The sequence below is a fragment of the Pantoea sp. Seng genome, from assembly GCF_009829935.1.
GTDB lineage: Bacteria > Pseudomonadota > Gammaproteobacteria > Enterobacterales > Enterobacteriaceae > Pantoea > Pantoea communis.
In genome coordinates, this window is sequence record NZ_SZZV01000001.1 from 230,687 (window position 1) to 345,118 (window position 114,432).

The 114,432-nt window shown below is 54.1% G+C and carries 114 protein-coding genes (2 of these 114 only partly in view); 69 read left to right on the forward strand and 45 right to left on the reverse strand.

Annotated features, from left to right (window positions below):
* Window positions 1-421, forward strand: partial view of a Gfo/Idh/MocA family protein gene (locus FD737_RS01080; protein WP_160832486.1) — the end only. 500 nt of this gene lie to the left of the window's left edge; only the last 421 of its 921 coding nucleotides appear in the window; the start codon falls outside the window, past its left edge; the stop codon is at window positions 419-421.
* 121 nt (window positions 422-542) lie between these two features.
* Window positions 543-2,081, forward strand: coding sequence for a murein biosynthesis integral membrane protein MurJ (gene murJ, locus FD737_RS01085; protein ID WP_097119606.1), 1,539 nt, complete (start codon window positions 543-545; stop codon window positions 2,079-2,081).
* Between the two features lie 31 nt (window positions 2,082-2,112).
* Here murJ and flgN read toward each other — a convergent pair whose 3' ends face one another.
* From flgN to flgA, 3 genes are all read right to left on the reverse strand, one after another.
* A complete protein-coding gene (flgN, locus tag FD737_RS01090; RefSeq protein ID WP_160832487.1) occupies window positions 2,113-2,544 on the reverse strand; it encodes a flagellar export chaperone FlgN in 432 nt (143 codons plus the stop codon).
* Between the two features lie 5 nt (window positions 2,545-2,549).
* Entirely contained in the window at window positions 2,550-2,858 is a 309-nt protein-coding gene (gene flgM / locus FD737_RS01095; protein WP_034830662.1) for a flagellar biosynthesis anti-sigma factor FlgM, read from the reverse strand.
* A gap of 105 nt (window positions 2,859-2,963) precedes the next feature.
* Window positions 2,964-3,623 (reverse strand): flagellar basal body P-ring formation chaperone FlgA, encoded by a 660-nt coding sequence (gene flgA / locus FD737_RS01100; RefSeq protein WP_097119607.1) that lies wholly within the window; start codon window positions 3,621-3,623, stop codon window positions 2,964-2,966.
* A gap of 153 nt (window positions 3,624-3,776) precedes the next feature.
* Between flgA and flgB the strand changes: the two genes are divergently transcribed.
* From flgB to flgL, 11 genes are all read left to right on the forward strand, one after another.
* Complete coding sequence (gene flgB, locus FD737_RS01105; RefSeq protein ID WP_097119608.1) at window positions 3,777-4,190, forward strand: flagellar basal body rod protein FlgB; 414 nt, start codon at window positions 3,777-3,779, stop codon at window positions 4,188-4,190.
* Between the two features lie 2 nt (window positions 4,191-4,192).
* A complete protein-coding gene (flgC, locus tag FD737_RS01110) occupies window positions 4,193-4,597 on the forward strand; it encodes a flagellar basal body rod protein FlgC (RefSeq protein ID WP_034830669.1) in 405 nt (134 codons plus the stop codon).
* Between the two features lie 12 nt (window positions 4,598-4,609).
* Window positions 4,610-5,284: a flagellar hook assembly protein FlgD gene (gene flgD, locus FD737_RS01115; protein ID WP_034830672.1), complete on the forward strand. Its 675-nt coding sequence runs from the start codon at window positions 4,610-4,612 to the stop codon at window positions 5,282-5,284.
* Between the two features lie 24 nt (window positions 5,285-5,308).
* Window positions 5,309-6,541 carry a flagellar hook protein FlgE gene (gene flgE, locus FD737_RS01120; protein ID WP_160832488.1) on the forward strand — a complete coding sequence of 411 codons (1,233 nt, stop codon included), beginning with the start codon at window positions 5,309-5,311 and terminating at the stop codon, window positions 6,539-6,541.
* Window positions 6,542-6,561: 20 nt separating this feature from the next.
* On the forward strand, window positions 6,562-7,320 hold the full coding sequence (locus FD737_RS01125; RefSeq protein ID WP_034830676.1) for a flagellar basal body rod protein FlgF: 759 nt from the start codon (window positions 6,562-6,564) through the stop codon (window positions 7,318-7,320).
* A 17-nt stretch (window positions 7,321-7,337) separates the two neighbouring features.
* On the forward strand, window positions 7,338-8,120 hold the full coding sequence (gene flgG / locus FD737_RS01130) for a flagellar basal-body rod protein FlgG (protein WP_034830678.1): 783 nt from the start codon (window positions 7,338-7,340) through the stop codon (window positions 8,118-8,120).
* Window positions 8,121-8,181: 61 nt separating this feature from the next.
* Window positions 8,182-8,892, forward strand: coding sequence for a flagellar basal body L-ring protein FlgH (locus tag FD737_RS01135; RefSeq protein ID WP_034830679.1), 711 nt, complete (start codon window positions 8,182-8,184; stop codon window positions 8,890-8,892).
* Between the two features lie 11 nt (window positions 8,893-8,903).
* A complete protein-coding gene (locus FD737_RS01140; protein WP_045813994.1) occupies window positions 8,904-10,010 on the forward strand; it encodes a flagellar basal body P-ring protein FlgI in 1,107 nt (368 codons plus the stop codon).
* Entirely contained in the window at window positions 10,010-10,951 is a 942-nt protein-coding gene (gene flgJ / locus FD737_RS01145) for a flagellar assembly peptidoglycan hydrolase FlgJ (RefSeq protein WP_034830681.1), read from the forward strand. Before FD737_RS01140 ends, flgJ begins: the two co-directional genes overlap by 1 nt.
* A 118-nt stretch (window positions 10,952-11,069) precedes the next feature.
* Complete coding sequence (flgK, locus tag FD737_RS01150) at window positions 11,070-12,716, forward strand: flagellar hook-associated protein FlgK (protein WP_097119610.1); 1,647 nt, start codon at window positions 11,070-11,072, stop codon at window positions 12,714-12,716.
* Window positions 12,717-12,734: 18 nt separating this feature from the next.
* Window positions 12,735-13,697 (forward strand): flagellar hook-associated protein FlgL, encoded by a 963-nt coding sequence (gene flgL / locus FD737_RS01155; protein ID WP_097119611.1) that lies wholly within the window; start codon window positions 12,735-12,737, stop codon window positions 13,695-13,697.
* A gap of 306 nt (window positions 13,698-14,003) precedes the next feature.
* On the opposite strand, the gene rne is transcribed toward flgL, so the two are convergent.
* Window positions 14,004-17,573 carry a ribonuclease E gene (gene rne / locus FD737_RS01160; RefSeq protein WP_160832489.1) on the reverse strand — a complete coding sequence of 1,190 codons (3,570 nt, stop codon included), beginning with the start codon at window positions 17,571-17,573 and terminating at the stop codon, window positions 14,004-14,006.
* A 64-nt stretch (window positions 17,574-17,637) separates the two neighbouring features.
* Entirely contained in the window at window positions 17,638-17,844 is a 207-nt protein-coding gene (locus tag FD737_RS01165; RefSeq protein ID WP_141399045.1) for a hypothetical protein, read from the reverse strand.
* Window positions 17,845-18,146: 302 nt separating this feature from the next.
* On the opposite strand from FD737_RS01165, the gene rluC reads away from it, so the two are divergent.
* Window positions 18,147-19,103 carry a 23S rRNA pseudouridine(955/2504/2580) synthase RluC gene (gene rluC / locus FD737_RS01170; protein WP_160832490.1) on the forward strand — a complete coding sequence of 319 codons (957 nt, stop codon included), beginning with the start codon at window positions 18,147-18,149 and terminating at the stop codon, window positions 19,101-19,103.
* An 11-nt stretch (window positions 19,104-19,114) separates the two neighbouring features.
* Here rluC and FD737_RS01175 read toward each other — a convergent pair whose 3' ends face one another.
* The gene (locus tag FD737_RS01175) at window positions 19,115-19,696 is read right to left on the reverse strand and encodes a nucleoside triphosphate pyrophosphatase (protein WP_202404423.1); all 582 of its coding nucleotides are present in this window, start codon (window positions 19,694-19,696) and stop codon (window positions 19,115-19,117) included.
* Window positions 19,697-19,839: 143 nt separating this feature from the next.
* Here FD737_RS01175 and yceD point away from each other — a divergent pair, with 143 nt between their 5' ends.
* From yceD to ptsG, 14 genes are all read left to right on the forward strand, one after another.
* Window positions 19,840-20,361, forward strand: coding sequence for a 23S rRNA accumulation protein YceD (yceD, locus tag FD737_RS01180; protein WP_034830691.1), 522 nt, complete (start codon window positions 19,840-19,842; stop codon window positions 20,359-20,361).
* Between the two features lie 14 nt (window positions 20,362-20,375).
* Entirely contained in the window at window positions 20,376-20,546 is a 171-nt protein-coding gene (gene rpmF / locus FD737_RS01185) for a 50S ribosomal protein L32 (RefSeq protein WP_007885783.1), read from the forward strand.
* Window positions 20,547-20,573: 27 nt separating this feature from the next.
* Window positions 20,574-21,614 (forward strand): phosphate acyltransferase PlsX, encoded by a 1,041-nt coding sequence (gene plsX / locus FD737_RS01190; protein WP_034830692.1) that lies wholly within the window; start codon window positions 20,574-20,576, stop codon window positions 21,612-21,614.
* On the forward strand, window positions 21,615-22,568 hold the full coding sequence (locus FD737_RS01195) for a beta-ketoacyl-ACP synthase III (protein ID WP_034830694.1): 954 nt from the start codon (window positions 21,615-21,617) through the stop codon (window positions 22,566-22,568).
* A gap of 16 nt (window positions 22,569-22,584) precedes the next feature.
* Complete coding sequence (fabD, locus tag FD737_RS01200) at window positions 22,585-23,517, forward strand: ACP S-malonyltransferase (protein ID WP_160832491.1); 933 nt, start codon at window positions 22,585-22,587, stop codon at window positions 23,515-23,517.
* 10 nt (window positions 23,518-23,527) lie between these two features.
* On the forward strand, window positions 23,528-24,262 hold the full coding sequence (fabG, locus tag FD737_RS01205; RefSeq protein WP_034830697.1) for a 3-oxoacyl-ACP reductase FabG: 735 nt from the start codon (window positions 23,528-23,530) through the stop codon (window positions 24,260-24,262).
* Window positions 24,263-24,415: 153 nt separating this feature from the next.
* A complete protein-coding gene (gene acpP, locus FD737_RS01210; protein ID WP_007885774.1) occupies window positions 24,416-24,652 on the forward strand; it encodes an acyl carrier protein in 237 nt (78 codons plus the stop codon).
* An 86-nt stretch (window positions 24,653-24,738) separates the two neighbouring features.
* A complete protein-coding gene (gene fabF, locus FD737_RS01215) occupies window positions 24,739-25,980 on the forward strand; it encodes a beta-ketoacyl-ACP synthase II (RefSeq protein ID WP_034830699.1) in 1,242 nt (413 codons plus the stop codon).
* Between the two features lie 122 nt (window positions 25,981-26,102).
* Entirely contained in the window at window positions 26,103-26,915 is an 813-nt protein-coding gene (gene pabC, locus FD737_RS01220; RefSeq protein WP_160832492.1) for an aminodeoxychorismate lyase, read from the forward strand.
* Window positions 26,912-27,931: an endolytic transglycosylase MltG gene (gene mltG, locus FD737_RS01225; RefSeq protein ID WP_097119619.1), complete on the forward strand. Its 1,020-nt coding sequence runs from the start codon at window positions 26,912-26,914 to the stop codon at window positions 27,929-27,931. Before pabC ends, mltG begins: the two co-directional genes overlap by 4 nt.
* Complete coding sequence (gene tmk, locus FD737_RS01230; RefSeq protein WP_097119620.1) at window positions 27,921-28,556, forward strand: dTMP kinase; 636 nt, start codon at window positions 27,921-27,923, stop codon at window positions 28,554-28,556. Before mltG ends, tmk begins: the two co-directional genes overlap by 11 nt.
* Window positions 28,553-29,542 carry a DNA polymerase III subunit delta' gene (holB, locus tag FD737_RS01235; protein WP_160832493.1) on the forward strand — a complete coding sequence of 330 codons (990 nt, stop codon included), beginning with the start codon at window positions 28,553-28,555 and terminating at the stop codon, window positions 29,540-29,542. Before tmk ends, holB begins: the two co-directional genes overlap by 4 nt.
* A 17-nt stretch (window positions 29,543-29,559) precedes the next feature.
* Window positions 29,560-30,351 carry a metal-dependent hydrolase gene (locus FD737_RS01240; protein ID WP_160832494.1) on the forward strand — a complete coding sequence of 264 codons (792 nt, stop codon included), beginning with the start codon at window positions 29,560-29,562 and terminating at the stop codon, window positions 30,349-30,351.
* Between the two features lie 283 nt (window positions 30,352-30,634).
* Window positions 30,635-32,068 (forward strand): PTS glucose transporter subunit IIBC, encoded by a 1,434-nt coding sequence (gene ptsG / locus FD737_RS01245; RefSeq protein WP_058959578.1) that lies wholly within the window; start codon window positions 30,635-30,637, stop codon window positions 32,066-32,068.
* Between the two features lie 368 nt (window positions 32,069-32,436).
* Here the strand turns inward: ptsG and FD737_RS01250 are convergent, their stop codons facing one another.
* Entirely contained in the window at window positions 32,437-33,576 is a 1,140-nt protein-coding gene (locus tag FD737_RS01250; protein WP_160832495.1) for a glycoside hydrolase family 105 protein, read from the reverse strand.
* Window positions 33,573-35,177 (reverse strand): MFS transporter, encoded by a 1,605-nt coding sequence (locus tag FD737_RS01255; RefSeq protein ID WP_160832496.1) that lies wholly within the window; start codon window positions 35,175-35,177, stop codon window positions 33,573-33,575. The genes FD737_RS01250 and FD737_RS01255 overlap by 4 nt, the downstream gene beginning before the upstream one ends.
* Window positions 35,178-35,535: 358 nt before the next feature.
* On the opposite strand from FD737_RS01255, the gene hinT reads away from it, so the two are divergent.
* From hinT to FD737_RS01295, 8 genes are all read left to right on the forward strand, one after another.
* Window positions 35,536-35,886, forward strand: coding sequence for a purine nucleoside phosphoramidase (gene hinT, locus FD737_RS01260; protein ID WP_097119624.1), 351 nt, complete (start codon window positions 35,536-35,538; stop codon window positions 35,884-35,886).
* 18 nt (window positions 35,887-35,904) lie between these two features.
* The gene (locus FD737_RS01265) at window positions 35,905-36,270 is read left to right on the forward strand and encodes a YcfL family protein (protein ID WP_058959574.1); all 366 of its coding nucleotides are present in this window, start codon (window positions 35,905-35,907) and stop codon (window positions 36,268-36,270) included.
* A 10-nt stretch (window positions 36,271-36,280) separates the two neighbouring features.
* A complete protein-coding gene (gene lpoB, locus FD737_RS01270; protein ID WP_160832497.1) occupies window positions 36,281-36,877 on the forward strand; it encodes a penicillin-binding protein activator LpoB in 597 nt (198 codons plus the stop codon).
* Window positions 36,837-37,679, forward strand: a complete 843-nt coding sequence (gene thiK / locus FD737_RS01275) for a thiamine kinase (protein ID WP_370522986.1) — start codon at window positions 36,837-36,839, stop codon at window positions 37,677-37,679. Before lpoB ends, thiK begins: the two co-directional genes overlap by 41 nt.
* 15 nt (window positions 37,680-37,694) lie before the next feature.
* The gene (gene nagZ / locus FD737_RS01280; protein ID WP_160832498.1) at window positions 37,695-38,738 is read left to right on the forward strand and encodes a beta-N-acetylhexosaminidase; all 1,044 of its coding nucleotides are present in this window, start codon (window positions 37,695-37,697) and stop codon (window positions 38,736-38,738) included.
* Window positions 38,739-38,777: 39 nt separating this feature from the next.
* The gene (gene ycfP / locus FD737_RS01285; RefSeq protein WP_034822066.1) at window positions 38,778-39,320 is read left to right on the forward strand and encodes an alpha/beta hydrolase YcfP; all 543 of its coding nucleotides are present in this window, start codon (window positions 38,778-38,780) and stop codon (window positions 39,318-39,320) included.
* A gap of 212 nt (window positions 39,321-39,532) precedes the next feature.
* A complete protein-coding gene (locus FD737_RS01290; protein WP_034822063.1) occupies window positions 39,533-40,837 on the forward strand; it encodes an NAD(P)/FAD-dependent oxidoreductase in 1,305 nt (434 codons plus the stop codon).
* Between the two features lie 295 nt (window positions 40,838-41,132).
* Window positions 41,133-41,675 (forward strand): glycine zipper 2TM domain-containing protein, encoded by a 543-nt coding sequence (locus FD737_RS01295; protein WP_034822117.1) that lies wholly within the window; start codon window positions 41,133-41,135, stop codon window positions 41,673-41,675.
* A 165-nt stretch (window positions 41,676-41,840) separates the two neighbouring features.
* Here the strand turns inward: FD737_RS01295 and mfd are convergent, their stop codons facing one another.
* Together mfd and FD737_RS01305 are read right to left on the reverse strand one after the other, a co-directional pair.
* Window positions 41,841-45,284, reverse strand: coding sequence for a transcription-repair coupling factor (mfd, locus tag FD737_RS01300; protein ID WP_160832499.1), 3,444 nt, complete (start codon window positions 45,282-45,284; stop codon window positions 41,841-41,843).
* Between the two features lie 140 nt (window positions 45,285-45,424).
* Window positions 45,425-45,634, reverse strand: coding sequence for a hypothetical protein (locus FD737_RS01305; RefSeq protein ID WP_034822057.1), 210 nt, complete (start codon window positions 45,632-45,634; stop codon window positions 45,425-45,427).
* Window positions 45,635-46,031: 397 nt separating this feature from the next.
* On the opposite strand from FD737_RS01305, the gene lolC reads away from it, so the two are divergent.
* From lolC to pepT, 5 genes are all read left to right on the forward strand, one after another.
* Window positions 46,032-47,231: a lipoprotein-releasing ABC transporter permease subunit LolC gene (lolC, locus tag FD737_RS01310; RefSeq protein WP_160832500.1), complete on the forward strand. Its 1,200-nt coding sequence runs from the start codon at window positions 46,032-46,034 to the stop codon at window positions 47,229-47,231.
* Window positions 47,224-47,925, forward strand: coding sequence for a lipoprotein-releasing ABC transporter ATP-binding protein LolD (lolD, locus tag FD737_RS01315; protein ID WP_160832501.1), 702 nt, complete (start codon window positions 47,224-47,226; stop codon window positions 47,923-47,925). The genes lolC and lolD overlap by 8 nt, the downstream gene beginning before the upstream one ends.
* The gene (gene lolE / locus FD737_RS01320) at window positions 47,925-49,169 is read left to right on the forward strand and encodes a lipoprotein-releasing ABC transporter permease subunit LolE (protein ID WP_160832502.1); all 1,245 of its coding nucleotides are present in this window, start codon (window positions 47,925-47,927) and stop codon (window positions 49,167-49,169) included. Before lolD ends, lolE begins: the two co-directional genes overlap by 1 nt.
* Before the next feature lie 149 nt (window positions 49,170-49,318).
* Complete coding sequence (cobB, locus tag FD737_RS01325) at window positions 49,319-50,152, forward strand: Sir2 family NAD+-dependent deacetylase (RefSeq protein ID WP_160832503.1); 834 nt, start codon at window positions 49,319-49,321, stop codon at window positions 50,150-50,152.
* Between the two features lie 119 nt (window positions 50,153-50,271).
* Window positions 50,272-51,498 carry a peptidase T gene (pepT, locus tag FD737_RS01330; RefSeq protein WP_038647552.1) on the forward strand — a complete coding sequence of 409 codons (1,227 nt, stop codon included), beginning with the start codon at window positions 50,272-50,274 and terminating at the stop codon, window positions 51,496-51,498.
* 132 nt (window positions 51,499-51,630) lie between these two features.
* Here pepT and FD737_RS01335 read toward each other — a convergent pair whose 3' ends face one another.
* The 8 genes from FD737_RS01335 to rluE all read right to left on the reverse strand — a co-directional run bounded on the left by FD737_RS01335 (window position 51,631) and on the right by rluE (window position 59,570).
* The gene (locus FD737_RS01335) at window positions 51,631-52,752 is read right to left on the reverse strand and encodes a cupin domain-containing protein (protein ID WP_160832504.1); all 1,122 of its coding nucleotides are present in this window, start codon (window positions 52,750-52,752) and stop codon (window positions 51,631-51,633) included.
* Window positions 52,753-52,809: 57 nt separating this feature from the next.
* Window positions 52,810-54,270 (reverse strand): two-component system sensor histidine kinase PhoQ, encoded by a 1,461-nt coding sequence (gene phoQ / locus FD737_RS01340; RefSeq protein ID WP_058962308.1) that lies wholly within the window; start codon window positions 54,268-54,270, stop codon window positions 52,810-52,812.
* 3 nt (window positions 54,271-54,273) lie between these two features.
* Window positions 54,274-54,942, reverse strand: coding sequence for a two-component system response regulator PhoP (gene phoP, locus FD737_RS01345; protein WP_034822036.1), 669 nt, complete (start codon window positions 54,940-54,942; stop codon window positions 54,274-54,276).
* Between the two features lie 224 nt (window positions 54,943-55,166).
* The gene (purB, locus tag FD737_RS01350) at window positions 55,167-56,537 is read right to left on the reverse strand and encodes an adenylosuccinate lyase (RefSeq protein WP_097119194.1); all 1,371 of its coding nucleotides are present in this window, start codon (window positions 56,535-56,537) and stop codon (window positions 55,167-55,169) included.
* A gap of 44 nt (window positions 56,538-56,581) precedes the next feature.
* Window positions 56,582-57,223, reverse strand: coding sequence for a high frequency lysogenization protein HflD (gene hflD, locus FD737_RS01355; RefSeq protein ID WP_160832505.1), 642 nt, complete (start codon window positions 57,221-57,223; stop codon window positions 56,582-56,584).
* 35 nt (window positions 57,224-57,258) lie between these two features.
* Complete coding sequence (gene mnmA, locus FD737_RS01360; RefSeq protein WP_097119196.1) at window positions 57,259-58,371, reverse strand: tRNA 2-thiouridine(34) synthase MnmA; 1,113 nt, start codon at window positions 58,369-58,371, stop codon at window positions 57,259-57,261.
* Between the two features lie 41 nt (window positions 58,372-58,412).
* Window positions 58,413-58,886 carry an NUDIX domain-containing protein gene (locus FD737_RS01365; protein ID WP_097119197.1) on the reverse strand — a complete coding sequence of 158 codons (474 nt, stop codon included), beginning with the start codon at window positions 58,884-58,886 and terminating at the stop codon, window positions 58,413-58,415.
* A 45-nt stretch (window positions 58,887-58,931) separates the two neighbouring features.
* A complete protein-coding gene (gene rluE, locus FD737_RS01370) occupies window positions 58,932-59,570 on the reverse strand; it encodes a 23S rRNA pseudouridine(2457) synthase RluE (RefSeq protein ID WP_237448718.1) in 639 nt (212 codons plus the stop codon).
* Between the two features lie 131 nt (window positions 59,571-59,701).
* Between rluE and icd the strand changes: the two genes are divergently transcribed.
* On the forward strand, window positions 59,702-60,952 hold the full coding sequence (gene icd, locus FD737_RS01375; protein WP_038647536.1) for an NADP-dependent isocitrate dehydrogenase: 1,251 nt from the start codon (window positions 59,702-59,704) through the stop codon (window positions 60,950-60,952).
* A 60-nt stretch (window positions 60,953-61,012) separates the two neighbouring features.
* Here the strand turns inward: icd and FD737_RS01380 are convergent, their stop codons facing one another.
* Window positions 61,013-62,269, reverse strand: a complete 1,257-nt coding sequence (locus FD737_RS01380; protein WP_045813885.1) for a mechanosensitive ion channel family protein — start codon at window positions 62,267-62,269, stop codon at window positions 61,013-61,015.
* 206 nt (window positions 62,270-62,475) lie between these two features.
* On the opposite strand from FD737_RS01380, the gene FD737_RS01385 reads away from it, so the two are divergent.
* A complete protein-coding gene (locus FD737_RS01385) occupies window positions 62,476-62,673 on the forward strand; it encodes a DUF6404 family protein (RefSeq protein ID WP_034822012.1) in 198 nt (65 codons plus the stop codon).
* Window positions 62,674-62,773: 100 nt separating this feature from the next.
* On the forward strand, window positions 62,774-62,971 hold the full coding sequence (locus tag FD737_RS01390) for a hypothetical protein (RefSeq protein ID WP_160832506.1): 198 nt from the start codon (window positions 62,774-62,776) through the stop codon (window positions 62,969-62,971).
* A 32-nt stretch (window positions 62,972-63,003) separates the two neighbouring features.
* On the opposite strand, the gene FD737_RS01395 is transcribed toward FD737_RS01390, so the two are convergent.
* Window positions 63,004-63,252 carry a DUF883 family protein gene (locus FD737_RS01395; protein WP_034822005.1) on the reverse strand — a complete coding sequence of 83 codons (249 nt, stop codon included), beginning with the start codon at window positions 63,250-63,252 and terminating at the stop codon, window positions 63,004-63,006.
* 183 nt (window positions 63,253-63,435) lie between these two features.
* Here FD737_RS01395 and FD737_RS01400 point away from each other — a divergent pair, with 183 nt between their 5' ends.
* The gene (locus FD737_RS01400) at window positions 63,436-63,642 is read left to right on the forward strand and encodes a DUF2767 family protein (protein WP_034822002.1); all 207 of its coding nucleotides are present in this window, start codon (window positions 63,436-63,438) and stop codon (window positions 63,640-63,642) included.
* A gap of 25 nt (window positions 63,643-63,667) precedes the next feature.
* Here FD737_RS01400 and FD737_RS01405 read toward each other — a convergent pair whose 3' ends face one another.
* A complete protein-coding gene (locus FD737_RS01405) occupies window positions 63,668-64,219 on the reverse strand; it encodes a hypothetical protein (protein ID WP_097119200.1) in 552 nt (183 codons plus the stop codon).
* A gap of 60 nt (window positions 64,220-64,279) precedes the next feature.
* A complete protein-coding gene (locus tag FD737_RS01410) occupies window positions 64,280-64,609 on the reverse strand; it encodes a hypothetical protein (RefSeq protein ID WP_160832507.1) in 330 nt (109 codons plus the stop codon).
* Between the two features lie 202 nt (window positions 64,610-64,811).
* On the opposite strand from FD737_RS01410, the gene FD737_RS01415 reads away from it, so the two are divergent.
* The 4 genes from FD737_RS01415 to FD737_RS01430 all read left to right on the forward strand — a co-directional run bounded on the left by FD737_RS01415 (window position 64,812) and on the right by FD737_RS01430 (window position 66,339).
* Window positions 64,812-64,991 (forward strand): hypothetical protein, encoded by a 180-nt coding sequence (locus FD737_RS01415; protein WP_034821992.1) that lies wholly within the window; start codon window positions 64,812-64,814, stop codon window positions 64,989-64,991.
* 175 nt (window positions 64,992-65,166) lie between these two features.
* Entirely contained in the window at window positions 65,167-65,388 is a 222-nt protein-coding gene (locus FD737_RS01420; RefSeq protein WP_058962298.1) for a YgdI/YgdR family lipoprotein, read from the forward strand.
* A gap of 131 nt (window positions 65,389-65,519) precedes the next feature.
* Window positions 65,520-65,903 (forward strand): hypothetical protein, encoded by a 384-nt coding sequence (locus FD737_RS01425; RefSeq protein WP_034821987.1) that lies wholly within the window; start codon window positions 65,520-65,522, stop codon window positions 65,901-65,903.
* Between the two features lie 22 nt (window positions 65,904-65,925).
* Window positions 65,926-66,339, forward strand: a complete 414-nt coding sequence (locus tag FD737_RS01430; protein ID WP_045813895.1) for an N-acetyltransferase — start codon at window positions 65,926-65,928, stop codon at window positions 66,337-66,339.
* Here the strand turns inward: FD737_RS01430 and FD737_RS01435 are convergent, their stop codons facing one another.
* Both FD737_RS01435 and ldcA read right to left on the reverse strand, forming a co-directional pair.
* Window positions 66,340-67,002, reverse strand: coding sequence for an MBL fold metallo-hydrolase (locus FD737_RS01435; protein WP_038647517.1), 663 nt, complete (start codon window positions 67,000-67,002; stop codon window positions 66,340-66,342). It abuts the gene before it with no gap.
* Between the two features lie 23 nt (window positions 67,003-67,025).
* Complete coding sequence (ldcA, locus tag FD737_RS01440; protein ID WP_097119201.1) at window positions 67,026-67,949, reverse strand: muramoyltetrapeptide carboxypeptidase; 924 nt, start codon at window positions 67,947-67,949, stop codon at window positions 67,026-67,028.
* Window positions 67,950-68,112: 163 nt separating this feature from the next.
* On the opposite strand from ldcA, the gene emtA reads away from it, so the two are divergent.
* Window positions 68,113-68,742, forward strand: coding sequence for a membrane-bound lytic murein transglycosylase EmtA (gene emtA / locus FD737_RS01445; RefSeq protein ID WP_075564066.1), 630 nt, complete (start codon window positions 68,113-68,115; stop codon window positions 68,740-68,742).
* Window positions 68,743-68,801: 59 nt separating this feature from the next.
* Here the strand turns inward: emtA and FD737_RS01450 are convergent, their stop codons facing one another.
* Complete coding sequence (locus FD737_RS01450; RefSeq protein WP_160832508.1) at window positions 68,802-69,749, reverse strand: sugar-binding transcriptional regulator; 948 nt, start codon at window positions 69,747-69,749, stop codon at window positions 68,802-68,804.
* A gap of 184 nt (window positions 69,750-69,933) precedes the next feature.
* On the opposite strand from FD737_RS01450, the gene FD737_RS01455 reads away from it, so the two are divergent.
* The 7 genes from FD737_RS01455 (at window position 69,934) to FD737_RS01485 (ending at window position 77,573) form a co-directional block, all read left to right on the forward strand.
* On the forward strand, window positions 69,934-70,875 hold the full coding sequence (locus FD737_RS01455) for a D-ribose ABC transporter substrate-binding protein (protein ID WP_160832509.1): 942 nt from the start codon (window positions 69,934-69,936) through the stop codon (window positions 70,873-70,875).
* Window positions 70,876-70,888: 13 nt separating this feature from the next.
* Window positions 70,889-71,500: a DUF2291 family protein gene (locus FD737_RS01460; protein WP_160832510.1), complete on the forward strand. Its 612-nt coding sequence runs from the start codon at window positions 70,889-70,891 to the stop codon at window positions 71,498-71,500.
* Window positions 71,500-73,014, forward strand: coding sequence for a sugar ABC transporter ATP-binding protein (locus FD737_RS01465; protein ID WP_097119204.1), 1,515 nt, complete (start codon window positions 71,500-71,502; stop codon window positions 73,012-73,014). Before FD737_RS01460 ends, FD737_RS01465 begins: the two co-directional genes overlap by 1 nt.
* Window positions 73,015-73,016: 2 nt before the next feature.
* Complete coding sequence (locus FD737_RS01470) at window positions 73,017-74,117, forward strand: ABC transporter permease (protein WP_034821966.1); 1,101 nt, start codon at window positions 73,017-73,019, stop codon at window positions 74,115-74,117.
* Window positions 74,118-74,315: 198 nt separating this feature from the next.
* The gene (locus tag FD737_RS01475) at window positions 74,316-75,146 is read left to right on the forward strand and encodes a transketolase (protein ID WP_034821964.1); all 831 of its coding nucleotides are present in this window, start codon (window positions 74,316-74,318) and stop codon (window positions 75,144-75,146) included.
* Window positions 75,139-76,083 carry a transketolase family protein gene (locus FD737_RS01480; RefSeq protein ID WP_160832511.1) on the forward strand — a complete coding sequence of 315 codons (945 nt, stop codon included), beginning with the start codon at window positions 75,139-75,141 and terminating at the stop codon, window positions 76,081-76,083. Before FD737_RS01475 ends, FD737_RS01480 begins: the two co-directional genes overlap by 8 nt.
* Window positions 76,084-76,085: 2 nt before the next feature.
* Window positions 76,086-77,573 carry an FGGY family carbohydrate kinase gene (locus tag FD737_RS01485; RefSeq protein ID WP_160832512.1) on the forward strand — a complete coding sequence of 496 codons (1,488 nt, stop codon included), beginning with the start codon at window positions 76,086-76,088 and terminating at the stop codon, window positions 77,571-77,573.
* Between the two features lie 34 nt (window positions 77,574-77,607).
* Here the strand turns inward: FD737_RS01485 and FD737_RS01490 are convergent, their stop codons facing one another.
* Both FD737_RS01490 and FD737_RS01495 read right to left on the reverse strand, forming a co-directional pair.
* The gene (locus tag FD737_RS01490) at window positions 77,608-78,735 is read right to left on the reverse strand and encodes a mechanosensitive ion channel family protein (protein ID WP_160832513.1); all 1,128 of its coding nucleotides are present in this window, start codon (window positions 78,733-78,735) and stop codon (window positions 77,608-77,610) included.
* Between the two features lie 89 nt (window positions 78,736-78,824).
* Window positions 78,825-79,559 (reverse strand): flagellar brake protein, encoded by a 735-nt coding sequence (locus FD737_RS01495; protein WP_160832514.1) that lies wholly within the window; start codon window positions 79,557-79,559, stop codon window positions 78,825-78,827.
* A gap of 186 nt (window positions 79,560-79,745) precedes the next feature.
* Here FD737_RS01495 and FD737_RS01500 point away from each other — a divergent pair, with 186 nt between their 5' ends.
* A complete protein-coding gene (locus FD737_RS01500; protein WP_038647498.1) occupies window positions 79,746-79,994 on the forward strand; it encodes a GlsB/YeaQ/YmgE family stress response membrane protein in 249 nt (82 codons plus the stop codon).
* Window positions 79,995-80,055: 61 nt separating this feature from the next.
* Here the strand turns inward: FD737_RS01500 and FD737_RS01505 are convergent, their stop codons facing one another.
* Both FD737_RS01505 and treA read right to left on the reverse strand, forming a co-directional pair.
* On the reverse strand, window positions 80,056-82,152 hold the full coding sequence (locus tag FD737_RS01505) for a TonB-dependent siderophore receptor (RefSeq protein ID WP_160832515.1): 2,097 nt from the start codon (window positions 82,150-82,152) through the stop codon (window positions 80,056-80,058).
* Window positions 82,153-82,550: 398 nt separating this feature from the next.
* On the reverse strand, window positions 82,551-84,230 hold the full coding sequence (gene treA, locus FD737_RS01510) for an alpha,alpha-trehalase TreA (RefSeq protein WP_160832516.1): 1,680 nt from the start codon (window positions 84,228-84,230) through the stop codon (window positions 82,551-82,553).
* Window positions 84,231-84,437: 207 nt separating this feature from the next.
* On the opposite strand from treA, the gene ghrA reads away from it, so the two are divergent.
* Genes ghrA through FD737_RS01525 form a run of 3 tightly spaced genes read left to right on the forward strand, consistent with a single transcriptional unit; the run spans window position 84,438 to window position 86,725 of the window.
* Complete coding sequence (ghrA, locus tag FD737_RS01515; RefSeq protein WP_160832517.1) at window positions 84,438-85,376, forward strand: glyoxylate/hydroxypyruvate reductase GhrA; 939 nt, start codon at window positions 84,438-84,440, stop codon at window positions 85,374-85,376.
* A 24-nt stretch (window positions 85,377-85,400) separates the two neighbouring features.
* On the forward strand, window positions 85,401-86,138 hold the full coding sequence (locus FD737_RS01520; RefSeq protein WP_160832518.1) for a phosphatase: 738 nt from the start codon (window positions 85,401-85,403) through the stop codon (window positions 86,136-86,138).
* 26 nt (window positions 86,139-86,164) lie between these two features.
* The gene (locus FD737_RS01525) at window positions 86,165-86,725 is read left to right on the forward strand and encodes a molecular chaperone (protein WP_058959684.1); all 561 of its coding nucleotides are present in this window, start codon (window positions 86,165-86,167) and stop codon (window positions 86,723-86,725) included.
* Here the strand turns inward: FD737_RS01525 and FD737_RS01530 are convergent, their stop codons facing one another.
* Entirely contained in the window at window positions 86,726-88,087 is a 1,362-nt protein-coding gene (locus FD737_RS01530; protein WP_160832519.1) for a CoA transferase, read from the reverse strand.
* A gap of 47 nt (window positions 88,088-88,134) precedes the next feature.
* A complete protein-coding gene (locus tag FD737_RS01535; protein ID WP_034822113.1) occupies window positions 88,135-89,019 on the reverse strand; it encodes a DMT family transporter in 885 nt (294 codons plus the stop codon).
* A 191-nt stretch (window positions 89,020-89,210) separates the two neighbouring features.
* On the opposite strand from FD737_RS01535, the gene FD737_RS01540 reads away from it, so the two are divergent.
* Window positions 89,211-89,930 carry a glutamine amidotransferase gene (locus FD737_RS01540; protein ID WP_160832520.1) on the forward strand — a complete coding sequence of 240 codons (720 nt, stop codon included), beginning with the start codon at window positions 89,211-89,213 and terminating at the stop codon, window positions 89,928-89,930.
* Here the strand turns inward: FD737_RS01540 and FD737_RS01545 are convergent.
* Window positions 89,918-90,481 (reverse strand): class I SAM-dependent methyltransferase, encoded by a 564-nt coding sequence (locus FD737_RS01545; RefSeq protein WP_097119214.1) that lies wholly within the window; start codon window positions 90,479-90,481, stop codon window positions 89,918-89,920. The two genes, FD737_RS01540 and FD737_RS01545, sit on opposite strands and share 13 nt — an antisense overlap.
* Before the next feature lie 383 nt (window positions 90,482-90,864).
* On the opposite strand from FD737_RS01545, the gene FD737_RS01550 reads away from it, so the two are divergent.
* From FD737_RS01550 to FD737_RS23665, 3 genes are all read left to right on the forward strand, one after another.
* Window positions 90,865-92,385, forward strand: a complete 1,521-nt coding sequence (locus FD737_RS01550) for an aldehyde dehydrogenase family protein (RefSeq protein ID WP_160832521.1) — start codon at window positions 90,865-90,867, stop codon at window positions 92,383-92,385.
* A 124-nt stretch (window positions 92,386-92,509) separates the two neighbouring features.
* Window positions 92,510-93,853, forward strand: coding sequence for an aryl-sulfate sulfotransferase (locus FD737_RS01555; RefSeq protein ID WP_160832522.1), 1,344 nt, complete (start codon window positions 92,510-92,512; stop codon window positions 93,851-93,853).
* 152 nt (window positions 93,854-94,005) lie between these two features.
* On the forward strand, window positions 94,006-94,170 hold the full coding sequence (locus FD737_RS23665) for a hypothetical protein (protein WP_166931753.1): 165 nt from the start codon (window positions 94,006-94,008) through the stop codon (window positions 94,168-94,170).
* 78 nt (window positions 94,171-94,248) lie between these two features.
* On the opposite strand, the gene fumA is transcribed toward FD737_RS23665, so the two are convergent.
* Both fumA and FD737_RS01565 read right to left on the reverse strand, forming a co-directional pair.
* The gene (fumA, locus tag FD737_RS01560) at window positions 94,249-95,892 is read right to left on the reverse strand and encodes a class I fumarate hydratase FumA (protein ID WP_097119217.1); all 1,644 of its coding nucleotides are present in this window, start codon (window positions 95,890-95,892) and stop codon (window positions 94,249-94,251) included.
* A gap of 164 nt (window positions 95,893-96,056) precedes the next feature.
* Window positions 96,057-97,568: an anion permease gene (locus FD737_RS01565; protein WP_034821926.1), complete on the reverse strand. Its 1,512-nt coding sequence runs from the start codon at window positions 97,566-97,568 to the stop codon at window positions 96,057-96,059.
* Between the two features lie 607 nt (window positions 97,569-98,175).
* Between FD737_RS01565 and FD737_RS01570 the strand changes: the two genes are divergently transcribed.
* Both FD737_RS01570 and FD737_RS01575 read left to right on the forward strand, forming a co-directional pair.
* On the forward strand, window positions 98,176-100,956 hold the full coding sequence (locus tag FD737_RS01570) for a flavocytochrome c (protein ID WP_097119218.1): 2,781 nt from the start codon (window positions 98,176-98,178) through the stop codon (window positions 100,954-100,956).
* A 134-nt stretch (window positions 100,957-101,090) separates the two neighbouring features.
* Window positions 101,091-102,050 (forward strand): FAD:protein FMN transferase, encoded by a 960-nt coding sequence (locus FD737_RS01575; RefSeq protein WP_160832545.1) that lies wholly within the window; start codon window positions 101,091-101,093, stop codon window positions 102,048-102,050.
* Here FD737_RS01575 and dcuR read toward each other — a convergent pair.
* From dcuR to FD737_RS01595, 4 genes are all read right to left on the reverse strand, one after another.
* Window positions 102,044-102,763 (reverse strand): two-component system response regulator DcuR, encoded by a 720-nt coding sequence (dcuR, locus tag FD737_RS01580; RefSeq protein WP_160832523.1) that lies wholly within the window; start codon window positions 102,761-102,763, stop codon window positions 102,044-102,046. The two genes, FD737_RS01575 and dcuR, sit on opposite strands and share 7 nt — an antisense overlap.
* Window positions 102,760-104,391, reverse strand: coding sequence for a sensor histidine kinase (locus FD737_RS01585; RefSeq protein ID WP_160832524.1), 1,632 nt, complete (start codon window positions 104,389-104,391; stop codon window positions 102,760-102,762). The genes dcuR and FD737_RS01585 overlap by 4 nt, the downstream gene beginning before the upstream one ends.
* A 130-nt stretch (window positions 104,392-104,521) precedes the next feature.
* Window positions 104,522-105,058, reverse strand: coding sequence for a peptide-methionine (S)-S-oxide reductase MsrA (msrA, locus tag FD737_RS01590; RefSeq protein ID WP_160832525.1), 537 nt, complete (start codon window positions 105,056-105,058; stop codon window positions 104,522-104,524).
* 64 nt (window positions 105,059-105,122) lie between these two features.
* Window positions 105,123-105,689 (reverse strand): flavin reductase family protein, encoded by a 567-nt coding sequence (locus FD737_RS01595; RefSeq protein WP_202404438.1) that lies wholly within the window; start codon window positions 105,687-105,689, stop codon window positions 105,123-105,125.
* A 107-nt stretch (window positions 105,690-105,796) separates the two neighbouring features.
* On the opposite strand from FD737_RS01595, the gene FD737_RS01600 reads away from it, so the two are divergent.
* A complete protein-coding gene (locus FD737_RS01600; RefSeq protein WP_160832526.1) occupies window positions 105,797-106,300 on the forward strand; it encodes an ATP-binding protein in 504 nt (167 codons plus the stop codon).
* Window positions 106,301-106,364: 64 nt separating this feature from the next.
* On the opposite strand, the gene FD737_RS01605 is transcribed toward FD737_RS01600, so the two are convergent.
* On the reverse strand, window positions 106,365-106,793 hold the full coding sequence (locus tag FD737_RS01605) for a hypothetical protein (protein ID WP_160832527.1): 429 nt from the start codon (window positions 106,791-106,793) through the stop codon (window positions 106,365-106,367).
* A 69-nt stretch (window positions 106,794-106,862) separates the two neighbouring features.
* Complete coding sequence (locus FD737_RS01610; protein ID WP_160832528.1) at window positions 106,863-107,255, reverse strand: VOC family protein; 393 nt, start codon at window positions 107,253-107,255, stop codon at window positions 106,863-106,865.
* 335 nt (window positions 107,256-107,590) lie between these two features.
* Here FD737_RS01610 and FD737_RS01615 point away from each other — a divergent pair, with 335 nt between their 5' ends.
* Window positions 107,591-108,580, forward strand: coding sequence for a GTPase family protein (locus FD737_RS01615; RefSeq protein WP_160832529.1), 990 nt, complete (start codon window positions 107,591-107,593; stop codon window positions 108,578-108,580).
* Window positions 108,581-108,802: 222 nt separating this feature from the next.
* Here FD737_RS01615 and FD737_RS01620 read toward each other — a convergent pair whose 3' ends face one another.
* The 5 genes from FD737_RS01620 to FD737_RS01635 all read right to left on the reverse strand — a co-directional run.
* The gene (locus FD737_RS01620; RefSeq protein ID WP_160832530.1) at window positions 108,803-109,375 is read right to left on the reverse strand and encodes a hypothetical protein; all 573 of its coding nucleotides are present in this window, start codon (window positions 109,373-109,375) and stop codon (window positions 108,803-108,805) included.
* Window positions 109,376-109,846: 471 nt separating this feature from the next.
* Window positions 109,847-110,305, reverse strand: coding sequence for a DUF6527 family protein (locus FD737_RS23795; RefSeq protein ID WP_255491962.1), 459 nt, complete (start codon window positions 110,303-110,305; stop codon window positions 109,847-109,849).
* Window positions 110,302-111,477: a ThiF family adenylyltransferase gene (locus tag FD737_RS01625; protein ID WP_160832531.1), complete on the reverse strand. Its 1,176-nt coding sequence runs from the start codon at window positions 111,475-111,477 to the stop codon at window positions 110,302-110,304. The genes FD737_RS23795 and FD737_RS01625 overlap by 4 nt, the downstream gene beginning before the upstream one ends.
* Window positions 111,452-112,207 (reverse strand): multiubiquitin domain-containing protein, encoded by a 756-nt coding sequence (locus FD737_RS01630; protein ID WP_160832532.1) that lies wholly within the window; start codon window positions 112,205-112,207, stop codon window positions 111,452-111,454. Before FD737_RS01630 ends, FD737_RS01625 begins: the two co-directional genes overlap by 26 nt.
* Window positions 112,208-112,290: 83 nt before the next feature.
* Window positions 112,291-114,432, reverse strand: the 3' portion of a protein-coding gene (locus FD737_RS01635) for a UvrD-helicase domain-containing protein (RefSeq protein ID WP_160832533.1). 1,251 nt of this gene lie beyond the right edge of the window; 2,142 of the gene's 3,393 nt are visible here — the last part of the coding sequence; the start codon falls outside the window, past its right edge; its stop codon occupies window positions 112,291-112,293.

The following is a 114,432-nucleotide window of genomic DNA, read 5'->3' on the forward strand; positions in this document are numbered from 1 at the left end:
GGTGGATACAGCGCTGTGGCTGGCAGGGAGCAAACTGACGCGTGAGCAGGGCTTTATTGAAACTAACGAGGAGGGGGCGATGCTGTATGCCGAGCATCACTTCTCGGCGGGGGCACTGCAAATCACCACCAGCATGCATCGTCGCGCGGGCACGCAGCGCGAGGTGGTGAGCGCCATCTGCGACGGTGACTACATCGAAATTAATGAGATGCGTGACTGGCAGCAGGAGAACCTCGGCGGCTTACGCACCGATCCGGTAGCCTCCTGGCAAAGCCATCTTGCTCAGCGTGGTTTCAGCGGTGCGGCACAGCATTTTATCCAGTGCGTACAAAATCAGACGATGCCTGAAACCAGCGGTGAACAGGCGCTGGCAGCGCAGCGTCTGGTGGAAAAACTGTGGCGCGATGCCGAACAGGAATAACCCCTTGTAACACTCAATGCTGGTCATTTCCCGCCGTGGCAGTAGACTATCGCCGGACATCAGCAGATGTCCGCGCTAAGTTGCTCATTTATCCGACACTTTTCAGGATGCGCCACTCAAAATGAATTTGTTGAAATCGCTGGCTGCGGTCAGTTCGATGACCCTTTTTTCCCGCGTGCTGGGCTTTGCCCGTGATGCCATAGTGGCACGCGTTTTCGGTGCCGGTATGGCCACCGATGCCTTCTTCGTGGCCTTTAAACTGCCCAATCTGCTGCGCCGTATCTTTGCGGAAGGCGCCTTTTCTCAGGCGTTTGTGCCCATTCTTGCCGAATACAAAAGCAAGCAGGGAGAAGAGGCCACACGCGTATTTGTGGCCTACGTTTCCGGTTTGCTGACGCTGGTGCTGGCGGTGGTGACGGTGCTCGGCATGATTGCCGCGCCCTGGGTGATTATGGTCACTGCGCCCGGATTTGCTGATACCGCCGATAAATTCGCGCTGACCAGTTCGCTACTACGCGTTACCTTTCCTTATATTCTGCTGATCTCCCTGGCGTCGCTGGCCGGTGCGATACTCAACACCTGGAATCGTTTCTCGGTTCCGGCATTTGCGCCGACGTTATTAAACATCAGCATGATTGGCTTTGCGGTGTTTGCTGCCCCGCATTTCCATCCACCGGTGATGGCGCTGGCATGGGCTGTGGTGGTCGGTGGGGTGTTGCAACTGTTCTACCAACTGCCGCACTTGAAGAAAATCGGCATGCTGGTGTTGCCGCGCCTCAACCTGCGTGACGCCGGCGTATGGCGCGTCATGCGCCAAATGGGACCGGCGATTCTTGGCGTATCGGTGAGCCAAATATCCCTGATCATCAACACCATTTTCGCCTCATTCCTCGTCTCGGGTTCAGTGTCGTGGATGTACTATGCTGACCGTTTGATGGAGTTCCCGTCGGGCGTATTGGGTGTCGCACTGGGCACGATTTTGCTGCCATCGTTAGCGAAGAGTTTCGCCAGCGGCAATCATGATGAGTACTCGCGTCTGATGGATTGGGGCCTGCGCCTCTGCTTCCTGTTGGCCCTGCCGAGCGCTGTTGCCCTCGGCATCCTCTCTGGCCCACTGACCGTGGCGCTGTTCCAGTACGGTAAATTCACCGCGTTCGATGCCGCCATGACGCAGCGTGCGCTGGTGGCGTATTCGGTAGGATTGATGGGGCTGATTGTGGTCAAAGTGCTGGCGCCCGGATTCTATTCGCGTCAGGACATTAAGACCCCGGTGAAGATTGCGATTGTGACGCTGATCATGACGCAGGTGATGAACCTGGCGTTTATCGGCCCGCTCAAACATGCCGGATTGTCGTTGTCGATTGGATTAGCGGCTTGTTTGAATGCCGCGCTGCTGTACTGGCAATTACGTAAACAGGATATCTTCCAGCCGCAGCCGGGTTGGTTTAGCTTCCTGGTGCGTCTGATGATTGCGGTTGTGGTCATGGCAGCAGCGCTGCTGGGCATTCTGCATGTGATGCCGGCCTGGGAAGAAGGGCAGATGTGGTGGCGGTTACTGCGTCTGGCTGCAGTCTGTGCTATTGGCGGTGGTGCTTACTTTGTCATGCTGGGTCTGTTGGGCTTCCGCCCGAGAGATTTTGCCCGCCGCACGCTGGCATAAAAAAATCCCGCCTCGGCGGGATTTTTCTTTATTAACCTTTGCGTCTGAGCGTCGACTGACCTTTGCCTAATCCATCGGGACCGTAAAACGCCTGAGTCTGGTGCGGTTTCAGTACCGAGAGCGCATCATTGGTGAAGCTGATTTGATGCTGCAGCAGAATACCGTTATGAGTGTTGGTATCGCGCAAACGGCGGGTATGCTGCTGAATGCTCTGCCAGCGGCGTTCACGATCGCTGTGACCATCATAGGGCGCCTGAGTACCGAGTGATTTTTCGGTATTTCGGCGCATGTCGTCCAGATAATTCAACGTCGTCAGCAGCGCGCTTTTATCTTCTGATATGCGCTGCAACAGGTTGCCATTAACCTGGCCGGCAGACAGTTGCTGTTGCTCTTCATCCATCACCACAGTGAGTGAAGCCAGCACGTCCTGCATTTTATCTAAGGTGGTCAGCAGATTGTCCATTGGGATTAGTTACCCTCTAAATACGCCTTGGTATCGGCGATCAGCGCGTCGGCGATCTTACCGGTATCCATTTTCAGTTCGCCATTACGAATAGCGGTTTTCAGTTGTTCAACACGTGCAGTGTTGATGTCTTTGCTGCCCGGCTGCATTAACTGCGCCTGAGCCGTGCTCAACTTCACTTCGGCACCGCTTTCGCTGGTGCTGGCGTTGGTTGAAGCAGTCACGTTTTGGCGCACCTTGCCGTTGTTATCGTTGGTGTCGCGGGATTGTACAGTGCTCACCGGAATTAAAGGCTGCGTTCTGTCGATGCTCATGGTCGTGCTCCTGTAAGGTCAGCTGAGGGTCAGTCAACTGAGTCAGCATAGGGTAATGTCTGTGTTGATATCTCTATCGGCAGAACAACAAGGTTCTTTAACGCTTTATAGCGATATCAGAATATTCCCATCCGCGTCGACGCGCCCACTGACAACCTGACCATTTCCCATGCGCACGCGCACCATTTGTGCCGCGCTGGCGTTGTTCAGCGCACGTCCTTCGCTACTGGCATTAAACCCGTTTCCGCTGGCTACCACCATCACATTTTGTCCTGCTTTGACCCGCCAGGGCTGACGCAGCATCATTGCGGTCACCGGCTGTCCAGGCGGGATATCGCGCAGCGCAATCGCATCGGTCACGCTGTTGTTATCGAACAGGGCTCGCGGAGGCAGTTCATCCAGACGCCCGGTCTCGAGACGGAAATCATTCGGGTCGAGGGTACTGCCACGGGCGACCTGACGGCTGGCAACTAAATACTGACCGGTCACCTGTACCTGAACTTGCAGGAAACGACGATTCTGATCGCAACTGGCGGCAATGCTGAGATTACCCCACTGGCGGCTGTTGCCCGGCAGTTGTAACGCCGGTGCCTCGCAGGTCGGCCACTGCTCTTTGGGTGTGCGCACCACCACGGTCATCCCCGCGGCATGTTGCGGATCGCGCGCTTTAAAAAACTGCGTTAACTGTGCGGTCAGGTCCGCCGCATGGCCGGGCAGCGCGAAGGCCAACAACAACGTGGCCAGCAAAGATAAAGAACTGCGCATAAACGCCTCCTGTCGAGAAGATGGCCTGAGTCTACTCTTCGCGCGAAAAATTCAATGTCAAAAATAGCCGTGATTTTTGCTGCTATTCAGACGATCGCCCTTGCATTTGTCCACTTAAGCTGTCAGCTCGAAATTCTCATTCGCGGAGGAAGCATGCTCGACAAACTCGATGCCGCGCTGCGATTTGGTACAGAAGCGTTAAATCTGCGTGCTCAGCGCCAGGAAATCCTGGCGTCCAATATTGCCAACGCCGATACCCCGGGCTACCAGGCGCGGGATATCGACTTTGCCAGCCAGCTGAGCAAGGTGATGGAAAATGGTCGCGCGGAGGGGAGCAGCATGGCGCTGAAAGTCACCTCTTCACGCCACATCGCTGCTGAAACCAACTCTCAGCCATCCATGGGCCTGATGTACCGCATTCCCGATCAACCTGCCGCGGATGGCAACACCGTGGATATGGATCGTGAACGTACCCAGTTTGCTGATAACAGCCTGAAATACCAAACCGATCTCACCCTCATCAGTAGCCAAATCAAAGGCATGATGAGCGTTCTGCAGGGGCAATAACCATGGCATTGCTGAATATTTTTGATATCGCCGGTTCTGCGATGACCGCGCAATCACAGCGCCTCAACGTCAGTGCCAGTAACCTGGCCAACGCCGACAGCGTCACCGGGCCGGATGGCCAGCCTTATGTGGCAAAACAGGTGATATTCCAGACCGATGCCGCTCCTGGCGCGGCGACCGGTGGCGTCAAAGTCGCGGGCGTGGTGAACGATCCTACCCCGGCCAAATTAGTGTATGACCCCGGTAATCCGATGGCGGATGAGAAGGGTTACGTCAAGATGCCAAACGTCGATGTCGTATCAGAAACCGTCAACACCATGTCAGCGTCCCGCAGTTATCAGGCCAACGTCGAAGTGTTGAACACGGTGAAATCAATGATGATGAAAACCCTGACGATGGGTCAATAACGGAGCACGAACATGAGCGTAGCAGTCGGCGTTAATGCCAATCTTGACCCAACGGTACTGAGTTCGTCCAGTTCAACAGGGACGGGAAACAGTGCTCAGGACTTGCAGAACCAGTTCCTGACCATGCTGGTGACGCAGTTGCAGAACCAGGATCCCACCAACCCAATGGACAACAGCCAGCTCACCACTCAGCTGGCGCAGATTAACACCCTGAGCGGCATTGAGAAGCTGAATACCACATTGGGTTCTATCTCTGGTCAGCTCACCACCAGCCAGTCACTGCAGAGTACGACGCTGATTGGGCATGGTGTGATGATTGATGGCAGCCAGATCCTGGTGGGCAGTGGTACCACGACACCTTTCGGTGTGGAGTTGAGTACAGCCTCTACCGCCACCACCGCGACCATCAAAGATTCGAACGGCACTGTGGTTCGCACTGTCGATTTGGGCGCATTGACGTCCGGCGTTCACGCCTTCTCTTGGGACGGCAAAGATGCGAATGGCACGACAGTGGCTGATGGTAAATATTCTGTATCAATTGCCGCCAGTAATGGCAGCACACAATTGGTGGCACAACCGCTTAATTACGCTTACGTGAATGGCGTGAGTACGGTGGATAACACCTCAAAACTGGACCTCGGCACCATGGGCTCCGCCACTCTTGATGAAGTTCGTCAGATTCTCTAATTCAATTTTAGCAGGAGACACGTTATGTCTTTTTCTCAAGCTGTCAGTGGTATGAATGCGGCCTCCAGTAACCTGGATGTCATTGGTAACAACATCGCCAACTCCGCGACCGCGGGTTTCAAATCCAGCACCATTTCGTTCGCGGATATGTTTGCTGGTTCAAATATCGGTATGGGTACCAAGGTCGCTGCGGTTATTCAGAACTTCAACGACGGTACCACGACCTCAACCAGCCGTGGTCTGGACGTGGCACTGAGCGGTAACGGTTTCTTCCGAATGACCGATGCCGCGGGTAGCGTGTACTACTCTCGTAACGGTCAGTTCACGCTGGATGCCAACCGTAACCTGGTGAACACTCAGGGCATGAGCGTGACCGGCTATCCGGCAACCGGTACCCCGCCGACCATTCAGACGGGTGCAAACCCGGTGGCATTGAGCGTACCGACGACGCAGATGTCGGCGCGCGCGACCACGACCGCCGGTTTGGTGTCTAACCTGAACTCCACAGATAGCGTGCCAACAGTGGCAACCTTCAGCTCGTCAGACGTCGATAGCTACAACGCCAAAAGCACCGTCACTGTGTATGACTCACAGGGTAACGATCATGCTCTCGACCTCTATTATGTGAAAACCAGTGATAACAACTGGGATGTGCACGCGATTGATTCCACGACTGGAGCGTCGGCAGGTGATTTCTCCATGACCTTTGACTCCAACGGTAAGCTGCAATCTATCACAAGCGGCGGGACAACCACCGCAGGCGCAACCACTGTTGGCTTGACTATTCAGGGAGCTAATGGTGCTGCGGCTAATCAGGCCATCACGTTGAGCGTACTTGGAAGCCAGCAACAAAACACCGGCACCACGTCATTCGGAAACCCAACGCAGGATGGTTATGCGCCGGGCGACCTGACCAGCTACGCCATCAACGATGACGGCACCATTACCGGTACCTATTCGAACCAGAAAACTCAGCTGCTGGGTCAAATCGTTCTGGCCAGCTTCTCTAACCCGGAAGGCCTGCAGTCAGAAGGCGATAACGTCTGGTCTGCGACCAACTCTTCGGGTCAGGCAGCTATCGGTTTGGCTAACACCGGCACTTACGGTTCACTGACTTCAGGTGCACTGGAAGCCTCCAACGTCGATCTGAGTAAAGAGCTGGTCAACATGATCGTTGCACAACGTAACTATCAGGCGAACAGCCAGACGATTAAAACGCAGGATCAGATCCTCAACACCCTGATCAACTTACGTTAATTCGCTAACGGGATTGCATTATGGATCACGCAATATATACCGCGATGGGCGCCGCCAGTCAGACGATGGAACAACAATCGGTGACCGCCAGCAACCTCGCCAACGCCTCAACGCCGGGCTTCCGCGCCCAGCTCAACGCGTTGCGCGCGGTGCCGGTCAACGGCTGGTCGCTGCCGACGCGCACCTTAGTGGCTGCCTCAACGCCGGGTGCCGATATGACGCCAGGCGCCATGGACAACACCGGACGCCCGCTCGATGTGGCGGTACAGCAAGATGGCTGGCTGGCGGTGCGTACCGCTGACGGTTCTGAAGCCTATACCCGCAACGGCAACATGCAGATCAGCTCGACCGGTATTTTGACCATTCAGGGCAATCCCGTGATGGGCGATGGCGGTCCAATCGCCATTCCACAAGGCTCCGAGCTGACTATCGCGGCTGACGGTACCATCACCTCGCGTAATGCGGGTGATGCGCCAAACGCCACGGTACAGATTGGCAAGCTGAAGCTGGTTAAGGCCACGGGCAAAGAGTTACAGCGCGGTGACGACGGTATGTTCCGTCCAACCCAGGCGACGCAGGCGACACGCGGTGCGGCTTTAGCCCCTGATGCAACGGTCGCGGTCATGCCAGGCGTGCTGGAAGGCAGCAATGTTAAGCCAGTGGAAACCATGGTCGACATGATCGCCAACGCCCGACGTTTCGAGATGCAGATGAAAGTCATTACTAACGTCGATGAAAACGAACAAAAAGCCAATCAACTGCTCAACATGAGCAGCTAAGGCGTAAGGAAAACAACATGATTCGTTCTTTATGGATCGCTAAAACCGGCCTTGACGCCCAGCAAACCAATATGGACGTCATTTCGAACAACCTTGCGAACGTTTCAACCAACGGGTTTAAACGTTCGCGTGCCGTGTTCGAAGATCTGATGTATCAGACGCTGCGTCAGCCGGGCACGCAGTCATCGGAACAGACCACATTGCCTTCAGGCTTGCAGATTGGTACCGGTGTGCGCCCAGTGACCACCGAGCGTCTGCATACCCAGGGCAACCTGTCGCAGACCAGCAACTCAAAAGACGTGGCGATCAACGGTCAGGGTTATTTCGAAGTGCAGATGCCAGACGGTACCTCTTCATATACGCGTGACGGTTCATTCCAGGTAGATCAGAACGGTCAGCTGGTGACCAACGCCGGCTATCCGGTTCAGCCTGGGATCACTATTCCGGCGAACGCCACCAGCATCACCATCTCGCGTGACGGTGTGGTGAGCGTGACGCAGCAGGGGCAGACCAACCCAGCGCAGGTGGGACAGTTGACGCTGAGCACCTTTATGAACGATGCGGGCCTCGATAGTCTGGGTGAAAACCTCTATCAGGAAACGCAGGCATCCGGTGCGGCGACGCAGAGTACGCCAGGGCAGAACGGCGCTGGTTTGCTGTATCAGGGTTATGTTGAAACCTCTAACGTCAACGTGGCGGAAGAGTTGGTCACCATGATTCAGACGCAGCGTGCTTATGAAATCAACAGCAAAGCGATCACCACCTCTGATCAGATGCTGCAGAAATTAACCCAGGTTTAATCTGGGGCCGTTGGGCCAGCCTGGCTGGCCCGATTAAGAACATGAATAAGGTCAGAACTCCGTGGCGAAGCAAGTGATTCTCAAGCCTGGGCATTGGTTAGTAGCCACGCTGCTACTGACATTAAACGGTTGTGCGTTAGTCCCGCGTACGCCTCTGGTGCAGGGTGCCACAACGGCAGAACCCACGCCTTCCGCACCGCCAGTGGTAAACGGTTCCATTTTCCAGGGCGTTGCGCCACTGAACTATGGCTATCAGCCGCTGTTCGAAGACCGCCGTCCACGTAACATTGGCGATACTCTGACGATTACGCTGCAAGAAAATGTCAGCGCCAGCAAAAGTTCTTCAGCCAATGCGAGCCGCGATGGCAGCAACAGCTTTGGCGTGAGCACTGTGCCAACCGGCCTGAGCGGTCTGGTCGGCGCCGCCGGTGAGAAAGCCGGACTGGATGCCAATGGCAAAAATGACTTCGCTGGCAAAGGTGGCGCAACGGCCAATAACACCTTTACCGGTACCATCACCGTCACCGTGAATCAGGTGTTGTCGAATGGCAACCTGCGCGTGGTCGGTGAGAAACAGATCGAAATTAACCAGGGAACCGAATTTATTCGCTTCTCCGGTGTGGTTAACCCACGCACCATCAGCGCCAGCAACGCCGTGTTGTCAACGCAGGTGGCCGATGCACGTATTGAGTATGTCGGAAACGGGTATATCAATGAGGCGCAAACCATGGGCTGGTTCCAGCGTTTCTTCCTGAACGTGTCGCCGATGTAATCGAGGTAATGATGAAAATGAACACTCTGCTGCGTCTGAGCCTAAGCCTGCTGCTCGGTGTCAGTCTGATGGCCCAGGCTGACCGCATTCGCGATCTGACATCCGTGCAGGGCGTGCGCGAAAACCAGCTGATCGGCTACGGCCTGGTGGTGGGGCTTGATGGGACAGGTGACCAGACAACACAAACCCCGTTTACCACCCAGACGGTAAGCAACATGCTGTCGCAGCTCGGTATCACCGTGCCCACCGGCACCAATATGCAGCTGAAAAACGTGGCGGCGGTGATGGTCACGGCGAAGCTGCCGTCGTTTGCGCGGCAGGGGCAGAATATTGACGTGGTGGTCTCTTCGCTGGGTAACGCCAAAAGCCTGCGCGGTGGCACGCTGTTAATGACGCCGATGAAAGGGGTCGATAACCAGGTGTATGCGCTGGCGCAGGGAAATATTCTGGTGGGCGGTGCAGGTGCATCTGCAGGCGGCAGCAGTGTGCAGGTTAACCAGCTAAACGGTGGCCGCATTACTAATGGTGCAACGGTAGAGCGCGAGCTGCAAAGTAACTTTGGCAGCCAAAACACCATCAATCTCCAACTGAATACTGAAGATTTCACCATGGCGCAGCGTATTGCCGATGCGATTAATAGCCGTGGCGTGGGTTCAGCGCAGCCACTTGATGCGCGTACCGTGCAGATTCGCGTTTCACCCAACAACAGTTCACAGGTGCGCCTGCTGTCAGAAATCCAGAATATAGACGTTTCCGTGCCGGTTGAAGATGCCAAAGTCATCATCAACTCGCGTACCGGTTCGGTGGTCATGAACCGCGAGGTGACGCTCAATACCTGTGCTGTGGCGCAAGGCAACTTGTCGGTGACAGTGAATCAGCAGCAGAACGTCAGCCAGCCGAACACGCCGTTCGCCGGTGGACAAACCGTGGCGACTACGCAGACGCAGATCGACTTGCGCCAGAGCGGCGGAGCCTTGCAGCGTGTTAACGCCAGCGCCAACCTTAATAACGTGGTCCGTGCACTTAACGCCCTGGGCGCAACGCCGATTGAGCTGATGTCGATTCTGCAGTCGATGCAAAGTGCAGGCTGTCTGCGCGCCAAACTGGAAATCATCTGATGACCGATACGCAATCGCTGATGAGTGCGGCCTATGACAGCCGCTCACTGAACAACCTGAAACGCGAAGCAGCCGCCGACCCGAAAGGGAAGGCGCTGCAGGTGGCAAAACAGGTTGAGGGAATGTTCGTACAGATGATGTTGAAGAGCATGCGTGAAGCGTTGCCGCAGGATGGCATCTTCAGCAGCGACTCAACGAAGATGTACACCTCAATGTACGATCAGCAGATTGCGCAGGAAATCGGTAAACGCGGGCTGGGTATGGCGGATTTGATCGTCAAACAGATGCAGCCCGCGCAAGAGCCTGATGAAACCGCTGGCACGGTACCGATGAAGCTGGATAACAGCTTCATTTATAGCAATCTGCCTTCCAACCAACTGGAGCAGATGGTACGCAAAGCGGTGCCGCGTCTGCCGGTCTCGCCGTCCAGTTTCCCAGCGGATAGCAACGACTTTATTGCCCAGTTATCCCAACCCGCGCAGGCCGCGAGTCAGCAGAGTGGTATTCCTCATCACTTGATCCTTGCCCAGGCGGCGCTGGAATCGGGCTGGGGTCAGCGCCAGATCCTGACGCGTGACGGCAAGCCGAGCTACAACGTGTTTGGCATCAAGGCCGGTGGTGACTGGAAGGGCGCAACCACCGACATCATGACCACCGAATATGAAGGTGGCGTGGCGAAGAAAGTGCGTGCCACCTTCCGTGTGTATGGTTCCTATATGGAAGCACTCAGCGACTACGTCAAACTGCTGTCCAATAACCCGCGCTATGCCGCCGTTGCCAATGCCGCAACGCCGGAGCAGGGCGCACGAGCCCTGCAGGCAGCGGGCTACGCCACCGATCCGAAATATGCGCAGAAATTGGTGGGAATGATCCAGCAATTCAAAAACATGGGCGAGAAAGTCGTGAAGGCGTACAGCCAGGATATCACCGATTTGTTCTGATTTTTTACCTCAAGTTTCACTTAAGCACGCCGATAACCATCATAAGCTGCGGGCGTTTTAGCCCGCCCAATCGCACTGATGACTGCCAGCCCGGTTAACGGGAAATAAAGGAACCGAGATGTCCAGCATAATTAACTCAGCGATGAGTGGGCTGAGCGCCGCACAGGCCGCATTAAGCACCACCAGTAATAACATCAGCAACTACACGGTAGCGGGTTACTCACGTCAGACAGCTATTTTGGCTCAGGCAAACAGCACTCTGCAGGGAAACAGTTACTATGGTAATGGTGTGACGCTTTCCGGTGTACAGCGTGAATATGATGATTTCATTACCGCTCAGTTGCGGAGTTCAAGTGCTAACTATAGCGCGGTGAATACTCAATATAACCAGATTTCTAACATCGATGACTTGCTGTCAACGTCGACGACTAGCTTGTCCACGTCGATTCAAAGCTTTTTCACCAACGTCTCGAACGTGGTCAGTAACGCTAACGATCCCTCAGCGCGTCAGTCAATGCTGAGCTATGCACAGGGCTTAGTGAATCAGTTCCAGACGACTGCACAGTACCTGACCAATATGCAAAACAGTGTCAACACTGATATCACGTCAAGCGTTGACCAAATAAACACATATACCAGTCAGATCGCGGACCTTAACACACAGATTGCCAAACTCACCACTGGTGGTGGTGCTGCGCCTAATAACTTGCTGGATCAGCGTGATCAGTTAGTTAACAACCTTAATGATATTGTCGGTGTGACGGTTTCACAGCAGGATGGTAGTTATATAGTCGCAATGGGCAGCACCACGCTGGTTAACGGCAGAAATGCTACGAGTTTGGTGGCAATGCCTTCAAGTGCTGATAGCTCGCGTCTGACCGTAGGCTATGTCGATAAACAGGCTGGTAATGTAGAGATTCCAGAGAAAACCCTCACCACAGGTTCGTTAGGCGGATTACTCAGCTTCCGTTCTCAGGATCTGGATGCTGCACAAAACCAGCTAGGCCAGCTAGCAGCTGCTTTTAGTACCAGTTTCAACACGGTGCATAAACAAGGTTATGACACTAATGGTGATGCGGGCACTGACTTCTTCACTATCGGCTCGCCAACCGTCACCAGTAATAGTAAAAACACCTCCACTGCCAGTATTTCCGCGGCATGGACAGATTCCAGCGCCCTTAAAGCCTCAAATTATACAGTGACTTTCGACGGCACCGATTGGTCAGTCACGCGTCTTTCTGACAATGTCAAAGTCACACCAACCCAGGATACGGATGGCAGTGGCAATACGACGCTCAGCTTCGATGGCGTTGAATTGACCGTGAGTGGTAGCGCTAATGCCAAAGATAGTTTCCTGATAAAACCGGTACAAAACGTCATCAGTGGGATGTCGGTAGCGATAACAGATGAGTCGCAGATAGCCGCAGCTGCAAGCGCGAATAGTGGTGAAAGTGATAACACGAATGCACAGAAACTACTGGATTTGCAGGATGCCAAACTGATCAATGGCAACGCGACTATTGCACAGGCTTACGCCAGTATTGTGAGTTCTGTGGGAAACAAAACAAGTACCCTGGAGACGGCAAGCACAACACAGCAAAATGTCGTGACGCAATTGAGCGACCGTCAACAATCAGTTTCGGGTGTAAACCTGGATGAAGAATACGCTAATCTGACGAAATATCAGCAATTTTACATGGCCAATGCACAGGTACTGCAAACCGCTAGTACCATCTTTAACGCGCTGCTCGGTATTCGCGGCTAAGCATAGAGGATAACAATTATGCGTCTTAGTACCACGATGATTTTTAACCAGCAGGTGCGAGGTATCACTGAATCGCAATCTTCATGGTTAAAAGTGGGAGCTCAACTCTCGAGCGGTCGTCGAGTCACCAATCCGTCAGACGATCCCATCGCGGCATCACGTGCCGTAGTATTAGCCCAATCACAAGCTAAAAGTAGTCAGTACGCTACCGCGCGCAGTTTTGCTAACCAAAGTTTGTCGATGGAGGAGAATGTGCTGTCGAGCGTCACAACGAGTGTCACCAAAGCGCAGGAAATTATCGTTGCATCCTCCACGGGGACGCTTAGCGATGATGACCGTTTGGCGTACGCTACTCAGCTGCAGGGCATACGCGATGACATTCTTAGCCAGGCAAACAGTAAAGATGGAAATGGTCGTTATATTTTTGCCGGATATAAAACGGATTCCGCGCCTTTTACCGATACAAGCGGTACCGTCAGTTACGTAGGAGGCACTGACCCGATCACGCAAAAGGTTGATGAAAGCCGCAGCATCACTGTCGGCGATACCGGTATTACAGCATTTATGTCGATAAGCAGTAATGCGACACCTGAACCTGATGGAACCCCTAGTGAAACTAACCTGTTCACTATGCTCGATTCAGCCATTGCCGCACTAAAGGTACCACAGCAGGACGCTGATGATGCCACCAAACAAGATTTTGCCGATACCATGAACAAAACGAACCGTGGTCTGAACAATTCACTGAATAACGTGCTTACGGTGCGTTCAAAGGTGGGTACTCAGATGGCTGAGCTCGACTCGCTGGACACTCAGGGGGATGACCGCGATTTGATCATGAGCTCCCAGATGACTGATTTGGTCGATGTTGATTACACCTCAGCAATTTCAAGTTACACCATGAAACAAGCTGCTCTGCAAGCGTCTTACAAGACATTTACTGATATGTCGCAGATGTCACTGTTCCAGCTGAATTCATAAGATCTGACTTGAAAATTTGAGCGTGCTTAAACCGGGCGCGCTTAGTTTCTCCCACCGCCTTTAGGGGCCGTGGGATTTTTTTTGCCTGTCATTTCGTCGCACCGTTCATCGCGGCACCTGCGGAGCCGCGGTCTGTTTGTGTACTCTGCCAGATCACCACCTCTTCGCACCTGCCTCCTGCGGCGCAGCGGTCGGTTTTTCTACTCTGCCAGATCATCACCAGTCATTGCGGCAGAGCAGGATCGACAGGCAATAAAAAACCCCGAACCAGTCGGGGTTTTGTTAACGCTGATTAGCGACTAAGACTTAAACGCTTTCCGGACGTGTTGCCGGTGCCGTCGCCTGATGCGTGGCGCTATGGCCGCCCGCAGAGCCACGGCCTTCGAAGTCAAACGGTGGGCGAACCCAATCGCTGTGACGAACGACTTCTGGCTCCCATGCCGGAGCAGGTGCTTTGGTCATTGGCGCCGTGGCGTGGTGCTTCCAGCGGGTATCAGCGTTGCTCACTGCGGTATCACGTGCAGCAACAGGAGCATGCGGTTCAGTAACCGGTGCAGCAAGCGCTTCAGCAGCCACGGGTGCAGCCAGTGCTTCTTCCACTTGCGCCGCAACAGCAGGCTCAACGTCAGCAGGCGCTTGCTCAGCCGCTGCAACAGCAGGCTGAACTTCAGCAGGCGCTTGCTCAGCCGCTGCAACAGCAGGCTGAACTTCAGCAGGCGCTTGCTCAGCCGCTGCAACAGCAGGCTGAACTTCAGCAGGCGCTTGCTCAGCCACGGCTTCGCTTACCTGTGGTGCGGTAATTTCCGCAGCAGGGACTTCTTCAGCTGGTGTCACTTCAGTAGCAGAAACTGTCTCAGTCGATGCAGGCGCCGCAGCCGGTGCCACTTCAGACGATGCAGCAGCAACTTCCGCAGCGGGTGCAACTTCAGCCTGAATATCTTCAACTTCATCAGCGATGACTGTGTCAGCCGGTGCCGTTGTCACTTCATCGGCCGGTACGGCTTCAGCAGCGGTTTGTTGTGCAATCTGCTCAACAGCGGCAGAAATCACGGCAGGCTCTTCGTTAACAGGCGCAGCGACTGGGGTCAGGTCATCGGTGTTCACCACCGGCACTTCAGTGTGTGCCTGTGGCTCAGACTGATGAACAGCCTCTTGCGCTGCTGGCTGAGTAACCTGTTCTGCTGCTGCCGCAACCGGCAGTGCGTCCGCTTCACCGGTATGTTGATAGCTGTAATCAGGCATTTCGTTCAGCGCTTCCTGAGAGGAGAACTGATCGTGGGCCTGGGCAACCGGGTAGGTAATCCAGACTTTGCCGGATGCCATCTCTGGAGAAGAGGCAGCCGATTCCAGCGGCATGGCAGATTGGGTTGGGTAACGCTCATCGCGGTAGCGACGACGACGTTGGCCGCTCACGCGCAGATGACGTGGTGAACGACGTGAGCGACGCGGCATGTTGGCGCTATCACGGTTCTCGTTATCATCCTGTTCATCCTGAGCGACTTCAGATTGCTCATTGAATGCAGTGCGCTGTGCATTTTCCACAACCGCTTCCGTGGCTGCTGGTGCTGAGATGGCTGCCGCCACTTCGCCAGTATCATCCACGCGCACGCGCTGGGTCAGTTGACGCTGTTTACGGCGTGGCATGACCTGCACACGTTCTTCTTCCTGCGCAACGTTTTCATCAGTGATTTCGGTCTGAGCAATGGTTTCAGCGGCTTTTTGATCCTGCTGCTGATTACGTTTCTCATCCTGACGACGACGCTGGCGTTCAGCTCGCTGCTCACGACGCTGTTGCTGCTGCTCATCACGCTGCTGCAGCTGCTCATCGGTCAGCGCTGGACGTTCACCACGAGGCTCGTTCTGACGTTTGTTACGGCGATTGTCCTGATTGTCACGCGGCTCGCGGGCTTCACGTGGTTCACGCGATTCGCGTGGCTCACGCGCTTCACGCGGTTCACGGCCTTCGCGACCCTGAGCATTTTCACCGTTGCGCGGAGTGCGATCGCGACGATTATTGCTACGACGGTTGTTACGGCGGTCGCCACGCTGCTGATTATTCTCACTTTCAGCGGCTTTCTCTTCTGGTTTAGCTTCAACAGGTGCAGCAGCAGGCGCATCGCCAGCAAACAGTTTTTTCAAACCGCCTAACAGGCGAGCGACAAAGCCAGTGCTGGCAACGGCAGGTGCCGCGGCGGCAGCTGCCGGTTTTGCATCCGCTTTAACCGCACTACGGCTCTCTTTTTCCACTTCAACCGGCGCAGGCGGCGCATCAGGCATCACAAAGGCGGCCAGGGCTGGCTGCTCAGGACGACGACGTTCGGCATGCTCTTCTTCCGAAGGCAGCGCCATTTCGGCTTCATGCAGTTTCGGCAGGTGGTAAGACAGTGTCTGCGTCTCTTCGCCTTTGCGCACGCGCAGCACAGAGTAATGTGGCGTTTCCATCTGATCGTTTGGCACGATGATGGCACGCACGCCACCCTGGCGTTTCTCGATCGCACTGACTGCATCACGCTTTTCGTTCAGCAGGTAAGAGGCGACGGGCACCGGTACAATCGCATGCACTTCTTTGGTGTTGTCTTTCAGCGCTTCTTCTTCAATCAGACGCAAGATAGACAGCGAGAGCGATTCGTTATCACGGATGGTGCCGGTGCCGCTACAGCGTGGGCAGACGTGATGGCTGGATTCACCCAATGATGGGCTAAGACGCTGACGCGACATTTCCAGCAGACCGAAACGCGAAATGTGACTGATTTGAATACGTGCACGATCCTGACGAACCGCTTCACGCAGACGGTTTTCAACCGCGCGCTGGTGTCGAACCGGTGTCATGTCGATGAAGTCGATGACAATCAGGCCGCCGAGGTCGCGCAGGCGCAGCTGACGAGCGATTTCATCAGCCGCTTCGAGGTTAGTATTGAATGCCGTCTCTTCGATGTCGCCACCGCGTGTTGCACGGGCGGAGTTGATATCGATGGCGGTCAGCGCTTCGGTGCTATCGATAACAATTGAGCCACCGGAAGGCAAGCGCACTTCGCGCTGGAATGCCGATTCAATCTGCGACTCAATTTGGTAGTGGCTGAACAGTGGAATTTCACCGGTGTACAGTTTGATTTTGCTGCTGAAGTCCGGGCGTCCGAGCGCAGCAATATGCTGACGGGCCAGCTCCAGCACTTTCGGGTTATCGATGAGAATCTCACCAATATCCTGACGCAGATAGTCGCGGAAGGCACGTACAATGACGTTGCTTTCCTGGTGGATCAGGAAGGGGGCAGGGCGGCTATCAGCGGCTTTTTTGATCGCTTCCCAGTGCTTCAGTCGGAAACTCAGGTCCCACTGCAGCGATTCGGCAGATTTGCCAACGCCTGCGGTACGCACGATCAAACCCATACCGTCTGGCAGTTCCAGTGCGGACAGCGCTTCCTTCAGTTCGGTGCGATCGTCACCTTCAATACGGCGGGAAATACCCCCGGCACGCGGGTTATTCGGCATCAGGACTAAATAGCTACCGGCCAGAGAAATGAAGGTGGTTAAGGCTGCACCTTTATTTCCACGCTCCTCTTTATCGATTTGCACGATAACTTCCTGACCTTCACGCAGCACCTCTTTGATGTTAGGACGGCCATGTGCGTTGTAATTAGCAGGGAAGTATTCGCGGGAAATTTCTTTCAGAGGGAGGAAACCGTGACGTTCAGCACCGTAATCGACAAATGCCGCTTCGAGGCTGGGTTCAACACGGGTGATTTTACCTTTGTAGATATTGGCTTTTTTCTGCTCGTGTCCGGGGCTTTCGATATCCAGATCGTACAGACGTTGGCCGTCAACAAGGGCAACGCGCAACTCTTCCTGCTGAGATGCGTTAATTAACATTCTTTTCATCGTGACTTACTCGTTATTCTCACATGAGTGATGTAGCTGCGGGCATCGTTACCCTGGACGAGAATCAACCGATGGCCCCGTGTCTTAATGCACTGACGTCAACCTCACGGCTGTCGTCGGCTAAAGGGGCGCAAATCTTGTCGGTGGCCTGTTTTTCATAAGGAAAAACAGCGCCTGAAGGTGGAATAGCTATAGAAAATTCAGAAATCCACACATCCCAGTCTGTCGTCCAGGCTGCAACCCGCAGCCCGCTAAGTGCCTGATTTAACATTACGTCTTACGCCATTGCTGCGTGTCCGTTCAATCCGGCAAAATGACTTATTTCGCTCTTTTTTCCTGCCTGAATTTTTCCAGGGCAGAAACCCCTGCATTATTCCATTGCTCACTCACATATAGCAAGGCGACTTTTGCCGAGCTGTGAAGTTTGTGCATCCTTAACCTGTTCATTTGCAGGGCTTAACATCGCATCGGTGAAAAAGTCATCATTATGACCTTTTGTCCGCGCGACAAAGAGAGAGTTAAGCACAGAAAAAGGGGTGGCGCTATCCAGGGACACTATTTAGAATCGCCGCCATGAAAACAGAGAATCCCGGCGTACTTTATGTCGCCATTACGGCTGAAAATGCCGAACAACGTATTGATAACTTTTTGCGCACTCAGCTCAAGGGCGTGCCTAAAAGTATGATTTATCGCATCTTGCGTAAAGGCGAGGTGCGCGTGAATAAAGGACGCGTGAAACCCGAGTATAAGCTGCAGGTGGGGGATGAAGTGCGCATTCCGCCAGTGCGTGTGGCCGAGCGTGAAGAGCAGGCGGTATCACCGAAACTCGATAAGGTTGCCGCGCTGGCGAATGCCATCCTGTATGAGGACGATCATCTACTGGTGCTGAACAAGCCATCAGGTACCGCCGTACACGGGGGGAGCGGTCTTAGCTTTGGTGTGATTGAAGGTCTGCGCGCGCTGCGTCCTGAAGCCCGTTTCCTCGAACTGGTACATCGTCTTGACCGCGACACTTCCGGTATTTTGCTGGTGGCAAAAAAACGTTCTGCGCTGCGTTCGCTGCATGAGCAGTTACGTGAAAAGGGCATGCAGAAAGATTATCTGGCGCTGGTGCGCGGTGACTGGCCTTCACATTTGAGAGCGGTGCAGGCACCGTTGCTGAAAAATATTTTGCAAAGCGGTGAGCGCGTGGTGCGTGTCAGTGCGGAAGGCAAGCCCTCCGAGACCCGTTTCAAAGTGGAAGAGCGTTTTGGTTTCGCCACTCTGGTAAAAGCCAGTCCGGTGACCGGGCGCACGCACCAGATCCGTGTGCACACGCTGCATGGTGGCCATCCTATCGCTTTTGACGATCGCTATGGCGATCGGGACTTTGATCGTCAGCTCGCGTCAACGGGCCTGGCGCGGTTGTTCCTGCATGCTGCAGCGCTGACCTTTACCCATCCTAATACCGGGGAAGTCCTGCGAATGGAAGCGCCGCTGGATAATGCGCTGAAACACTGCCTGGCGCAGTTGCGTCAGAAAAAAGCCTGAATTTCCGGGCATCAATCCAGCGCGTTGATGCCCACTTTGATCAGCATCTTATTTAACGCTATCAGTGGTAATCCAATCAGCGTATTGGGATCGCGCCCCTCCAGCCGCTCAAACAAGCAAATCCCCATACCTTCGCTTTTAAAGCTGCCCGCACAATTCAACGGCTGCTCTTTTTCCACATAGTGACGAATTTCTGCCTGACTTAAATGACGGAAATGTACGTTGAACGGTTCACAAACCACCTGCTGTTGTGCCGTTTGTGGCTGAATCAAGGCGAGCCCGGTATAAAACGTAATCACTTTGCCACTGGCCGCAGCCAGTTGCCGGCAGGCATTCTCCACCGTATGCGGTTTTCCGGTGATGTTGCCATCAAGCACGCAGACCTGATCCGAACCAATAATCCAGCTTTGTGGAAACCGAGCGGCTAGCGCCTGGGCTTTTGCCAGTGCTAAGCGTTGCACTAACTGCGGTGCGGTTTCGTTCGATTGCGGCGTCTCGTCGCAATCGGGCGCAACGGCAATAAAAGGCAGGCCAAGCTTGCTCAGCAAGGCCTGACGGAATGGGGAAGTGGAGGCCAGAATTAACGGTGTCATGATTTTTTTTCAGAATAGATAGCGTAAAGATGACAGGCATTTTAAACTATGCGCCGCACTGGATGCGACTAACGGGTGAAAGATGCTGTAAACCGGCCTTTTTCTTTGACTCTATGACGTTACAAAGTTAATATGCGCGCCCTATGCAAAAGGTAAAATTACCCCTGACGATCGATCTGGCCCGCGCCGCGCAAAAGCGCCTTGATTACCAAGGTGTGTATGCACCTGAATTGGTGGCGCGCCTGGCCGAAACGGTCGTGAGTGTGGACAGTGATGTGGAATGCACCATGTCGTTTGCGATTGACAACCAGCGCTTAGCGGTTCTGCAAGGAACAGCTGATGTGCAGGTGACATTGTCGTGTCAACGCTGCAACCAGTCATTCCCGCATGCTGTCCACGTAAGCTATTGCTTCAGTCCTGTCTCTTCTGATGAGCAGGCCGAGGCACTGCCGGAAGCTTACGAGCCAGTTGATATCAATGATTTCGGCGAAATCGACTTGCTGGCAGTTATCGAAGATGAACTCATCCTCGCGCTGCCTGTAGTTCCGGTGCATGATTCTGAACACTGTGAAGTGTCCGACGCGGACATGGTATTTGGCAAGTTGCCTGAAGAGGCAGAAAAACCAAATCCCTTTGCCGTATTAGCCAGTTTAAAGCGTAAGTAATAGGAGTAAGGTCCATGGCCGTACAACAGAATAAACCAACCCGTTCTAAGCGTGGTATGCGTCGTTCGCACGATGCGCTGACCACTGCAGCTCTGTCAGTAGATAAAGTTTCTGGTGAAACTCATCTGCGTCACCATATCACTGCGGATGGTTACTACCGCGGTCGCAAGGTTATCACCAAGTAATTCTTTGCGGTTACGCAAGGCGATACCTTGACACGTTTGACCCTGGCAGTTGATGCCATGGGCGGGGATTTCGGTCCCTGCGTGACAGTGCCTGCATCCTTGCAGGCACTGGCCTCTCATACGAATCTGGTTCTTCTTCTGGTCGGTGATCCCGACATCATCTCGTCATTTCTTGCCAAAGCGGATTCCTCGTTACTGGGGCGTGTGCAGGTGATCCCTGCCGAATCGGTTATTGCAAGTGATGCCAAGCCTTCACAAGCCATTCGAAACAGCCGCGGCAGCTCGATGCGTGTGGCACTCGAGCTGGTGAAAGAGGGGAACGCGCAAGCCTGTATCAGTGCAGGCAATACCGGCGCGTTAATGGGTCTGGCTAAGATGTTATTGAAGCCGCTGGATGGCATTGAGCGTCCGGCGCTGATGACCGTTCTGCCGCATCAGCAGCAGGGTAAAACGGTGGTGCTGGATCTCGGCGCTAATGTGGAATCGGATAGCGATATGTTGGTGCAGTTTGCCATCATGGGCGCTGTCATGGCCGAGGAAGTGCTGGAAATCGACAGACCGCGTGTCGCGCTGCTCAACATTGGGCAGGAAGAGACCAAGGGGCTGGAAACGATTCGCACAGCATCTGCGGTTCTGCGGGATACGCCGCAAATCAACTATATTGGTTATCTTGAGGGGAATGATCTCCTCACCGGCAAGACGGATGTGCTGGTCTGTGATGGCTTCGTGGGAAACGTCACGCTTAAAACCATGGAAGGCGTGGTAAGAATGTTTCTTTCTCTGCTCAAGTCGTCAGAGGATGGGAAAAAACGGGCGTGGTGGTTGAAATGGGTCGGGCGCTGGCTGCAAAAGCGTCTGGCTAAACGTTTCGGCCATCTCAACCCCGACCAGTACAATGGCGCTTGTCTGTTAGGATTGCGCGGAACAGTGATCAAAAGCCACGGTGCGGCGAATCAACGTGCGTTTGCCGTGGCGATAGAGCAGGCAGAGCAGGCGGTGCGCAGGCAAGTCCCAGAGAGGATTGCGGCGCGCCTTGACGCTGTATTAGCCAGGAGTGACAAAGCGTAGATGTTTACCAAAATTATCGGTACGGGTAGCTATTTGCCTGAGCAGGTTCGCTCCAATGCGGATCTGGAAAAAATGGTGGAGACTTCGGACGAGTGGATTGTCACGCGTACCGGTATCCGTGAGCGCCGTATTGCCGCGCCAGATGAAACGGTTGCCACTATGGGCTTTGCGGCTGCACAGCGCGCGCTGGAAATGGCAGGCGTTGCGGCCAGCGATGTTGGTCTGATTATCGTGGCGACCACCTCTTCCAGCCATGCCTTCCCAAGTTCAGCGTGCATGATCCAGCAGATGCTGGAGATCAATGACTGCGCTTCTTTCGATCTGGCCGCTGCATGTGCAGGTTTCACCTATGCACTTAGCGTTGCCGATCAGTACATCAAAAACGGTGTGGTTAAACACGCGCTGGTGATCGGTGCGGACGTCTTAGCCCGCACCCTCGATCCTAACGATCGTGGCACCATCATCCTGTTTGGTGACGGCGCTGGCGCTGTGGTGCTGGGGCAAAGTGAAGAGCCCGGTATCCTGTCAACGCATCTGCATGCTGACGGTCGTTATGGCAAGCTGTTGACACTGCCGTATCAGGATCGTGAACATCAGGATGAGCCAGCTTATCTCACGATGGCCGGTAATGAAGTCTTTAAAGTTGCTGTGACCGAGCTTGCCCATATCGTGGACGAGACGCTGCAAGCCAACAACCTTGATCGCGAAATGCTCGACTGGCTGGTGCCGCATCAGGCCAACCTGCGCATTATCAGCGCAACGGCCAGAAAGCTCGGCATGGGCATGGAAAAAGTGGTGGTGACGCTGGATCGTCATGGCAACACTTCAGCGGCTTCGGTGCCAAGTGCACTGGATGAAGCGGTGCGAGATGGCCGTATCAAGCCTGGCCAACTGATTTTGCTGGAAGCCTTTGGTGGCGGTTTCACCTGGGGTTCTGCGCTGGTTCGCTTTTGATTGACAGGAACGACAGATGACACAATTTGCTTTTGTTTTCCCAGGACAGGGCTCACAGACCGTCGGCATGCTGGCCGATCTGGCTGTGGAAAACCCGCAGGTTGAAGCCACTTTCCGTGAAGCTTCTGATGCACTGGGATATGACTTATGGCAGTTGGTACAACAAGGTCCAGCTGAAGAACTGAATAAGACCTGGCAGACGCAACCTGCGTTGCTGGCGGCCTCCGTCGCGATTTATCGCGTCTGGCAGAGCAAAAATGGCCCGCAGCCTGCGCTGATGGCCGGCCATAGCCTGGGTGAATACTCTGCGCTGGTCTGTGCTGGCGTACTGAACTTTGCGGACGCAATCAAGTTAGTCGAATTACGCGGCAAACTGATGCAGGAAGCGGTTCCTGAAGGGACCGGTGCCATGCAGGCAATCATCGGGCTTGATGATGAGTCTATCCGTAAAGCGTGCGAAGAAAGCGCGCAAGGTCAGGTGGTTTCGCCGGTGAACTTCAATTCGCCAGGCCAGGTGGTTATCGCGGGTAACAAAGAAGCGGTTGAGCGTGCAGGTGCTGCCTGTAAAGCGGCCGGTGCCAAACGCGCACTGCCGTTGCCTGTGAGCGTGCCATCGCATTGCGCGTTGATGAAGCCTGCAGCAGATAAACTGGCTGTGGCACTGGAAAGCATCACTTTCAACGCACCATCTGTGCCTGTCGTCAATAACGTTGACGTCAAGTGTGAAACCGATGCCGTGGCAATCCGCAGTGCACTGGTTCGCCAGCTGTATAGCCCGGTGCGCTGGACCGAAGCTGTTGAATTTATTGCCACCCAAGGCGTTGGCCAGTTGCTGGAAATCGGTCCAGGTAAAGTCCTGACCGGTCTGACCAAACGTATTGTGGATAGCCTGACCGCTGCAGCCGTGAACGATTCTGCTTCACTCTCTGCGGCGCTTACACAGGAATAAGAGGAAAAACATGAGCTTTGAAGGTAAAGTAGCGCTGGTGACTGGCGCAAGCCGCGGCATTGGCCGTGCAATCGCGGAAACGCTGGTTGCGCGTGGTGCGAAAGTGGTGGGAACCGCCACCAGCGAAAGCGGTGCGGAAGCAATCAGTGCTTACCTCGGCGATAACGGCAAAGGTCTGCTGTTGAACGTGACCGATGCGGCCTCTATTGAGAGCGTGCTCGAGAAAGTTCGCGCTGAATTTGGCGAAGTGGACATTTTAGTCAATAATGCAGGCATTACGCGTGATAATCTGTTGATGCGCATGAAGGACGATGAGTGGGCGGATATCCTCGATACCAACCTGACATCAGTCTTCCGTCTTTCTAAGGCGGTTATGCGTGCCATGATGAAAAAACGCGTGGGCCGTATCATTACCATCGGTTCTGTAGTTGGAACCATGGGTAACGCGGGTCAAACAAACTATGCGGCAGCAAAAGCAGGTTTGATTGGCTTTAGCAAATCACTGGCGCGAGAAGTCGCGTCACGTGGCATTACCGTAAACGTCGTGGCTCCGGGCTTTATTGAGACGGACATGACGCGTGCACTGAACGAAGATCAGCGCTCGGGCATTTTGGCAGAAGTGCCGGCAGGTCGTTTAGGCGACCCGCAGGAGATTGCCAATGCTGTTGCATTCTTAGCCTCTGACGAAGCCTCTTACATCACGGGTGAGACGCTCCACGTCAATGGCGGCATGTACATGGTCTGATAATCACGAAAACATTTGCATTATCTGCGGTAAACACCGCAGAATAGCGCAAAATCGTGGTTCGACCAGCCGGGATTTTGTTGCATCTTTTTCAACATTTTATACACTACGAAAACCATCGCGAAAGCGAGTTTTGATAGGAAATTAAATAGTATGAGCGATATCGAACAACGCGTTAAGAAAATCGTAGCTGAGCAGCTGGGTGTTAAAGAAGACGAAGTGATTAACACTGCTTCTTTCGTTGAAGACCTGGGTGCAGATTCTCTTGACACCGTTGAGCTGGTAATGGCTCTGGAAGAAGAGTTTGATACTGAAATTCCAGACGAAGAAGCTGAGAAAATCACTACCGTTCAGGCAGCGATCGATTACATCAATAGCCACCAAGGCTAATGAATATCTTCAGGCGGTCACCTCGACCGCCTGAGTTTTATGTTTGCCCCACATAGCGTTATTTTTTCCCTCCCTGGAGGACGTACGTGTCTAAGCGTCGTGTAGTTGTGACTGGTCTTGGCATGTTGTCTCCTGTCGGCAATACCGTAGAGTCTACCTGGAGTGCTCTCCTTGCCGGTCAGAGCGGCATCAGCCTGATCGACCATTTTGATACTAGTGCCTACGCAACACGCTTTGCGGGCTTAGTAAGAGATTTTAATTGCGATGAATTCATCTCGCGCAAAGATCAGCGCAAGATGGATGACTTCATCCAATACGGCATTGTGGCTGGTATTCAGGCTATGGCGGACTCCGGTCTGGTCGTGACTGATGAGAATGCCGGTCGCATCGGCGCAGCTATCGGTTCCGGCATCGGCGGACTGGGTTTAATTGAAGACAACCACAGTTCACTGGTTAACGGCGGTCCGCGCAAAATCAGCCCGTTCTTTGTTCCTTCTACCATTGTTAACATGGTGGCAGGTCACCTGACCATCATGTACGGTCTGAAAGGTCCAAGCATTTCTATTGCAACCGCTTGTACTTCAGGCGTGCATAACATTGGTCATGCTGCGCGTATCATTGCGTACAACGACGCCGATGTCATGCTGGCCGGTGGTGCTGAAAAAGCCAGTACCCCGCTGGGTGTGGGTGGCTTTGGTGCTGCACGTGCGCTCTCAACCAATAACGATAATCCGCAGGCGGCAAGCCGTCCGTGGGATAAAGACCGTGATGGTTTCGTATTGGGCGATGGTGCAGGCATTGTGGTGCTGGAAGAGTACGAGCATGCGAAAAAGCGCGGTGCGAAAATTTATGCTGAAATCATCGGTTTCGGCATGAGCAGCGATGCTTACCACATGACGTCTCCGCCGGAGGATGGTTCAGGTGCTGCAGCAGCGATGGTGAATGCATTGCGTGACGCGCAGCTGAATGCTGAACAGATTGGCTACGTCAACGCGCATGGCACCTCAACGCCAGCGGGTGACAAAGCTGAAGCTCAGGCGGTCAAGTCTGTATTTGGTGCAGCGGCTCACAGCGTGATGGTGAGTTCTACCAAATCCATGACTGGGCACCTGTTGGGTGCAGCAGGCGCGGTAGAAGCGATTTATTCGATTCTGGCGCTGCGCGACCAGGCAGTTCCGCCAACCATCAACCTGGATAACCCAGATGAAGGTTGTGACCTCGACTTCGTGCCGCATACAGCACGTCAGGTGAGCGGACTGGAGTACACGCTGTGTAACTCCTTCGGATTTGGCGGCACCAACGGCTCGCTGATCTTCCGCAAGGTCTAAGTTTTACCCAGCCAAACAGAGGCCCGCAATGCGGGCCTTTTTTATATTTTGTCACGCAGTGGCGTGGATTCTTACCGCTGTCAGTGGTATTCAGACTGGCAGGGTAGCCAAAGGTGAGCGGTATGTGGATAAACGGCGTAGAGCAGTTCGAACTTTCTGCGCGCGATCGCGCGGTGCAGTTTGGTGATGGCTGTTTTACCACTGCTGCGGTAGTGGCAGGCAAGATACAACTGCTGAACGCCCATTTGCAGCGATTGCAGGAAGGCTGTGAGCGTTTATTCATTCCCTTACCGGATATGGCGCAGCTGGCCGAGGAGATGCAGCATGCCGCCAATGGTCAAACCCAGTCCGTTTTAAAAGTGATTCTGACGCCAGGCGTCGGTGGACGGGGATATAGCCGAACCGGTTGCACAACCCCGACGCGCATCCTCTCCCTTTCTCCGTGGCCGCAACACTACACCACTTTGCAGCAGCAGGGCGCAGCGCTCATAACCAGCCCAGTGAGACTGGCGCGCAATCCACTGCTCGCCGGCCTCAAACATCTTAACCGACTGGAACAGGTGTTGATCCGTCAGCAGCTTGACTACACCGATGCTGATGAGGCGCTGGTGCTTGACACTGCAGGGACGGTGGTGGAATGCTGTGCGGCCAATTTATTCTGGCGCAAAGGTGATCAGGTTTTCACGCCGCGTCTTGAGCAAGCGGGTGTCGATGGCATTATGCGCCGTTATCTGATGGCGCAGATGGCGTCGGAAGGCCAGGCTTGTCAGTTGATTGAAGGAAGCAGGGAGGATGTGCTGAACGCCGATGAAGTGGTGATCTGCAATGCCCTGATGCCGGTTTTACCTGTGCGGAAAATTGACGATGTTTCGTTCACCGCACGCACGCTGTACCAGCAGCTGTATAACAGTTGCCAGAAGATGGAAGCATCATGACCCGAATGAAAAAAATACTCGCCAGCGCTGTGGCGATTGCCGGCCTCGCGGCGGCATTGAGTTATTGGCAGATTGAACGTTTTGCCGATACCCCTTTGACCATTAATCAGGAAACGATCTACACATTGCCCGCGGGTAGTGGTCGGGTCGTGCTGGAAGCGCAACTGGAAAGCCAACACATCATTCCGGAAAGTATCTGGTTTGGGCCGCTTTTGAAACTTGAGCCTGAACTCGCGAAGTTCAAAGCCGGCACCTACCGACTGGAAAGCAATATGACGGTAAGACAGCTGTTGCAGTTGCTGGCCAGCGGTAAAGAAGCGCAATTTCCGGTACGGTTTGTCGAGGGCTCGCGCCTGAAGGAGTGGTTGGCCGAACTGCGTCAAGCGCCCTATATCAAACATACGCTAACTGACGATCAGTTTGCGACCGTCGCCGCTGCGCTGAAAATGGATGCAAATCAGCTTGAGGGCGCTTTCTATCCCGACACCTATTTGTATACAGCTAACACCAGTGATATATCGCTGCTGGAGCGGGCACACACGCGCATGAATAAACTGGTGGATGAGATCTGGCAGGGGCGGATGGACAATCTGCCTTATAAAAATGAGCAAGATCTGGTCACCATGGCCTCGATTATCGAAAAAGAGACCGGCGTGACGGAAGAGCGCGCGCGCGTTGCCTCGGTATTTATTAATCGCTTGCGCACCGGCATGAAGCTGCAAACCGACCCTACCGTGATTTACGGTATGGGTGATAACTACACCGGTACGATTACGCGTAAAGACCTCGAAACGCCGACCGATTACAATACCTACACGATTAGCGGTTTGCCGCCTGGTCCTATCGCGATGCCAGGCCGAGCCTCGCTGGAAGCGGCGGCGCATCCAGAAAAAACCAACTATCTCTATTTTGTCGCGGATGGCAAAGGCGGACATACCTTTACCACCAATCTCGCCAGCCATAATAAAGCGGTGCAGGTCTATCGGCTGGCTATGAAGGAAAAAAATGAAAAGTAAGTTTATCGTCATTGAAGGCCTTGAAGGCGCGGGCAAAACCACTGCGCGTGATGCCATTGTGGCGGTGCTGCATGAGCAGGGTATCGACGATGTGGTGTTCACCCGTGAGCCCGGCGGCACGCCGCTGGCAGAACAATTACGCGTGCTGGTGAAGCAGGGAATTGATGGCGAACAGGTGACTGACAAAGCCGAACTGCTGATGCTGTATGCCGCCCGGGTTCAATTGGTCGAGAACGTGATTAAGCCTGCGTTAGCGCGTGGCGCCTGGGTGGTTGGTGACCGTCACGACCTCTCATCCCAGGCTTACCAGGGCGGTGGCCGTGGCCTGGATACGCAGTTGATGGCCACCCTGCGCGATGCGGTATTGGGCGACTTCCGTCCGGACTTGACCCTCTACCTGGATGTGACACCGGAAATTGGCCTGCAACGCGCGCGTGCTCGCGGGGAACTCGATCGTATTGAGCAAGAATCACTGCGTTTCTTTGAACGCACACGTGACCGTTATCTGGCGTTGGCTGCCAGCGATGACACCATTTTAACCATTGATGCCACACAAAATATTGCCGAAGTGACATCGTCACTTAAATCAGCGCTACAAAAATGGCTGGCAGGTCAGGCGGCATGAACTGGTATCCGTGGCTGAATCAGCCCTATCGGCAGATTATCAGCCGTCATCAAAGCGGTCAGGCACACCATGCCTTGCTGATACAGGCCATTAATGGCATGGGTGACGATGCGTTAGTGTGGGGTGTTAGCCGCTGGTTAATGTGCCAACATCCGGAAGGCTTGAAGAGCTGCGGCCATTGCCACGGCTGCCAGCTGATGCAGGCGCAGACGCATCCTGACTGGTATCGTCTGGAAGCAGAAAAAGGCAAATCTTCACTGGGTATTGATGCGGTACGTGACGTCACCGAGAAGCTCTACCATTTTGCTCAGCAGGGCGGAGCAAAGATTGTCTGGTTGCCGGATGCGGCGCAGCTCACTGAAGCCGCCGCCAATGCGTTGTTGAAAACGCTGGAAGAGCCTCCTGCCAACTGCTGGTTTTTCCTCAGCGTCCGTGAGCCATCACGTTTGCTGGCAACCTTGCGCAGCCGCTGCATGACATGGCATCTTTCCCCACCAGAAGAGTTGCCCAGTTTGCAATGGCTGCAGAAACAGTTGCCGCAATCCGAGCCAGTACTGCGAGCCGCTCTGCGCTTGAGCAATGGCGCACCTGCTGCGGCGTTGACCCTGCTGCAGCCTGAGCGTTGGCAGGCACGTGAGAAGCTGTGTGAAACCTTGCTCAGCGCGTTGAACCGCGATGTACTGCAACTGCTGCCCGCGCTGAACAGCGACGATGTGGCAGAGCGCCTCAGCTGGCTGATTTCATTACTGGTGGATGCCATGAAAGTGCAGCAGGGTGCCAGCAACTGGTTAAGCAACGGCGACCATCCTGAGGTCGTATCGCAACTGGCTCAGCAGCTTAACAGCAGTGCGCTCAACGCCAGCGCCCATCAGTGGATGCAGTGTCGTGAGCAACTGTTGCATGTCGCCGCCCTGAACCGTGAACTGATTTTGACCGATCGCCTGTTAGCCTGGGGACGCTTAATGTCGCCCATGGCGGTCGGCTAAGCGTAAAAGAGAGAAGTATGTTTATTGTTGATTCGCACTGCCATCTTGATGGCCTGGATTATGAGAAGCAGCACCGCGATCTGGACGATGTGATCGCCAAAGCCGCCGCGCGTGACGTGAAGTTTATGCTGGCGATTGCCACCACGCTGCCGGATTACTACAAGATCAAGCAACTGGTCGGCGACAGGGAAAACATCGCCCTGGCGTGCGGCGTGCATCCGTTAAATCAGGAAGCACCGTACGATGTCGAAGAGTTTCGTCGACTGGCAGCTGAAGAGCAGGTGATTGCACTGGGCGAAACCGGGCTGGATTATTTCTATCAGCAGGAGACCAAAGCGCAGCAGCAAGCCTCGTTCCGTGAACACATCCGTACCGGCATCGCGCTGAATAAGCCGATCATCGTACATACCCGTGATGCACGTGAAGACACGCTGGCAATCCTGCGTGAAGAGCAGGTGGAAAAATGTGGTGGCGTGTTGCACTGCTTTACTGAAGATAAAGAGACTGCGGCGCAGTTGCTGGATATGGGCTTTTATATCTCCTTCTCCGGCATTTTGACCTTCCGCAATGCTGATCAGATTCGTGATGCCGCGCGTTATGTGCCGCTGGATCGCATGCTGGTCGAGACTGACTCGCCGTATCTGGCGCCGGTTCCGCATCGTGGCAAAGAAAATCAGCCAGCTTTTACGCGCGATGTCGCGGATTATATGGCTGTGCTGAAGGGTGTGGATATCGAAACCCTGGCTGCAGCGACCACAGAAAACTTCTCGCGTCTGTTCCATGTCCCAATGAGCCGACTCGGCGGCTAATCCGCTTTATTTTAAACTCCGTATTAATTCAATAATCACTGACCTGTGCGGCATATAACGCGGCACGGGCAGTGATTTATTGCTGTTTCTCCAGGCAATTCAGTCAAAAACAACAGAAAGCAAGCGTTCGTCTTGAGCGAAACGTGATAGCCGTCAAAGTAACAAATATCGATTTATTTTACCCTTCGTAATAAATCAAAAGACGCTCAGCGTCACCCCGGTGAAGGATCCTCCCCCTTTGCCAGCGCACTGCGCAAATATGCACTCATACTCAGGAGCTTTTATGTTCAAGAACGCATTTGCGAACCTGCAAAAAGTAGGTAAATCGCTAATGTTGCCGGTATCGGTTTTGCCGATTGCCGGTATTTTATTAGGTGTTGGTTCGGCTAACTTCAGCTGGTTGCCTGCTGTCGTTTCACATGTCATGGCGGAGGCGGGCGGTTCCGTGTTCGCCAACATGCCGCTGATCTTTGCGATTGGCGTGGCGCTCGGTTTTACCAACAACGATGGCGTATCGGCGCTGGCTTCCGTGGTGGCTTACGGCATCATGGTGAAAACCATGGCGGTGGTTGCACCACTGGTGTTGCACTTACCGCCAGCGGAAATTGAGGCCAAACACCTTGCCGATACCGGGGTGCTGGGCGGGATCATTGCCGGCTCCATCGCCGCGTATATGTTTAACCGTTTTTATCGCATCAAGCTGCCTGAATATCTTGGCTTCTTCGCCGGTAAGCGTTTTGTGCCGATCATTTCCGGTCTGACCGCGATTTTCACTGGTATCGTGTTGTCCTTTATCTGGCCACCGATTGGTACCGCGATTCAGGATTTCTCCCAGTGGGCAGCCTATCAGAACCCGGTGGTGGCGTTCGGCATTTACGGTGTCGTTGAGCGTTCGCTGGTGCCGTTTGGTCTGCACCATATCTGGAACGTGCCTTTCCAGATGCAGATTGGTGAGTTCACCAACGCCGCAGGTCAGGTGTTCCACGGTGATATCCCACGCTATATGGCGGGCGATCCAACCGCAGGTAAACTCTCTGGCGGCTTCCTGTTCAAAATGTACGGTCTGCCTGCGGCTGCGATTGCTATCTGGCACTCGGCTAAGCCGGAAAACCGCGCCAAAGTGGGCGGCATTATGATCTCCGCCGCGCTGACCTCGTTCCTGACCGGTATCACCGAACCGATTGAATTTTCGTTTATGTTTGTGGCGCCGATTCTGTATGTGATCCATGCGATTCTGGCAGGTCTGGCGTTCCCAATCTGTATTCTGCTGGGTATGCGTGATGGCACCAGCTTCTCACACGGTCTGATTGACTTTGTGGTGCTGAGCGGTAACAGCAGCAAGATCTGGTTGTTCCCGATTGTCGGTATCATTTACGGCCTGATTTATTACACCGTTTTCCGTGTGCTGATTGTGAAATTGAATCTGAAAACACCTGGACGTGAGGACACTGCAATGGAGCAGAGCAGCGCTACCGGTAGCGAGATGGCAGGCAAACTGGTGACTGCATTTGGTGGTAAAGAGAACATTACCAATCTAGATGCCTGTATTACGCGTCTGCGTGTGAGTGTCGCGGATGTTGCAAAAGTGAATCAAACTGAACTGAAAAACCTCGGCGCGCGTGGCGTGGTGGTGGCCGGTTCCGGTGTTCAGGCGATTTTCGGTACCAAGTCCGATAACCTGAAAACTGAGATGGATGATTATATTCGTAATATGTAAAGGATTGGGCTCGGCCTGAGGTCAAGGTCAAGGCAGTGGCCGAGCCTGTGCGATGAAGCGGCGGCAGATCGTAAAGACGCCATAAACCATCCCTGGGGCTCGTCCCGCGACATCCCTGGGGCTCGTCCCGCGACATCCCTGTCGCGGGACGCTTTACTCCTCTGCCGCCGCTCCCTCGCACCTCACCTTAGGTGCGGTATGGGATAAAACCCTCGTTCCTCACTGGACTTAGCAGACTCATCGCCAGAAATTAGGGTATCGGTGTTAGCGGTATTGGGTAGTCATGCTACGTTTCACGGCCTATGGTTCCTGTCACGCGTCGCTATACATGTCTGCCGTCGCTATCTCCCACTTCAATGAAAATGCAATTACAGATAAACCCGCAGATACTCCGTCAGACACAGCAGCGCCATCGCCTGACCATAGGGCATCGACGTCAGCGGTACCTGGCGGTAATACTCCAAATCGCTGCCCATTGCGGTGCCAAACGACACCTGTTTTAACTCCCCGTCTTCATCAATATTGGCGATCACGCCACGCAAGGCTTTTTCCGCCATCGGGCGATACTCGTCAGATAAATACCGTTTACGCACCGCTTTGAGGATTCCATAAGCGAATCCCGCCGTGGCAGACGCTTCCGGATAGCTTTGTGGATCGTCGAGTAGGGTATGCCAGAGACCGCTGCTGTGCTGACAAGCGGCTAATGCCTTGACCTGACTGGCCAATACCTGCTGCAGGAAACGACGCGTGGCATGTTGTTCCGGCCAGTTCATCATTTCGAGGAAATCCGGGATCACGATGGTCAGCCAACTGTTGCCGCGTGCCCAGCGGGCATTAGCAAAATTGTGTCGGCCATCGAAGGTCCAGCCGTGGAACCACAAACCGGTTTGACGATCCATCAGGTATTGAGTGTGGATCAGGAATTGATAGCTGGCTTCTTCAACAAACTCCGGGTGATCGAGTAACTGGCCGATCTTCGCCAGCGCCATCACGCTCATCATTAAGGTGTCGTCCCACAGCTGCTGGGTATTTTCGTTGTTGTAAACGATGTGCTGTAGACCGCCTTGCTCAGTGCGCGGCATTTCATACATCACCCACTCAGCCCAGCGTTCCAGCACCGGGCGCCATGCTGCGTTACCGGTCTCTTCATAACGATAAGCCAGCGTCAGGAACGGGCATACCGTGTTCACGTTCTTTGTCGGTGTGCCTTCTGCTAAGCGCGCGCTAAACCAGTCATCGATAATCTTCAGGGTTGCCTGATCGCCCGTCTGCTGGGTGTAATGCAGCATGCCATATAGCCCGATGCCGTGCGTCCATTCCCAGCCAGCCCAACCCTTAGTGTCAATGACGCGGCCATCATCCAGCCGCAGCAAAAACTCGCCGCTGTGATCGGTGATATTGACCAGATTGTCAGTGAGTTTGTGGATGAGTTGCACTAATTCACTGCGTGGCAACAGGTATTCAGGCTGGCACAACAAGGCGCTGTGTTTTACAGGAAATACAGTCATGGTTCATTCCTATCGTTAATCAGGGTAGGGAGAGAGTGAAGCGTGCCGCGATGCGTGGATAGCGCGGGCGCTGCGGGCTTGTTACGGTTGAGGTAACCGACGTTGTTGTTGCCCCATAAGTTTTCATACGGCATACCCGCCAGGGTTTCGACGATGGTGCGCGCCTGCGGTGTTATACGTTCCGGGACCACACGGCCCGCTTCACGCATCTTCAGCGTCTCTTCGCGCAAAACAGTGTGGGTATGCAGATTCAGTTTGAAGCGCAGCGACACAATAAAGCCGCAGATCAGCACCCCAACGGTGCCGACGCTGAGGATCAGCAGAATGGTATGGCCCACCGCAGGAATCTGTTCAGTTTTACCGGAGGTGAAACCCGCCAGCTGCAACATGATGCCAACGATCATCACGGCACCGGCCTGCGAGGCTTTACGCGTCAATGTCATGATCCCGGCGAATATGCCTTCACGTCGCTGTCCGGTGATCACTTCATCGACATCGGCAATATAGGTGTAGGTATTCCATGGCACATAGTTGATGCCGCCACGTCCTAAACCGGCGAAGGCCGAGATCAGCACTAACAGCGCGAAGTTATCGTTCATCCCGCTGTACCACAGTCCAGCGTAGGAGAGGGCGCTGAGGCCAAACAGCATCACCACCAGACGATAGGCTGGGGCCGGTCCGAGGCGTATACACAGCGGGATCATTGCCATCACCGCTATAAATTGCAGCACCGCCATCGTTCCCATCAGGCTGGAAGCGATTTGCGCGCTCTGCATCAGTACAAACACCACGTACCAGGTAAATACCGCATTAAAGACGTCCTGAGCGATGTAACCGCCCAGATACATGCCAAGATGCTGGCGAAAGATACGGATGCGCAGCGTGGAGGCGAGCTCGATATACAGTCGTTTCAGGCTTTGGAACAGCGAGAGTTGCGCCTTTTCTTCTTCAGCTCGACGTGACTCGGCGGAAAAATCCTCCGGCGCGCGTTCCCAGGTGAAGCGCCACACCAGGAATAGCACCAGCGCACAGATGACCGAGAACACCAGGCTGGCATAAAAGAAGGAGATGGGATTCTCTTTGCCAAACCAGCCAATCAGGATGCCTGGCAGGAAGGCGGCCAGAATCGATGACAGTTGTGCCAGCGCGATACGCGCGCCGGAGAAGCGGGTCTTTTGTTTAAAGTCGTCGGTCATCTCCGGCACCAGCGTTTCGTACGGCACCAGAATCATGGTGTAGACCATATCGAACAACAGATAGGTCAGCAGATACCACCAGAAACTCATGTCGCCGATCCACATCAGGCTATAACTGAACACGCACGGGATACCGAGCAGGATAAAGAACTTGCGGCGACCGAAGCGCTTGCCAAGCCAGGTGGATCCGAAGTTATCGGTGAGAAAGCCCATCAGCGGGCTGACGACCGCATCCAGCACGCGGGCAGCAGCAAAAATAAAGGTGGCTTCAATCGGCGAAAGCCCACAGAAGGTGGTGTAGAAATAGAGCAACCAGGCGGCGGTAAGCGCCGTGGTGCCGGCGCCGAGGAAATCCCCGGAACCGTAAGCCAGATAATGGCCCAGACCAATCTTACGAGACTGCATGGCAGCTTCTCCTTGAAATCGACGGATGACACATCCCTCATTGCTCCGTACTGCTTGCCCGGATTGGATAGAAAGTAGAGCGCCGCGCAACGGCAAACCTTCGTGATTTGGCAAGGGTTGTCGGTTGAGTGGCAAAAACACAAAGAAACTGGCGTGATATCTCTAATTTATAAAACAGCGTTTCATTTTGGTGATCTGCGATGGCGTAAATTTGAGAGGGAGAGCACAGCAATGCTGTCTGGGGGATGAAATGGCGTAAAGGCAGCCATTTAACAGAAGAAAAGTGGTACTGAGGTTGAAAGCAAACGAATTCCTCGCGCATACTGCCTGACTGAACTCAGGCTTAAGGAAATGCACCATGGCTGAAGAAACCATTTTCAGTAAGATCATTCGTCGCGAAATCCCCGCCGACGTGGTTTATCAGGACGAACTGGTCACCGCCTTCCGCGATATTGCGCCTAAAGCGCCAACGCACATTCTGATTATCCCTAATGTATTGATCCCCACCACCAATGACGTGCAGGAAGCACACGAGCATGCGTTGGGCCGTATGATTACCGTGGCGGCGAAAATCGCGAAACAGGAAGGGATTGCCGAGGATGGCTATCGTCTGATCATGAACTGTAATCAGCATGGTGGTCAGGAGGTTTATCATATTCATATGCACCTGGTCGGCGGTCAGCCGCTGGGTCCGATGCTGTCTATTTAACCTCAGGCGGACCTTGTGATGCGTCAATGGCTGAGTGGCCTGCTGTTGCTGACCCTTGTCGGGTGCAGCAGTGACAAACCGATGATCAACACCTCGCAATCGCTGGTAATGGAATCTTCCGTGCTTTCTGCGGGCATCATTACCGACGAACCCACGCTGGCCAGCCGTGATGGGCAGATGCGCGCCTCAAGTGTGCTCTATAATCAGCGGGAAACGCCGGTGACCGTTCACTATCGTTTCTATTGGTACGACGAAAAGGGGCTGGAGATAACACCGGAAGAGCCGGCTCAAACTCAAATCGTCCCGGCGCATGGCAGCACAGAAGTTGTCTCGCAAATCGGTAACCTGACCGCCAGTAAGGTGCGTCTCTATCTTTATCTCTGAGGAGTAACCTGTGATTCGCAGTGTAAAACGTTCCAGCGCGCTGTTATTTGCGTTGATGCTCACCGGTTGTGTGGTGAAACAGCAAACCCCTGCGCCGGTTGAACCGACCCAGCCGACGACGCCAACCCAACCGGAGCAGCCACCTGTGCAGCCGGTACCGCCGCCGGAAACGGTGCCGCAGCCGCCAAAACTGAAAACCATTAACTGGAATGCCAGCGTGCAGCCGTTAGTCGGGAATATGGTGCAGTCTGCTGGTGTGAATCCAGGCAGCGTGCTGCTGGTGGATCGCATCAAGAACAGCACCAACGGAGCGTTGCAGAGTGATAAAGCCACCTACGCCATCCAGAATGCGCTGGCAAACAACGGCAAATTCACGCTAGTGACGCCAGAACAGCTGGCACAGGCAAAACAGACGCTGGGCTTATCCGCCGATGACAGCCTCAATTCGCGCAGCAAAGCCATTGGCCTGGCACGCAATGTCAACGCGCAGTATGTGCTTTACAGCAGTGCTCAGGGCGATGTGAAAGCGCCAACGCTGCAGATGCAGCTGATGCTGGTGCAGACCGGTGAAATTATCTGGTCAGGCAATGGTATTGCTCAACCCTGATCCCATACTGCAACAACGGATTCAGCAACAATGGCCGACGGCGCAAGCTGCCGGTCATTTTTTCGCGCTGCCGGGATTGAGTGGCAACAGTGTGCGGGTGAAAACCGAGCAGGGTGAGCTGCTGGCGCGTCGTGCGCCACAGCAACCGCTCCCGTTTGTTGATCGCCAACGCGAATATCGCATCTTGCGTCGAATGCGTGCTGCGCAACTCGGGCCGACGCCACTGGATTGGCATCATCCCTGGTTATTACAGAGCTGGTTGCCCGGCGAGGTGCTGACTCCTGAGCAATTCAATCAACAGCGTGATGCGGTGCTTGCCTTGCTACATCGCCTGCATCAGCAGCCGCTGACAGGCTATCGCTTGCGACTGACACCGCTGTTGCAACACTACTGGCAGCTGTGTCAGCAACGCCACTGGCGCTGGCAACATCAACTGCAGCGCCTGATCAGGCAGGGTGAACCCCGGCCGTTACGCCTCGTGCCGATTCATATGGATGTTCACGCGGGCAATGTGATTGCCACGTCAGACGGCTTACGTCTCATCGATTGGGAATATTCTGCCGATGGCGATGTGGCATTGGAACTCGCGGCGCTCTGCGCGGTCGATGGTGAACACCCAATCGACTGGATTGCGGGTTACGCGCAACGCAGCCAGCTTGACGAAGCGCGACTTAAGCGACATATGCGGCGCTGGCAGCCGTGGCTGCATCTGCTGATGGCGAGCTGGTATCAGCTGCGTGCTGAACAGAGCGGTGACCCTCATTTGCAACAGCTGGCGCAGGCCAGCTGGCAGGATCTCTAACTCAGGATTGTAACCATGACCATGAATACCCCCGGCCCATTAATGCTGGATGTTGAAAGCTACGAACTCGACGCCGAAGAGCGCGAGATTCTGAAGCATCCGCTGGTGGGCGGACTGATTCTGTTTGCCCGCAACTTTCACGATGTGGATCAGCTGGCGGAACTGGTACGCCAGATTCGCGCTGCTTCGCGTAATCGTTTAGTGGTCGCCGTGGATCAGGAAGGCGGACGGGTGCAGCGCTTCCGTGAAGGCTTTACCACACTCCCGGCGATGCAATCTTTTGCCGCTTTGCACGATATCGCCACCGCGGGTGAAGTGGCACAGCAGGCGGGCTGGCAGATGGCCGCGGAAATGATTGCCATGGATATCGACATCAGCTTTGCGCCGGTGCTGGATATCGGCCACATCAGCGCGGCGATTGGCGACCGTTCCTTCCACGAAGATCCGACGATTGCATTGCAAATTGCTCGCCGTTTTATCAACGGCATGCACGAAGCGGGCATGAAAACCACCGGCAAACATTTCCCCGGCCACGGTGCGGTGAGCGCTGACTCCCACAAAGAGATTCCGCGCGACCCGCGTGATGCCGCCACACTGCGCCAGCATGATATGGCGATCTTTAAGCAGTTGATTGATGAGCAACTGCTGGATGCCGTGATGCCGGCGCACGTTATCTATACTGAGATCGATCCATTACCTGCCAGCGGCTCACCTTATTGGCTGCAAACCGTGCTGCGTAAAGAACTCGGCTTTAACGGGGTGATTTTCTCCGACGATCTGTCGATGGAAGGAGCTGCGGTAATGGGCAGTTATGCCGAGCGCGCACAGCAGTCGCTCAATGCGGGCTGCGATATGATCCTGGTGTGCAATCAGCGTGCTGGGGCGGTAAGTGTGCTGGATAACTTGACGCCGATCCAGGCGGAGCGTGTCACGCAGTTATACCATCAGGGACGTTACACTCGAGAATCACTGCAATCCAATGAACGCTGGAAGCAGAATCATCATCAGCTGAGCGCATTACAGGAGCGCTGGCTGGAGCATAAAGCGTCGGGCAGATAAGCGTCGCTGCCCGGATTTCATTCCACGCTGAGGATAATCATGATCATCTATCTGCACGGTTTTGATTCCAATAGTCCGGGCAACCACGAAAAAGTGCTGCAACTGCAGTTTATTGACCCGGACGTCAGACTCATCAGTTACAGCACGCAACACCCCAAACATGACATGCAGTTTCTGCTGAAAGAGTGCGATAAATTGCAGCAGCAGGGCGGTGACGCGTATCCCTTGATTTGCGGGGTGGGGCTGGGTGGTTACTGGGCCGAACGTATCGGTTTTCTCTGCGGTATGCGTCAGGTGATTTTCAATCCCAACCTATTCCCGTATGAGAACATGGAAGGCAAGATTGATCGTCCGGAAGAGTATCTGGATATCGCCACCAAGTGCGTCAGTGATTTTCGTGAAAAGAATCGCGATCGCTGCCTGACCATTTTGTCCCGCCATGACGAGGCGCTGGATAATCAGCGCACGGCCGCACAACTGCATCCTTTCTATGAAATCGTGTGGGACGAACAGGCCAGCCATAAATTCAAGAACATCTCGCCGCATTTACACCGCATTAAGGCCTTTAAATCCCTTGCCTGAGCCTCCGCGCGCCGTGTGATGCGGCGCACAAAACGTTTAACATTCTGATAATGCGCTTGAAAGATTGATGTACATCAATTTTCTTATGATATGTCGTTAGCGCCGTGATATTCTGCCCTCAGCTCGCGATTTAACGTCGCCAACCCTATGTTTATTAAGGTTTTTAGTAACCATTAATTAACTATTGGTTTACAACTTTGAGGGGGTCTTTGTTGACTACATCTATGGAAAAAATCGTCATTATTGGCGGTGGTGCCGGCGGCTTAGAGCTGGCAACGCAGCTCGGTCACAAGCTGGGCAGGAACAAGAAAGCCGAGATTATTCTCGTCGATCGCAACCACAGCCATCTGTGGAAGCCATTGTTGCATGAAGTGGCAACCGGTTCGATGGACGAAGGGATCGATGCCCTGAGCTATCTGGCGCACGCGCGTAATCACGGTTTTCAGTTCCAGCTGGGTTCGCTGACGCAAATCAACCGCGAAAACAAAACCATTGAGCTGGCGGAAATCCGCGATGCTAACGGTGAATTACTGGTACCGCAGCGCGAGATGGCTTATGACCGTCTGGTGATGGCGCTGGGCAGTACTTCCAATGACTTCGGCACTCCGGGTGTGAAAGATCACTGCATCTTCCTCGATAACCCGCATCAAGCTCGTCGTTTCCACAACGAGATGCTTAACCTGTTCCTGCGCTTCTCCGCCAGTGAAGGTAGCCTGGAAAAAGTGAACATTGCGATTGTCGGCGGCGGTGCCACCGGCGTTGAGCTGTCAGCAGAACTCTATAATGCCGTGAAGCAGCTGCACAGCTATGGCTACAAAGGCCTTGATAGCTCTGCACTGAACGTGACGCTGGTGGAAGCCGGTGAGCGTATTCTGCCAGCATTGCCACCGCGCATTTCTGCTGCGGCACACCAGGAACTGACCAAGCTCGGCGTGCGCGTCCTGACGCAAACCATGGTGACCAGCGCAACAGAAGAGGGGCTCAATACCAAAGGCGGCGAATTTATTAATGCTGACTTGATGGTGTGGGCTGCCGGTATTAAAGCGCCGGACTTTATGAAAGAGATTGGCGGGCTGGAAACCAACCGCATCAATCAGTTGGTGGTGAAAGACACGCTGCAAACCACGCTGGATGATGACATCTACGCGATTGGTGACTGCGCCTCCTGCGCACTGCCGGGCGGCGGTTTTGTGCCACCGCGCGCGCAGTCTGCACACCAGATGGCGTCACGCGCGCTGGAAAATATTCTGGCGCAACGCAAAGGCAAACCGCTCAAAGCCTACGTCTATAAAGATCACGGTTCTCTGGTATCACTGTCGCGCTTCACCACCGTGGGTAGCCTGATGGGTAACCTGATGCGCGGCTCGATGATGGTAGAAGGGCGCATTGCGCGTTTCGTGTACATTTCTCTATATCGCATGCACCAGATTGCGCTCCATGGATACTTCAAAACCGGCCTGATGATGCTGGTCGGTAGCCTGAACCGCGTGCTGCGTCCTCGCCTCAAGTTGCACTAATGTTTTCGGGCGGTCCTCTGCCGCCCGATGCCGCTCTGCCTGCCGTAACCCGCTGAAAAACGACAATTCAGTTTAAGGTTACGGCGTTATTTCAGCCTCTCTCAGAACTCTCCGAAAAACTGGCCCTGACGGCTTTCCGCTGCGTTTCCTCCATTAATCTGATGTTGCAATTACGGACCATCTGTAAAACTTATATCCACAAACACGGCGCGGCGCGCACGCCGGTTATGCCTCGGCTACACAGGATTTCGTAGCGGCAGGAATGCGCGGTAACAACATTCAGGAGGACATTCCTGTGAATAAATCAATGTTAGCGGGTATCGGTATCGGCGTGGCAGCAGCGTTAGGGGTTGCCGCCGTCGCCAGCATGGATGTCTTTGATCGCGGCCCGCAGTATGCACAAGTTCTCTCGGCTACGCCGATTAAAGAGAGCATTAAACAACCGCGACAGGAGTGTCGCAACGTGACGTTAACGCATCGTCGTCCGGTACAGGATGAGAACCGCATCGCCGGTTCGGTACTGGGTGCAGTGGCGGGCGGCGTGCTCGGTCACCAGTTTGGTGGCGGTCGTGGGCGCGATGTCGCAACGGTAGCGGGCGCGCTGGCGGGCGGTTACGGTGGTAACCAGGTGCAGGGGGCACTGCAGGATCGTGATACTTACACCACCAACGAGCAGCGTTGCAAAACCGTTTATGACAAACAGGAAAAAATGCTGGGTTATGATGTGACCTATAAAATAGGCGACCAGCAGGGCAAAATCCGCATGGAAAATGACCCTGGCACCCGCATTCCGCTTGACCGTAATGGTCAGCTGATCCTGAATTCGAATCAGGCCTGATTGGGCAAAGACACGTCACAGCAGCAGTAACGAAAAAAGCGCCGTAAGGCGCTTTTTTTATGGTGGCTATCGGCGCGGCGAGATTCCTCTCGCGTCCCGATAGCCACCATGTTGCATGCAGAAGCGCAATGTATCGCTTCGCCAGGCGAGATGCGGCTGAGGACGCTAAATCCGGTTCTTCGCCAGCTCGGCAATGAAGCCCTGAATCCACTCCATCCGCACTTTGCGCTCTTCCAAATCACGAGTGAATCTCAGACGGATCGGACCATCCAACTTCCACTGTTTAGGATCTTTTTGCAGCAGGCCAATCAACCAACCAGGATCGACATGATTCTGCGGCGCGAACTCGAAGAATCCGCCTTTTTCACTGGCTTCAATTTTACGCACGCCCAGTTCTCGCGCCACCAGACGTAAAGCCGCCACATCCAGAAGGTTGCGCGCCGCATCCGGCAACTTGCCAAAACGATCGATCATCTCAACCTTCAGTTCAGCCAGTTCCTGCTCGTCACTGGCTGAGGCAACGCGTTTATAGAGTGACAAACGCGTGTTCACGTCCGGGATAAAGTCATCCGGCAGCAGCGCAGGCATGCGCAGTTCGATTTCGGTCTGGTTGCTGGTGAGATCTTCCAGCGATGGCTCGCGCCCGGCCTTCAGCGCATCCACGGCGTTTTCCAGCAGTTCCATATACAGCGTGAAACCGATCGTTTCCATCTGGCCGCTTTGATCTTCGCCCAGCAGCTCGCCGGCACCGCGAATCTCAAGATCGTGCGTCGCCAGCGCAAAGCCCGCGCCCAGGTCTTCCAGCGAGGCAATCGCCTCCAGACGCTTCTGCGCATCAGTGGTCATGGCTTTTGGATGCGGCGTTAACAGCCAGGCATAGGCCTGATGGTGTGAGCGCCCGACGCGGCCACGCAGCTGATGCAGCTGCGCCAGGCCAAAGTGGTCAGCACGCTCAATGATGATGGTGTTGGCGCTCGGCACATCAATACCGGTTTCGATGATGGTGGTACACACCAGCACGTTAAAACGCTGGTGGTGGAAATCATTCATCACCCGTTCCAGCTCGCGCTCGCGCATCTGGCCGTGGCCGATGGCGATGCGGGCCTCCGGCACCAGCTCCGCCAGCCGCTGTGCGGCTTTTTCGATGTTCTCAACATCGTTGTAGAGATAGTAAACCTGACCGCCGCGTAAAATTTCACGCAGCAGCGCTTCACGCACCACCAGGCTGTCGTACTCGCGCACAAAGGTTTTCACTGCCAGACGGCGGGCTGGCGGTGTTGCAATGATCGACAGATCGCGCATGCCGCTCATCGCCATATTCAGCGTACGCGGGATGGGGGTAGCAGTGAGCGTCAGGATATCAACGTCCGCGCGCATCGCTTTAATACGCTCTTTATGACGCACGCCAAAACGGTGCTCTTCATCGACAATCAACAGACCGAGATCGTGCCATTTCAGGTCGTTTGACAGCAACTTATGCGTGCCGATCAGAATATCCACTTTGCCTTCACGTGCCTGTTCCAGCACCTGACTCTGCTCTTTCGCGCTACGGAAGCGTGACAGCATCTCAATGCGCACTGGCCAGTTGGCGAAACGGTCGCGGAAGTTATCGTAATGCTGCTGCGCCAGCAGGGTGGTGGGCACCAGCACGGCGATTTGTTTGGCATTCTCCACCGCGAGGAAGGCGGCGCGCATCGCCACTTCAGTTTTACCAAAGCCTACGTCACCGCACACCAGACGATCCATTGCCAGCGGCTGGCACATGTCGCTCAGCACCGCATTAATGGCCTGGCCCTGATCCGGCGTAGTCTCAAACGGGAAGCCTTCGCAGAACAGTTGATACTGATCGCGATCGTGCTTAAAGGCGAAGCCGGTTTTGGCCGCGCGTTGGGCGTAGATATCCAGCAGTTCGGCCGCCACATCACGCACTTTCTCCGCCGCTTTCTGGCGTGCGCGTGACCAGGCATCGCTGCCCAGCTTGTGCAGCGGGGCATTCTCATCCGCGCCACCCGCGTAGCGGCTGATCAGGTGCAGTGATGAAACGGGCACGTACAGCTTGGCGTCGCCCGCATAGGAGAGCATCAGATATTCCGCGACAATGCCGCCGGCTTCCAGTGTAGTCAGGCCAATATAACGGCCCACACCGTGTTCCAGATGCACCACCGGCTGGCCGGGATGTAGCTCGGCGAGGTTGCGGATCAACACATCGGGATTGATGGTACGGCGATTATCCTGGCGACGACGGCTGACACGCTCACCCAGCAGGTCGCTTTCACAAATCAACGCGCGATGGCCCGCGCTATCAATAAAGCCGCGTTCACTGGCACCAATCATTAAACTGTGCGGCTGTTTGGCGGCTTCTTCAAAGCGTTCAATCGGCTGTGGGCGCAGTTTGATGCGCGCCAGCAATTCCTGCAGGCTTTCACGACGGCCTTCACTTTCTACTGAGAAAATGATCTGCCCATCAAACTGCTCCATGAACTGACGCAGCAGATCGAGTGGCGCTTTCGCCTGGGCCTGCACCGTCAGTTCCGGCAGCGGTTGATAGCCGAGATTGGTATTGGCGGCTTTTTCTGGCAGCGTTTCGCTGCTGAGCTGCATGCGTGGCCAGGCTTTCAGTTCGCCGAGCAACGCGTCCGGGCGCAGCCACAACGTTGCAGGCTCCAGCAGCGGGCGCATAGGATCGATGCGGCGATTGTCGAAACGCGCGTTAGCATCCTGCCAGAAGCGATCGGCGCTGCCGTGCAGATCGCCACTGTTGAGTACCAGCGTGTTAGCAGGCAGATAGCTGAACAGGGTAGGCAACTCCTGCTCAAAGAACAGCGGCTGCCAGTATTCGATCCCGGCAGGCAGCGTGCCTTTGCTCACCTGCTGATAGACATGCTCCGGCTCGCGGCGCACATCAAATAGCTCGCGCCAGCGGCTGCGGAACAGCTCAATCGCCGCTTTATCAGTGGGAAACTCGTGCGCAGGCAGCAAATTGATGGCGTCAACCGCTTCCAGCGTGCGTTGGCTGTCCGCATCGAACAGGCGCAGGCTGTCAATTTCGTCATCAAAGAAGTCGATACGATAGGGCTGATCGCTGCCCATTGGGAACAGATCCAGCAGCGCGCCGCGCGTGGCGTACTCGCCGTGCTCCATCACCTGATCGACATGGCGATAGCCAGCCTGCTCCAGCTGATCACGCAGCGCATCGCGCGAGAGTTTTTGCCCCTGCTTCATCACCAGCGCATGTCCATGCAGGAAGCTGTGCGGACAGACGCGCTGCATCAGCGTGTTGACCGGCATAATCAGCATGCCGCGCGTCAGATTGGGCAGTTGATAAAGGGTGGAAAGACGGGCAGAGATAATGTCCTGATGCGGCGAGAAGCTGTCGTAAGGCAGCGTTTCCCAGTCGGCGAGATTGGTGACCGGCAGATCGGTGAACTGGCGAATCTCCTCCTGCAGACGCAGGGCAGATTGCATATCCGGCGTAATCATCAGCACCGGACCCGGGTGGCGTTCGGTGATACTGGCGCACTCAACCGCCTGCGCGGCACCAATCAGTTCGCCGAGCTGACGATGATCGCCCGCTTTCACAGGCAGGGTATAACGACTCTGTTCCGACATAAGGACTCGACATTCTCTCCTTGGATTCCAGGGCGTCATCATTCCATAATCTGCCCCCAGGATCATCTGTCGCGGTGCTATTTCTCATCGCCCTTCATACTTCGCGCTGTGGCCGCGTTAGCTGCGTCTGCGAACCCCGGTCACTTACTTGATTGCTGTGTGTAGTGCATGCGCGGACGATCGACGTTAGCCCAGGACAGCTCTTTTTCCAGATGATAGCTGTGGTTGCCGTCGTCCCACTTCACGTAATAGCCGGTTGCCGCATCTCCCTGTTCAAAGACGTTGACGATCTCGCCTCTGATTTCTCCCGATTTGTGTTTCACGATACTGCCCTTCGGAAATCTGAACATGGGTATACTCCTTTTCGCCCGGCATCTTTCGCACCGTGGCGGCGTTGGCTGCGCCTGCTAACCCCAGTCACTTACTGATGTAAGCTCCTGGGGATTAGCAGGCTTGCCGCCTTGCCACAGCACGAAATCTTTGGGCTGACTGCGGTGCTGATTAAACGGGCATACTGCGGTGCCGGCTGGACATAAATTTGTGCTACATGGAGAAGTCTACCGCAGGGTATGCCTAATAAACGCACAACAAGTATCATTATTTTGTCGCAATTTTATGCATTGACGCAGATTGCGACGTATTTGGATGCAACTTTGCCATAGACTCAGAGGGTTAGAGGTTTCATAAACAGGGCTGCTCCTTTATCATCCCACTACTTATTTTCAGGCAACTGCCAAGACGGATCTCATGTATCAACCAGTCGCGTTATTCATCGGTTTGCGCTACATGCGTGGACGTGCCTCAGACCGCTTCGGTCGCTTCGTCTCCTGGCTTTCCACCATCGGTATCACGCTGGGCGTGCTGGCGCTGGTCACCGTACTGTCGGTGATGAACGGCTTCGAGCGTGAGCTGGAGGGCAATATCCTCGGCCTGATGCCGCAAGCGTTGGTCACCAGCGACAAAGGCAGCATTAATCCACAGCAGGTGACGGCGGAGAGCCTCAAACTGCAGGGCGTCACGCGTGTGGCCCCGCTGACCACCGCTGATGTGGTGCTGCAAAGCGCGCGCAATGTCTCAGTGGGCGTGATGCTGGGCATCAACCCGGACGAACAAGACCCGCTCACCCCTTATCTTGTGAACACGCAACAGAACGTTCTGCAACCGGGCCAATACAATGTGATTCTCGGTGAACAGTTGGCGTCTCAGTTGGGCGTTAAACGTGGCGACCAGCTGCGTCTGATGGTGCCGACGGTGAGCCAGTTTACGCCGGTGGGCCGCTTGCCGAGCCAGCGTATCTTCACCGTCGCAGGCACCTATGCTGCCAACAGCGAAGTCGATGCCTATCAGATTCTGGTGAATCAGCAGGATGCCTCCCGCGTGATGCGCTATCCGCTGGGTAATATCACCGGCTGGCGTTTGTGGCTGGATAAACCGCTGAATGTGGATGCCTTCAGTGAACAGCACCTGCCGGATGGCCTGACGCTGAAAGACTGGCGCGAGCGCAAAGGCGATCTGTTCCAGGCGGTACGCATGGAAAAAAACATGATGGGGCTGCTGCTGAGTCTGATCATCGCGGTAGCGGCGTTTAACATCATTACTTCACTCGGTCTGCTGATCATGGAAAAGCAGGGTGAAGTGGCGATTCTGCAAACACAGGGCTTAACCCGTCGACAGATTGTCGCGGTGTTTATGGTGCAGGGCGCCAGTGCCGGCATTATCGGCACCTTGCTCGGTACGCTGCTCGGCGTGCTGCTCGCCAGCCAGCTGAATAATTTGATGCCAGTGATTGGCCTGTTCCTGGATGGCGCGGCATTGCCGGTCGATATCAACATCTGGCAGGTGGTCACGATTGCGCTGGTCTCGATGATCGTCGCGCTGCTCTCAACCCTTTATCCTTCATGGCGCGCTGCCGCCGTTCAACCCGCTGAGGCTTTACGTTATGAGTAATACCCCTTTGTTGCAGTGTCGTGACCTGTGCAAACGCTATCAGGAAGGCAGCGTGCAGTCCGATGTGCTGCGCAATGTGGCTTTTAGCCTGCAGCCAGGCGAACTGACGGCCATCGTTGGCAGCTCCGGCTCGGGTAAAAGTACCTTACTGCATCTTCTCGGCGGCCTCGATGCGCCCACTTCGGGTGACGTGGTGTTCGACGGCAAATCACTGAATGCGATGTCTTCTGCTGCCAAAGCCGAACTGCGCAACCGCGAGCTGGGCTTTATCTATCAGTTCCACCATCTATTGCCAGACTTCACGGCACTGGAGAACGTGGCGATGCCATTGCTGATCGGCAAAACCGCAAAAGCGGAGGCCGCCTCGCGCGCGCTGGAAATGCTGGCAGCGGTAGGACTGGAAAAACGCGCCGCACATCGTCCTTCTGAGCTGTCAGGCGGTGAGCGTCAGCGTGTCGCAATCGCGCGTGCGCTGGTGAACCGTCCGCGCCTGGTGATGGCGGATGAACCGACCGGTAACCTGGACGCGCGTAATGCCGATGCGATTTTCAAACTGCTGGGCGAGCTGAATCAGCAGCAGGGCACCGCATTTCTGGTGGTGACGCACGATCTGAATCTGGCTAAACGTCTGAATCGCCAGATGGAGATGCGCGACGGTCAGCTGAGCGAGCATCTGACGCTGGGAGCCATCTGATGGGTTCGTCATTATCCCTGCTGCTTGGCCTGCGCTTCAGTCGCGGTCGGCGGCGTGGTGGCATGGTCTCACTGATCTCCATCATCTCGACCATCGGCATCGCCCTGGGTGTTGCGGTGTTGATTATTGGCCTGAGCGCGATGAACGGTTTTGAACGCGAGCTGAACAAGCGCATTCTGGCCGTGGTACCGCACGGTGAAATCGAGCCGGTGAATCAGCCTTTCCGCAACTGGCAGCCGATGATCGCACCGATTGAAAAGGTGCCGGGTATCGCGGCAGCGGCGCCTTATGTTAACTTCACCGGCTTGATTGAGAGCGGCGCGAAGATGCAGGCGCTGCAGGTGAAAGGTGTCGACCCGCAACAGGAATCACGTCTGAGCGCTTTGCCGAGCTTTGTCGATGGCGATGCGTGGCAGCAGTTCGGCGCAGATAAACAGCAGATCATCCTCGGTGGTGGCATTGCCAAATCGCTCAACGTGAAACAGGGCGATTGGATCACCATCATGATCCCGAACAATGACGGTGAAAATAAGCTGCTGCAACCGAAACGTATTCGTCTGCAGGTATCAGGCATTCTGCAACTCAGCGGAATGCTCGACCACAGCCTGGCGCTGGTGCCGCTGGCGGATGCGCAAAAATATCTTGATATGGGTGACAGCGTCAGCGGCATTGCGCTGAAGATGAGCGATCCCTTCCAGGCGCAAAAACTGGTGCGCGATGCCGGTGAAGCCACGCACTCTTATGTCTACATTAAAAGCTGGATTGGCACTTACGGTTACATGTACCGCGATATCCAGATGATACGCGCGATTATGTATCTGGCGATGGTGCTGGTGATTGGCGTGGCCTGTTTTAATATCGTCTCGACGCTGGTAATGGCGGTGAAAGACAAGAGCAGTGATATTGCGGTGCTGCGCACGCTGGGCGCCAAAGATGGCCTGATCCGCGCCATTTTTATCTGGTATGGCTTGCTGGCCGGATTGCTCGGCAGCATCAGCGGTGTGGTGGTGGGCGTGCTGGTGGCGCTCAACCTGACACCGATCGTGCGTGGGCTGGAGCACCTTACCGGTCATCAGTTGCTGGCGGGGGATATCTACTTCATTGATTTCCTGCCATCGGAGCTGCACTGGATTGATGTGATTTCGGTGCTGGTGACCGCCATCCTGCTCAGCCTGATTGCCAGCTGGTATCCGGCGCGGCGTGCCAGTCGAATCGATCCGGCTCGCGTGCTGAGCGGGCAGTAATGATAAAAAACGCAGCCGCCTTCGCGGCTGCGCACATTTTCAGCGTCTGTGGCATGCAGCCGTCATGCGCAGCCGCTATTATCGGGAACCATTATCCCGAGCCAAACACCCGACATGCGGTGACAACCACCGCAGCATAAGGAGCTTTTATGCGCATACCGCGCCGCCGCCTACGACTCGCCCGCGACAAGAAAAATCGCCGCAAAGTGCATCAGCGCTTTCGCCAGCGCATCTTTGAACGCGATCGCAAAGCTGAACTGGCTGCGCACCCGCAACCGCGCGTCGTGGTACTGACCGGCGCTGGCATCTCCGCCGAGTCAGGCATTCAAACCTTCCGCGCTGCCGACGGATTATGGGAAGAGCATCGGGTTGAAGATGTTGCCACACCAGAAGGATTTCATCGTAATCCCGATCTGGTGCAAGGATTCTACAATGCGCGCCGCCGTCAGTTGCAACAGCCGGAGATTCAGCCAAATGCCGCGCACAAAGCGCTGGCCGAACTGGAACAGGTGCTGGGCGACAACTTCCTGTTGGTGACGCAGAACATCGATAATCTCCATGAGCGGGCAGGCAGTCAGCGCGTGTTGCATATGCACGGTGAATTGCTAAAAGTGCGCTGTGAAAGCAGTGCTCAGGTGCTGGATTGGACGGAAGATGTTAAGCCGGACGATCGTTGCACCTGCTGCCAGTTCCCGGCCCGACTCCGTCCGCATGTGGTGTGGTTTGGAGAAATGCCGCTCGGCATGGAAGAGATTTATCAGGCGATCGAGAAAGCCAATCTGTTTATCGCCATTGGCACCTCCGGGCATGTCTATCCCGCCGCCGGCTTTGTGCATGAAGCAAAACTGCAGGGTGCGCATACCGTTGAGCTTAATCTGGAGCCGAGTCAGGTGGGCAATGAGTTCGCGGAAAGCCAGTACGGCTTGGCCAGTGAGGTGGTACCGGATTTTGTGCATACCTTTCTACGCGGGCTGTATAAGTAAGACGATATCTGGTTAAGCACTTTGCGCTGAGAACGCTAACCTGAAGGATAATGATTTGACGCAACATGGCGCGCCTCACGCGCCATGATAATAACGCAGGTTCTTTAGAGGGATGACAAATGGATCAATTACTTGAGCGTTTTCTCAGTTATGTGGCCGTAGAAACTCAGTCAAAACCGCAGGCGCGTCAGGTGCCCAGCAGTGAAGGGCAGTGGACGCTGGCGCGTCAGTTACAGGAAGAGCTGATTGCACTGGGATTTGTTGATGTGTCCCTGAGCGATCACTGCTGCGTGATGGGTACTTTGCCCGCCAACGTAGACTGGCCGACCCCGGTGATCGGCTTTATCTCGCATATGGATACGTCACCGGATTTCACCGCTAAAAACGTCAATCCGCAGATTATCGAAAACTACCGTGGCGGCGATATTGCGCTGGGCAATGGCGATGAAATCCTCTCGCCGGTGATGTTCCCGATTCTGCACAAGCTGATTGGCCATACGCTGATCACCACCGATGGCAAAACCTTGCTGGGCGCAGATGATAAAGCGGGTATCGCTGAAATCATGACGGCGATGGCGCGACTGGTGAAAGAGAATATTCCGCACGGCGCGATTCGTGTGGCGTTTACCCCAGATGAAGAGATTGGACGCGGCACCTCTCATTTCGATGTTGAAGGTTTTGCAGCGGACTGGGCGTACACCATTGATGGCAGCGATCTCGGCGAATTTGAATTTGAAAACTTCAATGCAGCAACCGCGATGGTGAAAATCACCGGCAATAACGTGCACCCCGGCAGTGCGAAAAACGTCATGGTGAACGCGCTGGATCTGGCAATGCGTTTCCACGCTGAGCTACCCGCCAAAGAAAAACCTCAGTTCACCGATGGTTATGAAGGCTTTTTCCATCTGCATACCATCAAAGGCACGGTTGAGCATGCCGAGTTAATGTATTTGATTCGTGATTTCGACGCCGACAGTTATGAACAGCGTAAACAGCTGCTGGAAGAGATTGCTGCGCGCGTTGGGAAGGGGCTGCAGGCTGAATGCTCAGTGAAAGTAGAGATTAGCGACAGCTACCGCAATATGCGTGAGAAAGTTGAGCCACATCCGCAGATTATTGAGCTGGCGCTGCAGGCCATTCGTGATTGCGGGATTGAACCGGTGGTGAAGCCGATTCGCGGTGGCACCGACGGCTCTGCGCTATCGTGGAAAGGCTTGCCTTGCCCGAACTTGTTCACCGGCGGCTATAACTACCACGGTAAACACGAGTTCGCGTCATTAAATGTGATGTCGCAGGCGGTGGATGTGATTGTGCGCTTGTCTGCGCTGGCAGCAGAGAAGAAATAGTATGAAAAAGGCCTGCTAAGCAGGCCTTTTATCAATATCTTACGTGGCGGCGCAGTCAACAGCGTCTCTGTCGCGGCTAAAACCTGTGGTAAATCGCGCCGTGATAAAGAGGCGCGATTTTAGCGCAACAGATTACTCACCAAAGAACCAGTAGCCGCTGTTCACCAGCGCCGCAAGCTGAGCCAGCAGCGACGGATCGTCCAGCGCATCGCCGAAATCTTCCAGCGTTAACACCTGATTGTGTGCCAGTGCCGCCAGCACTTCCGGGTGGCTGCACGCCACGCGCTCGCCATTCACAAACACCGCATCGCCCAGCGTTAACACGCGCAGGCCACCAAGACGTGTCAGCGCATCGCCTTGCTGCAGCGCATCGTAAATCTCATCAGGCTGATACGGCGGCTCAGGAGGTGCGATATCCAGTTCGTGACGTGTCTGTGAGATAAACTCACCAAACCACTGATTAAACTGTTCTGGCTGATTAATGACATCCAGCATCACCTGACGAATTCCTTCCACTTCAGAAGGCAAAATCTGTGACGGGCAATCACGCGACGGCACATCCGGATCGCTGAAACGATAGCTGCCTAATTCGTGCGCCAGCATGTAATCAGCGAAGCCACTGATCAATTCACGACCGTTAGGTGCACGGAAGCCGACCGAATAGTTGATGGCATTTTCCAGCGAATAGCCTTCATGCGGGAATCCTGGCGGAATGTACAGGATGTCGCCGGGTTCCATCTCTTCATCGATGATGGCGTCAAACGGCTCAACCTGCAGCAGATCGGGATGCGGGCAGTGCTGTTTCATCGGCACTTTTTCGCCTACGCGCCAGCGACGACGGCCGGTGCCCTGAATGATAAACACATCATACTGGTCGAAGTGCGGGCCTACGCCGCCGCCCGGAACGGCAAAAGAGATCATCAGATCGTCAATGCGCCAGTCAGGCAGGAGGCGGAACGGGCGCATCAGGGCAGCAGAAGGTTCATGCCAGTGATTTACCGCCTGCACCAGCAGCGACCAGTTGCTCTCGCCGAGATGATCATAGCTTTCAAACGGACCATGACTCACCTGCCATTTGCCGTTGTTATGGCTCACCAGGCGGCTGTCCACCTCGTTTTCCATCGCCAGACCCGCCAGCTCATCAGGAGAAATGGGATCAATGAAGTTTTTAAAACCACGCTTGAGCACCACCGGACGTTTTTGCCAGTAGCGCTGAATAAAGTCGGGCCAGTTAATATCGAGCTGATAGTCCATACGAGTGTTCCGGTTAGGGCCATGAATGCAGGCAAGTATAACAGCCCGCAGGCCTTTCTACTCGCGGTGATGTTCAACTTCCTGACGCTGGAAAATCACTTCCATGCGGGCACCGCCCAGCGGGCTGGTGCTGGCGATCACCTTACCAGCGTATTGTTCGAGGATGTCGCGGACCACGGCTAAGCCAAGGCCCTGGCCGGGACGTAACGTATCGGCACGCTGACCGCGCACGAAGATCAGATCGCGTTTGCTTTCAGGAATGCCGGGGCCGTCATCATCAATAAACAGATGCAGTGCCTTGTCGGTTTGTCGTGCGCTGACCTCAATAAATTCCAGGCAGTATTTGCAGGCGTTATCCAGCACATTGCCCAGCACTTCCATAAAGTCATTTTGGTCGCCGATAAAGGTCAACTCGGGGGAGATATCCAGGGTGATTTCGACCCCTTTGCGCTGATAAACCTTATTCAGCGCCGAGCAAAGGCTATCCAGTAGTGCCGACACCGAATGCAGATCGCGCTGCAGCGGATTATGATCGGCCTGCATACTGGCTCGATGCAGGTAGTAGCCAATTTGTTGTGAAATACGGCTAATCTGCTCCAGCATCACCGGCTCGGCCTGCTCCACGGTTAGCTCCTTGCCGCTGCGCAGGGAGCGCAAGGTACTCTGCAACACCGCCAGCGGGGTTTTCAGGCTGTGCGTTAAATCAGACAGGGTGGTGCGATAACGCGTGTAGCGCTGGCGCTCATTGGTTAGCAGCAGGTTGAGATTTCGCACCAGGCTGCGCAACTCCTGCGGTGGATTGTCATCCAGATTCTCGCGATGACCCGTTTCCAGTTCACGCACCTGCGCGGTTAAATCACCAATAGGGCGCAGGCTCCAGTGCGCGGCCAGCCACAGCAGCGGAATCACTAACAGCAGGTTTGCTGCCAGCACATAGCTAAACCATGACCACACCACATCCGAGTGCTGCAGTTCCTGGGGGATGGAATCCACCACGACGATGGTCAGTGCCGGTAAGTTGGTGGTGGCATCGTAACGGTTGACGGCGACCGAGTGGGTAAAGGTGTCGTTGTTGTCGCTGTCCAGTTGATGTAACCGCTCTTTGACCTCGGAGTTGTTGCCGATGGCGGCCAGACTGGTGCGATTTGTGGTGTCAATTTCATAAAAATCGGGCTTGAGCAGCCACTCACGCCGAATGTTTTTGCGGATGTCAGGCACATCACGCTGCTGCCACAGCAACTTGCCGTGTTCATCGTAGATGAACACCAGCGTCGGGAAATTGAGCGTCATACGCTCTGGCTGGGCAATGGTCAGCTTATTGTTTTGCCATTGCGCCAGGGTGAAGAACAGGTTGCTCTCGCCGCGCATCACGCGATAGGTGTTTTTATCGAAACTCACCACATAGCCGACTACGGCAACCATGCCGTAGGAGAGCGACAGAAACAGGACAATAGCGGCAGTCGCCAGTAAAAACCGGGCGCGTAATGAGAAAGGACGTAAGCGATTCAGCCAATTCATAAATCAGAGATCAAAGCGATAGCCCTGGCCGCGCACGGTGTTAATCACTTCGGTCGGATGGAGCGCAAGAATCTTTTTACGCAGGCGCCCCATCAAAACATCAATGGTGTGGCTCTCGCGCAGTTCGGCATCGGGATAGAGTTGCAGCATCAGCGAATCTTTGCTGACCACTTTTCCGGCGTTGCGGATCAAGGTTTCTACAATGGTGTACTCAAAGGCGGTGAGTTTGACCGGTGCATCATTGACGGTGACTTCGCGACGTGACAGATCAACCTGGAACGGCGGCATCGCAATGATCTGCGAAGCGTGTCCACTGTTGCGACGCATCAGCGCCTGCAAACGTGCAGCGACTTCTTCGATATGGAAAGGTTTGGTGACGTAGTCATCGGCACCGGCTTCGAGTGCTTCCACTTTAGCCTGCCAGCCTTCACGTGCCGTCAACACCAGAATCGGTTGACGCACAGCATCGCCGCGCCAGCGACGAATCAACGACATGCCATCTTCATCAGGCAAGCCTAAATCGACCAGCGCAATGTCGGGAATGTGTTCCTGCAGGAAATAGTCGGCTTCTTTGGCATCTTCGGCAGCATCCACCTGATGACCCATTTCACGTAACTGCACGGCGAGATGATGACGCAGCAGTGCATTATCTTCCACAACCAGAACACGCATAGAATTTCCTTACCTTCAAACTCAGTGATGATGGCAAGAGTATATGTTAAGCGAGCTAAACAAGAGAACAACACTTGATTGTCATCGTTTGAACGACAGCAGCAAAAAGCGGCGAGCATTCATTTCGGACACAGGCAACAAGGGATTGATGCACTTGCCGATTTGCTGGTGCTCGACTGCCTGAGGGAAAGGGTAGGGTGTGCGAGCAGGCACACCCTTAATGATTATTTTAAATCATCAACCATCTGAATGGCGCGGCCGAGATAGTTGGCCGGTGTCATCTGCTTCAGACGCACTTTCTCTTCTTCCGGCAGTTCGAGACTGTCGATGAAGGCCTGCATACCGGCTGCATCTACACGTTTGCCACGCGTCAGCTCTTTCAGCTTTTCGTATGGCTTCTCGATACCGTAGCGGCGCATTACGGTCTGGATCGGCTCGGCCAGCACTTCCCAGTTGTGATCCAGTTCGTCCAGCAGACGATCGCGGTTCACTTCCAGCTTGGAAATACCTTTCAGCGTCGCCTGATAAGCGATCAGTGCGTAGCCCACGCCCACACCGAGGTTACGCAGCACGGTAGAGTCGGTGAGATCGCGCTGCCAGCGGGAAACCGGCAGTTTGCTTGCCAGGTGCTGCATCACCGCATTCGCCAGACCGAGGTTGCCTTCTGAGTTTTCGAAGTCAATCGGGTTCACTTTATGCGGCATGGTGGAAGAACCAATTTCGCCCGCGATAGTTTTCTGCTTGAAGTGATTCAGGGCTACGTAACCCCAGATATCACGGTCAAAGTCGATCAGGATGGTGTTGAAACGCGCGATGCAATCAAACAGTTCTGCGATGTAGTCATGCGGTTCGATCTGCGTGGTGTACGGGTTCCAGGTGACGCCCAGTGAGGTGACAAACTGCTCGCTCAGCTGATGCCAGTCCACTTCCGGATACGCAGCGATGTGGGCGTTATAGTTGCCGACCGCGCCGTTGATTTTGCCCAGCACTTCGATTTTGCTCAACTGACGCAGCTGACGTTCCATACGGTAAGCGACGTTAGCCATCTCTTTACCCATGGTGGATGGCGTAGCAGGCTGGCCGTGAGTACGCGACAGCAGCGGGATATCGCGATACTCCTGCGCCAGACCTTTCACCGCATCGATGATTTTGTTCCAGAAAGGCACGATGACATCACGGCGAGCGGTTTCCAGCATCAGCGCGTGAGAAAGGTTGTTAATATCTTCAGAAGTACAGGCGAAGTGGATGAACTCGGATACCGCATGCAGCGCAGGGATATCGGCCACTTTCTCTTTCAGGAAGTACTCAACCGCTTTAACGTCGTGGTTGGTGGTGCGTTCGATGGTTTTAATGCGCGCCGCGTCTTCTTCGCTGAAATTGGCGACAATGGCATCAAGGAAAGCGTTTGCGTCAGCATCAAATGCAGGAACTTCCTTGATCTCTGCGGTCGTAGCCAGTTTCTGTAACCAGCGAACTTCAACCTCAACGCGGAATTTCAGCAAACCGTATTCGCTGAAAATGGCGCGCAGCGGGCTGACTTTATCGCCATAACGGCCATCGACAGGTGAGACGGCGGTCAGAGAGGATAATTCCATCAGTGCAACTCCTGAATCGTTAACAAATTAGGGCAGGGTGGCGCTTAATACGCCGGGCCCAGCCGGGATAAAATGGTTTTGGCTTCACGCAGCAGACGCTGGCGCGAGAACATTAGCTGCAGGCGGCCACCGCCAACCTGCTGCCACAACACAGCGGCACGAATGCCTGCCAGCAAGGTAGCGCGTACTTTGCTTTGTACCTGAGAATTCTGTAATACCTGCGGCGAACCGGTGACCTGAATGCGCGGACCCAGCGGGCTGATCACATCGACATAAATCCCCGCCATGGCACTGGTGATGGTTTCTGACTCCAGCTCGTAATGCGCGAGTTGGCGATCAAGCTGCGCAATACGCTGAGAAAGGGTGTTCAGCGCCGCGTTGTTGCCGTGCAATTTGCGCTCCAGCACCATCATACTCAGGGTGTAACGTGTCAGTTCGGCCCCGGCACCCTGGCGGCTGCCGCTGTTCAACACCGCCATCAGCGATTTCAGGCCGAGATGCAGATTCGCTTCATCATTGCCAAATACCGCCAGCGTTGAGCCGGGGTTCAGATCCAGCAGGCTGCGCAGCGACACGGTTAATGCGGCATTGTTGCAACTGCCCTGATGCGCTAATTGCTGCACCAGATGCGCGGACTGACAAATACCCGCCAGCGCGAGCGTTATCTCATAATAGTTCTTGGCCACGCTTAACTCCTGTCATCGCGTCGGCAGCGCCGACCTCAGGCTTCTGCCAATGGCAGGCGCTGTTCAATAATGCCGCCGCCGAGGCAAACATCACCCAGATAAAATACGGCCGACTGGCCAGGCGTGACGGCCGCAACCGGCTCGTCAAAACGCACTTCAATACGCTCGGCATCGAGCGGGATAATTTCGCATGGAATATCGGTCTGGCGATAACGGGTTTTCACCGTGCAGCGCAGCGGTGCCGTCATCGTTTGGCGATCGACCCAATCCAGCTGCTGAGCAATCAAGCCCACAGACATCAGGCGTGGATGTTCCGCACCCTGAGCCACCACCAGGCGATTGCGTGCGACGTCTTTGTCGACCACATACCAGGGATCGTCATTGCTCTCTTTGCGACCACCAATACCCAATCCTTTGCGCTGACCCAGCGTGTGATACATCAGCCCCTGGTGCTCACCGACAATCTCACCCTCAACGGTTTCGATTTCGCCCGGCTGTGCAGGTAAGTAACGACCAAGGAAGTCGCGGAATTTGCGCTCGCCGATAAAGCAGATGCCGGTCGAGTCTTTTTTCTTCGCGGTGATCAAATCCAGTTCTTCAGCGATACGGCGTACTTCAGGCTTCTCCAGTTCCCCCACCGGGAACAAGCTTTGCGCAATCTGTTCATGGCTCAGGGTGTAGAGGAAGTAACTCTGATCTTTATTGCCGTCGAGACCGCGCAGTAACTGGCTGGTGCCATTCACATCGGCGCGGCGCACATAGTGGCCGGTGGCGATGAAGTCTGCACCGAGATCTTCAGCCGCGAATTCAAGGAAGGCTTTAAATTTAATCTCTTTATTGCACAGAATATCGGGGTTTGGCGTGCGGCCCGCTTTGTACTCTTCCAGGAAGTGTTCGAACACGTTATCCCAGTACTCAGCCGCGAAGTTGATTTTGTGCAGTTTCATGCCGAGCTTGTCACACACGGCTTGAGCGTCAGCCAGATCATCAGCGGCGGTGCAATACTCCTCGCCGTCGTCTTCCTCCCAGTTCTTCATGAACAGGCCTTCAACCTGATAGCCCTGCTGTTGCAGTAACCAGGCGGATACGGAAGAATCGACGCCGCCGGACATCCCGACGATCACTTTTTTCTGGCTGTTGTCAGACATGACGCACTCTTAATTACGATAAAAACAGGCGGCGCATTCTATCATGCCGAAGCCGGGCGCGCACCTTCGTGAAACGGCCATTGGAACGGCGCCACCAGTTGCAGCGGATAACGCGCGCCTTGTTGCCACAATCGAACACTCTCGGCGACCAGCGGTGAACGCAGGCGATTCGCCGTCAGAATCTGCTCTGGCGGCAGCCACCAGCAGCAATCGATGTCGCGATCGTGCGGGGACGTCTCGCATTTCTCTGGCAGATCGAGGCCAAACAGGAAACGCACAAAAGGTGTATCGTCAGGCGCGATCCACTGCTGCACACCGAGGAAATACTCAGGTTGAGCGTCAATGCCGGTCTCTTCAAACAACTCACGCTGCGCCGCTTCTAAAATCGTTTCATTGGCTTCGAGATGACCCGCCGGCTGATTCCAGGTAATGCGGCCGTGAACACGCTCTTCAACCACCAGCAATTCGCCTTGTGCCTGCACAATACAGGCTACGGTTACATGAGGTTTAAACATCCTTCCTCCGAAATTGTTAACTAAAAGTTATTGAAAAGTCGTGATCTAAACGTTGGCACTGACATCGCGCCACTCTCCCAGGGCTAAATCGTTCAGTTGATATTTGCCCATGGCAAAGCGAATCAGGCGTAAGGTGGGAAAACCAATATGCGCCGTCATGCGCCGCACCTGACGGTTACGTCCTTCGTACAGGGTGATTTTCAACCAACTGGTGGGAATCGCTTTTCGCTCGCGGATCGGCGGCTGGCGCGGCCACAGCCACGCTGGCTCGGTCACTAATTCCACGCCAGCAGGCAGCGTAGGTCCATCATTGAGGGTGACGCCGTTGCGTAACAGGGATAAATCTGATTCCTGTGGAGCACCTTCAATCTGCACATAATAGATTTTTCCGGTGCGCTTTCCGGGCTGCGTAAGTTGCGCCTGTAGCGCGCCATCGTTGGTCAGAATCATCAAACCTTCGCTGTCGCGATCGAGGCGGCCGGCGGCATAAACGTTGCTAACCGGCACGAAATCCTTGAGCGTGCGGCGTCCCGCTTCATCACTGAACTGCGGTAAAACATCGAAAGGTTTGTTAAAGAGTATGACGCGTCGCGGTCCTTTTGGACGTGTGTCACGGCGCACAGGCTGGCGTGCTGCGGTGTTTGGACGCTTATCCTGGTGAATTCGTTGAGAAGTTTTTCGCATGGGCTTTGCAGTCAGAAACAATCGGCGCATTATAACGCGAAACTGCGGTGATTGGCGTAGCGGAAATATTCAAGTAGTATTGACCCGCATCTTACAAATCATTAACAAAAAATCGCTCGAAGGAGAGGTTGATGGAAAGCAAAGTAGTTGTTCCGGCGGAAGGTCAAAAAATCACCCTGGTTCAGGGCAAACTCACTGTTCCGAATAACCCAGTCATTCCTTACATCGAAGGTGATGGCATCGGCGTTGATGTTTCCCCTGTTATGCTGAAAGTGGTTGATGCCGCTGTGAAGAAAGCCTACAACGGCGAGCGCAAAATTTCCTGGATGGAAATTTATACTGGTGAGAAATCAGTAGAACTTTACGGCCAGGACGTCTGGCTGCCGCAAGAAACCCTCGATTTAATCAAAGAGTACCGCGTTGCTATCAAAGGCCCACTGACTACGCCAGTTGGCGGCGGTATTCGTTCTCTGAACGTGGCGCTGCGTCAGGAGCTGGATCTGTACGTGTGTCTGCGTCCGGTTCGCTACTACACCGGCACCCCAAGCCCGGTTAAACGCCCAGAAGATACCGACATGGTGATCTTCCGTGAGAACTCAGAAGATATCTATGCGGGTATCGAGTGGAAAGCGGGCACACCAGAAGCGGACAAAGTGATCAAGTTCCTGCGCGAAGAGATGGGCGTGAAGAAAATTCGCTTCCCTGAGCAGTGTGGTATCGGCGTGAAGCCGTGCTCTGAAGAGGGCACTAAACGTCTGGTGCGTGCTGCGGTTGAGTACACCATCACCAACGATCGTGATTCTCTGACCCTGGTTCACAAAGGCAACATCATGAAGTTCACCGAAGGCTCATTCAAAGACTGGGGCTACCAGTTGGTGAAAGAAGAGTTCGGCGGCGAGCTGATCGATGGCGGTCCATGGATGAAGTTCAAGAATCCAAACACTGGCAAAGAGATCATCGTTAAAGACGTGATCGCTGACGCCTTCCTGCAGCAGATCCTATTGCGTCCAGCAGAATACGACGTTATCGCCTGTATGAACCTGAACGGTGACTACATCTCTGATGCTCTGGCGGCACAGGTTGGTGGTATCGGTATCGCACCTGGCGCGAACATCGGTGACGAGTGCGCACTGTTCGAAGCAACCCACGGTACGGCACCTAAGTACGCTGGTCAGGATAAAGTGAACCCAGGTTCCGTTATCCTGTCCGCAGAAATGATGCTGCGTCATATGGAGTGGTTCGAAGCCGCAGACCTGATTGTTAAAGGCATGGAAGGCGCTATCGCTGCTAAGACCGTGACCTATGACTTCGAGCGTCTGATGGATGGCGCTAAACTGCTGAAATGTTCAGAGTTTGGTGACGCGATCATCGCGAACATGTAATTTCTGCCAGCCAGAAATTGAGACGGGAGCCCATGGCTCCCGTTTTTTTAATGCGCTAAGTTAATCGGCCTGCTGTTCAACGGATTTGGCGGATGACGCATGCTGCTGCGACAAGCGCCAGAAATCATTGCCGCCCGGATGCTGATACATGCGCAGGCCAAACTGGCCGACAATCGCATAGATATATTCGAAGATCGCTGACTGCGAATTCTCATACTCCACCCAAAATATCGACGAGGTGAAGCAATAGACTTCTACCGGTAAACCTTCCGGCGAGGGCTTCATGGTGCGCACCACGATATACATATCCTGCTTAATATCATCGCGCTGCGACAGCCACGCGGTGAGATATTTGCGGAACACCGTCAAGTTGGTCATGCCGTTGTCAGCAAACCAACGATCGCCCACTGCATTGCTGTCACGGCCATCCATTAACGCTGACAGCTGCTCGTTAACACCGCGAATCTGGCTCATCTGCTGAATGAGTTCGTGATCGAGAAAGCGAATCGACATTTGGTCGAGGTGGAAGCTACGCATAATACGGCGCGCGCCGGAGGAGAACATCGCCTGCCAGTTGGTATAGGTTTCGGTGAGGAAGTTTTTCGTCGGGATGCGTGACAAAGTGTTATCCCAGTTACGCAGCGTAATGGTGTGCAGTGCAATATCAATCACTTCGCCGCTAATGCCTTTATCCGGCATCTCAATCCAGTCACCAAGTTGCAGCACATCGTTGGATGACACCTGAATATTCGCCACCAGCGACATTAAGGTGTGCTGGAACACCAACATCAATACCGCAGCAACCGCACCCAAACTCGAGATAATAATCACTGGCGATTTATTCGACATAATGGCCAGAATCATGATCGCCGAAATAATGTGCACCAGGATCTTGCCGACCTGAATATAGCCCTTGATCGAGTGATTCTTACGCTTTGATTTGCGGGAGTAGGAGTTGTTAACAATCTCCAGCACTTCTGTGAAGAACAGCGACAGATAAACAAAGAACAAAATGCCGCAGATAGTCTTAATAGCAATCAGCAGATGCTCGGGCAGATCTGGCATAAACTGCAGCAGGTAATAGACCGTGATCACCGGAATAAAGTTTGAGAGCTTTTCAGATAGCCGCACATCTTTATCTAGTGGAACCTGTTTTTTGTGTGTGCTGAAGAAGACCTTGCGCACCACCTTCACCACAAAGAATTTGCAGATCAGATGCGTCACCATCCCCGCGATCACCAGCAGCAGCAAGCTAAAAGTGGTGGATAGCAGGGTGTTACTCTCAATAAATTTCTGGATATCGCTTAAATAATTCATATTCACAACATGCCTGACAACGATGGCGGGGATTCAATCACAAACTGTGATCATACTGTATGCGACAAGTGCGCAATTTCTTAACGGCGGTTCGTGCCTGACAATACATTTCGCAAAACTTTGAAACAGATAGCATCCATGAACCCCTCGTCGTGCCTTTTCCGGCAAAACCCGCTATGTTCTGCGCTTCAGATTCTGGAGGTGGTATGCAAGGTGTCATAAAATTCGTTAAGGGCTGGTTGCTGTTTTCGTTGCTGTGGGGCATTTTCATGTGGTTCACTTCGTGGCAGGCGCAGGGTGAGGCCATCAGTATGGTGGTGGTGAAAAGCTTGTACGCTGGATTGATTTATCAGGCATTGATGACCATGGTGGCGCGCTTCAAAGCACGCCGTTCGCAAGCCTGATTGCTCACATCTCCCCACACAGCTTTGCGCAGCACTGACGCTAATTTGCACTCTGTCAGGCAATCTGGCCCGACTCAAAACAGTGTGGGTGGAAGAGAAGATGGCAAAGACGTCATTAGCGGCGTGGTTCTTTTTACTGGTGTCATTTGGCAGCTGTGCGCAATTACCTGACGTGCCAGTGAATATCTCTGTGCACCAGGGGCGTCATCTGGATGTGAATAACAGCACGGCTGATGTGGCAGAGACGCCGGATGAACATATTCAGGAAAGGTTGGATGAGGTCGGTCATCATCAATAAGCGTTGGGGCCAGGAAGGCCCCCTATCGCCGCTTATTTCCTGCCCAGCAGGAAACCGACAATAATGCCGATGCTGGCCGCTACCGCCAGGCCAGTTGCCGGATTATCACGTACCGATTTGACCACGCAATCTGCTGCATCCTGTACAGCATAACTGGCTTGCGCGGGATAACGACGCGCGGCACCTTTAGCCTGATGTTTGCGAGAGCCGGTCCATTCCCCGATTTTTTCTTCAACTGCGCCCGCTGCTTCATTCAATTTTGCTTCCGCTTTATCAGTCATGATGACTCCCTGCTGGTTGTGAATATTACGATTCAGCGTAGTCACAGATTTTCAGACCAGCAACCCGCAGGCCAACGAGGTTGTAACAGTGGTTTGCAGGATTGTTGAACTCTGTCCAGGCTTAAACGAAGTAGCAGGCCTTTTGATTTGCGGAAATCAGGCCGTGTCACACCAGGAGGAGAGATGAAACGTGATGTATTAAGTGAAGACGATTACGATGAAGTGTGTCGGGTCATTGGCGACGCGGTGATTGTCCTATCCGAATGTGGCCACGAAACCAAACGCGCTGAAATCACCGATTTATTGCAGCGAACCCGCCATCATCGCGCGCATGATGAACGCGACGAACAGCGGATGCTGGAGCATGCGATTCGTCTGGTCAAACCCTAATCCCTAAGGGTGTCACGAGACGCCCTTAGGGATTGCCGCGATAAGCCGGATACCAGGTCACTAAAAAATGGCGTAGATGATCGAAACACCACTCGGCATCGTCGGCTTGCTGACAATAATAGCGAATGGTGACTTTCTCATAGCGCATTTGACGCTGATGCAAAGGTGACCAGCCCCAATCCAGCACGGCGCGGGCGTAATTGACCAGGGTGCCGCTCTGCATGTTGTGCTGCTTCTCTTGTCGGCCCAGATAGAGTTCAAATGCCTGATCCAGACTTTGCGTCTCCTCACTGCTGCCACTTGATAGCGCCGGGCGTAATGCCACATCGATAAATCCGCACACGCCGTCATCACGCTGCTGCCAGTCACAGGCTAAGGTCATAAATACCCCCTCCTGCAAATTCACCTCTTCCAGTAAACGCCGTAAATTTTCGGAATGTTTACCCGCTGAGATTTCGTCGATGCGATCGGTCTGCAGCGTGAGGTCAAATCCACAAGGATTCACCGAACCATCCGCGTTGGTGGAAGCGGGGAAGGGGAAATCGATGTAGCCGTTATTGTCCAGACTCTTTTCCATAGTACAGGTCCGCAGCGTGAGGAAGCCTGACAATAAACCATCTTTCCCGGCTAAGCACGTTTAAGGGCACGTCCAGGTAATCATGGTGTTCTGATAAGGGTTGATCAGACGGAATTGCTTATCTGACAGCCGCTGAGCGGTGAAGCCCTCAGGCGTCACGGCAGAAGGGACATACTGGAAACGATCGCTGGAGTGCAATGTGCCACTTTTCACCGCCACGCCATCACGCGTGACCGTAAAGGCATTCACCAAATCGAAGATGCGCGCCTGCGTCTGCCCCATTGATTGTCCATAAATAGTCGCGACTTCGCCCCGGCAGTCGACACCTTTGGGCGTGGAGCTGCAACCAGCCAATAATAAAAGAGTGAGTACTACCGTGATTCGCAACATGATCCTGTCCTGGTTCGATTCCTTGTTTGCAGTGGCCCGTCAATGCCCACTGATATGCTGATCATAGCAGGTCTGGCACCGCTTCCCATTTGTCATTTGCTTAATCGTTAAGCGGTAAGAATGTAAAGGGGTGACTTTGGTAGCAGATAAACGTTATTCTTGCCAGCGTTGCGCATCAGGTAAGCAAAACAAGGGCAAATCTATGAAAGAAGAAGAAGCCAGTTTAATGATTCTTCAGCACGCGATTGATAAATTAGAAGCCGACAAAAAAAAGCAGGTAATGAACTGTGTAGCGGCCATACAAGAAGTGATGCAAGGCTTCGATCCGGAAGATGCGGGTCTGGCGTTAATGTTAGTCGCCGCACAGGTTGCAGCAGAGTAATCCCTTTCGGTCATTCCTTCCCCATCCGTTTGCGATGGAAATCCATGCAATATAGCTGCTGCTCAGTCGATATCGGCTGATGCGCAGCGATTGTTCTGCACAGATTAATCTTTCTCCTGGTTCACATTACTGCGCGCTGTGCTAAACCTGACAATGAATCCAAAAGGAGGATGAGATGAAAAAGACATTGCTTTTAATCGGTACTTTTAGCCTCGGCCTACTGCTGGCGGGCTGCGCATCCGATCATGTCATGCACACCACCGATGGGCAAACCATTGTGGTGCAGGGTAAACCTAAAGTGGATGAAGATACCGGCATGATTACTTACAAAGATATTGATGGTAAAGAACAGCAGATAAACCGTAATCAAATCAAAGATATGAACTCGGTTAACTAACGTTTCCTTTACCCTTCTATCCTTGCAGGCCCGTACTCAACGGGCCATTATTCGTTTTATCGCTTTTTTCTGTGTTACGCTTCTCTGCATAAAACCCAACGAAATCATCATCTAACCTCAGCGGAGATCCAATGAAGGCGATAGCTATTGCCGTTGGCTTAATGGCGTGCCATATCGCGCCGGCCTGGAGCGAAACCGAATTTCAAATTACCTGTCCGGGGCGCCCGACCATGACGGTATCGCGTGCGGAATACGGTTTAAGTACGCTGATGTGGCCAACACGTCATTTTCAAATTGCAGCAGGGCAACAGCGCACGCGTTTGCAAGGCGGTGATAAAGTGGCGATCACGCGTTTTCGTAATGGCGATCAGCTGATTGTGAACAAAAACAATGACGATACGTTCTTTGTCTATGCCGATAGCGATAAACTCATCCCCTGCAATCGCACCGAAAAACGCGATGCGGAAATTCTTTCGCTGGAACGTTACGACGATAGCCAGCGCCCCAATTCATAGTTGCCAGTCAAAGGAGAAGACGATGCAATTAAGCGTAACCGACACCGTCACCGCACAAGATCTGGATGACGTCCGTCTTGGCCTCACCGAATATAACAGCCGCTTTATCGATCCCAGTGAGATGCAGGCGATTGGCGTCTTCATTAAGGATGCTTCTGGCCGCAAGCTGGCCGGGTTGACCGGTTCCACCTTTGGTAACTGGCTGCGCATCGACCTGCTATGGGTCGGCGATGCGTTACGTGGGCAGGGCGCTGGCACACAGTTGATTCAGGCCGCCGAAACAGAAGCCCGCGCCCGTGGTTGCCTTTATGCGCAGGTTGATACGGCCAGTTTCCAGGCGCGCCCGTTCTATGAAAAGATGGGCTACACCTTACGATTTAGCCTCGATAATTATCCGCGTCTGCATCAGCGTCATTACCTCAGTAAATCGCTGTAACTAGATCAGTGGCTGCTGGCGTAAATCCAGCGGCGATTGCTCTGCCTCATCAATCGCCGCCAGCCAACTCTGCAAATCGACTTTGGCCCATGATAAGTGACCACGCGTGGTACTCATCAGCACGACATCCGGGCGCAGCGCGCGGTACAGCTCCAGTGATTGCTGTAACTCCAGCGGATTACTCTCCGGTACCAACACGCTGATCCAGCGGTTGTAGTCACAGGTTAAGGTATCGCCAACAAACAGATAGGTCTGGCCCAGCGGGGAGTGATAAAGGTAACTGCAGCTGCCCGGCGTGTGGCCGGGTGTGGGCAGCAGATGGAAATCACCAAAGTGGCTTTCCTGCTGAATGAAGGTCTCATCAGGTTCGACAATCAGACTGACCGGCCCCAGTGAACGGCTGTGACAGTAGAGCGCACTGTTAAAACGCTGCTGGATCGCCACGGCGCCGGGCGCGGCTTCATGCCAGTGGGTGAGGTAATGGCGAATCACCCCGCCCGCATCATTGAGAAACTCATGATCGAGCGGATGCTCGACACGGCCGATGACCAGATTGCCGCGCGGATGGCGCAGCATAAAGCCATGCATCATTAAATCTTGCGCCGTCTCTTCGGCGGGAAATTCCGGGGTGGAGATCCACAAATCTTCGTACAGTGGCTTCAATGTCGGTCTCCTGCGGCAAAACGTTAGCGCAATGTCGGGTGGCCGGTGAAGGCAAGCTGTGCTTCGCCCTGTTCAAGCTGTAAGGTGGCGCTGGCACCCAGCGGCAGCGTGACGGTGTCGGCATCGTGGCCAAACGCCAGTTCGCTGATCACCGGTAGCTGATATTCATCGCGGATGCGTTGCCATACGCTGGCAAAATCGAAACCATTGTCATAAGCCGACAGTGACGTGCTGGTGAAACTGCCGGTGATGATCGCCCGCTGGCGCGCCAGAATGCCGCTCTGTTGCAGTTGAATCAGCATACGCTCTATGCGGAAAGGATGCTCATTCACATCCTCGATCACCAAAATGCCGTTTTCAATTTGTGGCATCCAGGGTGTGCCGATCAGGGAGCAGATCATCGCCAGATTGCCACCCCACAAGGTCCCTTGCCAGCGTCCCGCATCCGGGCTGTGGGTCTGCCAGCCTATATTGACTGTAGGAGAAGAGAGCGCCTGCCAAAAGTGTGACAGGGTAAATTCGGATAATGCCTCTGCGCCGAAGTTGCCGGCCAGCATCGGGCCGCTGAAGGTCACCAGCCCGGTTTGCGCCAGTAACGCCAGTTGAATCGCGGTGAAATCACTGTGTCCACAAAGCGCGATAGGTTGATTGAGCAGCCGGCGCTGCAGAGCGACATAATCAATCTGATCCAGCAAACGCGAGGCACCGTACCCACCGCGCACCGCCAGCACAATATCGGGCAGCGTGCTCAGTGCTGCCAGCTGGTTCACATCATTCAACCGTTCCCCGTCTTCGCCCGCAAAACGCTGGAAGCGGCGTGTAATCGCTGATAAGTTGTCCAACTGATGTCCCTGAGCCTGTAAACGACTCACTGCACGTTGGGCCGCATCCTGATTATGGCAATAGCCGGAGGGGGCGATTAGACGAATAGATCGGGGGGAAAGCATAGCGTTCATCCTGATTTAAAGTGGCCTGCCGATGATGGCGAAATCCGTTACCGATGTCACGGCAGCACAAGGTTTTTTACGTATTTAGGATAAACGGTAATTTTGCATTGCGCTGCGCCAGGTATGATAGCTTGCGCCAACTCTATTGCGGAACCAAAAATCAGTGAAAATTCGACTACTTATGCTATCTGCGCTGTTGCTCGCGGGCTGTGCCAGTGAGCCAGAAAAAACGGTCGTGCCAGAGAAAAATACGCCATTAACCCAGGCACCACCGTCGAAAGTGAATGATGCATGGTCAATGTTTACCGAAGATGCCGCCAGTCATTATGGCGTTGATGAGAAGTTAATCAGCGCCATTATTAGTGTCGAATCCGGGGGCAATCCCACCGTTACCAGCCGTTCAAACGCGGTAGGGTTGATGCAGATTAAAGCCTCAACGGCGGGGCGTGCGGTGTATCGCACTCAGGGACGTCACGGTCAGCCGACGTCTTCGGAATTGCGCGATCCAGCGAGAAATATCGATATCGGTGCGGCATATCTCAAGCTGCTGCAGGATTCTGAGTTGGCCGGTATTCGAAATCCACTCACGCTGCGTTATGCCACCATCGTTTCTTACGCCAACGGTGCTGGTGCGTTGCTGCGCACCTTCTCACGGAATCGCGATCGGGCGATTGCGATGATCAACTCGATGACGCCGGACGAATTCTATCAGCATGTGCAGGATAAACATCCGGCGGCACAGGCACCACGTTATCTGTGGAAGGTCACAACGGCCTACCGAACCATCGGATAAGTCGGCTTTGCGAAGCGCGGCTCGTCAGGGCCGCGCCTTAAAGCAACCTGTTAAATCGGTCATTCCATCAGCAATCGTGCGGTGGGATAATCCACAATCAGCACTTTCACATATCCACCGCGCAACGCTCCGCGAATCGCCTGGGCTTTCTCTTTGCCGCCCGCCAGTGCCACCACTTGCGCACACTGTTTAACCTGCGCCAGCTCCATGCCAATCACCGGATCTTCCTCGACGTTCAACACCGGTTTTCCATCAGCATCAAAATAATGCAAACAGATATCGCCCACCGCACCGCGCTCGGCCAGCGTGCGCAGCATCTCGCCGTCATAGTAGTTGCCGGAATTGCGTAGCAGCGCGGAAGGCTCAAGATCGCCAATGCCGACAATCGCCAGATCCACTTGATCAAACTTTTCCAGCACCACGGCCACGTCTGGGTTTACTGATAAGCGTTGACGATCCTGCACTGAATGCTCAATCGACTGCGACGGCAGCAACCAGGCCGGACAATCCAGTAGCGCCGCAAGATTCTGCGTCAGGATGGTGGCCTGCACGTTGCCGTTCGCACCCACCCCACCAAGCAGCTGGATCACGCCTTTGCAGGGCGCACTCAGCGGATGCAACGCGTCCACCATCGCGCGAATGGTGCCACTCCATGATGAAATGCCGATCAGTTCATCGGCGCGCAGGCGGGTTTCCAGATAGTGCGCCGCTGCTGAGCCAATCGCCTGTTTAATTTGCAGCGCGGAAGCCTGATCCGGCACATCGACCACAATCACCTGTGGCAGCTGATACTGCTGCTCAATCGCCTTCTCCAGTTCGGGATAGACATTGGCGGGTGGCACCACGCTGATTTTCACTACGCCTTCTTTCACGCTGCGATTGAGGATGCGTGACACAAAGGATTGCGACAGCTTCAGCAGTTGCGCAATATCGGACTGCTTCATGCCTTCCACATAATAAAGCGTGGCGATTTTTACCATCAGCCGCTGTTCGTCCTGTTTTGCCATGGTTTTTTCTCTCTCTTAACCTGCCTGGTATTGTTAATCAGGCTGTCTTAAATAACAACGCAGAACATTTTGTGATCGTATTCGCTTTTTCAGGATCGCGCGATGGACGAGTTCAGGAAGCCAGCGCATAGTCATTGTGCATATAAAATCGCAATTGAATATATATTCAAGCGGAGAAAAATCAATGAAAGCTTCTGTCCTCAAAATGACCCTACTGGCTTCACTGATGTTAGCTTCAGCGGCAACGCTGGCGGCAGAAAAAGGCTTGATTGCTATCATCACGCCTTCTCACGATAACCCGTTTTTTAAAGCCGAAGCTGATGGCGCGCGAGAGAAAGCCAAAGCGCTCGGTTACACCACGCTGGTGGCCTCGCACGATGATGACGTGAACAAACAGAACCAGCTGATCGAAACCGCCATCGCGCGTAAAGCCAAAGCGATCATTCTGGATAACGCCGGTGCTGACGCCACCGTTGGCCCGGTGCAAAAAGCCAAAGATGCCGGAATCCCCACCTTCCTGATTGACCGCGAGATCAACAAAACCGGCGTCGCCGTGGCGCAGATTGTCTCTAACAACTATCAGGGCGCGCAGTTGGGCGCAGAAAAGTTCGGTAAGTTGTTGAACGGCAAAGGCGACTACGTTGAGCTGCTGGGCAAAGAGTCGGATACCAACGCGGGCGTGCGCTCACAGGGCTATCACGACGTGCTGGATGACTATCCCGATATGAAGATGGTGGCGCAGCAGAGTGCCAACTGGAGCCAGACCGAAGCCTTTAGCCGCATGGAAACCATTCTGCAGAAAAATCCCAACATTGTCGGGGTGATTTCCGGGAATGACACCATGGCGCTGGGTGCAGAAGCCGCGCTGAAAGCCGCCGGTAAAACCAACGTAATTGTCGTGGGCTTTGACGGCAGCGATTACACGCGCGATTCCATCATCAATAAAGGCAACATCAAAGCCACGGTGCTGCAGCCAGGTTGGGATCAGGCACAAATGGCGGTTGAGCAGGTGGATTACTACCTTAAAAACGGCAAAGCGCAAAAAGAAGAGAAGCAGCTGATGGATTGCGTGCTGATCGACGACAGTAACGCCGCGAAGCTGAAAAACTTCAACCTGGCGAAATAAGACGGAGGTCGGCATGAAGGGAAAAGCAGCAACCGGGCTGATGGTTGGGCTCTTATCGCTGATATTGACCGCCTGCACCGTGGTGGATCTCGATGCAAACGGCAATCCCATCATGCCGAAAGATCCGAATGCCAAACCCGGCTACAGCAACCAGACGCCACAGCAGATCGCCGAATCGAGCTGGGCCAGCCGGGTGCAGCAACCGGCTGAGAAGCAGGCGCTGAGCTGGGCGGATATGGAAACCAAAAGTCATACCGTCAAGGCCGGGGGCAGCGAAAGCGTGTTTGTGCGTGCCGGAGGAACCGTCACCGCCTTTGATAACAGCAACGAACGCGAACGCAGCCTGACTGTCACCATCAATGGCAAACCGGTCAAGGTGTTGATTGGGCCGGTACTGCGCAGTAATGCAATTCGTGATGCGGCGGGCTATCGCTTTGAAGAGTTCACCAATCAGGTGCAATACGCACAGCTGACTAAAGCGTTGAACCGCCATGCCGTCCAGCAGCTACCGCCGGTGGATGCCAGTTGGGTCGGCAAACCGGTGCAGGCGCTGTTAGCCGTCAGTATGGAGCCGAATCAGGTGAATGACGTGGTGGCGATTCAGTTGCAGCAAGGGAATCCATGATGAGCGATGAAATCATCCTGCAGGCCAAACAGATGTCGATGTTGTTTCCGGGCACCCTGGCGCTGGACCGTGTCGATTATCGCGTGTGGCGCGGCAAAGTGAACGTCATCATCGGTGAAAATGGGGCAGGTAAATCCACGCTGATGAAGATCCTCGCCGGGGTGCAGCAGCCCACCAGCGGCGAAATGTTCCTTAACGGCGAAAAAGTGGTGTTGAGCAGTACGCGAGACGCCGCCCGCCACGGTATCGGCATGGTGCATCAGGAACTCAACCTGTTCGAAAACCTCAGCGTGGCGGAGAACATCTTTCTGGGACGGGAAATCCAGCGCGGCATCAGCCCGATTAACGAAGCAGAACAGAAGCGACGCACGGCTGCGTTATTGCAACGTCTCGACCAGCCAATTTCACCGGACGAGATGGTCGGCAACCTGAAAGTGGGTCAGCAGCAGTTGGTGGAAATTGCCAAAGCGCTGGCAGAAAACGCCGACATCTTAATTCTGGATGAGCCGACCTCGGCGTTGAGCAAAACCGAAGTGGAGATCCTGTTCCGGGTGATCCGCGAACTGACGCGGCAGGGGGTTTCCATCATTTATATCTCGCATCGGCTGGAAGAGCTGATGGCGATTGGCGATGTGATCACCATCCTGCGCGACGGTCGCTTTCAGGCGGAAGCGAAGGTCAGCGACATCGATGTGCCGTGGATCGTGCGTGAAATGCTCGGCAGCGAACCGGTGAGTAACTTTCTGCCGCCTAATCGTCAGTTCGGGGCGGCGGTGCTGGAAGCCGAGCACATCACCTGTGTCAGTGCCCATGGCAATACACTGGTGGACGATGTCAGTTTCAATGTGCGCGCCGGGGAGATCGTCGGCATTTATGGCCTGATGGGCGCGGGGCGCACCGAGTTGTTTGAGTGCCTGCTCGGCAGCCAGCGCAACTATCTCGGCAAACTTTGGCTGGACAGCAAACCGTTACCCACACGCTTGCCAACGGCCGAACGTATTCGTATGGGCATGAGCCTGGTGCCGGAAGATCGCAAACGGGCCGGTATTTTCCCGGTCTCCTCTGTGGCCAGCAATCTCACCATTGCCAGCCTGTGGCGACGTTTATCGCATCGCACCGTGATCGCCGAACAAGCTGAACGCGAAGCGGTAAACAGTACGGTAGGCAATCTGGCCATCAAAATATCGTCACCCGACGTGGCGATCAGTGCGCTGAGTGGCGGCAACCAGCAGAAAGTGGTGATTGGCCGTTCATTGCTCACCAATCCACGTTTACTGCTGCTGGATGAGCCGAGCCGGGGCATTGATGTGGGTGCCAAAGCGGAAGTGTTTCGCATGATGGTGAAACTGTCAGAGCAGGGCATTGCCGTGGTGTTCTCCACCTCCGATTTAAAAGAAATTATGGCCGTCGCCGATCGCATTCTTGTGATGTCTGGCGGCAAGTTGACAGCTGACCTGCCGCGCGCGGAAGCGGAAGAGGCGGCGCTGGTTAAAGCAAGTGCACAGGGGTTCTGAGCATGAAAAACAATGGCGCAATGGCGCTCGCTTCGCCAGGTAAGGTTTTCAACTCGCGTGAAGGCATGATTCTGCTGCTGTTAAAACTGCGCACCTTTATCGCGTTGTTCCTCATCGTCGGCTTCTTTGCCATCACCGTGCCGGATTTCCTCGCCGTGGGTAGCATGGTGATCATGGTCAAACACATCGCCATCAATGCGTTTCTGGCGCTCGGCATCACCTTTGTGATTATCACTGCTGGTATTGATCTCTCCATCGGTGCCACGCTGGGCTTGTGCGGCATGATTGCCGGCTGGTTGATTACCAAAGGCATTGTGTTGCCGATGTTTGGCATCGCCATCTTTCCCAGCGTTTGGGTGATTGTGCCCGTGGTGTTAGTGGTGGGTGGACTGATTGGCGCGGTGAATGGCTGGATCATCACCAAATACAACGTGGCTCCGTTTATCTGCACGCTGGGCACCATGTACATCCTGCGCGGGGCGGCGATGCTGACCTCCGGCGGCGAAACCTTCCCCGGCTTGCAGGGCAATCCGCTGCTGGGTAACACCGGTTTCGACAAAATCGGTGCGGGGTATTTTCTCGGCTTACCGTGGGCGATCTGGATGATGGTGGTGCTGGCGCTGGTGATTGCCTATGTAGCACGTCGCCTGCCGTTTGGCCGTCAGGTGTATGCGATTGGTGATAACGAGCGTGCAGCGGAACTCTCGGGCGTCAAAGTGAAGTCGGTGAAAATCTGGGTTTACACCATTTCAGGTTTCTGTGCGGCGATTGCCGGCATTGTGGTCTCCTCGCAGCTGGTGGCCAGCCATCCGGCGAACGGCACCTCATTCGAGATGAATGCGATTGCGGCGGTCGTGCTGGGTGGTACTTCACTGGCTGGCGGGCGCGGCACCATTCTCGGCACGCTGGTGGGGGCATTTGTCATCGGTTTCCTCGCGGATGGTTTGATCATGATGGGCGTCAGCGAGTTCTGGCAAATGGTGATCAAAGGCATCGTGATTATCGTGGCAGTGATCATCGATCAAATGCAAAGCCGCATGCAGCAAAAGGCCGCCGTGGTGGCGCAGAAGGCATTGATTCAGGAAGGTGAGGCCAAAGGTTAATTGTTACCCGTCATAAGCCGAGCCGCAGGTGCGTCGGTTGCGCTTGCTCACCCCAGTCACTGACCTGAGTAAGCTCCTGGGGGATTGACGAGCTGGCCGCCTTCCCGCAACTCAGCTTATTCAGGGGAAAAATCCGGGTAAATTTTTTTACCTGCTGTGAATATATATTCAATAACGCTTTAAAATTCAGAGGTGTCTATGAATCCTTTCAAATATTCGGTGGCGGACCTGGCAGCGAAAGCGCGCGCTGTGCGTCGCCGCATCATCCAGCTCAATGCCGGTAGTCCGGCGGGTGGACATACCGGTGCCGATCTCTCTCAGGTCGAAATCCTGACGGCGCTCTATTTCCGCATCCTGAATTGCGCACCGGATCGCACTAACGATCCCCAGCGTGACATTTACATCCAGTCGAAAGGGCATGCGGTCGGCGGCTATTACTGTGTGCTGGCGGAGGCGGGTTACTTCCCAACCGAATGGCTGCCCACTTATCAGCATTCGGATTCACATTTGCCGGGCCATCCGGTGCGGCAGAAAACGCCGGGCGTGGAACTCAACACCGGTGCATTGGGCCACGGCTTACCGGTGGCGGTGGGTATTGCGCTGGCGGCGAAAAAAGACAACAGCGACCGCCGCATCTTTGTGGTCACAGGCGACGGTGAACTGGCCGAGGGCAGTAACTGGGAGGCCGCGCTGGTGGCGGCGCACTACAACCTCGATAACCTGGTGATCATCAACGACAAGAACAAACTGCAGCTGGCAGGGCACACGCGCGACATTATGAACACCGATCCGCTGCCGGATAAATGGCGAGCCTTCGGTCTGGAAGTCACTGAATGCAACGGTAATGACATGGCTTCCGTGGTGGAAACCATTGAAAACCTGCCACGTAACGGCAAACCGCAGGTGATTGTGGCGCATACCGAGAAAGGCTTTGGCATCTCCTTTATTCAGGGCAAACCAGAGTGGCATCACCGTGTGCCGAAAGGGGAAGAGATCGAACTGGCACTGGAGGAATTAAAAGATGAGTAATGCAAAACACCTGGCCACGGTGATGGTGGAAGCCTTTATTGACGCGGTAAATCGCGGTGTGGATTTGGTGCCGGTGGTGGCAGATTCCACCTCAACGGCAAAAATATCGCCTTTCATTAAGGCGTTTCCCGATCGGTTGGTGAACGTTGGCATTGCGGAACAAACCCTGGTGGGCACGGCGGCCGGTCTGGCAATCGGTGGAAAAGTGGCGGTGACCTGTAATGCAGCTCCGTTCCTGATTTCGCGCGCCAACGAGCAGGTAAAAGTGGACGTCTGTTACAACAATACCAACGTCAAACTGTTTGGCCTGAATGCCGGTGCCAGTTACGGCCCGCTGGCCAGCACCCACCACAGCATTGATGATATTGCGGTGATGCGTGGCTTCGGCAATATCGAGATTTACGCGCCATCCTGCCCGCTGGAGTGCCGCCAGATCATCGATTATGCCCTTGCGCATGTGGGGCCGGTTTACATCCGTCTGGATGGCAAGGACCTGCCTCAGCTGCACGATGAAAACTACCAGTTCCGTCCGGGCCAAATCGACGTGTTGCGTGAAGGCAACGACATCGTGCTGGTGGCGATGGGTTCCACCGTGCATGAGGTGGTGAGTGCGGCCGAGCAATTACAGGAACAGGGAATCAGCGCAGGTGTGATCGCCATTCCATCAATTCGTCCCTGCGATACCCAACGGCTGCAAGAGCTGTTAAAGCATTATCCGGCGGTGATCACCGTAGAGGAGCACAATGTTAACGGCGGCGTCGGCAGTCTGGTGGCCGAAGTGCTGGCTGAAGGCGGCTGCGGAATTCCGCTGTTACGTCTGGGCATCCCCGATGGTCAATACGCGATTGCTGGCGATCGTGCCTCCACGCGCGCGCATCATGGTATTGACGCCGCCAGCGTGGTGAAGAGTGCAGTGCGCATGTGTGCAGGAGCGTAAACATGGCGGGTCCATTAATACTGGCAATTGATGAGGGTACCACTAACGCGAAAGCCATAGCGGTGGACCGCGCAGGCAACGTGGTGGCGCGCGGCAGCCAGCCTCTGACGCTAGCCCATCCCCAGCCGGGATTGGCCGAGCAGCATCCGCTGGCGATCTGGCAGGCGGTGAAACAGGCGATTGAAAGCTGTCTGGCGCAGTGCGGCGGGGCAGAGGTGGCCGCCGTCGCGATCAGCAACCAGCGCGAGTCGGTGCTGATCTGGCAGCGCCGCGACGGGCAACCGCTGACGCCGCTGGTGAGCTGGCAGGATCGTCGCTCGGAAGCCTTTTGTCGCGATTTACGCATGGCGGGCAAAGCGCCACGCATCACCGGCTTAACGGGCCTGGCGGTCGATCCCATGTTTCCCGCAGGCAAACTCACCGGGATGCTGGCGACGATTCCAGATGGACTGGCGCGTGCACAAGCCGGTGAACTCTGCATCGGCACAGTGGATTGCTGGCTCAGCTGGCAATTAAGCGGCGGCGAAAGTTTTGTCACCGATCACGCTAATGCGGCCCGCACCCAACTCTACAATTTGCACAGCGGCGACTGGGATGACGAACTGCTGGCGTTATTCCATATCCCGCGTGCGGCACTGCCACATATTGTGCCCTCCGCCAGTGCGCAGGGTGTTGTCACGGTACAGGACATCGCCGGACTGAAAGCGGGTACGCCCATTTTGTCGCGCATTGGCGATTCCCATGCGGCACTGCAGGCGCAACGCAGTGCAGGCGAAGAAGTGGTGAAAGCCACTTACGGCACCGGTTCATCGCTGATGATGTCAATGGCCACCCCTTTGCTGACCGAGAACGGCCTCAGCACCACGGTGGCGTGGCACGATGGGACGCTGCGATTTGCCTTTGAAGGTAACATCACCCATACCGGTTCGGGCGCGGCCTGGCTGGGACGCATGCTGGGCATCAGCGATCCGCGTGAACTGACGGCGATGGCGCATCGCAGCGAGCATAATCAGGGCATCTATTTCGTGCCTGCATTGTCAGGCCTGGGCGCGCCCTGGTGGGATTTGAAGGCGCGCGGCATGGTATGTGGCCTTACCGATGCCGCCACGCCAGAGGTGCTGGCGCGCGTGGCGCTGGAATCAATCACCTTCCAGATTGCCGATGTGTTCTTCGCTATGGAGCAGGCCAGTGGTGTGCAGTTACCCGCGCTCTGTGTGGATGGCACGGCAACCGAAAACAGTTGGCTGATGCAGTTGCAGGCAGACGTGTTGCAGCGGCCGCTGAAACGTGCCCCTACCGCTGAAGTCTCCGCCCTGGGTGCCGCGCTGCTGGCGGGGCGTTCATTAGGTTGGTGGCAGCAGGGCAGTGATATGCAGGCGTTGCAGGGGGGCAGCGTGATTGAGCCGCGCAGCGATCGCGCGACCATTATGCAAGAGAATTATCGCGGCTGGCTGGAAGCGGTGGCGCGTTGTCGTTATCAACCGCATTAGCGTTCAGGCGGGGTAACCGCCTGAACATCGCTCACTAACGTTGTGCCGTCTGGGGTGAGGATTCATTGGAGGCATCGCTGAGATTAATCCGTGGTAATACACCCCCCGTAAACTCGACACGACGCATTGGGAAAGCAAAACGAATCTGCTTCTGCTCCAGTTGCGCCATCAGCTGGAGGTTAATTTCCTGCTGGATGTCCATATACTTGTTGTACTCGGCACTGAGCACGAAGTAGACCACTTCAAATGTCAACTGCGACTCATCAAAAGCGAGGAAATGTGCGCGGTCAAAACGAGTATCCGGCACATCCTGAATGATCTCCTTCACCATGCTACCAATTTGTCGCACTTTCTCAGCAGGCGTAGCGTAATTAATGCCGAACTTAAACACGATGCGACGCTGCTGCATGCGTTTGTAATTGTGGATGGTCTGCTGCAGCAAGATGGTGTTCGAGCAAACGATCTGTTCGCCGCTCAGGCTGCGCAGCCGGGTGGTTTTCAGACCAATGTGTTCGATTGAGCCCGCCACATCGCCAAACACAATAAAATCGCCATGCTCAAAGGGCTTGTCAAAACCAATGGCCAGCGAGGCAAACACGTCACTCAACACCGTCTGAATCGCCAGGGCGATCGCAATGCCGCCGACGCCGAGGCTGGCAACCAGTGCGGTAATATTGATGCCCATGTTGGACAGGATTGCCAACATCATCATCACCCACACCACCACCCGCAGCAGAATGCCGAGGATTACCGTGGTCACCGGATTGCGCACGTGCAATGGATCACGCAGCAAACTCTGTAGCCAGAGCCGGATGCCACAGTCAATCCACATGGTCATTTGCAGAATAAAGGCCAGGAACCAGCCGTGTGCAATCGTCACGCTCCAGCTGGCGGGTAGGTCGACAAACCTCAGTGCAATCAGTAATGAGAAAATCAGCAGCAAAGGCTGGCTGGTAGTGCGCAGAATTTCCACCAACAGTGTGGTGACGCGGTGATTCCGCTGCTCGCTGTAGTGCGCAATACGGTTGGATACAAAGCGGATGAGGGTACGTAATAGCCAATACATCATCAAGGTACCGAAGACGATGATGGCGCTGTTTATCCAGAAGGTTTGATTGAGAAAAATGAGTTGTAAACGATGGGCAGAAAGCCAGTTTTCCATTGGGGAGATTCTCCTTGCTGGGAGGCGATAAAAAGTGAAAGCAAGGAAAGGATAGCCTGGCGGGCGCCTTTTGTGGCGCCAGCAGGGATTTACTGGAAGCGATTCGCTTTGTCGCGGGCCAGACGTTCCAGCGCAAAGATCACTTGCTGTAGCTGGCGTTCCTGTACGGGCTCAATGGCGGTAAAACGGAAGCTGAGACGAGGGGTTGTGCGGGTTTCATTCTTGCTGGTGACCATGCTGCGCTCGCCAATGTGCAGCAGCTGTGCGGTGACCTCAAAATGACCGTATTCGCCCAATTCCACGCGCAGGTTTTTAAAGGTATCACCGCGGTTCAGACCCTCTGGCAAGCTTTCGTCCAGCAAGACACCTGCGCCACCGAGAGAGAGATCTTGTAAACGGAAGCGCGCTTTACTGCCATCCGGCCACTGCGTATGGCAGTAAAACACCGGTTCCATCGGAGCTGAAACACGGAAAAACTCACGACGCTGAATCTGCCACAGCAGCTCAGGCAGCGGGGCAGTAAACGCCGGTAAGCCCTCAAACTCGGTGCGCTCCAGTTTGATCAAGCCAAACTCCACTTTGGCACCCTGGGTTTCTGCCGCGATATTCACTTCACCGCCCTGCAGCGCTAAATCGTTATCCAGTGCATTACTGCCGAGGTCGAAGATCACGCGATCTTCATCGGCATCCAGCATGCGGCTGATAAATTGACCGCGCGAAAAACTGACCATTAATGGGGTCTGGAAACGCAACAAATCCTTCATTACGTTTAAAACAGCAAGGGTGCCTCGTTTGAGATATTGTTCGTTATCGGCGTCTTTCACATCCTGCTCCACTTATCCGATTGTTATTATCACGGGTGACACGGCTATCGAATTGTTATCGACGTTCTGACAAAAAGCTTTAGCCTGCTAACTATCTATTTACTGTGATGTTCATCAAGCAGATTAAAAATATCCGGCTATACTAATCGCAGTGAACACCTTGATTCATAACGTAAGGAGCAGTAAATGGGTATTCTTTCATGGATTATTTTTGGTTTGATTGCCGGGATCATCGCTAAATGGATCATGCCAGGTAAAGATGGCGGCGGATTCATCATCACTGTGGTTTTAGGGATTGTCGGCGCGGTGGTTGGCGGCTGGATCAGTACCCTGTTTGGCTTCGGCAAGGTTGACGGTTTCAACTTTGGCAGCTTCGTGGTGGCGGTGATTGGTGCCATTGTGGTGCTGTGGATCTACCGTAAAGTGCGTACCTAGCAATACACTCTGATTTAATGAAATCCGCATCCCCAACGGGATGCGGATTTTTTTATGGCGGTTAGAAGTCGTAACCCACGGTGGCGGTAATGGTCCGCTCCGCACCGCGATAGCAATAGCCGGTGCCATAGCAGGCGGCGAGATACTTTTTGTCGGTCAGGTTATTGGCATTCACCTGCAGCCAAGCCCCTTTCAACTGTGAATCCCACGCACCGAGATCGGCACGTACGGAAGCATCAAACAACGTTACCGACGGCAAACGTGTGGTGTTTTCGTTATCGGCCCACTGCTTACCGATATAACGCACGCCTGCGCCGGCGCTCAAGCCGTAATCAAACTGATAGTGACCCCAGAATGACGCCATGCTGTTCGGCGTGACGTAAGGCGTATGACCATCATTCCCGTCAACGGAATCTTTGAAACGCAGATGGTTCAGCGTGTAACCGGCGATGGTGCTGAGTCGCGGCGTCAGCTGGTTGCGGGCTTCCAGCTCAATGCCCTGCGAATGCACTTTGCCGGACGGAGTAAAGGTGCTGTCTACCACGTTGCGGTTCGCCACATCGTTCTGCGTCAAATCGTACAGCGCGATGGAGTACATATCGCGCGTGCCCACCGGCTGGTATTTCACACCGGCTTCATACTGCTCGGAAGTGGTTGGCTTCAGCTGATTGCCGTCTGGGTCGGTCAAAGAAGCCGGGGTAATCGCCTGGCTCCAGCTGACGTAAGGTGAAATACCGCTGTCGAACGCATACAGCAGCGCAGCACGGCCGCTGACGTGGTCATCCTGGCGACGGCTGGTGCCATTATTGGAGACGATGCGATCGTAACGACCAGAGAGATCCAGATGCCAGCGGTCGAGCTGCATTTCATCCTGCAAGTAGAGTCCGGTCTGATAATAGCGACGCGTTTGTTCGGTCCAGCTGTAATCCGGCATGCTGCCGACCGCTTCGCCCGTCCAGGGGTTTAATGAACTCGCATAGCCACTGGCTTTACTCAAATCATTCTTATAACGGTGGTATTCGGCACCGAGGATCACCCGATGCTGCAGCGCGCCGGTGGCAAAATCGGCCTGCAGACGGTTATCGTTGGCCCATGCGCTGAGCGAGGAACGTTCACCGGAGTAGTAGCGGGTCAGCAGGTCCGGGTTAGCGGCATCCCAGCCAATCTGATACACCTGATCGAGATCGACATTGGCGTGGCTATAGCTGGCGGTGGAGTATACAGACCACACTTCATTGAAGCGGTGCGAGAAGTCGTAGCTGTAGATCTGCTCGTGGCGCTTGAACTGATCCAGCGCGCTGTCGCCCTCATAGAATCCATCACTCAGCTTGCGGCCATTATGGCTATAAAGCGTGCCTTCAGCGGGCACGGAACCGTGATAACCGCCGGATGGATCTTTTTGCAGATAGGCACGCAGCACCAGACTGGTGTCTTCGCTGGGTTGCCACAGCAGCTGTGGCGAAATCGCATATTTTTCTTCACGGGTGTGATCGTATTGCGTATCGCTGTTACGCGTGATGCCGGTGAGACGGAAAGCCCACTGATCGTTAATCGCATTGGTGTAGTCAAAGGCGGCGCTGTTGGTGGCGTTGGTGCCGGTCGACAGGCGGAAATGGCCCTCTTCAGCAAACTGCGGCCGCTTGCTCACCTGATTGACTAATCCGCCTGGTACGGTCTGGCCGTAAAGTGCGGAGGAGGGGCCTTTGATCACATCAACGCGATCGAGGAACCAGTTATCTACCTGCAAGATGTTGAAGCTGCCGCCATCACTCATGATGCGCAAGCCATCCAAGAAGGTGTTATCGACATCGCCGCCATGGAAACCACGCAGCGCAATGGTGTCATAGCGAGTGGCGGCCCCGCCGAAGTTGGTGAATACGCCCGGCGTGTAGTTCAGTACCTGATTGAGATCCTGCGCACCCTGATCTTCCATCTGCTGACGTGTCACCACTGAGATGGACTGCGGCGTGGTGATCAGCGGCTGATCGTTTTTACTGCCGCCGCTGCTGCGGGTGGCGAGATAGCCTTGCGTCGGTGAGTTGGCGCTCTCCTGCGGTTGCGCGGTGACGACGATGGACTCTTCTGCGAAGGTTGCAGCAGGGAGGGCCAGAGCCAGTGCACAGAGCATGCGGGTACGATTAAGGGTAAAAAGCGTCATTGGAAATCCTTTAACGGGAAGCAGAACAAAAGCAGCACTCAACCGGCAATGCCAAAAATTGAGAATACGATTAAAATTAAGAGTGAGAATTATTATCTTTTAGTGGGTGTGTTTCAAGTTGTTAATGTGAGTGAAAGAGATTGTGAGGAAATGAACAGGAGCGGTGGCGTAGCGAGCGCGGCTTTATGTGAGAAAAGGTTTCATGATGCAGTCATACCCTCTGTCGCGGTGCACGATGGTTTGCAGACCTGAGGTGATGACTTCGCTGCGTTAAATGGTGACATCGCCTGCCTGAGATGATGGCATTGAGCACCTTAGCTTTGACAGTGCGAACCGATTGCGCTGCTACCGTTTGACAAACAAAGCAGTAGCAGCGGTTTTAAAGTAGGGGGAGAGGGTTATTTACCCGCACTCAGCGCGGGCATATTCGGGATATCGCTCGCGTTATTACAGGTGTGATCTTTCGGGCAGTATTTATCCAGTAGTTTGAGCGTCACGCCGTTGGTCCAGCCGAAACCGTCCTGCAACGGATATTCACCGCCGCCACCGCCGCCCAGTTGCGCGCCTACCACCACATACTTTTCAACCAGCTTGTGCTCTTTATCGTAAGTGGCCTGCACGTTCTGCAGGAAGCGCTGACCAATTTCCTGTGCCAGCTTGGGTTGCTTGTAATGTTCCAGACCTTCCACCGCCACCCATTGCAGAGGCGCCCAGCCATTTGGTGCATCCCATTGCTGACCATTGTTCACGGTGGTGGTCACCAAACCGCCAGGTTTCAACAGCTGTTTCTCCACCGCTTTGGCAGTGCGGTCCGCCTGTTTCTCGCTCGCCACCTGCATATAGAGTGGGAACAAGGTAGCGGCGGTCAGCTGCGGATGAATGTGTTTTTTCTGCCAGTCATAGTCGGCATACCAGCCCTGTTTCTCATCCCACAGATAACGATTAATCGCTGCCTGACGTTTCTCAGCATCTGCCGCGAACTGTTTGGCTTTGTCATCCTGATTCGCCAGTTTCGAGGCTTTGGACAACACTTGCTCCAGATGGAACATCAGGCTATTGAGATCGACCGGTGCCAGTTGGGTGGTGCGGATCGAGGCCAGATTGTGGGCATCGGTAAACCAGCGAGAACTGAAGTCCCAACCCGAGGCCGCACCAACACGAAGGTCGCGATATACCTGCTGTTTATTGCGATCGGGCGCTTTGTTGGCAGTGTTGACATCGTCGAGCCAGGATTCGGTGCGCGGTGCATCACGTTCGTCCCAATAGCGATTGAGTAGGGTACCGTCGCTAAGTTTGATCACGCGCTTGCTGGCCTGACCGGCAGCGACCTTATCGCTGTCCGCCATCCAGTAGTCGTACTCTTTCTGCAACTGCGGCAAATACTGGCGATAGACATCATCACCTTTATGGGTCGCCAGCAGATCTACCATCAGGCTAAAGAACGGTGGCTGCGAACGGCTGAGATAATAACTGCGGTTGCCATTCGGGATATGGCCGTATTTATCCAGTTCGGTGGCGAAGTTATCCACCATATCCTGCACGCGATCCCAGTGCCCGCTTTCGGCGAGGCCCAGCATGGTGAAGTAGCTATCCCAGTAATAAACTTCGCGGAAACGGCCGCCGGGGACCACATAGGGTTTCGGCAGTGGCAACAGGGAATCATACTGGCTGGCGGTCGGTGTCGATCGTGTCAGCACCGGCCACAGGCCGTTGATATGTTCACGCAGGCTTTGTCCTGCAGGCGGCACGTATTTGTCCTGCTCTTTAGGCAGGGTGAAATTAGCGTCCACGAAATGCTTCAGGTCGAAATTGCGCTGGCTCTTTTGCATCTGCCAGTCCGCCAGTATCGAGGAGGGATTGTATTTCGGAACCGCATCGGCAAAGGTTTTCTGATCCGGATAAAATTTTGCCTGCTGTACCGCATTAAACAGAGGCCCCAGGCGGATATCGGGCGGCTGTGGCTGGCTGCTTAGCATTCGGCTGGTATCTTCCGCCTGCGCAACAGAGGCGCTGGCCAGCAGCGCCGCGCTCAGTAAGAATGTCAGTGGCGCGGGGGTGAATTTGACATTTTTTATCATCGGTTTTTCTCCTTGTCCGAAAAGGTGGTGCGCTAACACATTGACCACCCGAACAACTTTAGTCGCTAACGCGCCGCTTAGCCGCCTCAGGCCATGGAAATGTGAAGCCGCGGGAATTAATCACGCAAGAAATTGCATTAACCTTAAGGTTTTTGCTTGCCCTGAAGCGCTATTTGCCTGAGGCTGAAGGAAAAAAAGGAGAGCTGTATGGAGATCATCTGGTATCACCCGTCGCAAGCCCCCGATCGCTGGCTAGCGGGACTACGTCAGCGTTTACCGCAAGCCAACGTGCGCTACTGGCAGCCGGGCGATACGGATCCGGCGGATTATGCCATCGTGCGTTCGCCACCCACCGAGATGCTGGCTGGTCGTCCATTGAAAGGTGTGTTTGCCATGGGCGCGGGCGTCGACGAAATTCTTAAGCAACTGCGCGCCCATCCGGAAATGTTAGCCGATGACGTGCCGCTGTTCCGTCTCGAAGATACCGGCATGGCGCGACAGATGCAGGAATACGCCAACTGGTGCGTGCTAGGCTGGTTCCGCCGTTTTGCCGACTACCGCCAGCAGCAGCAACAGGCAAACTGGCAGCCACTCAACACAGCAGACCGCGCCAACTTCACCATCGGCGTGCTCGGTGCGGGCGTACTGGGCAGTAGCGTGCTCGAAAGTTTGCGTCAGTGGGGCTTCCCGCTGCGTTGCTGGAGCCGCTCGGCTAAGCAGATTGAGGGCGTGCAAACCTTCCACGGTCGCGATCAGCTGGATGCGTTTCTGGATGGCACTCAGGTGCTGATCGATCTGCTGCCCACCACGCCGGAAACCACCAACCTGATCGATGAAAAGTTGCTGCGCGTGTTACCGCACGGGGCCTTTTTCCTCAATCTGGCGCGTGGCGCGCATGTGGTGGAAGCCGATCTGCTGGCGGCGCTGAACAGCGGGCAACTGGCGGGCGCGGCGCTGGATGTGTTCCAGACCGAGCCACTGCCGGCGAATCACCCGCTCTGGTCTCATCCACATGTCACATTGACGCCACATACTGCGGCTATCACGTTGCCCGGCGAGGCGATGGATTTCATTGCCGGTGCCATACTTGCTCTGGAGCAAGGGGATCAGCCGGGTGGTTTAGTCGATCGTCAGCGCGGTTATTAATTCACATTGAGTCAGGAGAAGAGGATGTATCCCGTCGATTTGCATATGCACACCGTTGCCAGTACCCACGCATACAGCACACTGCATGACTATGTGGTGCAGGCGAAGCAGAATGGCCTGAAGCTGTTTGCCATCACCGATCACGGCCCGGATATGGCGGATGCGCCGCACTACTGGCACTTCGTTAATATGCGCATCTGGCCACGCGTGATTGATGGCGTAGGCGTTTTGCGTGGTATTGAAGCCAACATCAAAAACCAGCAAGGCGACATTGACTGCAGCGGCCCGATGCTGGATGCGCTGGATCTGATTGTGGCCGGTTTCCATGAGCCGGTGTACGCACCGCGTGATAAAGCGCATCACACGGAAGCGATGATTGCCGCGATGGCGGGCGGGCTGGTGCACATTATTTCACATCCTGGCAACCCGAAATTCCCGGTGGATATCCGCGCCATTGCCGAAGCCGCCGCGCATTATGATGTGGCGCTGGAGATCAATAACTCCTCCTTTACCCATTCGCGTCCGGGCAGTGAACCCAACTGCCGCGCCATCGCTGAAGCGGTGCGTGATGCCGGCGGGCGTCTGGCGTTTGGGTCGGATTCGCACACCGCCTTTACCCTCGGTCATTTCGAACACTGCATCCGCATTACGCGTGAAGTGGATTTTCCCGAGGATCGCGTGTTAAATGTCACGCCGCGCCGCCTGCTCGACTTTCTCCAACAGCGAACCGGTAAGCACATTGCTGAATTTGCGGACTTTTAACTTTTAGCCTCAAGGAATTCTGTTGCATGAATGAGTTTTCCATTCTCTGCCGCGTCATCGGCTCGCTGTTCAACCGCCAGCCACAAGATCCATTGCTGGTGCCGCTCTTCACCATGCTGCGTGAAGGCAAACTGAAGGCTCAGTGGCCGCTGGAGCAGGATGAACTGTTAACACGTCTGCAGCAGAATAGCGATCCGCAGGCCCTGGCGGCGGATTACAACGCACTGTTCGTCGGCAGCGAATGCAGCGTACCGCCTTACGCCTCACAATGGCCAAACGGCCCGCAAGAAGCGGATGTGCGTGCGTTTCTCTCTTCACGTGGCATGCCGTTAAGCGACGCGCCAGCCGACCATTTTGGCGTACTGCTGCTGGCGGCCTCGTGGCTGGAAGATCAGTCCGCGGAGGATGAGTTTGCTGCGCAATTAGCGCTGTTCGACGACTATCTGCTGCCGTGGTGCGGCGCGTTCCTCGGCAAAGTGGAAGCCCACGCGACCAGCGCGTTCTACCGCACGCTGGCCGCGCTGAGCCGTGAAGCTATTCAGGCAATGTACGACGAGCTGAACGAAGGCAACGACGAAGAAGCCTGATTACCAGCTGGCTGCGCTGCTGCCGAGCTTGACGCCCGGCGTGGCGCAGATCATCGGCGTGCCGGGCAGGTATGCAGCGGCACGCAACCTTTCGGCAATCCCCCACGTATTGATCTCAACTGTCGGCAGGGCATCGTCGTGCTGCGCGGTAATGCCATGCTGCGGCTGTTGCGGTGACGCGCCAAACTGTTGCAATAGCCTGGCGGTGCGCGCCAGCGATAGGCGTGCCTGCCAGCCAACGTGATTTTCCCGACGTTGACGCATCCCTTCCAGCACAGCGGCGGCCATCATATAGCCAGTGGCGTGATCGAGCGCCTGCACCGGCAGCGGTGTCGGTTTGATGTTACCACGCCAGACCATGCCCTGTTCGGCAATGCCGCATCCCATCTGCACCAGACTGTCAAAGCCGCGACGATTGCGCCATGGTCCGCCCCAGCCCCACGCATTGAGACTGACATCCACCAATCCGGGCGACAGTTTGCGCCGTGACTCGGCATCCAGCCCCAGCTTTTCCAGCGCATCCGCGCGATAACCATGCACCAGCACATCAGCGTGTTTGATTAGATCGCGCAGCTGCTCAACGCCCGCTCTGGATTTGAGATCGAGCCGTGCGCAGCGTTTGCCGCAGGTGATCTCCTCCTCCAATGTTGGCTCTTCCCAGCCGTAAGGATCGATACGTAAAACCTGCGCGCCAAGGCTGGCGAGAAAACGCGTGGCGACCGGCCCGGCGATAATGCGCGTCAGATCCAGCACACGCACGCCGAGCAGCGGACGAGCAGGCTGCAGTTGCCAGCCGGGCGTTGGGGCATCCCCCGTGGCCTGTTGGGCGATCAGCGCTTCACTGCTGACGGCCAGCCCTTGCGGGTGCTGCAACCACTGTTGCTCACTGCGCATCTGCGCAGCACAGCCGCCAGCCTCAATCACGGCCTGCTCCAGCGCGGCCGCTTGCCACTGAGACACCCGCTGCGCTAATGCGGCGCGGTCGGCGTGTTGGCCCAGCACCTGCTCCATGGCGGCGCGATGATGCGGAGCGTTGGTGTGCAGACGGATCCAGCCATCGGCGGTGGCGTAATCGCCTGCAAAGGGATCCCAGAGCGCGGCGGGTGAGCGATTTAGCGGCGTGAGGCTGTGCTGAAACCAGCGAGAGGCGAGCCTTACATTGACGCTAACCGGGGCCGATTGCCCGAGTAAATCGCTCACTGCCTGGCTTGCCAACCCGATGCTGGTGGCGGCCAGTTCACTGACGGCAAACGCGGAAGAAAAGGTATCGGGCTGGAGAAAGCTGAGCGCGGGAAGGGGTTCCGCGCCACGCAATCCTTGCCACAGTTGCTGCCATAACGCGGCAGCAGATTGAGTATCCATATTGAGTCTCCGGAAAACGCGCGAGACTCAAGCATAGCAGAGAGAATTTAACGGCGGCGCAGGCGAGGAAAGCGCGCGTGCATGCGCAGATTACGCAGGTTGATCACCGCAATGGCGGTACCGAGCACTACCAGAGACGCCCCGAGAATTTTGAAGCTGTTCATGCTATCGCCCAGCACAAATACGCCCATCAACACGGCCAGCACGGGCGTGAGCAGCGAGTAAGGCATGATTAAGTTGACGTTGTACTTTTTCAGCAACGAATACCACAGGGTATAAGCCACAATCGAGGAAGCCAGCGCGCTGTAAAGAATACCAAACCAGCCGCGCCAGCCCGCATGACTTAAGGCGTAAAACTGGTGCGATTCGGTGAGCCAGGAAGCGGCACCGACAATCGGCACGGCGAGGAAGGAGATCCAACCGGTGAGCGTCAGCGGTTTTATCGGCGGCGATTTCTTCACGATCATATTGCTGATGGCCCAGCCAAAGGCGCTGCACAACAAGATGCATAAGACCCACCACGCCGGAATCGTGGGGCTGCCGGAGAGCACCGCCACGCCACTTAAAGAGATCGCAATACCAAACAGCTGTACCAGCGTCAGCTTCTCTTTTAGCACCAGCATTGCCAGCAACATGGCAATCGGCGTACCAAGCTGCACCACAATCGCACCGGTGCCGGCATCGGTAAAGCGCATGCCGACAAACAGCAGCGAGAAGTGCATAAAGCCAAAGGTGAAGGCAAGGGTGAGCAGCCATGGCAGCTGTTCGCGCGTAATTCGGCAGAACGGCACCAGTACAATCGCCACCACCACAAAGCGCATCCAGGTGAGGAACAGCGGCGGAAGTTCCAGCAATCCCCACTTCACTGCCACGTTATTGAAAGCCCAGATGGAGACCACCATCAGAACCATAAAGAAATGCCGCACTGCCACAATGTCATCCTTCACATGAAAGGGGGGTAATCACCGGCTAATCATGGCACGAAGCCGTACATTTCTGTGACATTGTGCAAAAATATTTTTCGTTATGGCATGAGCTTATGCAGGAAAAAAATAAGACAGGTCACTGATTTCCTGTCAAAGTGGATGTCCGAAAGCTGACTCCGTTAAGGAATGAATTCGGAATGACACACACCCGCGCGTTACCCCTTGCTCTGATTCAACTCGAAGTGCCGCCACCGCAGGTTGTGGCGCAAATTGGTGAACAACCCGTCTGGTTTATTGATGCGCTGCAACTGCAGCCTGAAGACTATGTGATTGTCCGTCCGCATCTTGGCGAAGAGTTGCCGGCGTTTGATCGCGTCAGCGGCGCGATTCTCAGCGGCTCCTGGGCAATGGTCACCGACCACGCCGACTGGAGCGAACGCACGGCCGCATGGATCCGTGGTGCGCTGGAAGCGGAGCTGCCGCTGCTGGGCGTCTGTTACGGTCATCAGCTGATGGCGTATGCGCTGGGCGGCAAAGTGGGTGATAACCCGAACGGCTGGGAGCGCGGCTTGAAAACCCTGACCCACACTGCCAGTGATGATCCCTGTTTAGCGACGTTACCAGGTGAATTCCAGGCGTGGTTGTCACATCGTCAGTCGGTGATTACGCCGCCGTCGCAGGCTGAAGTATTGGCACGTTCCGAGCTGGATGGCTGCCAGATTTTACGTTATTCCCCGCAGGCGCTGTCGGTGCAGTTCCACCCGGAGTTTACCCGCGAAATCATGACCACCTGCTTACCGGAAGGCGTGAGTGATGATGGCGCGCAGGTCGCCGGTGAGGATTGGTCACGTGAGTTGCTCCAAAGATTCTGGCAGCAAACGCGGCCGAAGCCGCGCGTGCAGGCTCAGGGCGCGTAATGCCGTGTGCAGCGATAAACCCAGGCGGGCGGCATATTTTTCAGCACCCGCTGGCGCTGCCAGGTGAAGTAACGTGACAGGGTAGGTTGGGTCAATGAGGTGTATTGAAACTGGATAAATACACCGCGCGGGCCCAATACATCGTGCACGGCGCTCAGAATCGCTTCGCGCGTTTCCGGCGGCAGCGACAGCAGCGGCAGGCCGGAAAAGATCACATCGTATTCACCCGACAAGTACTCGGCTGAGCACGCACGCACCTGCATGCGCGGATCGCTCCACGCGCGCAAACTCTTCACTAAATCTGGACTGATCTCGAACACATCTAATTGAGCCTGCGGTGACATTCTGTCCAGAATATGACGGGTTAACACGCCGTCACCGGCACCCAGTTCGGCGATACGCAGGCTGTGATCCCAGTTGGCGGCATCGCACATGGTGCGGCACAGCGCAGCAGAGGAGGGCGTGATGCTGCCCATCTTGCGCGGGTTTCGAATAAATTGCTGAACAAAGTTCGCTTTGGCGCGCATTAACGTCAGGGCTGAAGCCAACATCTCTTTCTCCTGATGAGTATCCTGTTTCATATTGACCAAATTCATTGCGTTTGTTTCGCTTTTCGCTGCATATGCGGCAAAACTCGGAATTTTCCGCAACGAAGCGGGGAAGAAATTGGAGAGATGTAAAGCTGATAACCTGGCTGTGAATTGGCGCAATAGACTCCCGCCATCTGCGGCGGGCAAGAGCGTAACGTTTAATCAATGCTGAGACTGACGTGCAGGATCATCATGCATAAATCTCAAACCCTCATTGCCGGAATTTTCCTTCGGTGCGGTCACAGTTTCCCGCTCTGCAATCTGACAGGCTGACATTGATCGATCAATGTTAATAACAGGTTTCATAGTTGTTATTCGCCACTCTGTCCGCAAGGAGAAACACCATGCGTTACGCTGCTCCGGGAGAACAAGGTTCTCTCATCACTCTGCAATCGCGTTATGGCAACTTTATCAACGGCGAATTCGTTGCGCCGGTGAACGGTAATTACTTCGTCAACACCACCCCCATCAACGGTTCTACCATCGGCGAGTTCCCGCGTTCGGATAAGGCCGATATCGATAATGCGGTGGCGGCAGCACAGGCCGCTGCAGATGCCTGGGGCAAAACCTCCCCGCAGGCACGTTCGCTGGTGCTGCTGAAAATCGCCGATCGACTGGAAGAGAAGCTGGAATACATCGCGGTCAACGAAACCTGGGATAACGGCAAGCCGGTACGTGAAACCCTGGCCGCTGACCTACCGCTGGCGGTAGACCACTTCCGCTACTTCGCGGGCTGCGTGCGCGCACAGGAAGGTACCGCAGCAGAAATCGATGAATTCACCGCCGCTTATCACTTCCACGAACCGCTGGGCGTGGTCGGGCAAATCATCCCGTGGAACTTCCCGCTGTTAATGGCGGCGTGGAAACTGGCTCCGGCGCTCGGAGCAGGTAACTGCGTGGTGTTGAAACCGGCTGAGCAGACGCCCTTGTCGATCACCCTGTTTATGGAAGTGATCAAAGATCTGGTGCCACCGGGTGTCATCAATGTGGTGCACGGTTACGGTAAAGAAGCCGGTGAAGCGCTGGCGTCACATCCGGGCATCGCTAAGATCGCCTTTACCGGCTCCACCGCTACCGGTGGGCATATCCTCGAGCTGGCGGCGAAAAGCCTGATCCCGTCCACCGTTGAGCTGGGCGGTAAATCACCGAACATCTTCTTTGAAGACATCATGGATGCGGAAGAGAGCTTTATCGAGAAAGCGGCAGAAGGCGTGGTGCTCGGTTTCCTGAATCAGGGCGAAGTCTGTACCTGTCCGTCACGCGCGCTGGTGCAAGAGTCGATCTTTGAGCCGTTTATGGCGGCCGTCATGAAACGTATTAAAACCATCAAACGCGGCGATCCGCTGGATACCGAAACCATGATTGGCGCGCAGGCGTCGCAACAGCAGTTCGACAAAATCCTCTCTTATCTGGAAATCGCGCAGAAAGAGGGTGCACAGGTGCTGCACGGCGGCGGTGTAGAGAAGATTGGTGAAGCGTTCGATAGCGGCTACTACATTCAGCCCACGCTGCTGAAAGGCGACAACAGCATGCGCGTGTTCCAAGAAGAGATCTTTGGACCGGTGGTCGGTGTGCTGACCTTCAAAGATGAAGCGGAAGCCCTCGCCATCGCCAATGACTCAATCTACGGGCTGGGTGCTGGCGTCTGGACCCGCGACATCAACCGCGCCTATCGCATGGGGCGCGCGATTAAAGCGGGTCGTGTCTGGACCAACTGTTATCACCTTTATCCGGCACATGCGGCGTTCGGTGGCTATAAAAAATCCGGTATCGGTCGCGAGACCCATAAAATGATGCTTGATCATTACCAGCAAACCAAAAACTTGCTGGTGAGCTACAGCACGCAACCGCTGGGCTTTTTCTAAGCACTCAGGCAGCGGGTCATGCCGCTGCCTTTTCTCCCACATGCCTCATTCGGACTAATCCTGCCGCCATTCGCATCTACCCTAAAAGGGCGTTTTCTTTCTCCCTTAGTCAGGATGGTGAATCATGCGTATTGCGGCAACGTTGTCTGTCTGCCTGTTGTCTATCTCATTTGGTGCATCGGCCATTCCCAGTGCGTTTCTTACGGGCGTGACGTATTACGATCCCGCGCGTGCCTGGAACGGTTATGTGGTGATCCCCGGCAGCGATAACCAAACCCACTTAATTGATATGACCGGGCAGGAAGTGCATCGCTGGGCCTATGAAGGATTCCCGAGCTGGCCAATTCCCACTGATCGCATCAACGGCCAGCGGGGGCATCTGCTGGTACAGCTGGAGCGTCAGAAAGATCTCGATAAGGAAGCCAGCCCCGGCAACGGCATGGTGAATGCCAGCGTGGCGGAAGTGGACTGGAACGGTGCGGTACAGTGGCAATACGGCAGTCAGCAGCAGCCGGTGCATCAACATCATGAAATCCAGCGCCTGGCAGATGGCAACACCCTGGTGCTGGGCGCGGCACTGCGCCAGCTGCCCGGCTACAACTATCGCATCATCGATAATACGCTGGAGGAGCTGTCGCCGCAGGGAGAGAAGCTATGGAGCTGGTCGGTGGCCGATCACCTCAATGAGCTGGGTTTTTCTGACGCGCAACTGGCGATGATCCGTGACAGTCAGGACGCTGACTTTTTGCATATGAACACGGCGGCACCGCTGGGACCAAACCCGTGGTTTGATAAAGGCGATCAGCGCTTTGCCCCTGACAACATCCTGTTTAACTCGCGCAACGGCAACGTGGCCGTGATTGTCGATCGGCAGACGGACAAAGTGGTGTGGCGCATCGGGCCTGATTATCCAGCGCTGAAGCTGGATACACCGCTGCCGCGTCCGCTGGATCAACTGATTGGCGAGCACGATGTGCACATGATCGGACCGGGCTTACCGGGTGCTGGCAATATTCTGATTTTTGATAATCAGGGCAACGCCGGATTCCCGCCCACGCGGCAAGGATTCTTCTCCGCTTCACGCGTCATTGAAGTGAACCCGCAAACCAAACAAATCGTCTGGGAGTACACCGGCGAGAAATCGGGACAAGCGATCTCCACCTTCTACAGTGCCTATATCAGCAACGCGCAGCGCCTGCCGAATGGCAACACCTTGATCAACGAAGGGCAGAGCGGCCGCCTGTTCCAGGTGACACCGCAGGGCGCGATTGTCTGGGAGTACGTCAGCCCGTTTTACGGCAAAGCGATGCCGCGCGATCACTACAGTGGCAACACGGTGTATCGCGCCTACATGGTGGATTACCGCTGGGCACCAGATGGGACGCCGCACAGTGAGAAGGCGGTGACAGCAGATTGCATCCGTTATCCGGCGCTACCAGGTTGTCCGGCACTGACATCCTCACAGTAAGAAATGTGCGTTACTTCTTTAATCAGACTGTCATTTGGCCGTGACAGAGTGCCTGCATCACGAAAGCAGAATATTCCGCTACATTTGAGCCTGGTCTTGTCGATATAAGAGTGTAGGGAAAGTAAAGTCGCGCACCATTTTTAAGGAAAAACATGAACACATTGCATAAGTTTCAGGAACAGCACGATGACGTGCTGGATGCCGATGATCAGCACATCATCACGGTGAATCTGCCGGGACGTCAGGCGATCTACGTGATTGGTCAAAACGATGATGATGCCGATATGCTGTTAGACGTACAACTCGGTGCGATGTAAGCATCGCGCAGTGCTCACCCCATAAAAAAATCCGCAGCCATAAGCCGCGGATTTTTAGTTTTAGCACGGCTAAAAGCCTTACTTCACGCATGCAGAACACTGATTGTGGATCTGCTGGAAGAAGTCGTTGCCTTTGTCATCCACCAGGATAAACGCCGGGAAGTTCTCCACTTCAATCTTCCAGATGGCTTCCATTCCCAGTTCCGCGTACTCCACGCACTCCAGACTCTTAATACTCTGCTGCGCCAGCACCGCTGCCGGGCCGCCGATGCTGCCGAGATAGAAGCCGCCGTGTTTATGGCAGGCATCAGTCACCTGTTTGCTGCGGTTGCCTTTTGCCAGCATCACCATGCTGCCGCCGTGTTCCTGCAGCAGGTCAACGTAGGAGTCCATACGACCGGCAGTAGTTGGGCCGAGTGAGCCGGATGCATAACCTTCCGGGGTTTTCGCCGGGCCTGCGTAATACACCGGATGATCTTTGATGTACTGCGGCAAACCTTCGCCGTTGTCGATGCGCTCTTTCAGTTTGGCGTGGGCAATATCACGCGCCACGATAATGGTGCCGTTCAGCGACAGGCGGGTTGCCACGGGATAGGATGACAGCTGCGCCAGAATGTCACTCATCGGGCGGTTAAGATCGACATTCACCACTTCGCCTTCGCCCTGCTGACGCAGTTCTTCCGGGATATAGCGGCCTGGGTTATCTTCCAGTTTTTCGATCCAGATGCCTTCGCGGTTGATCTTGGCTTTGATATTACGGTCAGCCGAGCAGGACACACCCATGCCAACGGGGCAAGACGCGCCATGACGCGGCAGACGCACCACGCGAATGTCGTGGGCGAAGTATTTACCGCCGAACTGTGCGCCGAGGCCCAGCTCTTGTGAGGCTTTCAGCAGTTCCTGCTCCAATGCCACGTCACGGAATGCCTGACCGTGTTCGTTACCTTCGGTCGGCAGTGAATCGTAGTAGTGGGTGGAAGCCAGCTTGACGGTTTTCAGCGTGCTTTCTGCTGAGGTACCGCCAATCACAAACGCGATATGGTACGGCGGGCAGGCGGCAGTGCCAAGTGACATCATCTTATCAACCAGATAATTCTTCAGCTTGGCCGGGGTGATCAGCGCTTTGGTTTCCTGATATAGATAGGTTTTGTTGGCAGAACCGCCGCCTTTGGCGATGCACAGGAATTTGTACTCGTCGCCATCCACGCTGTAGAGGTCGATCTGCGCCGGCAGGTTAGTGCCAGTATTGACCTCTTTGTACATATCCAGCGCGGCGTTCTGCGAGTAACGCAGGTTGTCTTCAATAAAGGTGTTATAGACGCCTTGTGACAGCGCGGCTTCGTCGCCACCGCCAGTCCAGACGCGCTGGCCTTTTTTGCCCATGATGATTGCCGTGCCGGTGTCCTGGCAGGTCGGCAACACACCTTTGGCAGCAATTTCCGAGTTACGCAGGAACTGCAGGGCAACGTATTTGTCGTTCTTGCTGGCTTCGTCATCGGCCAGAATCGCGGCAACCTGCGCCTGATGCGAGGCGCGCAGCATGAATGAAGCATCATGGAATGCCTGCTTCGCCAGCAGCGTCAGGGCTTTCGGATCGACTTTCAACACCTCTTCGCCATCGAAGTTGGCTACTGAGACGTAATCGCGGCTCAGCAGATAGTATTCGGTATCATCTTTGGCGAGAGGAAAGGGATTCTGATAATAGAAGGGTTTGTTCGACATGTTGGCTCACTTAGCTTCGTGTCGCCTGTCAGAGTGGCAGGTGACAAATTAGGCGATCTGTTTTTTGATTTTCTCTCGCCAGCCCTCCGTAAGGACTGACTGGCGAGCATCATAACACTTTCACGGTACTGCGCGGCTCCGATTTTAACATCGGAGCAACATCATCAGAACATCATCACCATCCATGGGTAAGCGATAACCATCAGAGCAATCAGGAAGATGGCACCAAAGATGGTACCGAGACGCCAGTAATCTTTGGTTGGCAGGTAGCCGCTACCGTAATAAATCGGGCTTGGGCCGGTGCCGTACGGGGTGATGATACCCATCACACCTAAGGACACACACATCATCAGGCAGAACACTGGCATATTGATACCCGGAATCGAAGCGGCAATGGTCAGCATCGCTGGCAACAGCGCAGTTGTGTGCGCAGTGGTACTGGCGAACAGGTAGTGCAGTAAGTAGAAGGCCACCAGCAACACCACCGCCGAGACTTGTGGGTCATAGCCGTGCAGCAGCTGCGCACCTTCTTTACCCAGCCAGGCGATAAAGCCCACACGTGCCAGACCATCTGCCAGGGCGACCAGCGTGGCGAACCAGGCAAAGGTATTCCATGCCGCTTTGTTGCTGGTGATATCGTTCCAGTTGAGTACACCGGTCCACAGCATCAACACGATAACCAGCAGGGCGGCCATCGCCGGTTCAATCCATGCGGCAGCGAAGATCCACATCATCAGTGCTGAGACCACAAACACCAGCAGCAGGATTTCATTGCGTGACAGCTTGCCAAGCTTCGCCAGTTCAGCGGTCGCCCAACGTGGCACTTCGTCATTAACCTTCACTTCCGGCGGATAGAGCCAGTACGCCAGCAGCGGCATGGTGAGAATCAACAGCACGCCGAGCGGCAGGAAGGCGAGGAACCACATACCCCAGGAGATTTCGAAGCCCACCACGCTTTTTACCAGCGCCAGCGCCAGCAGGTTCGGTGCCAGTGCAGAGAGGAACATTGAACTGGTGATACAGGCGGCGGTGATAGCCACCCACATCAGGTAAGAACCAATCTTACGTGCGCTCGGGTCATTCGGTTTGGAACCGTACAGCGGCGGCAGGTTGGCGATGATCGGGTAGATGGTACCGCCGCTGCGCGCGGTGTTAGAAGGCGTAAACGGTGCCAGTAACAGGTCCGCGAAGGTGATGGCGTAACCGAGCGTCAGGCTGCGACGGCCGAGATATTTCACCAGAATCAGCGCCAGGCGGCGACCGAACTGGGTTTTATCGTAGCCAGCGGCAAACATAAAGGCACCGAAGATCAGCCAGACGGTGGAGTTGCCGAAGCCACTCACTGCCCATTTGAACGACTGTGCGGCGGTTTTGAACTTGGGATCCGCCAGTTCGGCCGGGCTGAACAGCACCCACTGGCTGAACAGCGCTATCACCACCACGCCAGTCAGGCCGATAACGGCACCGGGCAGCGGCTCAAAGATCAGCCCGACAATCACGCCAACGAAGATAGCAAAGAAGTGCCATGCGTAAGGTTCCAGCCCGGCAGGGGTCGGGACCAACAGCAACAGCACCGCCACAATGATCGGCAGGCACAACATAATCAGGCGATTCTTTTTCCCCGGCGCCGCAGGAGGCACTACGGGGGAGGCACTCTGGGTTGTTTGTGTGTTCATAGTTTTGTCTGCAAGTTAGGAAGAATGCGATTGATTGTCACGAACACACTGTTCTTTTGGTTTCAACATGCGTGCAGCAGATGAGTCGTGACAATTTAAATTTTGTTCTTTGATGAAACTTTGCTTTGCAAATTCGATACGCGAATTATCAATTGAATGCAGCTAAGATGCGATTAATTAAAATATCTCCTTTGATCTAGATCAATAAAAAATATGCACTGTTTTTTAATTTTTATCTTTTGCTTTTTATTTAACTTTCTGTCTGCTGTGGATTAAACGCTACAAAGTATCGAAACGCGAAAAATCGAGCAAAATGAGGCGGGTTGGAGGCTTTTATCTTTATGATAGTACTACATTTGTTTTAAAATGTAAGGAAAAAGTTGATTTTTGTCAAGTCTTGGTTAAAACTTATCGCAGCGCTAATTCCAGCAATGAGCATCAAATATCATTTCTAAACGTAAAACTTATATAACTAACAATCTGGGTTATGTAACTAAATAAAATGGTATATTTATGCCATGAAATCGGACCACTTAAATAATTATAAAGCCGCGCCGAACCGCCAAAGAATTGAATACACAATTTCTTAATTCTGGAGTTGCTCATTATGAATAAGCTCACCCCAATCCTTAACCCGCTAACGCTGCCGAAAGGTGCGGTGCTGAAAAACCGTCTGGTGATGGCCCCGATGACCACCTGTACCGGCTATTTTGACGGCGGTGTCACCAGCGATTTGGTCGAGTATTACCGCGTACGTGCGGGCAGTATCGGTACGGTGATTGTTGAATGCTGCTTTATTGATAACCGTGGCCCGGCTTTCCCTGGCGCGTTGGGTATCGACAGCGACAACAAAATTGCCGGGCTGGCGAAAATCGCCCATGCGATCAAATCTGAAGGTTCAAAAGCCATTCTGCAGATTTACCACGGTGGCCGCATGGTGGAACCGGCACTGATTGGCGGCAAAACCCCTGTTGCACCGAGCGCTATTGCTGCACCGCGTGACGGTGCCACCAAGCCGCAAGCGCTGACCGCTGAAGAAGTCGATGTGATGATCACCAAGTTTGGTGATGCGGTGAACCGCGCAATTAAAGCCGGTTTCGATGGCGTTGAGATCCACGGCGCGAACACCTATCTGATTCAGCAGTTCTACTCGCCTAACTCCAACCAGCGTGACGACAAATGGGGCGGCAGCCGCGATAACCGCGCGCGCTTCCCAATGGAAGTGCTGGAGATCACCCATAAAATGGCCGATCGCTTTGCGGCGGCTGACTTCATCATCGGTTATCGCTTCTCACCGGAAGAGCTGGAAGTTCCCGGCATCCGTTGGGACGACACGATGTATCTGCTGGAAAAACTGGCTGCGCGCGGTCTGGACTACGTGCACTTCTCCGTCGGACAGCTGCTGCGTCCATCGATTGTCGATACCAAAGATCCCACGCCCCTGATCACCAAATATCTGGCCGAACGCTCTGCTACGCTGGCGAAAGTGCCAGTGATTGGCGTGGGTGGTGTGGTGAATAAAGAAGATGCCGAGAACGCGCTGGAGCACGGCTTTGATTTGGTGGCGGTCGGTAAAGCCTGCATCGCCTATCCGGACTGGGCCGACCGCATCATCAAAAACGAGCACATGGAGCTCTACATCGACAGCACCAAGCGTGAGGCGCTGACGATTCCAGAACCGCTGTGGCGCTTCTCGCTGGTGGATGCGATGATCCGCGACGTCAGCGATGGCCATCGTAAATACAAAGCCGGGGTTTACCAGGCGAAAGTGGAAGCCGAAGCGCTGAAGCTGAAAATCAACGTCACCCTCGACACCGACCGTATCACTGATATCTCACTGGTGCCGGATCCCAGCCTGGATGTCGACTTTACCAGTACCTTTGAAAGCCTGCGTGAACGCATTCTGGTGGCGAACAGCCCGCACGTCGATGCCATCACCGGTGCGACCACACAGAGTGAGGCGCTGAAAAAAGCGGTCTCCCGCGCACTGACCACCTCCAGTAAAGAGTATGTGATTGAAGAGGGCGGTAACCCGAACGCACCGGTCAATTATGACGTGGTAGTGGTGGGTACGGGCGGTGCCGGTCTGGCGGCGGCGATTCAGGCGCACGATGACGGCGCACGCGTGGTGATCATCGAGAAGATGCCGACCATTGGCGGTAACACCATCAAAGCCTCGGTGGGCATGAACGCCGCCGAAACCCGCTATCAGAAACTGAAAGGCATCGAAGACAGCAAAGAGCTGTTCTACGAAGAGACGCTGAAGGGCGGTAAATTCAAAAACAATCCGGTGCTGCTGCGCGAGTTTGTTGAGCAGGCGCCGGAAGCGATTGAGTGGCTGGCGGCGAAAAATATCGAGCTGTGTGACATCACCATCACCGGGGGTATGAGCATCGACCGTACGCACCGCCCGGAAGACCGTTCTGCCGTCGGTGGCTTCCTGATCAGCGGCCTGGTGAAAAACGTCAACCAGCGCGAAATCGAAGTGCTGCTGGAGACTTCAGTTTCAGAGATCCTGGTGGAAAACGGTGCCGTTACCGGCGTCAAAGTGGTGGATGAGTACAATGACAGCCGCATTCTTAATGCGAAAAGCGTGATTGTCGCCACCGGCGGTTTCAGTGCTAACCGCGAAATGGTGGTGAAATACCGTCCGGAACTGGATGGCTTCGTTACCACCAACCATAAAGGTGCCACCGGTAGCGGTATCGCCATGTTGCAAAAAATCGGTGCGGATACCGTGGATATGGGTGAGATCCAGATTCACCCAACGGTTGAGCAGACTACGTCTTATCTGATCTCCGAAGCGATGCGTGGCGGCGGGGCGATTCTGGTCAGCCAGGCGGGTAAGCGTTTCTACAATGAGATGGAAACCCGTGACAAAGTCTCTGCTGAGATCATCGCACTGCCAGAGAAAAGCGCATGGATCGTGTTTGATGAGCAGGTGCGTGCCAACAACAAAGCGGCCGACGAGTATATTGCCAAAGGCTTTGTGATTAGCGCACCAACCCCGCACGAGCTGGCGGTCAAACTCAACATGGATCAGGAAGCGCTGCAAACCACACTCGGTCGTTACAACGAGTTCGTGGCGAAGCAGGATGATGAAGACTTCGGTCGTAAAACGGCGCTGCGTCACCCGCTGAATAAAGGCCCGTACTTCGCCATCCGTATCGCCCCAGGGGTGCACCACACTATGGGCGGTGTCACCATCAACACCGATACTGCGGTGCTGGATGCGCAAAAACAGGTGATTCCCGGTGCCTGGGCTGCTGGTGAAGTGGTCGGCGGTATCCACGGTGCGAACCGTATCGGCGGTAATGCAGTAGCGGATATCATCATCTTTGGTATCAAAGCCGGTCACAATGCGGCTAAACTGGCGTTAGGAAACTAATTAACGTTAATTACCCAAAATATTGCGTACCAGAGTAAGGCGTTAGAGTGTGAATTACGGTGACTGACAACCGTCGGTCACCGGGTGACATGCATAAGGCACTGGCGTGCAATATGGCGGGTAAACGAGGCTCTATGACCGAAGGCGTCTACTCTTACTCCGCTGTTCTGATGGGCTCCCCCATTCTGCTCAAACTGTTCGACGATAACCCCACCTTAGCCCGTCAGGTCTTCCAACTTATCAAGCAGCAGGAAAACCTGTTCACCGTCAATCGTGCCGAATCCGAAGTGATGTCGATCAACCAGGCAGCGGGACGCCATGCAGTGCGCGTCAGTGAGGCGGTGTTCCGCCTGATCAGCGTCGCACATGCCGTCAGTGTGTCACCCGGCAGCGCATTCAACTTCACCATCGGTCCGGTGGTCAAACGCTGGAAGATTGGTTTTCAGGGCCGTGCCGTGCCACCCGCCAATGAGATTGCCGCACTGTTGCCGCTCACCGATCCACATCAGGTGATCCTCAACGAGGCAGACCGTTCGGTGTTCCTGCAACAGCCGGGTATGGAGATCGATCTCGGTGCCATTGCCAAAGGCTATATCGCGGATGTGGTGCAGTCGTTTTTGCGCCAGCACGGCGTGCCGCAGGCGCTGATCAATCTCGGGGGCAATGTGCAAACCCTCGGTGCGCCACCACATGAGCCACAAGGCTGGAGCATTGGCCTGAAAAAGCCGTTTGGGCGTGAGGATGAACTGCTGGGCGTGCTGCAAGTGCAGGGCAAATCGGTGGTGACATCGGGGATTTACGAGCGCTATTTCGAACTGGACGGCAAGTGCTGGCACCATATCTTCGATCCGCACACCGGCTATCCGCTAGATAACGAGTTGCTGAGCGTGACGGTAATTTCCGACCGTTCGCTGGATGGCGACATCTACACCACGCTGCTGTACGGCATGGGCGTGGAGCAGGGACTGGCCTATCTGGCAGACCAGCCCGATCTGGATGCGGTGTTTGTGACGCGCGATCGGCAGATCATCTGCTCTTCACCGCGCCACTTCCAGTTCCAGCAGCGCGATTTCGCCTGGCAGCTGCGTTACTGACAGTATTGCTGCAACAGCGAATGGTATTCCGGCTGTAAACGATAGCGATACACCGGACGGCCGGTGGCGCCGTAATGAATGCTGGTGAACAGAATATTAATCTGCGCCAGCCAGATCAGATATTTACGGCACGACACGCGCGAAATATTCACTTCCGCCGCCAGCTCATCGGTGGAGAACTCATGGCCGGGATGGGCATCAATCCACTGACACAAGGTGCGCAGCGTCTGCGGCGTTAAACCCTTCGGCAGGCGCTTGTTGTCATGCTGCGTGGCCGGGTTACCATGGATCAACAGATCGACATCAGACTGCTGATAGTAGTGCTGATTATCCATCAGCGACTTCTTCTGCCGCCAGCTGGTGAGCGCCTCTTCAAAACGCGGGAACTGGAACGGCTTGATCAGATAATCCACCACGCCGTAGTGCAGCGAAGTTTTGATGTTTTCGGCATCGGCAGCGGATGAAATGATGATCACTTCCACCGAACTCTGGGCTTTGCGCAGTTCCGGCAACAGATCGAGGCCATTCTCTTGCTGCATGTAGATATCCAGCAGCACCAAATCAATCGGGGTGTCGCTGTTGAACAGAATCTCTTTGGCCTGCTTCAGGGTCGAAGCGGTTCCACAGCAGTGGAAGCCCTGAACCTGACCAATAAAAGAACGGTCCAGCTCAGCGACCATGGCGTCATCATCGACCACTAACACATTGATCATGCGGATTGGTTTCCTCCATCCCAGGGAAGTTGTACTAAAAATTGGGTAAATACGCCGGGTTCTGACTCAACGGTCACGCCGCCACCGAGGTTTTCCGTTTGCTGTTTCAGCAGGAACAGGCCCACACCACGGTTCTCTCCTTTGGTGGAGAACCCTTTATCAAAAATTGTCGCCAGATTGGCCGGCTCAATGCCGGGACCATCGTCACTCACTTCGCACGCCAGCCAGCCGTTCTGATAGTGCAGCATCACGTGGATCTCGCCTTCGGTCTGCTCGCTGAGCGCATCGATGGCGTTCTCCACCAGATTACCGACCACGGTGATCAGGGCCGCCATCTGGTCTTCGTTACCGCTGTCGGGCACATAGCTGGCATCGCTGATGGTCAGGCGATGACCGCAATCCGAAGCGCGATTGATCTTGCTCAGCAGGAAACCGGCAATCACCGGTGACTTGATGCGATCGAGCAAATAGCCAATCTCAGTCTGGTAATTATTGGCGGTTTTCAAAATATACGCTTCCACCTGCGCATAGTTTTTCATGTGCAGCAGGCCGAGGATCACGTGCAGCTTGTTCATGAACTCGTGCGAGCGCTCCCGCAACGCATCGACGTAGTTTACCATGCCCGTCAGACGCTGCATCAGTCGGCTGATTTCGGTCTTGTCCCTGAAAGTACAGACCGCGCCAATAATGCGTCCCTGGCTGCGTACCGGCACCGTATTGCACAACAGCAAGCGACCATTCACATTCAGCTCTTCATCACGACGCGCACGGCCGCTGTGCAGCACATCTCGCAGGTGTTGGTTGATCACCGAGGCATCATCAATGCCCTCGTTATCAATCATACCGCTGGACGACGGCTCATTAAGCAGGGTGCGCGCGGCCTGATTCACCAGCGTCACCTGCGCCTGATCGTCCATCGCCACCACGCCCTCTTTGACCGAGTTGAGAATTGCCTGACGCTGCTCAAACAGAGTGGAAATCTCGTAGGGTTCGAGGCCGAATAAGATGCGTTTCAGCACGCGCACCAGCACCAGGGTGCCAATCGCGCCTGCCAGCGTACCAATCAGAATGGTCCAGATAATGCTCCAGCGGCTTTCGTTGATCTGATCGGTCACGGCATCAAGGGAAATACCGATCGCCACTACGCCGATCTGCCGATCCTCCGCGTTATACACCGGGGTAAACACGCGCAGCGCTTTTGCCAGAGAACCTTTGTTCACCGAGACGTTTTCATGGCCGCGCAGGGCGGGCCCAATGTCTTCGCCGATAAAGTGCTTGCCGACCAGTTCCGGATTGCGATGAGAATAGCGGATACCGTCCATATTGGTGACGGTAATAAACAGCAGATTGTTGCTCTCTTCCACGGCTTTCGCGACGGGCTGAATATTGGCATTGGCCACCGGTTGCGTCAGCGCCTGCTGAATCTCCGGCGATCTTGCCAGCGTGCGGGCCACCGCCATGGCTTTATCTTCTAACTGGGCGCGGGTTGAAGCACCAATCTGGAAAAAATAGAACATGTGCACACTCAGCAGCACCAGCACGATCACCGCGCTGAGCATCAGCGTCACCAGCGTGTTGAGTTTCATGGGCCGCTTGCGCGCGGGGATTGCGGGTTGAGGCGTGGTCATCATCGCTCCCTGAAGAGAAGAGGGCGCTATTATGACGCTTTAATGCAAAAAGGTCGTCATAAATGACGACCTTTGATGGTGATAAGCGGACTGGATGCGGCGTGCAGAGGCCGCATCTTAGGGGGCTGGATTAGTCCTGCTTCACGCGGTTGGCAAAGCTCTTACGCAGCTTCTGCAGTTTCGGTGGAATCACCGCCATGCAGTAGCCGTTACGCTGGCCGGCGCCATCCCAGTAATCCTGATGATAATCTTCTGCCGGATACCACTCTTTCAGCGGCTCGATGGTGGTCACCACCGGCACGTTGAGATCGGCTTGCGCACGCGCAATGGCGGCAATCGCTTCGGCTTCCTGGTCTGGATTCGCCGGGAAGATCGCTGAACGATACTGGGTACCGACGTCGTTGCCCTGACGGTTCAGCTGCGTTGGATCGTGCGTCGCAAAGCTGATATCCAGCAGGTCGCCATATTTCACCTGCTCGGGATCGAAACCGACGCGGATCGCTTCGGCGTGGCCGGTGGCACCGCTGCACACCTGCTCATAGGTTGGGTTCGGGCGCTCCCCGCCGGTATACCCACTTTCGACTGACTCCACGCCAATCACATCTTTGAACACTGCTTCGGTACACCAGAAACAGCCACCGGCGATCACCGCATATTCGGTTGTCATTGTTATTACTCCTGTCAGGTCGAAAGCGTTACTGTGAGGGCGCTCGAAGGTGAATTCAAGCCGCCTAAATTAACATTTCTGGCTTAAAATCATGGTGCTTGTCGAGCACGCTATTGCTCATTACGGTAAAACGTCCTTCGCCAGTGTAGTGCAGCGTCGGCGGAAATTCCGGTTTATCGGCCACGTGCGCTTTAACGATTTCGAAAATAAAGAAGCCGTAGTTATTCACCATCGAATCGTCATACAGCTGACACTCAAAGCTGGCGAAGCACTCATCGATCAGCGGCGCATTCACCACTTTTGCCGGTTCTGGCGTGAGGTGAAAGGCATCGAACTTATCGAGGCGATCGCCATGGCAGTTACCAATCGCCACCACGCTATCCACCAAATTCGCCGAGGGGATGTTAATTACGCACTGTCCGCTTTGCCGAATCATCTCATGGCTGTAGTTGCCGTTGGCGATCATGCAGCCCACCAATGACGGCGAGAACTCCAGAATGGTGTGCCAGCCGAGCGTCATGATGTCGTGGTGATCTTCAAATTGCGAACTCAGCAACACCACCGGACCAGGTTCCAGATACTTCCGCGCCTTGCTGACCGGAAAGTCGATTTTATGCAGGCGTTGACTCATCATGCGTCTCCTTATTTTTTGCAGAGATAGCGTAAGTGTAGATGTCAGGCTTTACTGGACCGGCATTTAACGGCATGGTAGAGCGTCATTTTATCTGGAGCTGGCTAATGGAATCTGCGTCTGTGTCCACATCTCGTCCTGTTTTGCATCTGCTGTGCGGCAAAATCGCTGCCGGAAAATCCACGCTGGCGCACCAACTGGCCCAACAAACTGGCGCGGTGATTATCAGCGAAGACGCCTGGCTGGCACATTTGTTCGCCGAAGAGATGCAGGATGTTGCGGACTACGTGCGTTGTGCGGGCAAGTTACGCAATGCGATGACGCCGCATCTGATATCGCTGCTGCAGTGCGGTGTGTCAGTGGTGCTGGATTTCCCGGCAAACACAGTCGGCCAACGTCAGTGGATGAAGGCGGTGATCCAGAGTGCACAGGCGGAACACCAACTGCACTTTATCGATGTGCCGGATGCGGTGTGCAAAACCCGTTTGCATGCGCGCAACGCAGAAGGTGAGCATGACTTCGCGGCCACCGATGCGCAGTTCGAGGTGATCAGCAGCTACTTCGTCGCACCGCATGCGGATGAAGGGTTTAATGTGGTGGTGCACGGTTAAGACTGAAGATGACTGGCTGGGTATTTGTGCCTGTCATCTAATATTGGCCCCTCAAAGTTTCCAGCTATTTATTGAGATGATTGATGATTCTTTTGAGGGTGTTGTAGGGGCCTTCAAGCGTGATGTCATTACCATCGTTACTTATATAAATACGCTGAGTTTTGAATCTTCGGTATTTCGCTATCTGCAGCTCATAATAACCTTGCTCAGTTTGCTCATAATGGTATTTCTCCAAAACTGAATCCAGGTCGCTTTGGCGAATGGGGGTCTTAAATGTAAGCCACGCAATATTAGTAAGCCAAAAGCTTGCTGCAAGCCCGCATAGCATACCGGTAAAGCCACCTGTGATATTGCCATGAGTTAATTGGGGTAATAGCCATTTGATCACGCCTGAAAGGAATAGGCCGATGAGAATAAAAAATGCAATTCTGAATCGGTCCTTTTGCCATTGTTTTATCAGACCAAGGCGATGAAGCGAATAGTGAAATTTCAATTTTTGACTCCGTTCAAAATGTTAATCCGTTATTGATTATAGCGTTATCCATTCCTGACTGGCGAATCGTTATCCCGCGTTTTCCAATATCTGTTTTGCCTGCGTATATTCCCAGGACGTTATTTCAATCTTGTTGCCATTGAGATCGCTGAAGTACAGAGACATGGAGACATCGTGATCATTGACGGTATAAGCGATTTTGTTGGACTTTAGGGTAGATATCAGTTCGAGAAACGCGGATGCCTGCACGGCAAAAGCCATGGTATGGCCTGGGTGCTGGGATTTTCTCAGGAAGAGGGAAAGCGATGCGCCATTATTCCTGATGACCAGCGGCCCTCCCTGTTCAAACCAGAAGTACAGGGAGCTATCGCGGGTGAAGCCAAGGATTTCCTGATACCAGTGCTCTGCTTTATCGATATCGTCAACGTAGACGTGGATATGGTCGATTTTGGTTATGTTCATGGTAAGTTCTCCTTGATTAGTGCTCTTGAGATGTTTGCCGAAGTTTCTGGGATTCACAACATGGATAGCACAGGGGACATGAGATTTGGGGCACATTTATGTTGTTAAACCGGTGACTGGCGTGGGGCGGGGTGATGGGAAGGTCCGCTGTTAGCGCAGGCTGAGCGAGGGTTGGACATTGATGACAGCATTCTATGTTAATTAACAATAAACACATCAGAACGTCCAGTCCATGTTGAGCATCCTAAAGTTTTAATTAAAGTTGCCGATATCATATCCCATAGGTTTTTTTGATTAAAAACTGCTATTTATCGATAACAAGACATGGAGGACTTATGGTTTTAAATGTAAAAGTATTCAAAGGCGCAAGTGAGTTTTTAGAAAAATCAAAAAGTGAAACAAATAGATCGGAAGGTCCAGCGATCGAAAATGGAAAAATATCAAAAAATAAAATCAAACCATCTAAAATTCTCGATGAAATTTTATCTACACTTCCGCCAGAAATCTCGCGCTACACGAAAAAGAAACTCACTGAAGTTATAGATTACGAACCTCGCATTGGTGTAATGGGTAAAACGGGAGTTGGCAAATCTTCATTGTGCAATGCTATTTTTCAACAAGATGTGTGTAAGGTTAGCCACGTAGAAGCCTGTACAAGAGAAATAGAAGAATTGCAGATTGATGTAGGAGGCCGAAAGCTGACCATTGTTGATTTACCGGGAGTGGGTGAAAGCAAAGAGAGAGATGTTGAGTATAAGTCTCTTTATGAGGAACAGATACCAAACCTTGATTTGATCCTTTGGGTTATTAAAGCAGATGACCGGGTTCTTGCACCTGATGAAGAATTCTATAAAAATGTAATCAAACCTCTCAAGGCTGAAGATAAGATACTATTTGTCATAAATCAAGCAGATAAAATTGAGCCGTCCTTCGAATGGAATCGTTTAATGAATAGTCCTTCTACGGCCCAAATACAAAATTTAGAAACAAGAGAGATGTATATTTACGAAAAGCTATTTGAAACAAGCAATGGCTGTGTTGCTGTCTCAGCGCCCTTGAATTACAACATCGGTAATCTTGTGAAGAAGATGGTGCTTAGACTGCCAAAAAAGTCAAAAGCAGGCGTGTATAGCACGCTACGAGAAGAATATAAAAGTGAAGAGATTAAGAAAGAATCCAAGGATGGTTTTAATGAAACTTTAAAAGGAGTCTTAGATCATGTAATTGATTCCGCTCCAATTCCTGCAATATTTAAAGAACCTCTAAAGAAAGCAAAGGATTACATTTGCAACAAAATCTCTAGTTTCTTCAGTTCCTGGTTTTAGAAAAGAAAGGGTGCTAAATCATCAGTACCCTGAATCACTTACATGTATCTATTATTGAAATACAGTACGATTGGCCTGCGCACTCTAAACTGTAACGCCATTAATCAAAAATTTATTATATCAATGAGTCATGACTATACTGGTTCAACTGATATCTAATTTATTAGGGAATCCTAGTCATTCTCATATAAATTAGGGGGATGTTACCGTTACCAGAGAAAATCAGATTATTATAAGGCCAATTTTCGGGCATTTATCTTGATGTGATGCTCCTCGGCACGAGCATAGGTACACCACTTCGTGAAAGATTTTGGAGTACTGCTTAATTTCCTCCTGGGCCCGGTCAACAGTCAAAGTATGGAAGGAGTGATAAAAACCCACGCACCAGAATGAACGCTGCTTAATTTCAGTTTCAATATAATGTGATTTAACGATTGAATTCACTTTGGTTATGTCACCCAACATTCCTTTCACTAATGTTGTTGCTTTCACTGCCCGCTTGAACTCAAGATATATGTACTGATCCTTTGCAGTGTTAGGCTTTCTGAAAATCAAATCGACAAACATGTAAAAGCGATTCAGTTTACTTCTTTTATCTGATTTGGCTTTCAACTCCCTTCTAGTATGAAAACCCTTTTGATCTAAAAGAAAATATTCAAACTCTATTTGAAACCACTTTTCCCAGTCGTTATATTCATTGTCAATCACATGGGAGAATCTAGCTTTTATTTCCTTTTTCTTTATGAATTCTAATAGTAGGTTTTTTACAAGCTTGAAATCTTCAGTCTCACTCATTGCAGACACCATAAATAATAAAAGGAAATTTTAATAGAAAGAAAAACATTAATCAATTGGCAAGTAGATATGGTTGCGATGGGCCCACCATAAGGCAAATTTATATGATAAAATGTATGGAAATTATTCTTCCGCAGCTAAATTGATTGTTACAGTTCGGACTTGAGTAACGCCCGCTTTTGGCTGTGAGTTCAATCTGTGTGTTGAATTCATTGGTTGAACTCACAGCACTAAGTTGCCATCGTTCCCAAATATAATAAATACACAACTCATATATTGGGTATTAATCAGTGGAGAGAAGATTACGTCAAAAATCATATCTGCGGTTTATACCTGTATGCTTTTATGACATTCCAGCATACCGGTCCATAGCCAGACCGATGAACTCGCCTGTTGAACAAGCTGAATGTAAACTGCCCAGAGTCATGTTTTTCAGATCTGATAGTTTTGAGTACTGTTAAAGTAATTGCCCTAACTCAGCCACTTCCTTATCTTATTCCAAAGAGATAATGGCTCGGTTCTTGTCCCAGACGGCTCCTCAGTTGGCTCCTGTTTCAGCTCTTCAGATGCTTCCGTCGCATTAGTCTGCGCGTAATAACGCTTCTTAGCCGCTTTATCTCGACGCATCTCTGCATCGATTTTGGCTTTATCCCAAGGAGGTGCTTCCAGTACGCGGTTACACTGGATTACATAGTGAGATCGACAGGGTAAATTCCAGTTTCCCACTGATGGCCACAGCGACACGGTTTCGCCATCGAAAGTCAGCTTCCAGTCAGTTGGGGTCAGAGGCGTTACTACCTCATGCCCGCAACCACAACAGCAACTGTGAATCACTGTGCCATACTCCATGGAAACATACAGGATACTTGGTTCAATTTCTCGCGGAATCCCTTTAACGAAACACGGGGTCAGTTGGTTATGGCGTATCATAGTAAGTCACCATTCAGTAACATATTCCCGTCAGTCGTATATGAACAGTTGTGTTCATTTTCAAGATCACGATAAAACCCGAATAGTTTCTTCCATTTGATGACGGCAAGTGCCGCATTCAACATGTTTAACTCGGCGACTTGAATATTTGAAGCGTAAATGTTTTCTGCGCCACTCTCCTTAAAAGACACACGTGTGCGAATGTGATCTCGTTTCTCTGGAGTACTGGTTGTCACCCTCAGGATGCCACCCAGCGATCCGTCCACCAGCTCGAGCCCCATTCCCACGTCTATGAATGACACGCCCATATCTTCCAGCTTCTGCATCGCTAAGCGTTTTGGCTCGCCTGCGTCCATGCAAAGGAAGGCAAAGGTAATTCCGTCCAAGAGAGTAAGACTATCCTGGCTTATCTGTACTGCAAACGTCACGATACGACGGTGCATCTGACCGTAAATTCCCGCCAGGTAATCCACTTTCTTCGGCACTTCCCTGAGAATGTTAATCGGCGGGGCGCCGGGGGCGCGAAAAGCGTTGTGCTGAAGAAAATCATCACCATCGATGAGACATATCTCACTGACTGGTGTTTTAGCTATCTGGTCCAGTATATAGGAACCTGTACCACCCACACCGATGATGGCAATGTGCTGACCTTCAAGTCGTGCAGTTAATGCCCCGATCCCGACCCGGTCAGATGCAGTTTCAAGATAGTTAAAGACGCCCCCATCCTCCTCATCAGGGGTTTTAAAAACACGTGGGCTAACGCCAGGTTTGAGGGTTGCGGCGTGGCCAGAGATGATCGTCGCATAGGTGGACATCTTCTGATAGTAGTCACTGTAACCTTCAGGACCAGGTTTACTGGAGAATAAGTGCTGAGCAGACAGTCCATGCCCAAGATTTACCGCTTCACTCTGATTAAAAATAGCCTGAATGCGCACCCCCTGGGAAGTGCATGGAAATTCTCCATCAAAGTGAATAGTGTGTGGTTCAGGTTTTTGAGTAGCGTCTCCAGACAGGCAAAGACTCGATATGAGCGTGCCGTTTTTGACTTCCTGTTGCGCGTTAACGTACGGAACGTCACGCATAACCAGAAAGCCACCCACAATTTGTACGTGATAACCTTCTTCGCGCAAGCGCTTCAGATCGCTATTAAGATTGAATAGTGCGGCCGACATTGATTACGCTCCCGTTTTTCACGTTGATATAGGCACCTGCAGCTAACTCACCACTGTGTGGTTTTGAGTCCGCCCCACGATATGTGATTGAATAAACAATCTCTGCAGTTGGGGCTTCGCCTGGATATGCGATAGCCACAAATTGCTCGAAAGTTTGATGGCTATCGCTGACCTGAACTTCACGTCCGTTAACGACGATATCAATCTTTGGTTTACGCTTTGGCGCCGTTATAAAGTGTTCAATGCCCGGCGTCGTAAGATCCACCGCCTCATTCGGTTCAATCTGGCGATCATCACCGCCACGGACAACCATAAATACAGCATCGCCATCGGCTGGTTTTGCCAGCTCATAAAGTGCTGCTCCAGAAATTGCAGGCTTTCCCCACGATACCTGGCTGTCGTTTACGGTAAGTTTGAAATCACGATCGGTCTGGAAGGCTACGAACCGTTCAGCGCCACGACCGCGTAAATCGAAAGGTTCATCAAGTCGCAGATCTTCAAAGTCGCCCGTCTGAAGAATAGCGAAGAGGCTGTAACCATCATTTACACGCAGGCCTGCGGCAATCAGAATCTGACGCCCCAGTGGAACTGGGTCATTGATCTCAATTGCGTGAAAATCCAGGTTTTCCTGCGCAAACAGGATGCGGTAGGCATTTGCCGGACGCAGTTCACGGCCTTCGCGAATCGCTTCTCCGACATCATCGATATTGTTAATATTTTGGCTGTTCATCTTATGCATGTCCTTGAGTTTGGCCAGACGATGTCTGGCTCTAATACTCAATCGATGCAGCGTTACCAAAGCGGTAAATTATTTTAGATTTTTTTTTGAAGCGAGCCTGGCGGTGTCAATCCGCATACGAAAAATGCCGGGCAGGAGGGACAAACACGGGATGACGATTCGGCGGGAAATACCCCCCGACCTATAGAGTTCAGGGCATCAAGAAGCTTTTCCTGCCGGTTATGCAGCACCTTAGTGGTCAGTTCAACCGGCGTTACAGTCTTATCAGAAAGATGAACTAACTCAACTATCGCGTCAGGAAAGGCTCTCCTTGCTGCAAGTACAAAAGCGGCAGCGCTAAGGTCCGACTCTTCTTTATCTCTTTTGTGTCCGGTTCTGACCCGGCGAAACGTACGTCGGCCATCTGAGTGAATCAGCACATCGTCAGGTTGTACGGTGACAGGAATATTCCCAAGCTTAATCGTGAGTACACTGGGTGTTTCAGGTGAATGGCCTTCGCGAATTGAACTGAAATAGCTCACCATGTCTATTGCCAGAGATTTAAACTCAGGGGCATATCCGTGCTCAGCCAGACCTTCAGCTTCGAGGGCCTGCTCAACGCTGCCTTCCATATTTGTTGATATTGTCGACTCCGCCTCGATCATATCTCTGAACACATTTCGGACAGCATCGTGCATTTTTGAGAATGGAGTGGGCGTCCGCCGTCCGCCAATCTGAAGGACGTGAGTATAGAAGAATCGTCGCGGACATGACTCATAGAGTGATACCTGATCGCCACTGAGCTTGAGGTCTCCATCTACAGCCCAGTCTATTGGTAACGATTCGGGTGGCTCAATGACCGGATGATGCGGTTCAGTGTTCATTTGAATCAGATCAGGCTCAATACGGTCCAGATACTCGGATTTCCTTCGTGCACTACCTGCAGCGTTTCGCAGTGCGGCATAGAGAAATAGCTGGTCCTTCGCTCTGGACAATGCAACGTAGAATAAGCATTCTCTCTCCGCCTTGTGCTCCAGACTGAGCTGCTCTTTGTTATTAGACTTTCTACCGGCGATCATTCCATCGGGTGGCGGGCAGGGTTGCTTTTGTGTAAAGCCAGGTAAGGTATCTGCATTCATGCCCGGTATATGAACTACAGGGAATTCCAGACCTTTCGCACCATGAATGGTCATGAGTCGAACAGCGTCAATGCTTTGTGCTGCTACCGGGAGTTGCCGGAGGTCACGATCGTCCCCGAGTCGGACTAAACGACGGATGCGATCTAATGTGCGGGTGATAAATAATCCTTCGCCAGTTGAGGGTTGGACTCGCAAGAAATTAAGTAACTGCCAGGTTGCAATACATTGGGAGCGGTTACTGCTAGCTGGAGACATTGCCATGCGGGCGACTATGCGTGTCCTGTCTAAAAGCACAGTTGCCAGCACAGTCCAAGGTGAAGTCGCTCCGTTATAACCATCCAGTGCTTTAATCAGTCGCTTTATGACAGCATGGCCATTCTCAGAGATTTGGAACTGATCTGTTTTTTCTCTCCAGTCCCCTTTGTCATCTTGTTCACGCAGGCAGGCAAGTATATTGCCGACATCTTCCAGCGACATTGTAAATTCTGGCAGGCAAGCCATTCGCACCAAGCCCATTGCGCGGCGATCCACCAGAAGGGAAAGCAGCGACAGCCAATCCTTAATCTCGGGACGCTCGAAAACACTCCCCAGGAACAGAATAGGGATGCCTAAGCGTTCGAGCTGTTGCCCGATTTCTGAGAGTTTTTCATTACCTGTGCAGAGAACGGCCTGATCGCGATATGGATATCCGGCCCCCAGCATTTCCTGTATCGCGTCTGCAAGAGCAGGTGACTGTTGGATGCCTTGTCCCACAAAGCGAAGCTCGGGTTTGCAGGCATTACTCTCCCGGTTCGGGTGTAGCCCACTTTCAGCATCCCCCACTGCCATGCCCACCGCAAATCTCGAAAATGCTGAAACTATTTCAGGTACCGATCGATAGTTCGTTTTTAACCGATATCGCATCCCGCCTGGAAAATCTTCATTCCCAAAGCGCGTCATGTTAAATGAAGAAGCACCTCTGAAACGATAAATTGACTGTTTAGCATCCCCAACTGCCCACAGGTTCTCCCCCTCACCACATATGGCTTTCAGCAGTCGCACGCTGCTGTGGTTGACGTCCTGGTATTCGTCCACCAAAACATGTTCATAGGTAGACTG

What these genes read in the sequence shown, in the direction of transcription:
- FD737_RS01250 (WP_160832495.1), bottom strand. Translation starts at nt 33,576, where the DNA reads ATGACTGTATTTCCTGTAAAACACAGCGCCTTGTTGTGCCAGCCTGAA.
- FD737_RS01465 (WP_097119204.1), top strand. Translation starts at nt 71,500, where the DNA reads ATGAGCGATGAAATCATCCTGCAGGCCAAACAGATGTCGATGTTGTTT.
- FD737_RS01550 (WP_160832521.1), top strand. Translation starts at nt 90,865, where the DNA reads ATGCGTTACGCTGCTCCGGGAGAACAAGGTTCTCTCATCACTCTGCAA.
- FD737_RS01585 (WP_160832524.1), bottom strand. Translation starts at nt 104,391, where the DNA reads ATGACCACGCCTCAACCCGCAATCCCCGCGCGCAAGCGGCCCATGAAA.
- FD737_RS01335 (WP_160832504.1), bottom strand. Translation starts at nt 52,752, where the DNA reads ATGGACTATCAGCTCGATATTAACTGGCCCGACTTTATTCAGCGCTAC.
- FD737_RS23665 (WP_166931753.1), top strand. Translation starts at nt 94,006, where the DNA reads ATGAACACATTGCATAAGTTTCAGGAACAGCACGATGACGTGCTGGAT.
- FD737_RS01610 (WP_160832528.1), bottom strand. Translation starts at nt 107,255, where the DNA reads ATGAACATAACCAAAATCGACCATATCCACGTCTACGTTGACGATATC.
- mnmA (WP_097119196.1), bottom strand. Translation starts at nt 58,371, where the DNA reads ATGTCTGACAACAGCCAGAAAAAAGTGATCGTCGGGATGTCCGGCGGC.
- FD737_RS01195 (WP_034830694.1), top strand. Translation starts at nt 21,615, where the DNA reads ATGTTTACCAAAATTATCGGTACGGGTAGCTATTTGCCTGAGCAGGTT.
- FD737_RS01485 (WP_160832512.1), top strand. Translation starts at nt 76,086, where the DNA reads ATGGCGGGTCCATTAATACTGGCAATTGATGAGGGTACCACTAACGCG.
- FD737_RS01570 (WP_097119218.1), top strand. Translation starts at nt 98,176, where the DNA reads ATGAATAAGCTCACCCCAATCCTTAACCCGCTAACGCTGCCGAAAGGT.
- FD737_RS01555 (WP_160832522.1), top strand. Translation starts at nt 92,510, where the DNA reads ATGCGTATTGCGGCAACGTTGTCTGTCTGCCTGTTGTCTATCTCATTT.
- holB (WP_160832493.1), top strand. Translation starts at nt 28,553, where the DNA reads ATGAACTGGTATCCGTGGCTGAATCAGCCCTATCGGCAGATTATCAGC.
- FD737_RS01450 (WP_160832508.1), bottom strand. Translation starts at nt 69,749, where the DNA reads ATGGCAAAACAGGACGAACAGCGGCTGATGGTAAAAATCGCCACGCTT.
- FD737_RS01460 (WP_160832510.1), top strand. Translation starts at nt 70,889, where the DNA reads ATGAAGGGAAAAGCAGCAACCGGGCTGATGGTTGGGCTCTTATCGCTG.
- FD737_RS01470 (WP_034821966.1), top strand. Translation starts at nt 73,017, where the DNA reads ATGAAAAACAATGGCGCAATGGCGCTCGCTTCGCCAGGTAAGGTTTTC.
- phoQ (WP_058962308.1), bottom strand. Translation starts at nt 54,270, where the DNA reads ATGAATTGGCTGAATCGCTTACGTCCTTTCTCATTACGCGCCCGGTTT.
- fabD (WP_160832491.1), top strand. Translation starts at nt 22,585, where the DNA reads ATGACACAATTTGCTTTTGTTTTCCCAGGACAGGGCTCACAGACCGTC.
- ycfP (WP_034822066.1), top strand. Translation starts at nt 38,778, where the DNA reads ATGATCATCTATCTGCACGGTTTTGATTCCAATAGTCCGGGCAACCAC.
- FD737_RS01395 (WP_034822005.1), bottom strand. Translation starts at nt 63,252, where the DNA reads ATGACTGATAAAGCGGAAGCAAAATTGAATGAAGCAGCGGGCGCAGTT.
- flgN (WP_160832487.1), bottom strand. Translation starts at nt 2,544, where the DNA reads ATGGACAATCTGCTGACCACCTTAGATAAAATGCAGGACGTGCTGGCT.
- murJ (WP_097119606.1), top strand. Translation starts at nt 543, where the DNA reads ATGAATTTGTTGAAATCGCTGGCTGCGGTCAGTTCGATGACCCTTTTT.
- FD737_RS01400 (WP_034822002.1), top strand. Translation starts at nt 63,436, where the DNA reads ATGAAACGTGATGTATTAAGTGAAGACGATTACGATGAAGTGTGTCGG.
- FD737_RS01620 (WP_160832530.1), bottom strand. Translation starts at nt 109,375, where the DNA reads ATGAGTGAGACTGAAGATTTCAAGCTTGTAAAAAACCTACTATTAGAA.
- FD737_RS01255 (WP_160832496.1), bottom strand. Translation starts at nt 35,177, where the DNA reads ATGCAGTCTCGTAAGATTGGTCTGGGCCATTATCTGGCTTACGGTTCC.
- rne (WP_160832489.1), bottom strand. Translation starts at nt 17,573, where the DNA reads ATGAAAAGAATGTTAATTAACGCATCTCAGCAGGAAGAGTTGCGCGTT.
- FD737_RS01595 (WP_202404438.1), bottom strand. Translation starts at nt 105,689, where the DNA reads ATGAGTCAACGCCTGCATAAAATCGACTTTCCGGTCAGCAAGGCGCGG.
- FD737_RS01140 (WP_045813994.1), top strand. Translation starts at nt 8,904, where the DNA reads ATGAAAATGAACACTCTGCTGCGTCTGAGCCTAAGCCTGCTGCTCGGT.
- phoP (WP_034822036.1), bottom strand. Translation starts at nt 54,942, where the DNA reads ATGCGTGTTCTGGTTGTGGAAGATAATGCACTGCTGCGTCATCATCTC.
- purB (WP_097119194.1), bottom strand. Translation starts at nt 56,537, where the DNA reads ATGGAATTATCCTCTCTGACCGCCGTCTCACCTGTCGATGGCCGTTAT.
- FD737_RS01480 (WP_160832511.1), top strand. Translation starts at nt 75,139, where the DNA reads ATGAGTAATGCAAAACACCTGGCCACGGTGATGGTGGAAGCCTTTATT.
- FD737_RS01390 (WP_160832506.1), top strand. Translation starts at nt 62,774, where the DNA reads ATGGCAAAGACGTCATTAGCGGCGTGGTTCTTTTTACTGGTGTCATTT.
- FD737_RS01365 (WP_097119197.1), bottom strand. Translation starts at nt 58,886, where the DNA reads ATGTTTAAACCTCATGTAACCGTAGCCTGTATTGTGCAGGCACAAGGC.
- flgD (WP_034830672.1), top strand. Translation starts at nt 4,610, where the DNA reads ATGAGCGTAGCAGTCGGCGTTAATGCCAATCTTGACCCAACGGTACTG.
- FD737_RS01410 (WP_160832507.1), bottom strand. Translation starts at nt 64,609, where the DNA reads ATGTTGCGAATCACGGTAGTACTCACTCTTTTATTATTGGCTGGTTGC.
- FD737_RS01525 (WP_058959684.1), top strand. Translation starts at nt 86,165, where the DNA reads ATGAATGAGTTTTCCATTCTCTGCCGCGTCATCGGCTCGCTGTTCAAC.
- flgG (WP_034830678.1), top strand. Translation starts at nt 7,338, where the DNA reads ATGATTCGTTCTTTATGGATCGCTAAAACCGGCCTTGACGCCCAGCAA.
- FD737_RS01540 (WP_160832520.1), top strand. Translation starts at nt 89,211, where the DNA reads ATGACACACACCCGCGCGTTACCCCTTGCTCTGATTCAACTCGAAGTG.
- ghrA (WP_160832517.1), top strand. Translation starts at nt 84,438, where the DNA reads ATGGAGATCATCTGGTATCACCCGTCGCAAGCCCCCGATCGCTGGCTA.
- FD737_RS23795 (WP_255491962.1), bottom strand. Translation starts at nt 110,305, where the DNA reads ATGATACGCCATAACCAACTGACCCCGTGTTTCGTTAAAGGGATTCCG.
- fumA (WP_097119217.1), bottom strand. Translation starts at nt 95,892, where the DNA reads ATGTCGAACAAACCCTTCTATTATCAGAATCCCTTTCCTCTCGCCAAA.
- nagZ (WP_160832498.1), top strand. Translation starts at nt 37,695, where the DNA reads ATGACCATGAATACCCCCGGCCCATTAATGCTGGATGTTGAAAGCTAC.
- FD737_RS01505 (WP_160832515.1), bottom strand. Translation starts at nt 82,152, where the DNA reads ATGACGCTTTTTACCCTTAATCGTACCCGCATGCTCTGTGCACTGGCT.
- ldcA (WP_097119201.1), bottom strand. Translation starts at nt 67,949, where the DNA reads ATGCTTTCCCCCCGATCTATTCGTCTAATCGCCCCCTCCGGCTATTGC.
- FD737_RS01615 (WP_160832529.1), top strand. Translation starts at nt 107,591, where the DNA reads ATGGTTTTAAATGTAAAAGTATTCAAAGGCGCAAGTGAGTTTTTAGAA.
- FD737_RS01425 (WP_034821987.1), top strand. Translation starts at nt 65,520, where the DNA reads ATGAAGGCGATAGCTATTGCCGTTGGCTTAATGGCGTGCCATATCGCG.
- FD737_RS01385 (WP_034822012.1), top strand. Translation starts at nt 62,476, where the DNA reads ATGCAAGGTGTCATAAAATTCGTTAAGGGCTGGTTGCTGTTTTCGTTG.
- FD737_RS01625 (WP_160832531.1), bottom strand. Translation starts at nt 111,477, where the DNA reads ATGTCGGCCGCACTATTCAATCTTAATAGCGATCTGAAGCGCTTGCGC.
- flgM (WP_034830662.1), bottom strand. Translation starts at nt 2,858, where the DNA reads ATGAGCATCGACAGAACGCAGCCTTTAATTCCGGTGAGCACTGTACAA.
- ptsG (WP_058959578.1), top strand. Translation starts at nt 30,635, where the DNA reads ATGTTCAAGAACGCATTTGCGAACCTGCAAAAAGTAGGTAAATCGCTA.
- hinT (WP_097119624.1), top strand. Translation starts at nt 35,536, where the DNA reads ATGGCTGAAGAAACCATTTTCAGTAAGATCATTCGTCGCGAAATCCCC.
- flgE (WP_160832488.1), top strand. Translation starts at nt 5,309, where the DNA reads ATGTCTTTTTCTCAAGCTGTCAGTGGTATGAATGCGGCCTCCAGTAAC.
- msrA (WP_160832525.1), bottom strand. Translation starts at nt 105,058, where the DNA reads ATGACAACCGAATATGCGGTGATCGCCGGTGGCTGTTTCTGGTGTACC.
- flgA (WP_097119607.1), bottom strand. Translation starts at nt 3,623, where the DNA reads ATGCGCAGTTCTTTATCTTTGCTGGCCACGTTGTTGTTGGCCTTCGCG.
- acpP (WP_007885774.1), top strand. Translation starts at nt 24,416, where the DNA reads ATGAGCGATATCGAACAACGCGTTAAGAAAATCGTAGCTGAGCAGCTG.
- pabC (WP_160832492.1), top strand. Translation starts at nt 26,103, where the DNA reads ATGTGGATAAACGGCGTAGAGCAGTTCGAACTTTCTGCGCGCGATCGC.
- FD737_RS01600 (WP_160832526.1), top strand. Translation starts at nt 105,797, where the DNA reads ATGGAATCTGCGTCTGTGTCCACATCTCGTCCTGTTTTGCATCTGCTG.
- lolC (WP_160832500.1), top strand. Translation starts at nt 46,032, where the DNA reads ATGTATCAACCAGTCGCGTTATTCATCGGTTTGCGCTACATGCGTGGA.
- rluC (WP_160832490.1), top strand. Translation starts at nt 18,147, where the DNA reads ATGAAAACAGAGAATCCCGGCGTACTTTATGTCGCCATTACGGCTGAA.
- cobB (WP_160832503.1), top strand. Translation starts at nt 49,319, where the DNA reads ATGCGCATACCGCGCCGCCGCCTACGACTCGCCCGCGACAAGAAAAAT.
- fabG (WP_034830697.1), top strand. Translation starts at nt 23,528, where the DNA reads ATGAGCTTTGAAGGTAAAGTAGCGCTGGTGACTGGCGCAAGCCGCGGC.
- FD737_RS01630 (WP_160832532.1), bottom strand. Translation starts at nt 112,207, where the DNA reads ATGAACAGCCAAAATATTAACAATATCGATGATGTCGGAGAAGCGATT.
- FD737_RS01405 (WP_097119200.1), bottom strand. Translation starts at nt 64,219, where the DNA reads ATGGAAAAGAGTCTGGACAATAACGGCTACATCGATTTCCCCTTCCCC.
- pepT (WP_038647552.1), top strand. Translation starts at nt 50,272, where the DNA reads ATGGATCAATTACTTGAGCGTTTTCTCAGTTATGTGGCCGTAGAAACT.
- FD737_RS01380 (WP_045813885.1), bottom strand. Translation starts at nt 62,269, where the DNA reads ATGAATTATTTAAGCGATATCCAGAAATTTATTGAGAGTAACACCCTG.
- rluE (WP_237448718.1), bottom strand. Translation starts at nt 59,570, where the DNA reads ATGCGAAAAACTTCTCAACGAATTCACCAGGATAAGCGTCCAAACACC.
- lolE (WP_160832502.1), top strand. Translation starts at nt 47,925, where the DNA reads ATGGGTTCGTCATTATCCCTGCTGCTTGGCCTGCGCTTCAGTCGCGGT.
- FD737_RS01265 (WP_058959574.1), top strand. Translation starts at nt 35,905, where the DNA reads ATGCGTCAATGGCTGAGTGGCCTGCTGTTGCTGACCCTTGTCGGGTGC.
- dcuR (WP_160832523.1), bottom strand. Translation starts at nt 102,763, where the DNA reads ATGATCAATGTGTTAGTGGTCGATGATGACGCCATGGTCGCTGAGCTG.
- flgL (WP_097119611.1), top strand. Translation starts at nt 12,735, where the DNA reads ATGCGTCTTAGTACCACGATGATTTTTAACCAGCAGGTGCGAGGTATC.
- flgB (WP_097119608.1), top strand. Translation starts at nt 3,777, where the DNA reads ATGCTCGACAAACTCGATGCCGCGCTGCGATTTGGTACAGAAGCGTTA.
- FD737_RS01165 (WP_141399045.1), bottom strand. Translation starts at nt 17,844, where the DNA reads ATGTTAAATCAGGCACTTAGCGGGCTGCGGGTTGCAGCCTGGACGACA.
- FD737_RS01455 (WP_160832509.1), top strand. Translation starts at nt 69,934, where the DNA reads ATGAAAGCTTCTGTCCTCAAAATGACCCTACTGGCTTCACTGATGTTA.
- FD737_RS01545 (WP_097119214.1), bottom strand. Translation starts at nt 90,481, where the DNA reads ATGTTGGCTTCAGCCCTGACGTTAATGCGCGCCAAAGCGAACTTTGTT.
- FD737_RS01420 (WP_058962298.1), top strand. Translation starts at nt 65,167, where the DNA reads ATGAAAAAGACATTGCTTTTAATCGGTACTTTTAGCCTCGGCCTACTG.
- flgC (WP_034830669.1), top strand. Translation starts at nt 4,193, where the DNA reads ATGGCATTGCTGAATATTTTTGATATCGCCGGTTCTGCGATGACCGCG.
- FD737_RS01430 (WP_045813895.1), top strand. Translation starts at nt 65,926, where the DNA reads ATGCAATTAAGCGTAACCGACACCGTCACCGCACAAGATCTGGATGAC.
- tmk (WP_097119620.1), top strand. Translation starts at nt 27,921, where the DNA reads ATGAAAAGTAAGTTTATCGTCATTGAAGGCCTTGAAGGCGCGGGCAAA.
- rpmF (WP_007885783.1), top strand. Translation starts at nt 20,376, where the DNA reads ATGGCCGTACAACAGAATAAACCAACCCGTTCTAAGCGTGGTATGCGT.
- FD737_RS01240 (WP_160832494.1), top strand. Translation starts at nt 29,560, where the DNA reads ATGTTTATTGTTGATTCGCACTGCCATCTTGATGGCCTGGATTATGAG.
- FD737_RS01415 (WP_034821992.1), top strand. Translation starts at nt 64,812, where the DNA reads ATGAAAGAAGAAGAAGCCAGTTTAATGATTCTTCAGCACGCGATTGAT.
- icd (WP_038647536.1), top strand. Translation starts at nt 59,702, where the DNA reads ATGGAAAGCAAAGTAGTTGTTCCGGCGGAAGGTCAAAAAATCACCCTG.
- mltG (WP_097119619.1), top strand. Translation starts at nt 26,912, where the DNA reads ATGACCCGAATGAAAAAAATACTCGCCAGCGCTGTGGCGATTGCCGGC.
- flgK (WP_097119610.1), top strand. Translation starts at nt 11,070, where the DNA reads ATGTCCAGCATAATTAACTCAGCGATGAGTGGGCTGAGCGCCGCACAG.
- lolD (WP_160832501.1), top strand. Translation starts at nt 47,224, where the DNA reads ATGAGTAATACCCCTTTGTTGCAGTGTCGTGACCTGTGCAAACGCTAT.
- mfd (WP_160832499.1), bottom strand. Translation starts at nt 45,284, where the DNA reads ATGTCGGAACAGAGTCGTTATACCCTGCCTGTGAAAGCGGGCGATCAT.
- treA (WP_160832516.1), bottom strand. Translation starts at nt 84,230, where the DNA reads ATGATAAAAAATGTCAAATTCACCCCCGCGCCACTGACATTCTTACTG.
- FD737_RS01520 (WP_160832518.1), top strand. Translation starts at nt 85,401, where the DNA reads ATGTATCCCGTCGATTTGCATATGCACACCGTTGCCAGTACCCACGCA.
- FD737_RS01175 (WP_202404423.1), bottom strand. Translation starts at nt 19,696, where the DNA reads ATGACACCGTTAATTCTGGCCTCCACTTCCCCATTCCGTCAGGCCTTG.
- FD737_RS01475 (WP_034821964.1), top strand. Translation starts at nt 74,316, where the DNA reads ATGAATCCTTTCAAATATTCGGTGGCGGACCTGGCAGCGAAAGCGCGC.
- FD737_RS01565 (WP_034821926.1), bottom strand. Translation starts at nt 97,568, where the DNA reads ATGAACACACAAACAACCCAGAGTGCCTCCCCCGTAGTGCCTCCTGCG.
- FD737_RS01490 (WP_160832513.1), bottom strand. Translation starts at nt 78,735, where the DNA reads ATGGAAAACTGGCTTTCTGCCCATCGTTTACAACTCATTTTTCTCAAT.
- FD737_RS01125 (WP_034830676.1), top strand. Translation starts at nt 6,562, where the DNA reads ATGGATCACGCAATATATACCGCGATGGGCGCCGCCAGTCAGACGATG.
- FD737_RS01305 (WP_034822057.1), bottom strand. Translation starts at nt 45,634, where the DNA reads ATGTTCAGATTTCCGAAGGGCAGTATCGTGAAACACAAATCGGGAGAA.
- FD737_RS01575 (WP_160832545.1), top strand. Translation starts at nt 101,091, where the DNA reads ATGACCGAAGGCGTCTACTCTTACTCCGCTGTTCTGATGGGCTCCCCC.
- flgJ (WP_034830681.1), top strand. Translation starts at nt 10,010, where the DNA reads ATGACCGATACGCAATCGCTGATGAGTGCGGCCTATGACAGCCGCTCA.
- FD737_RS01500 (WP_038647498.1), top strand. Translation starts at nt 79,746, where the DNA reads ATGGGTATTCTTTCATGGATTATTTTTGGTTTGATTGCCGGGATCATC.
- FD737_RS01530 (WP_160832519.1), bottom strand. Translation starts at nt 88,087, where the DNA reads ATGGATACTCAATCTGCTGCCGCGTTATGGCAGCAACTGTGGCAAGGA.
- yceD (WP_034830691.1), top strand. Translation starts at nt 19,840, where the DNA reads ATGCAAAAGGTAAAATTACCCCTGACGATCGATCTGGCCCGCGCCGCG.